At 58.2% G+C, this 115,343-nt stretch carries 110 protein-coding genes and 2 tRNA genes (2 of these 112 running past the window's edge); 38 read left to right on the forward strand and 74 right to left on the reverse strand.

The features are described from left to right. The 15 genes from ED236_RS02700 to ED236_RS02770 form a co-directional block, all read right to left on the reverse strand. Positions 1–916 carry the 5' portion of an ethanolamine ammonia-lyase subunit EutB gene (locus ED236_RS02700; protein WP_123236375.1) on the reverse strand. It extends 482 nt beyond the left edge of the window, so the window shows 916 of its 1,398 coding nt (coding positions 1–916); its start codon is at positions 914–916; its stop codon lies beyond the left edge, outside the window. Between the two features lie 84 nt (positions 917–1,000). Then, positions 1,001–2,353, reverse strand: coding sequence for an ethanolamine permease (gene eat / locus ED236_RS02705; RefSeq protein WP_240031995.1), 1,353 nt, complete (start codon positions 2,351–2,353; stop codon positions 1,001–1,003). A 73-nt stretch (positions 2,354–2,426) separates the two neighbouring features. Then, positions 2,427–3,308: a TorF family putative porin gene (locus ED236_RS02710; protein ID WP_123236377.1), complete on the reverse strand. Its 882-nt coding sequence runs from the start codon at positions 3,306–3,308 to the stop codon at positions 2,427–2,429. Positions 3,309–3,458: 150 nt separating this feature from the next. Continuing rightward, on the reverse strand, positions 3,459–3,857 hold the full coding sequence (locus tag ED236_RS02715) for an allophanate hydrolase-related protein (RefSeq protein ID WP_123236378.1): 399 nt from the start codon (positions 3,855–3,857) through the stop codon (positions 3,459–3,461). Then, positions 3,854–5,275, reverse strand: a complete 1,422-nt coding sequence (gene atzF, locus ED236_RS02720) for an allophanate hydrolase (RefSeq protein WP_240031996.1) — start codon at positions 5,273–5,275, stop codon at positions 3,854–3,856. The genes ED236_RS02715 and atzF overlap by 4 nt, the downstream gene beginning before the upstream one ends. Next, the gene (gene uca, locus ED236_RS02725) at positions 5,272–8,949 is read right to left on the reverse strand and encodes an urea carboxylase (protein WP_123236380.1); all 3,678 of its coding nucleotides are present in this window, start codon (positions 8,947–8,949) and stop codon (positions 5,272–5,274) included. The genes atzF and uca overlap by 4 nt, the downstream gene beginning before the upstream one ends. 230 nt (positions 8,950–9,179) lie before the next feature. Beyond that, positions 9,180–9,845 carry an urea amidolyase associated protein UAAP2 gene (locus ED236_RS02730; protein WP_123236600.1) on the reverse strand — a complete coding sequence of 222 codons (666 nt, stop codon included), beginning with the start codon at positions 9,843–9,845 and terminating at the stop codon, positions 9,180–9,182. 341 nt (positions 9,846–10,186) lie between these two features. Beyond that, positions 10,187–10,954 carry an urea amidolyase associated protein UAAP1 gene (locus tag ED236_RS02735; RefSeq protein WP_123236381.1) on the reverse strand — a complete coding sequence of 256 codons (768 nt, stop codon included), beginning with the start codon at positions 10,952–10,954 and terminating at the stop codon, positions 10,187–10,189. A 46-nt stretch (positions 10,955–11,000) separates the two neighbouring features. Beyond that, on the reverse strand, positions 11,001–11,465 hold the full coding sequence (gene nikR, locus ED236_RS02740) for a nickel-responsive transcriptional regulator NikR (RefSeq protein WP_123236382.1): 465 nt from the start codon (positions 11,463–11,465) through the stop codon (positions 11,001–11,003). A gap of 358 nt (positions 11,466–11,823) precedes the next feature. After that, positions 11,824–13,188 carry a type III glutamate--ammonia ligase gene (gene glnT, locus ED236_RS02745; RefSeq protein WP_123236383.1) on the reverse strand — a complete coding sequence of 455 codons (1,365 nt, stop codon included), beginning with the start codon at positions 13,186–13,188 and terminating at the stop codon, positions 11,824–11,826. A gap of 54 nt (positions 13,189–13,242) precedes the next feature. Then, entirely contained in the window at positions 13,243–14,031 is a 789-nt protein-coding gene (locus ED236_RS02750; protein ID WP_240031997.1) for a creatininase family protein, read from the reverse strand. 48 nt (positions 14,032–14,079) lie between these two features. Continuing rightward, on the reverse strand, positions 14,080–14,988 hold the full coding sequence (locus ED236_RS02755; RefSeq protein WP_123236385.1) for an ABC transporter ATP-binding protein: 909 nt from the start codon (positions 14,986–14,988) through the stop codon (positions 14,080–14,082). Positions 14,989–15,009: 21 nt separating this feature from the next. Next, entirely contained in the window at positions 15,010–15,975 is a 966-nt protein-coding gene (locus ED236_RS02760; RefSeq protein WP_123236386.1) for an ABC transporter permease, read from the reverse strand. 35 nt (positions 15,976–16,010) lie between these two features. Beyond that, positions 16,011–17,006 carry an ABC transporter substrate-binding protein gene (locus ED236_RS02765; protein ID WP_240031998.1) on the reverse strand — a complete coding sequence of 332 codons (996 nt, stop codon included), beginning with the start codon at positions 17,004–17,006 and terminating at the stop codon, positions 16,011–16,013. 363 nt (positions 17,007–17,369) lie between these two features. Continuing rightward, a complete protein-coding gene (locus ED236_RS02770) occupies positions 17,370–17,660 on the reverse strand; it encodes a sll1863 family stress response protein (protein WP_123236387.1) in 291 nt (96 codons plus the stop codon). A 275-nt stretch (positions 17,661–17,935) separates the two neighbouring features. Between ED236_RS02770 and ED236_RS02775 the strand changes: the two genes are divergently transcribed. Next, positions 17,936–18,271 carry a hypothetical protein gene (locus tag ED236_RS02775; RefSeq protein WP_123236388.1) on the forward strand — a complete coding sequence of 112 codons (336 nt, stop codon included), beginning with the start codon at positions 17,936–17,938 and terminating at the stop codon, positions 18,269–18,271. 58 nt (positions 18,272–18,329) lie between these two features. On the opposite strand, the gene ED236_RS02780 is transcribed toward ED236_RS02775, so the two are convergent. From ED236_RS02780 to ED236_RS02805, 6 genes are all read right to left on the reverse strand, one after another. Further along, positions 18,330–19,103 carry a 3'-5' exonuclease gene (locus ED236_RS02780; RefSeq protein ID WP_123236389.1) on the reverse strand — a complete coding sequence of 258 codons (774 nt, stop codon included), beginning with the start codon at positions 19,101–19,103 and terminating at the stop codon, positions 18,330–18,332. Positions 19,104–19,849: 746 nt separating this feature from the next. Further along, positions 19,850–20,230, reverse strand: a complete 381-nt coding sequence (locus tag ED236_RS02785; protein WP_123236602.1) for a YdbL family probable chaperone protein — start codon at positions 20,228–20,230, stop codon at positions 19,850–19,852. 60 nt (positions 20,231–20,290) lie between these two features. Then, a complete protein-coding gene (locus ED236_RS02790; protein ID WP_205125625.1) occupies positions 20,291–20,479 on the reverse strand; it encodes a hypothetical protein in 189 nt (62 codons plus the stop codon). A 127-nt stretch (positions 20,480–20,606) separates the two neighbouring features. Next, complete coding sequence (locus tag ED236_RS02795) at positions 20,607–22,505, reverse strand: translocation/assembly module TamB domain-containing protein (protein WP_240031999.1); 1,899 nt, start codon at positions 22,503–22,505, stop codon at positions 20,607–20,609. 94 nt (positions 22,506–22,599) lie between these two features. Further along, entirely contained in the window at positions 22,600–23,484 is an 885-nt protein-coding gene (gene cysM / locus ED236_RS02800; RefSeq protein WP_123236392.1) for a cysteine synthase CysM, read from the reverse strand. Between the two features lie 14 nt (positions 23,485–23,498). Further along, complete coding sequence (locus ED236_RS02805; RefSeq protein ID WP_123236393.1) at positions 23,499–24,011, reverse strand: disulfide bond formation protein B; 513 nt, start codon at positions 24,009–24,011, stop codon at positions 23,499–23,501. A gap of 69 nt (positions 24,012–24,080) precedes the next feature. Here ED236_RS02805 and xseA point away from each other — a divergent pair, with 69 nt between their 5' ends. The 6 genes from xseA (at position 24,081) to dapE (ending at position 30,841) form a co-directional block, all read left to right on the forward strand. Next, a complete protein-coding gene (gene xseA, locus ED236_RS02810) occupies positions 24,081–25,382 on the forward strand; it encodes an exodeoxyribonuclease VII large subunit (RefSeq protein ID WP_420820411.1) in 1,302 nt (433 codons plus the stop codon). Between the two features lie 88 nt (positions 25,383–25,470). Beyond that, positions 25,471–27,381: a potassium transporter Kup gene (locus ED236_RS02815; RefSeq protein WP_123236394.1), complete on the forward strand. Its 1,911-nt coding sequence runs from the start codon at positions 25,471–25,473 to the stop codon at positions 27,379–27,381. 97 nt (positions 27,382–27,478) lie between these two features. Beyond that, complete coding sequence (locus ED236_RS02820) at positions 27,479–28,300, forward strand: M48 family metallopeptidase (protein WP_123236395.1); 822 nt, start codon at positions 27,479–27,481, stop codon at positions 28,298–28,300. Positions 28,301–28,377: 77 nt separating this feature from the next. Further along, positions 28,378–29,208, forward strand: a complete 831-nt coding sequence (dapD, locus tag ED236_RS02825) for a 2,3,4,5-tetrahydropyridine-2,6-dicarboxylate N-succinyltransferase (protein ID WP_123236396.1) — start codon at positions 28,378–28,380, stop codon at positions 29,206–29,208. A 93-nt stretch (positions 29,209–29,301) separates the two neighbouring features. Then, positions 29,302–29,652 carry an arsenate reductase gene (locus ED236_RS02830; protein ID WP_123236397.1) on the forward strand — a complete coding sequence of 117 codons (351 nt, stop codon included), beginning with the start codon at positions 29,302–29,304 and terminating at the stop codon, positions 29,650–29,652. Between the two features lie 43 nt (positions 29,653–29,695). Further along, entirely contained in the window at positions 29,696–30,841 is a 1,146-nt protein-coding gene (gene dapE, locus ED236_RS02835) for a succinyl-diaminopimelate desuccinylase (protein WP_123236398.1), read from the forward strand. A gap of 2 nt (positions 30,842–30,843) precedes the next feature. Here dapE and ED236_RS02840 read toward each other — a convergent pair whose 3' ends face one another. Further along, positions 30,844–31,512, reverse strand: a complete 669-nt coding sequence (locus ED236_RS02840) for a response regulator (RefSeq protein ID WP_240032000.1) — start codon at positions 31,510–31,512, stop codon at positions 30,844–30,846. 26 nt (positions 31,513–31,538) lie between these two features. Further along, entirely contained in the window at positions 31,539–32,888 is a 1,350-nt protein-coding gene (locus ED236_RS02845) for a histidine kinase (RefSeq protein ID WP_123236399.1), read from the reverse strand. 382 nt (positions 32,889–33,270) lie between these two features. Between ED236_RS02845 and prmB the strand changes: the two genes are divergently transcribed. The 5 genes from prmB (at position 33,271) to ED236_RS12350 (ending at position 39,561) form a co-directional block, all read left to right on the forward strand. Beyond that, positions 33,271–34,185: a 50S ribosomal protein L3 N(5)-glutamine methyltransferase gene (gene prmB, locus ED236_RS02850; protein WP_123236400.1), complete on the forward strand. Its 915-nt coding sequence runs from the start codon at positions 33,271–33,273 to the stop codon at positions 34,183–34,185. Between the two features lie 485 nt (positions 34,186–34,670). Next, on the forward strand, positions 34,671–35,726 hold the full coding sequence (locus ED236_RS02855; RefSeq protein WP_123236401.1) for a DNA cytosine methyltransferase: 1,056 nt from the start codon (positions 34,671–34,673) through the stop codon (positions 35,724–35,726). A gap of 35 nt (positions 35,727–35,761) precedes the next feature. Continuing rightward, on the forward strand, positions 35,762–36,781 hold the full coding sequence (locus ED236_RS02860) for a hypothetical protein (protein WP_148042235.1): 1,020 nt from the start codon (positions 35,762–35,764) through the stop codon (positions 36,779–36,781). Positions 36,782–36,949: 168 nt separating this feature from the next. Next, positions 36,950–38,920, forward strand: coding sequence for an ATP-dependent nuclease (locus ED236_RS02865; RefSeq protein ID WP_123236403.1), 1,971 nt, complete (start codon positions 36,950–36,952; stop codon positions 38,918–38,920). A gap of 326 nt (positions 38,921–39,246) precedes the next feature. Continuing rightward, the gene (locus ED236_RS12350) at positions 39,247–39,561 is read left to right on the forward strand and encodes a class II fructose-bisphosphate aldolase (protein ID WP_162299574.1); all 315 of its coding nucleotides are present in this window, start codon (positions 39,247–39,249) and stop codon (positions 39,559–39,561) included. 149 nt (positions 39,562–39,710) lie between these two features. Here the strand turns inward: ED236_RS12350 and ED236_RS02875 are convergent, their stop codons facing one another. From ED236_RS02875 to ED236_RS02920, 10 genes are all read right to left on the reverse strand, one after another. Next, entirely contained in the window at positions 39,711–40,109 is a 399-nt protein-coding gene (locus ED236_RS02875; protein ID WP_123236405.1) for a hypothetical protein, read from the reverse strand. After that, positions 40,084–40,506, reverse strand: coding sequence for a hypothetical protein (locus ED236_RS02880; RefSeq protein WP_148042237.1), 423 nt, complete (start codon positions 40,504–40,506; stop codon positions 40,084–40,086). Before ED236_RS02880 ends, ED236_RS02875 begins: the two co-directional genes overlap by 26 nt. 71 nt (positions 40,507–40,577) lie before the next feature. Continuing rightward, positions 40,578–41,714, reverse strand: a complete 1,137-nt coding sequence (locus ED236_RS02885) for a pseudouridine synthase (protein ID WP_123236407.1) — start codon at positions 41,712–41,714, stop codon at positions 40,578–40,580. Positions 41,715–41,772: 58 nt separating this feature from the next. Then, a complete protein-coding gene (gene scpB, locus ED236_RS02890) occupies positions 41,773–42,357 on the reverse strand; it encodes an SMC-Scp complex subunit ScpB (protein ID WP_123236605.1) in 585 nt (194 codons plus the stop codon). Continuing rightward, positions 42,357–43,142, reverse strand: a complete 786-nt coding sequence (locus tag ED236_RS02895; protein ID WP_123236408.1) for a segregation and condensation protein A — start codon at positions 43,140–43,142, stop codon at positions 42,357–42,359. Before ED236_RS02895 ends, scpB begins: the two co-directional genes overlap by 1 nt. Before the next feature lies 1 nt (position 43,143). Next, positions 43,144–43,476: an SMR family transporter gene (locus tag ED236_RS02900; protein ID WP_123236409.1), complete on the reverse strand. Its 333-nt coding sequence runs from the start codon at positions 43,474–43,476 to the stop codon at positions 43,144–43,146. A 43-nt stretch (positions 43,477–43,519) separates the two neighbouring features. Beyond that, the gene (locus ED236_RS02905) at positions 43,520–44,722 is read right to left on the reverse strand and encodes a tryptophan--tRNA ligase (RefSeq protein WP_123236410.1); all 1,203 of its coding nucleotides are present in this window, start codon (positions 44,720–44,722) and stop codon (positions 43,520–43,522) included. 62 nt (positions 44,723–44,784) lie between these two features. Continuing rightward, entirely contained in the window at positions 44,785–45,420 is a 636-nt protein-coding gene (locus ED236_RS02910; RefSeq protein ID WP_123236606.1) for a site-2 protease family protein, read from the reverse strand. 25 nt (positions 45,421–45,445) lie between these two features. Next, a complete protein-coding gene (locus ED236_RS02915) occupies positions 45,446–46,075 on the reverse strand; it encodes an L-threonylcarbamoyladenylate synthase (RefSeq protein ID WP_123236411.1) in 630 nt (209 codons plus the stop codon). Positions 46,076–46,091: 16 nt separating this feature from the next. Continuing rightward, on the reverse strand, positions 46,092–47,030 hold the full coding sequence (locus tag ED236_RS02920) for a 3',5'-nucleoside bisphosphate phosphatase (protein ID WP_123236412.1): 939 nt from the start codon (positions 47,028–47,030) through the stop codon (positions 46,092–46,094). 142 nt (positions 47,031–47,172) lie between these two features. On the opposite strand from ED236_RS02920, the gene ED236_RS02925 reads away from it, so the two are divergent. The 6 genes from ED236_RS02925 (at position 47,173) to feoB (ending at position 51,406) form a co-directional block, all read left to right on the forward strand. Next, a complete protein-coding gene (locus tag ED236_RS02925) occupies positions 47,173–47,721 on the forward strand; it encodes a septation protein A (RefSeq protein WP_123236413.1) in 549 nt (182 codons plus the stop codon). A 3-nt stretch (positions 47,722–47,724) separates the two neighbouring features. After that, positions 47,725–48,057 (forward strand): YciI family protein, encoded by a 333-nt coding sequence (locus ED236_RS02930; protein ID WP_123236414.1) that lies wholly within the window; start codon positions 47,725–47,727, stop codon positions 48,055–48,057. Positions 48,058–48,080: 23 nt separating this feature from the next. Continuing rightward, positions 48,081–48,365, forward strand: a complete 285-nt coding sequence (locus tag ED236_RS02935) for a BolA family protein (protein WP_123236415.1) — start codon at positions 48,081–48,083, stop codon at positions 48,363–48,365. Positions 48,366–48,439: 74 nt separating this feature from the next. Continuing rightward, complete coding sequence (locus ED236_RS02940; protein WP_123236416.1) at positions 48,440–49,228, forward strand: peptidylprolyl isomerase; 789 nt, start codon at positions 48,440–48,442, stop codon at positions 49,226–49,228. Positions 49,229–49,391: 163 nt separating this feature from the next. Continuing rightward, positions 49,392–49,619 (forward strand): FeoA family protein, encoded by a 228-nt coding sequence (locus tag ED236_RS02945; protein WP_123236417.1) that lies wholly within the window; start codon positions 49,392–49,394, stop codon positions 49,617–49,619. Then, complete coding sequence (gene feoB / locus ED236_RS02950) at positions 49,616–51,406, forward strand: ferrous iron transport protein B (protein ID WP_123236418.1); 1,791 nt, start codon at positions 49,616–49,618, stop codon at positions 51,404–51,406. Before ED236_RS02945 ends, feoB begins: the two co-directional genes overlap by 4 nt. A 78-nt stretch (positions 51,407–51,484) precedes the next feature. On the opposite strand, the gene ED236_RS02955 is transcribed toward feoB, so the two are convergent. Together ED236_RS02955 and ED236_RS02960 are read right to left on the reverse strand one after the other, a co-directional pair. Further along, positions 51,485–55,879 (reverse strand): beta strand repeat-containing protein, encoded by a 4,395-nt coding sequence (locus ED236_RS02955; RefSeq protein ID WP_123236419.1) that lies wholly within the window; start codon positions 55,877–55,879, stop codon positions 51,485–51,487. Positions 55,880–56,632: 753 nt separating this feature from the next. Then, positions 56,633–57,559 (reverse strand): TolB family protein, encoded by a 927-nt coding sequence (locus ED236_RS02960; protein WP_123236420.1) that lies wholly within the window; start codon positions 57,557–57,559, stop codon positions 56,633–56,635. Between the two features lie 598 nt (positions 57,560–58,157). Between ED236_RS02960 and ED236_RS02965 the strand changes: the two genes are divergently transcribed. Both ED236_RS02965 and ED236_RS02970 read left to right on the forward strand, forming a co-directional pair. Next, positions 58,158–58,454 (forward strand): DUF485 domain-containing protein, encoded by a 297-nt coding sequence (locus ED236_RS02965; RefSeq protein ID WP_205125626.1) that lies wholly within the window; start codon positions 58,158–58,160, stop codon positions 58,452–58,454. Next, positions 58,451–60,172: a cation acetate symporter gene (locus ED236_RS02970; protein ID WP_240032001.1), complete on the forward strand. Its 1,722-nt coding sequence runs from the start codon at positions 58,451–58,453 to the stop codon at positions 60,170–60,172. The genes ED236_RS02965 and ED236_RS02970 overlap by 4 nt, the downstream gene beginning before the upstream one ends. An 86-nt stretch (positions 60,173–60,258) precedes the next feature. Here the strand turns inward: ED236_RS02970 and ED236_RS02975 are convergent, their stop codons facing one another. From ED236_RS02975 to sucC, 8 genes are all read right to left on the reverse strand, one after another. Further along, positions 60,259–60,873: a hypothetical protein gene (locus ED236_RS02975; RefSeq protein WP_123236422.1), complete on the reverse strand. Its 615-nt coding sequence runs from the start codon at positions 60,871–60,873 to the stop codon at positions 60,259–60,261. A 125-nt stretch (positions 60,874–60,998) separates the two neighbouring features. Further along, positions 60,999–61,376: a VOC family protein gene (locus tag ED236_RS02980; protein WP_123236423.1), complete on the reverse strand. Its 378-nt coding sequence runs from the start codon at positions 61,374–61,376 to the stop codon at positions 60,999–61,001. Position 61,377: 1 nt separating this feature from the next. Beyond that, positions 61,378–61,722, reverse strand: coding sequence for a DMT family protein (locus tag ED236_RS02985; RefSeq protein ID WP_123236424.1), 345 nt, complete (start codon positions 61,720–61,722; stop codon positions 61,378–61,380). A gap of 26 nt (positions 61,723–61,748) precedes the next feature. Continuing rightward, a complete protein-coding gene (locus ED236_RS02990) occupies positions 61,749–62,087 on the reverse strand; it encodes a P-II family nitrogen regulator (protein WP_123236425.1) in 339 nt (112 codons plus the stop codon). Between the two features lie 40 nt (positions 62,088–62,127). Beyond that, on the reverse strand, positions 62,128–63,732 hold the full coding sequence (locus ED236_RS02995; protein WP_123236608.1) for an NAD+ synthase: 1,605 nt from the start codon (positions 63,730–63,732) through the stop codon (positions 62,128–62,130). 70 nt (positions 63,733–63,802) lie between these two features. Continuing rightward, entirely contained in the window at positions 63,803–64,864 is a 1,062-nt protein-coding gene (locus ED236_RS03000; protein WP_240032002.1) for an ankyrin repeat domain-containing protein, read from the reverse strand. A 43-nt stretch (positions 64,865–64,907) separates the two neighbouring features. Further along, the gene (gene sucD / locus ED236_RS03005) at positions 64,908–65,792 is read right to left on the reverse strand and encodes a succinate--CoA ligase subunit alpha (RefSeq protein ID WP_123236426.1); all 885 of its coding nucleotides are present in this window, start codon (positions 65,790–65,792) and stop codon (positions 64,908–64,910) included. Position 65,793: 1 nt separating this feature from the next. After that, positions 65,794–66,957 carry an ADP-forming succinate--CoA ligase subunit beta gene (gene sucC / locus ED236_RS03010; RefSeq protein ID WP_123236427.1) on the reverse strand — a complete coding sequence of 388 codons (1,164 nt, stop codon included), beginning with the start codon at positions 66,955–66,957 and terminating at the stop codon, positions 65,794–65,796. Positions 66,958–67,097: 140 nt separating this feature from the next. On the opposite strand from sucC, the gene serB reads away from it, so the two are divergent. Both serB and ED236_RS03020 read left to right on the forward strand, forming a co-directional pair. After that, complete coding sequence (gene serB / locus ED236_RS03015) at positions 67,098–67,937, forward strand: phosphoserine phosphatase SerB (RefSeq protein ID WP_123236428.1); 840 nt, start codon at positions 67,098–67,100, stop codon at positions 67,935–67,937. A gap of 72 nt (positions 67,938–68,009) precedes the next feature. Beyond that, positions 68,010–68,558, forward strand: a complete 549-nt coding sequence (locus ED236_RS03020) for a peptidylprolyl isomerase (protein WP_123236429.1) — start codon at positions 68,010–68,012, stop codon at positions 68,556–68,558. A 275-nt stretch (positions 68,559–68,833) separates the two neighbouring features. Here the strand turns inward: ED236_RS03020 and ED236_RS03025 are convergent, their stop codons facing one another. The 13 genes from ED236_RS03025 to ED236_RS03085 form a co-directional block, all read right to left on the reverse strand. Further along, positions 68,834–69,550, reverse strand: a complete 717-nt coding sequence (locus ED236_RS03025) for a hypothetical protein (RefSeq protein ID WP_148042238.1) — start codon at positions 69,548–69,550, stop codon at positions 68,834–68,836. Between the two features lie 204 nt (positions 69,551–69,754). Then, positions 69,755–70,606 (reverse strand): SMP-30/gluconolactonase/LRE family protein, encoded by an 852-nt coding sequence (locus tag ED236_RS03030; protein ID WP_123236431.1) that lies wholly within the window; start codon positions 70,604–70,606, stop codon positions 69,755–69,757. Positions 70,607–70,670: 64 nt separating this feature from the next. Beyond that, positions 70,671–71,267, reverse strand: coding sequence for a hypothetical protein (locus tag ED236_RS03035; RefSeq protein WP_148042239.1), 597 nt, complete (start codon positions 71,265–71,267; stop codon positions 70,671–70,673). Between the two features lie 39 nt (positions 71,268–71,306). Beyond that, positions 71,307–72,509 carry a PQQ-dependent sugar dehydrogenase gene (locus ED236_RS03040; RefSeq protein WP_123236433.1) on the reverse strand — a complete coding sequence of 401 codons (1,203 nt, stop codon included), beginning with the start codon at positions 72,507–72,509 and terminating at the stop codon, positions 71,307–71,309. Between the two features lie 84 nt (positions 72,510–72,593). Then, entirely contained in the window at positions 72,594–73,865 is a 1,272-nt protein-coding gene (locus ED236_RS03045; protein WP_123236434.1) for an FCSD flavin-binding domain-containing protein, read from the reverse strand. A gap of 25 nt (positions 73,866–73,890) precedes the next feature. Beyond that, the gene (locus ED236_RS03050) at positions 73,891–74,214 is read right to left on the reverse strand and encodes a c-type cytochrome (protein WP_123236435.1); all 324 of its coding nucleotides are present in this window, start codon (positions 74,212–74,214) and stop codon (positions 73,891–73,893) included. Between the two features lie 30 nt (positions 74,215–74,244). Then, positions 74,245–74,730: an ankyrin repeat domain-containing protein gene (locus ED236_RS03055; protein ID WP_123236436.1), complete on the reverse strand. Its 486-nt coding sequence runs from the start codon at positions 74,728–74,730 to the stop codon at positions 74,245–74,247. A gap of 36 nt (positions 74,731–74,766) precedes the next feature. Beyond that, a complete protein-coding gene (gene purL / locus ED236_RS03060) occupies positions 74,767–78,660 on the reverse strand; it encodes a phosphoribosylformylglycinamidine synthase (protein ID WP_420820412.1) in 3,894 nt (1,297 codons plus the stop codon). A 109-nt stretch (positions 78,661–78,769) separates the two neighbouring features. Beyond that, on the reverse strand, positions 78,770–79,585 hold the full coding sequence (gene mutM / locus ED236_RS03065) for a bifunctional DNA-formamidopyrimidine glycosylase/DNA-(apurinic or apyrimidinic site) lyase (RefSeq protein ID WP_123236438.1): 816 nt from the start codon (positions 79,583–79,585) through the stop codon (positions 78,770–78,772). Between the two features lie 27 nt (positions 79,586–79,612). Then, entirely contained in the window at positions 79,613–80,491 is an 879-nt protein-coding gene (locus tag ED236_RS03070) for a DUF4340 domain-containing protein (RefSeq protein ID WP_123236439.1), read from the reverse strand. Then, positions 80,488–81,840: a GldG family protein gene (locus tag ED236_RS03075; RefSeq protein ID WP_123236440.1), complete on the reverse strand. Its 1,353-nt coding sequence runs from the start codon at positions 81,838–81,840 to the stop codon at positions 80,488–80,490. The genes ED236_RS03070 and ED236_RS03075 overlap by 4 nt, the downstream gene beginning before the upstream one ends. A 13-nt stretch (positions 81,841–81,853) precedes the next feature. Next, a complete protein-coding gene (locus ED236_RS03080; protein ID WP_123236441.1) occupies positions 81,854–82,600 on the reverse strand; it encodes an ABC transporter permease in 747 nt (248 codons plus the stop codon). Positions 82,601–82,635: 35 nt separating this feature from the next. Then, positions 82,636–83,568: an ABC transporter ATP-binding protein gene (locus ED236_RS03085; RefSeq protein WP_123236442.1), complete on the reverse strand. Its 933-nt coding sequence runs from the start codon at positions 83,566–83,568 to the stop codon at positions 82,636–82,638. Between the two features lie 328 nt (positions 83,569–83,896). Between ED236_RS03085 and ED236_RS03090 the strand changes: the two genes are divergently transcribed. The 10 genes from ED236_RS03090 (at position 83,897) to ED236_RS03135 (ending at position 92,141) form a co-directional block, all read left to right on the forward strand. Then, positions 83,897–85,648 (forward strand): tetratricopeptide repeat protein, encoded by a 1,752-nt coding sequence (locus tag ED236_RS03090; RefSeq protein ID WP_123236443.1) that lies wholly within the window; start codon positions 83,897–83,899, stop codon positions 85,646–85,648. Next, positions 85,648–86,283: a lipoprotein insertase outer membrane protein LolB gene (gene lolB / locus ED236_RS03095; RefSeq protein WP_123236444.1), complete on the forward strand. Its 636-nt coding sequence runs from the start codon at positions 85,648–85,650 to the stop codon at positions 86,281–86,283. The genes ED236_RS03090 and lolB overlap by 1 nt, the downstream gene beginning before the upstream one ends. Beyond that, positions 86,244–87,173 (forward strand): 4-(cytidine 5'-diphospho)-2-C-methyl-D-erythritol kinase, encoded by a 930-nt coding sequence (ispE, locus tag ED236_RS03100; protein ID WP_123236445.1) that lies wholly within the window; start codon positions 86,244–86,246, stop codon positions 87,171–87,173. The genes lolB and ispE overlap by 40 nt, the downstream gene beginning before the upstream one ends. Positions 87,174–87,178: 5 nt before the next feature. Beyond that, positions 87,179–87,255, forward strand: a tRNA-Gln gene (locus ED236_RS03105). Between the two features lie 148 nt (positions 87,256–87,403). Beyond that, complete coding sequence (locus tag ED236_RS03110; RefSeq protein WP_123236610.1) at positions 87,404–88,339, forward strand: ribose-phosphate pyrophosphokinase; 936 nt, start codon at positions 87,404–87,406, stop codon at positions 88,337–88,339. Positions 88,340–88,468: 129 nt separating this feature from the next. Then, positions 88,469–89,080: a 50S ribosomal protein L25/general stress protein Ctc gene (locus ED236_RS03115; protein ID WP_123236446.1), complete on the forward strand. Its 612-nt coding sequence runs from the start codon at positions 88,469–88,471 to the stop codon at positions 89,078–89,080. A gap of 88 nt (positions 89,081–89,168) precedes the next feature. Next, on the forward strand, positions 89,169–89,774 hold the full coding sequence (gene pth / locus ED236_RS03120; protein WP_123236447.1) for an aminoacyl-tRNA hydrolase: 606 nt from the start codon (positions 89,169–89,171) through the stop codon (positions 89,772–89,774). Next, positions 89,771–90,856, forward strand: coding sequence for a redox-regulated ATPase YchF (gene ychF / locus ED236_RS03125; RefSeq protein WP_123236448.1), 1,086 nt, complete (start codon positions 89,771–89,773; stop codon positions 90,854–90,856). Before pth ends, ychF begins: the two co-directional genes overlap by 4 nt. A 121-nt stretch (positions 90,857–90,977) precedes the next feature. Further along, positions 90,978–91,054, forward strand: a tRNA-Met gene (locus ED236_RS03130). Between the two features lie 217 nt (positions 91,055–91,271). Beyond that, entirely contained in the window at positions 91,272–92,141 is an 870-nt protein-coding gene (locus tag ED236_RS03135; RefSeq protein WP_123236449.1) for a Tim44 domain-containing protein, read from the forward strand. A gap of 135 nt (positions 92,142–92,276) precedes the next feature. Here the strand turns inward: ED236_RS03135 and ED236_RS03140 are convergent, their stop codons facing one another. Together ED236_RS03140 and ED236_RS03145 are read right to left on the reverse strand one after the other, a co-directional pair. Then, complete coding sequence (locus tag ED236_RS03140) at positions 92,277–92,774, reverse strand: arsenate reductase ArsC (protein ID WP_123236450.1); 498 nt, start codon at positions 92,772–92,774, stop codon at positions 92,277–92,279. Positions 92,775–92,785: 11 nt separating this feature from the next. Continuing rightward, positions 92,786–93,142 carry an ArsR/SmtB family transcription factor gene (locus ED236_RS03145; RefSeq protein WP_123236451.1) on the reverse strand — a complete coding sequence of 119 codons (357 nt, stop codon included), beginning with the start codon at positions 93,140–93,142 and terminating at the stop codon, positions 92,786–92,788. Positions 93,143–93,273: 131 nt separating this feature from the next. On the opposite strand from ED236_RS03145, the gene arsB reads away from it, so the two are divergent. Next, positions 93,274–94,296 (forward strand): ACR3 family arsenite efflux transporter, encoded by a 1,023-nt coding sequence (arsB, locus tag ED236_RS03150; protein ID WP_123236452.1) that lies wholly within the window; start codon positions 93,274–93,276, stop codon positions 94,294–94,296. 212 nt (positions 94,297–94,508) lie between these two features. On the opposite strand, the gene ppc is transcribed toward arsB, so the two are convergent. After that, positions 94,509–97,280 carry a phosphoenolpyruvate carboxylase gene (gene ppc, locus ED236_RS03155; protein ID WP_123236453.1) on the reverse strand — a complete coding sequence of 924 codons (2,772 nt, stop codon included), beginning with the start codon at positions 97,278–97,280 and terminating at the stop codon, positions 94,509–94,511. Positions 97,281–97,393: 113 nt separating this feature from the next. Here ppc and ED236_RS03160 point away from each other — a divergent pair, with 113 nt between their 5' ends. Beyond that, a complete protein-coding gene (locus ED236_RS03160; protein ID WP_240032003.1) occupies positions 97,394–97,975 on the forward strand; it encodes a YqiA/YcfP family alpha/beta fold hydrolase in 582 nt (193 codons plus the stop codon). A 96-nt stretch (positions 97,976–98,071) separates the two neighbouring features. Beyond that, positions 98,072–99,103: a S1 family peptidase gene (locus ED236_RS03165; protein ID WP_123236455.1), complete on the forward strand. Its 1,032-nt coding sequence runs from the start codon at positions 98,072–98,074 to the stop codon at positions 99,101–99,103. Between the two features lie 141 nt (positions 99,104–99,244). On the opposite strand, the gene ED236_RS03170 is transcribed toward ED236_RS03165, so the two are convergent. The 7 genes from ED236_RS03170 to ED236_RS03195 form a co-directional block, all read right to left on the reverse strand. Then, entirely contained in the window at positions 99,245–101,092 is a 1,848-nt protein-coding gene (locus ED236_RS03170; protein WP_123236456.1) for an ABC transporter ATP-binding protein, read from the reverse strand. 614 nt (positions 101,093–101,706) lie between these two features. After that, positions 101,707–102,192, reverse strand: a complete 486-nt coding sequence (locus ED236_RS03175; protein ID WP_123236457.1) for a hypothetical protein — start codon at positions 102,190–102,192, stop codon at positions 101,707–101,709. A gap of 324 nt (positions 102,193–102,516) precedes the next feature. Further along, entirely contained in the window at positions 102,517–103,185 is a 669-nt protein-coding gene (locus ED236_RS03180; RefSeq protein WP_123236458.1) for a DUF4145 domain-containing protein, read from the reverse strand. A 53-nt stretch (positions 103,186–103,238) separates the two neighbouring features. Beyond that, positions 103,239–103,658 (reverse strand): hypothetical protein, encoded by a 420-nt coding sequence (locus tag ED236_RS03185; protein WP_123236459.1) that lies wholly within the window; start codon positions 103,656–103,658, stop codon positions 103,239–103,241. A gap of 16 nt (positions 103,659–103,674) precedes the next feature. Beyond that, a complete protein-coding gene (locus ED236_RS12355; protein ID WP_148042240.1) occupies positions 103,675–103,926 on the reverse strand; it encodes a hypothetical protein in 252 nt (83 codons plus the stop codon). 129 nt (positions 103,927–104,055) lie between these two features. Continuing rightward, positions 104,056–105,027: a caspase family protein gene (locus ED236_RS03190; RefSeq protein WP_123236460.1), complete on the reverse strand. Its 972-nt coding sequence runs from the start codon at positions 105,025–105,027 to the stop codon at positions 104,056–104,058. A gap of 1 nt (position 105,028) precedes the next feature. Further along, positions 105,029–105,466 (reverse strand): TIR domain-containing protein, encoded by a 438-nt coding sequence (locus ED236_RS03195; protein WP_123236461.1) that lies wholly within the window; start codon positions 105,464–105,466, stop codon positions 105,029–105,031. Positions 105,467–106,120: 654 nt separating this feature from the next. Here ED236_RS03195 and ED236_RS03200 point away from each other — a divergent pair. From ED236_RS03200 to ED236_RS03210, 3 genes are all read left to right on the forward strand, one after another. After that, entirely contained in the window at positions 106,121–106,972 is an 852-nt protein-coding gene (locus ED236_RS03200; protein WP_240032004.1) for a transglutaminase-like domain-containing protein, read from the forward strand. Between the two features lie 382 nt (positions 106,973–107,354). After that, the gene (locus tag ED236_RS03205; RefSeq protein WP_123236463.1) at positions 107,355–107,570 is read left to right on the forward strand and encodes a hypothetical protein; all 216 of its coding nucleotides are present in this window, start codon (positions 107,355–107,357) and stop codon (positions 107,568–107,570) included. Beyond that, on the forward strand, positions 107,557–107,973 hold the full coding sequence (locus tag ED236_RS03210; RefSeq protein ID WP_123236464.1) for a HipA N-terminal domain-containing protein: 417 nt from the start codon (positions 107,557–107,559) through the stop codon (positions 107,971–107,973). The genes ED236_RS03205 and ED236_RS03210 overlap by 14 nt, the downstream gene beginning before the upstream one ends. Positions 107,974–107,986: 13 nt before the next feature. Here ED236_RS03210 and hflX read toward each other — a convergent pair whose 3' ends face one another. The 8 genes from hflX to hemP form a co-directional block, all read right to left on the reverse strand. Next, positions 107,987–109,333, reverse strand: a complete 1,347-nt coding sequence (gene hflX, locus ED236_RS03215) for a GTPase HflX (protein ID WP_123236465.1) — start codon at positions 109,331–109,333, stop codon at positions 107,987–107,989. Between the two features lie 202 nt (positions 109,334–109,535). Continuing rightward, positions 109,536–110,759, reverse strand: a complete 1,224-nt coding sequence (locus ED236_RS03220; protein ID WP_123236611.1) for a PepSY-associated TM helix domain-containing protein — start codon at positions 110,757–110,759, stop codon at positions 109,536–109,538. A gap of 5 nt (positions 110,760–110,764) precedes the next feature. Then, positions 110,765–112,894: a TonB-dependent siderophore receptor gene (locus ED236_RS03225; protein WP_123236466.1), complete on the reverse strand. Its 2,130-nt coding sequence runs from the start codon at positions 112,892–112,894 to the stop codon at positions 110,765–110,767. Between the two features lie 175 nt (positions 112,895–113,069). After that, positions 113,070–113,483: an ExbD/TolR family protein gene (locus ED236_RS03230; RefSeq protein WP_123236467.1), complete on the reverse strand. Its 414-nt coding sequence runs from the start codon at positions 113,481–113,483 to the stop codon at positions 113,070–113,072. Continuing rightward, positions 113,480–114,211, reverse strand: coding sequence for a MotA/TolQ/ExbB proton channel family protein (locus ED236_RS03235; protein WP_123236468.1), 732 nt, complete (start codon positions 114,209–114,211; stop codon positions 113,480–113,482). The genes ED236_RS03230 and ED236_RS03235 overlap by 4 nt, the downstream gene beginning before the upstream one ends. Positions 114,212–114,305: 94 nt before the next feature. Beyond that, complete coding sequence (locus tag ED236_RS12715) at positions 114,306–115,073, reverse strand: energy transducer TonB (protein ID WP_123236469.1); 768 nt, start codon at positions 115,071–115,073, stop codon at positions 114,306–114,308. Further along, complete coding sequence (locus tag ED236_RS03245) at positions 115,063–115,299, reverse strand: hypothetical protein (RefSeq protein ID WP_123236470.1); 237 nt, start codon at positions 115,297–115,299, stop codon at positions 115,063–115,065. Before ED236_RS03245 ends, ED236_RS12715 begins: the two co-directional genes overlap by 11 nt. A 20-nt stretch (positions 115,300–115,319) precedes the next feature. Then, positions 115,320–115,343, reverse strand: partial view of a hemin uptake protein HemP gene (hemP, locus tag ED236_RS03250; protein ID WP_240032005.1) — the 3' portion only. Its footprint extends 117 nt past the window's final position; only the last 24 of its 141 coding nucleotides appear in the window; its start codon lies off the right edge, out of view — the gene reads right to left on this strand; it ends in the stop codon at positions 115,320–115,322.

The raw sequence follows: 115,343 nt of genomic DNA on the forward strand, positions 1-115,343 counted from the left end.
GCTGGTCCACACCAAAATTGGCATTGGCGGACAAGGCCGAGCCCTGGCCGGTTTCAAAGTACATGACGTTGTGCCCTACCGTGCCGCGCTTGAGTGATAGCGCCGCCTCGTAGGCCTCCTTGAGGATGCCAAGGTTGATGCCGAAACTCTGGTTGGCTTTTTCGCTACCGGCAATGGACTGGAACACCAGATCGACCGGCGCGCCCTTCTCCATCACCTGGATCTGGTTGGTCACATGGGTGAGCACGCAGGATTGCGTGGGAATGGCGTACTGGCTGATGACGTCATCCACCAGATGGTACAGATCCATCAGCGCCGGGATGCTGTCCGTGGCCGGGTTGATGCCGATCACCGCATCGCCGGAGCCATACAGCAGGCCGTCCAGCATGGAAGCGGCGATGCCGCGCGCATCATCAGTCGGGTGATTGGGTTGCAAGCGCACGGACAGGCGTCCGGCCAGGCCTATGGTGTTACGGAAGGCGGTGGTGATCTGGCACTTTTTCGCCACCAGGATCAAATCCTGATTGCGCATCAGTTTGCTGACCGCTGCGGCCATCTCTGGCGTGACGCCGGGTGCCACACGCGTCAACGTGGCAGTATCGGTGCTGTCCAGCAACAGCCAGTCGCGGAAATCACCCACGGTGAGGTGGCTGATGGCGGCGAACGCCTGGGCATCGTGACTATCCACGATCAGCCGCGTCACTTCGTCGCTCTCGTAAGGGATGATGGGGGTATCGAGGATGTGCTTGAGCGGGATATCCGCCAGACACAGGCGCGCGGCCATGCGCTCGGCATAAGTCTCCGCCGCCACGCCTGCCAGGTAATCCCCGGAACGCGCCGGGGTAGCCTTGGCCAGCACCTCTTTCAAGTCCTTGAACTGGTAGGTATGCACCCCTGCCGTCGCTTGATACTGCATGTCATGCTCCTGCCTGCGTGGCCCTCAGCTGTACCTAATACAGAATAGAACAGCGAGGGCCATCCAACAATATTGCCTTGGTGCTTACATGCTCACGTGACGCTGATCCACCGCCGTATCACGCTGCTGCTGCGTGAAGTGGAAGTAGGCATAGGCGATGGCCATCAGTGCCAGGAACAGCAGCGCCAGCGTGAAGTTGAAGTAGATCATGGTCACCAGACTGAGCACCGCCAGCACCAGTGCGATGATGGGGAACACCGGGTAGGCCACGGCCGTGAACGGACGTTCCAGGTTAGGCTCCTTCTTGCGCAGCGAGAACAGGCTGAGCATGGACACGATGTACAGCACGATGGCGCCGAACACTGCCATGGTGATCAGGTTGGCGGTCAGCGTCATGCCACCGATCTGGATCAGGTCGTCACTGAGAATGGCCGCGATGCCGACGATACCGCCCACGATCAGCGCACGGTGCGGGGTTTTGAAACGCTCGTTGGTCTCGCCGAAATACTTGGGCATGTAACCGGCACGGGCCAGTGCAAAGATCTGCCGCGAGTAGCCGAGGATGATGCCGTGGAACGAAGCCACCAACCCGAACAGGCCTATCCACACCAGCATGTGCAGCCAGCCGCTGTGTTCACCCACGATCATCTTCATGGCCTGAGGCAAGGGGTCATTGATATTGGACAGCACGCGCCAGTCACCTGCGCCGCCGGCAAAGATCATCACACCCAGCGCCAGCGTCACCAGCGTCAGGATGCCCGCGATGTAAGCCTTGGGGATGGTCCGCTTCGGCTCCAGCGCTTCTTCTGCGGCCATGGCCACGCCTTCGATGGCGAGGAAGAACCAGATGGCGAACGGGATGGCCGCCACGATGCCGGTCAGCGCACCCATGGTGAATTCGTTCTCGCCGGCCCATCCGTGTGCCACGAAGTTGCTCATGGAGAAGCCGGGCGACACCACGCCCATAAACACCAGCAGCTCGATGATGGCAACCACGGTCACGAACAATTCAAAGTTGGCCGCGATACGCACGCCGAGGATGTTGAGCCCGATGAAGATGAAATACGCGCCTATGGCCATGGTCTTGGGGTCCACGCCGGGGAACTGCACGTTGAGATAAGCGCCTATGGCCATGGCAATGGCGGGCGGCGCGAACACGAACTCGATCAGGGTGGCAAACCCCGCCACAAACGCGGCTTTTTCGCCGAATGCGCGCCGTGCATAAGCAAACGGCCCGCCCGCATGCGGGATGGCCGTGGTCAATTCGGTAAAACTGAAGATGAAGGTGGTGTACATCAGGGCGATCAGCGCCGATGTCACCAGAAAACCCAAGGTACCGGCAGCAGCCCAGCCATAACTCCAGCCGAAATACTCGCCGGAGATCACCAGGCCGACCGCCAGGCCCCACAGGTGCCAGCCATTAAGAGACGACTTCAAGCTTGAACTCATGATGTTCCCCAGAGAAGGTGTGAAGGGGGCACGACGGCGGCGCCGTCATGCCCCATGCGGCTTAGAATGCGCGCGAGATGGACACGAAGAAGGTGTCCTTGGCCACGTCCGAGGTGGACACGGTGTTACGCAGACTCAGGAAGTCCTTGTAGGCATCCGGCTCGTTGGTGCCGGAATAGGTCCCCGCCAGCGACCAGCCACCCTTGAAGGATTTGGACACACCCGCCTTGTAGTAGGTGATGTCCAGACCGGTGGCATTGTTGATGACCTGACGACCCACCTGACCGATGAGGGTCCAGCTAGGCATCACTTCATAGGCGCCGTTCAGTTCGTAGAAGTAGGAACCCTTGGTGCTGCCGGTCACGCCTGCGCTCGGGTCACCCGCGAAGCCGAAGCCCAGACCGGAGTTGTTGGTGTTCCAGCCGAAGTATTCAGTGAAGGTGATGCCGGTCTTGAAGGTCAGCCATTTGTAATTCAGGCTGCCATAGGCTTCGCCGGTGTTCAGGCGGTTGGCGCGTGTGGTGCCAGCCGGGAAGGCGGGTGGGTTGAAGCCGGATTCTTTCCAGTCTGCGCCTGGGTACAAATAGTAGATCGCGCCCACGTCGTAGTTGATCTCGGTCTTGGGGATGACACTGCGGAAACCGGCGTACAGGTCGGTTTCCAGGTTGGCACCTGGCAACCAGTGGTCAGACACGTTGGAGGCGAAGAAGCCGCCATAGATACCGGACTTGTGCACTGCTTCCACGCTCATTTGCGCGGCGGGCTTGCCCCAGGTCTGCGATTGACCGCGGAAGATATAGTCACTCACGAAGGAGATGGTGGTCGGGAAGGTCCAGCTTGGCTCAGGCTCGGCCGCAGCGGCTTCCTCGGCCATGGACATCGCAGCGAAGCTCAGGCCATAGGCGGCGAGCAAAGCACCCAGCAATTTCTTGTGTTTCATCATGGTGATCCCCTAATTAAATTAAATGACGCAATACAAACGATTCAATACAAAAAATTTAATACAAAAGTGGTAGAGCTATCCTCGTACTTTGCGTTTGGGCGCACTATCCCAAATCGGCAAAGCGTCTCCTCCGTGCTACATATCCGCAGGTCAACCTGCTGTTTGTTGTAAAAACGCACGCCAGCTACCCAGTGCACTGATGTCCAGCGCCTGTTGCGTGGCATAGAACTCACACAAAAACCCCTGCGCCTGCTTGCCGTCTTCCAGCTTGAGCGTGCCAAAGCCGAGCGGGCCCGGCACGCTGGCGACGAAGGCACCGTAAGCCGCCAGCGGCAACTGCCACACCTCCACCTCGATCGCCACCCCGTCCGCGTTCACACGCAGCAGGCCGGGCCGTGGCGGGCTGTAGCAATCCAGCTTGTAAAGACGATATTCAGGCGCGGTGCGGGTCTTGCTCACCAGCGTGGCACCCAGTTCGGTGAGTTGATGATTGAGTGGCAGGCCGCTCATGTGCGCGCCACAGACCACGACGTCGACGGTGGTGCTCATAGGGTGACTCCAGTGTTAGCGTTGAATGGAATGCCGGTCGCGCCCAGCGTGCGCGCACTGCCATCCGGTTGTGCAGCACGGTCCCATGCAGCGGCGATAGCCAGCAGCGCGCTGTCTGTGAAGGCGGGGGCACACAGCGTGACGCCGAACGGCAAGCCATCCGGCTGAAACCCGGCCGGAATGGCAATGGCAGCCAGATCCAGCAGGTTCATGAAATTGGTGTAGTAGCCTAGATTGGAATTGGTCTGCACCGGGTCGGCATTGACTTCATCGATGCGGTAGATGGTGCCCGCGGTGGGGGTGACGATCACATCCACACTACCCCATACCGATGCCGCCTTGCGCTGCATGGCTTTCAGCCGGTACTGCGCTGCAAAGGTATCCGCTGCACTGAAGCGTGTGGCACCAGCGATGATGTTGCGCGTGACCGGATAGACTGCCTCCGCCTGTTGTTCGAAGAACGTGCGTATGGCGGCGTAACGCTCGGCCACCCAGGGGCCTTCGTAAAGCAGGCGCGCCGTTTGCAGAAAATCGGAAAAATCGATCTCCACCGGCGTGCCGCCCAGCGCCTGCAAGCGGGCCAGTGCGGTATCAAACAGGCCGGGGGTATGTGCATTGTCAAAGAACGCCAGCTGCTCGCGGCGTGGCACGCCAAAGCGGAACGCGCCGGGCAGCGGCCCGGCAGGCAATGGCGTGGGGGCAGCACGTGAATAAGCATCTTCGGCATCAAAACCCTGCGCCACCGCCAGCACCGTGGCGGCATCATCCGCTGTCAATGCAAAGATGGACATGCAATCCAGCGTGCGGCAGGCCGGCACCATGCCCTGCGTACTCAGCAGGCCGCAGGACGGCTTGAGACCGACCAGATTATTGAACGCCGCCGGCACACGGCCGGAACCGGCGGTATCGGTGCCCAGGCTGAAACTCACCATGCCGCTGGCCAGCGCCACCGCCGAGCCGGAACTGGAGCCCCCGGAAATGAAGGCCGGGTCGAAACTGTTCTGGCAGGCACCATACGGCGAGCGCGTGCCGACCAGGCCGGTGGCGAACTGGTCCAGATTGGTCTTGCCTACCGGGATGGCACCCGCGTCTATCAGCTGCTGCACCACCGTGGCACTGCGTTCCGGCACGTAGGCATATTCAGCGCAGGCCGCCGTGGTGGGCACACCGGCCAGATCGATATTGTCCTTGATGGCGAACGGGATGCCATACAGCGGCAAGCTGGCCGGGTCTTTGTCCAGCAAAGCCTCGGCGTAGGCGCGCATCTCCTCCAGTGACAAGCGGTAGATCCAGACATGGCCAGCATCCTCGCTGCCGATCAGGCTATCCAGTGCCTGGACCAGGGCCAGCGGCGTCAGGCTGCCCTCCAGATACTGCTGGCGCAGAAACGGCATCTGCAGATTGAACGGCATACTCATGCTGCCAACTCCTCATCGATGATCAATAACGATTGCCCGGCGGCCACCTGCCCCCCGGCCTGACACAGCACCTGGCTGACCGTGCCGGTACAGGGCGCCAGCACGCTGATCTCCATTTTCATGGACTCCACGATCACCACGGCGTCACCCTCCCGTACCTGGTCGCCAGGCTGCACATTGACCTGCCAGACGTTGCCGGAGATATGTGCATGGGCGGCACGCTGCTGGTCGCCCAGCACGTGCACCGCATCCGTGACGCCAGCCGTGTCCTGCTCTTGTTGATAATGGGCCTGACCGGTGGCGATCCAGTGCTCGCGCTCGGCCTCGAACGCGGCCTGCTGGGTGGCCTTGAACGCGGCGATGGAATCCGCCTCATCCAGCAAAAACGCCTGGTAATCACGCAGCCGCAGGGTCTGTTCCTCGATGCGCAGCTTGAACTTGCCATGCGGGAAATCGGCACGGATCTGCAGCAGCTCTGCCGCACTCACCGGGTAGAAACGGATCTGGTCGAAGAAGCGCAGCAGCCAGGGCTTGCCGTCACGGAAATCGGCGGTCTCGCGCCAGCGGTTCCACATCTGCAGCGTGCGGCCCACGAACTGGTAGCCGCCCGGCCCTTCCATGCCGTACACGCACATATAAGCGCCGCCTATGCCCACCGCATTCTCCGGGGTCCAGGTACGGGCCGGGTTGTATTTGGTGGTGACCAGACGATGACGCGGGTCCATGGGCGTGGCCACCGGCGCGCCCAGGTACACATCGCCCAGCCCCAGCGTGAGGTAGCTGGCTTCAAACACGATGCGCTTCACGTCGTCCACACTGGGCAGGCCGTTGATGCGGCGGATGAACTCGATGTTGCTGGCATGGCCGCTGGCCACATCGCACCAGGGCGCGTCCTTGCGTACCGACTGCATGTATTTTTCGATGGCCAGCTGGGTGGCGGCATCGTCCCAGGACAAGGGCAGATGCACGATGCGCGTGGGTACTTCCATGTCCTCCACGGCGGGCAGCGTGGCCTCCAGCGCCTGCAGCGTGTGCAACAACTGCTCGACCGGCAGCGTCAGGCTGTCGTAATGCACTTGCAATGAACGTATGCCGGGCGTGAGGTCGATGATGCCGGGCACCGCCGCCTGCTGTAGCGCCTGCATCAAGCCGTGCACACGGAAGCGCAGCTCGATATCCAGCACCAGCGGGCCGTATTCCACCAGCAGGTATTGATCGCCCGCCTGCCGGTAGACCACGGCGACGCGCTCGGCGGTCTGCGGGAACGCGGCCAGGATGGGGCTGGCCTCAGCGCCAGAAAGCCGCTGCCCGGTATCAGGCTGGCGTGCCGCCAGCAGCGCTTCCAGCGCGCTGACGGTAGTGGGTTGAGGGGCTTGCAGGCTGGCCAGCATGGCGTTCTGCGCCAGCTGCAGTTCGCGCGCTTCGGCCTGACTCAGGCGCACAAAGCGCACCGTGTCGCCTGCTTTCAGCTGGCCCATCTTCCACAGTTCGGCCTGGACTATGGTGGCTGGACACACAAAGCCGCCCAGACTGGGGCCGTCCGGCCCGAGGATCACCGGCATGTCGCCGGTGAAATCGATGGCACCGATGGCATACGCATTGTCGTGGATGTTGGAAGGGTGCAGGCCGGCCTCGCCGCCGTCACGGCGTGCCCATTGCGGCTTGGGACCGATCAGGCGTATGCCCGTGGTGTTGGAGTTGTAGTGCACTTCCCAGTCGGTGCTGAAGAACATGCGGATGTCGTCATCGGTGAAGAAATCCGGCGCGCCATGCGGGCCATACAGCACGCCGATCTGCCAGTGATGGCCATAGGCAGGACGGCAGGACGGACTCAGCGGCTCAGCATGCGCGACTGCCCCGGTTTGTGGCAGCAAGGGCAGCACATCGCCGGTGCGCAGTGCGCGACCGGCATGGCCGCCGAACTGGCCCAGCGTGAATGTGGATTTGCTGCCCAGATAGTCCGGCACGTCAACGCCGCCCTGGATCGCCAGATAAGCCCGGCAACCGGCATCGCGCAACTTGCCCAGCTTGAGTGTGCTACCAGCTGCGACACGGTGTGCCTGCCACATGGCGAGCGGTGCATCGTCCAGCGTCACGCTGAGTTCGGGGCCGGTGACCGCGATCACCACTTCGGTATTGAATTTGAGTGTGGGGCCGATCAGGGTGATCTCCAGCCCGGCCTCGCCCTCGGCATTGCCAACCAGACGGTTAGCCAGCCGGAAGGCCAGATGGTCCATGGGGCCGGAAGGCGGCACGCCCACATTCCAGTAACCCACGCGGCCCGGATAATCCTGGATGGTGCTCATCACCCCGCCGTCCAACACGTCCAGCGTGCAAGGTTGATAGGCAAAGCTGTTCAGGTAGCGCGTGGTTTGTTCACCGGCCGGGAATACGCTGTCAGCCAGGATCTGGCGCAGATAAGCCAGATTGGTCGCGATGCCGCTCAGCCGCGTGTGCTGCAAGGCGCTGCGCAGCTCGGCCACAGCCGCAGCCCGGTCTGGCGCATGCACCAGCACCTTGGCCAGCAAGGGGTCATAGAACGGCGAGACCTCACTGCCGCGCTCCACCCAGCTATCCACGCGCGCCTGTGCCGGGAACGCCACCTCGGTGAGCACGCCGCTGGCAGGCTGGAACTGCTTGTTAGGGTCTTCGGCATACACACGCACCTGGATGGCATGGCCTTTGGGCTGATGCCGGTAAGCGCGCAGAAAGCCGGTTTCACCCGCAGCGCAGCGCACCATCCATTCCACCAGATCCACCCCGCTGACCAGCTCGGTGACGCCGTGCTCGACCTGCAGACGGGTGTTCACCTCCAGGAAATAGAACGCTTCGGTGTGTTTGTCGAATACGAATTCCACCGTGCCTGCCGAGCGGTAGCCGATCGCCCGGCCCAGACTGATGGCGGTCTGACTGAGTGCGCGCCGCAGATCGTCGCTGATGTGCGGCGCTGGCGTCTCCTCGATGACCTTCTGGTTACGGCGCTGCACCGAACAGTCGCGCTCGCCCAGTGCCACCACATGGCCCTGCCCGTCGCCGAAGATCTGCACTTCGATATGGCGGGCCGCCTGCACGTATTTTTCCAGATACAGGCCACCCTGCTTGAAATTGGCATTGGCGAGACGGCTCACCGAAGCATAGGCTTCGGCCAGTTCATCGGCATTCCAGATCAGGCGCATGCCGATGCCGCCACCACCTGCCGTGCTTTTGAGCATGACCGGGTAGCCGATGCGTGCCGCTTCATGAGCCGCCTCGTGCACATCGGCCAGCAGTTTGGAGCCCGGCAACAAGGGCACGCCCTGCGCCTCGGCCAGCGCACGTGCGGTGTGCTTGAGACCGAAATCGCGCATCTGCTGCGGGGTGGGGCCGATGAACACCAGACCGGCCGCTTCGCAGGCCTCGGCAAAGCCCGGGTTCTCGGACAGGAAGCCATAGCCTGGATGGATGGCCTGCGCACCGCTGGCTTGCGCGGCCGCCAGGATGGCGGGGATATTCAGGTAACTTTCGGCGGCGGGCGCGGGGCCTATGCAGATGGCTTCATCTGCTTGCAGCACATGGCGGGCACCGGCATCGGCTTCGGAGTAGACCGCGACGGCGCGTATCCCCATCTTGTTGAGCGTGCGGATCACCCGACACGCGATCTCGCCACGGTTGGCAATCAAAACCTTCTCGAACATCTTGACCTTGTGCGGGCCGTCCCGCAGCGGTATGGATCTCAGCGGGCCGTCCCGATGAGCGGTTGATTCAGCATGCTGCGCGCTGATCTGTTGTTATCTGCTGTGTGCTCTGCTGTTTATCTGTTCATGCTGAGTTGAGGGCGGATCAGCAGATATCGATCAGCGGGTAATCATTAGCACATGGCGTGCCAGACCTTGATGGCGGTGCTGCACATGCAGCGTCTGCGGCCTCAATCCCACACCAGCAGCCGCACCGGCGTGGGGTTGTAGGCATTGCAGGGGTTATTGAGCTGCGGGCAATTGGAGATCAGCACCACCACGTCCATCTCGGCACGCAGCTCCACGTATTTGCCTGCACCGGAAATGCCATCGGCGAAGCGCAATGCACCATCCGGGGTCACCGGCACGTTCATGAAAAAGTTGATGTTGGCGGCGATGTCACGCTTGCTCATCTGGCGATGCGTGGCACAGCCACAGTGATTCAGCGCGTGCATGAAACTGTCACGGCAGCTGTGCATGGGGCGCTTGTCCAGCGCATAGCGCACCGTGTTGCTCTCGGCGGCGCAGGCCCCGCCCAGCGTGTCGTGTCGCCCGCAGGTGTCGGCCACGATGGTCAGCATGGGCCTGCCCTCGCTGGAATACAGTACAGAACCAGTGGTCAGGTAAAGCTGACCCTGACGCGCGATGGTATCGGTGGCGCTGTAACGCTCTTCCGGGTCGGCCGCGCTGTAGAACAGCGTATCCACCGCCTGATTACCTTCCAGATCGAGGATGCGGAAGGTCTGGCCCTGTTTAAGCTCGGCCATCCACGGCTCACCGGCCAGGCAAACCTGGTCCAGCACCGCGTGTTCGGGCTTGAGCTTGCTTTCTGTCAATGTATGTGGGCTTGCTTGCATGTCGGTTTCCATGTTGTTGACTGGCTGTTTGCTTATGCAGCCACGTTTATAGTGGCTGCTTCCGTCATTTGGCTGCTTTGTCTGTCTTTCCATTCCTTGAAGGGCTTCATTCCATCAGGCCAGCATTCGAATGCTGGATCGCTCGCAGAAACCACGCGCCGGACTCTTAACTCACCGTCATTCCTGCGCAGGCGGGAATCCAGTTCCGGCTGAGCAACAAGCCATTAGCAGGACAAGGCGGCATCATCAACCTTGCCTGGATTCCCGCCTACGCGGGAATGACGGCTATGGCTGTTTCCAATTGCGCGGTATCGCACCGACCCATCGACGGCAATGACGTCTTACAGGTAATAACGCTCCGTATTGGCAAAGCCACGCTGGTTCTGCTCACAATGGTTGCGGCATAGATCATCGGCGGCGGCCAGGCCGGCATGCCAGGCGCTGAGCTTCACGGCAGCGGGCTGATACAGCCCGGCAGGTGCCAGCGGATGCGGTGCCGCTGACAGCACCAGCAGCACGTTCATATCGAAACGCAGCTCCACGAAATCACCCGCTTTGCTGTGCCCGCTCACAAAATGCAGCTTGCCTGCCTCATCCGGCGCGGCCTTGCTGAAAAAATTGATATTGGCCACCAGGTCACGCTTGCCCAGACCGTACTTGGTCATTTCCACCAGCAGGCCATCTCGGCCGTTACGGGTCATGGCGTTGCGCTGGGTCTGGTAATTGGTGGCGCCATATTTGGCGGCGATCATGCCGGCATCGCTGACGCCACAGTAGGTGTCGTGCCAACCCACGCTATCCGCGATCACCGAGCACATCACCCGGCCCATGTCCGAGTAACACACATGACCGGTGGTGAGGAAGGCCGTGTGTTGCGCCTTCAAAGTATCCGGCATGTTGTAGCGCTCCAGCTTATCCTCGGGATTGAACAACAGTGCGGACAGATTGGCGCCACCTTCCAGATCGGTGATGCGCAGTGCGCTACCGCGCCGCATCAGCCCAGACCAGTGATGGCCACCGGGGATGACCTCCTCCCACAGTGCCGGGGCAGGCAATGCGCCTGCTGGCGATGGCGGGCTGACGACGTTTTCAGTGACTGATGTGCTCATGCGCTGTCCTTGGTTTTGCTAATGCCGGTTGTATTGATGATCAAGGCTACTGGCCTCTGGCTGGCGTACGTTGATGCAACGGCGGAATGATGGCGCCCATCAATTGCAGCTTGCCGGTGATCACACCGCGCAAGGCGATGATCTCGTCCGCGATGGCCTGCACGGTCTGCGCCGGGCCCTGTACCAGGATGACTTCCATGGTCTGGTTGTCGGCCAGATGCACGTGCAGCGAGCTGATCACTTCGTCCAGATACTGGTACTGCAGGTCAGCAATGGTCTTCTGCAGGTTGCGCGTACCGTTGTTGTAGAGGATGGTGATGGTGCCCACCATGACCTCGTTGCCCTTCTCGCGCTTATGCTCGGCCAGATGCTGACGCAGCATGTCGTTGATGGCCTGCGAGCGGCTGTCAAAACCACGCTCGGCCACCATGGCATCCAGATCGGCATGCAGCTCGTCCGGCAAGGAGATGCTGATGCGATTCACCGGTGGTTTTTTGTTTTTCTCGTTCATGTTTCCTCCTGTTCGCTGCGGTGTTGCCGGGCGTGTTTTCCGCCTTGTCGAGCATCTCTGTCTGACTAGATACTGTTCTGACCCGCTGGCTGCGTTTCCACCTTACTGCGTTTCCAGCCCGAAGCTGCGTCAGGACGCAGCGAGATGATGGCAGAGCAAGGCGCACAGCGCGCACATCCCACATCTCGACGACTCCGGGCTTGCCTTGGGACACTTCCACATGGGCGAGGGCTGTTGCGAGCCGCTGTCAGCGGGGCAAAGCGCAGCGCAGAAACCGCAACGTCCATGTTGTACGTGAGGATTTCGAGCAGCACATGCGCCCCGATCACGGCGGCGCAGTAAGCCAGCGCCCATGCGGTCAGAACATGTAGCTGTACCGATCGACCTCCCACTGACTCACCGTCAAATGATAGGTCTGCCATTCCTGACTCTTGTAAGTGATGAACTCGTCTCGCAGCTCCTTGCCCAGCGTCTTTTCCACCAGCGGGTCGGCGGCGAACGCGGCCACCGCGTCTTCCAGCGTCTGCGGCAGGAACTCGATACCGCGCTGCTCACGCTCGGCTTCGGTCATGGCATACAGATTGTCTTCGTTGGGAATGCCAGGGTCGAGGTTCTCGCGTATGCCTTCCAGGCCAGCCGCCAGTGCCAGCGTAGCGGCCAGGTAGGGGTTCACGGCACCGTCGGCATTGCGTGATTCGCAACGGCCACCGCCCATGGGCACGCGCACGGAATTGGTACGGTTGTTGGAACCGTAGGAATTGAACACCGGCGCCCAGCTGAAGTAACTCATGGCACCACGGCGCACCAGGCGCTTGTAGCTGTTGACGGTGGGCGCAAACGCGGCACATAGCGCCGGACCATGCTTGAGGATACCGGCGATGAACTGGTAACCCAGCGTGGTGAGGCCCAGGCCGCGCGGGTCGTCCTTGGGGTCGCAGGCGAACAGGTTCTTGCCGGTGTTCAGGTCGTACAGCGACATGTTGAAATGCGCGCCGGTGCCGGTCTTGTCGGCGAAGGGCTTGGGCATCATGGTGGCCAGCAGGCCCTGTTCCTTGGCGTAATGCTTGGCCATGTAGCGGAAGAAGATGAAACGGTCGCACATGGTCAGCGCGTCGCTGTAGTTGAAATCGAACTCGAACTGACTGTTGCCGTCCTCGTGGTCAAAGGAATACAGGTCCCAGCCCAGGTCATTGATCGCCGTCGCCATCTTGTCCAGCCAACCGAAGTTGTCCATGAAGCCGCGCACGTCGTAGCAGGGCTTTGTGAGCTTGTCATCAGGATTGGGGATAGCCAGCTTGCCATCGGCTTCCTGTTTCAGCAGGTAGATCTCGCACTCGATGCCCAGATTCATGCCGAAGCCCATCTCCGCAGCCTGCGCCAGCACGTTCTTGAGCGCTACACGGGTGTTCAGCGGATACAGCTTGCCCTGAAAGCCGTTATCAGCGGGCATCCAGGCGACCTTGGGTTCCCAGGGCAGCGGGATGATGTGATCCAGATCCGGGATGGAATTCAGCTCATCGTCACTGGGCGCCTGGCCCAGGCCATCCAGCGCGTAGCCGGTGTAACGCTCGGAACCGGCCGCCATCTGTGGCAGGTGGTCGATGGGCACCACTTTCGCTTTGGGCACGCCATGGATGTCCACATAAGCGCCTATGCAGTACTTCACCCCTTTGTCTTTCAATTCGTTCTGGATCTTGCTGATTTCTGCTGCGGACTTCGTCATTTGTTACCTTTCAACAGCTTGTGAGATGGATCTAAAAACAAAACCTGGTCGCTATCACGCGTGGGGATGACTTGCGGCATCGAAATAGGAATGCGGCAATGGCGGGGTCTCCTGCATGCCTTTCTCGATCAGTGCGCTGAGGTCTTCCACCATCCAGGCGAACCACTGCGCGCCCTTCTCGGCACTGGCCGCGCTGGGCTGGCCGGTCACGCCATTCAGGCTGGTGCGATTGACCGGGTGCGAGAACACCAGACCATCGGTGCGGTCCGGGTCGTCGGCCATGGCCAGCTTGTCGGCACGAACCATGTGCGGTGCGGTGGCCAGCATCAGCGAGGTCTCGGCATCGTTGGCATGCCAGTCCTCGCCGTCGGCAAAGTGGAAAGCACGCACGCGCGGGCTGATCAGTGCGGAGTTGAACACTGCCACCATCATGTCGTCGTGCTCGCTGCGCAGCATTTCCAGCGCACAGCGTAGCGGCGCAGCGTTGGTGACATGCGTATTGACGATGAACAGGCGACGCACACCGCTGTGGTAAGCCCAGTCGCCGATCTCCTTGATTAGCTCGATGAGCGTGACCGGGCTGATGCCTATGGTGCCCGGCCAGCGGCGGCTGTGACCGATGGAACAGCCGTAAGGCATCACCGGTAACATGGGCACCTGCACCTTGTCGGCCACGGCGCGGCATAGAATGTCGGCCAGCACGTAGTCCATGCCGCAACCCATGTGCGGGCCATGCTGCTCGGTCGCGCCTATGGGCAGGATGGCGCTATTGGCGGCACTGCCTATCATGGCGGGCAGCGCGTCCCAGCTGGCGTGTGCCCATTGCATGGAGTTCTCTGTCATGGTGTTGTCTTTAAGCGTTGGGGAGTTCAAACATGGCAGTGGCGCTGATCACTCAACGTTGTCCGCCACATTGGTAAACCGGATCATATGCGGTTTGACGGTCTCGACTTCGTCGCTGGCGATACTGGCAGGCGGATGGATCAGGGCTTCCAGCCGGGCTTTGGTGGCAATGAATTCCGGCGTGAACAGCTGATCCACACTGCGTGGACGCGGCACGGGCACTTCGATGAGTTCCTGCACTTCGCCCGGGTTGGCCTTGAGCACCAGGATGCGGTCTGCCAGCAGGATGGCCTCATCGAGGTCATGGGTGATGAACAGGATGGTGACGTCCACATTGCGCCAGATGTCGAGCAGATGCGCCTGCATCTTGCAGCGGGTCTGCGCATCCAGTGCGCCGAACGGCTCGTCCATGAGCAGGATACGCGGCTGGTTGACCAGCGCCCGCGCGATGGCCACACGCTGCTTCATGCCGCCTGACAGCTGATGCGGGTAAGCGCTGGCGAAGCGCTCCAGCCCCACCAGTTCCAGCCACAGATCGGCTTCGCGGCGCGCCTCTTCACTGCTCATGCCGTTCATCTCCAGGCCGAACATGACGTTCTTGCGCACGGTGAGCCAAGGGAACAGGGTATAGCCCTGGAACACCATGCCGCGATCACGCCCGGGGCCGGTGACTGGCTTGCCATCCAGCAACACCTGACCGCCGCTGTAACTTTCCAGCCCGGCCAGGATGCGGATCAGCGTGGATTTACCACAGCCGGACGGGCCGATCACGCACACGAACTCGCGGCGGTGCGTCTTGAAGCTGACATTGCTCAGCGCCGTGGTCTCGCCTTGCGCGCTTTTATAGACCTTGTTGAGGCCTTTCACTTCCAGGATCACTTCGCGCTGCTTGAGCTTGTCGAAGCGCGCCTTGACCGCGTCAGACTGGCTCAGATAATCGTGTGTCGTGTTGTCCATGAGGCTCGCCCTTGCTGCTGATTATTGTTTGTTGGCCGGTTTGTCCCAGGGGAACAAACGCTTGCCCAGCCAGGCCAGCACCAGATCCGTGCCGAGGCCGATGATGCCTATCATGAGGATGGCGGCGTATACATTCTCGAAGTGTTCATAACGCGCTTGCTGGGTGATGAACCAGGTGATGCCGGACGAGGTGCCGATCAGCTCGGCCACGATCAGGTAGGTCCAGGCCCAGCCCAGCAGGATGCGCTGGTCGCGGTACAAGTCCGGCAGGATGCCCGGGATGACCACATGACGCAGCAGCTTGAGGCGGCTGGTGCCCAGCGTCAGCGCGGCTTCCAGCAAGGCGTAATCCAGCTTGCGTGTGGTGTTTGAAATGATCAGCACCTGCTGGAAAAAAGTGCCGATGAAGATAATGGCGATCTTGGGGCCTTCATAGATGCCCAGCACCGCCACCGCCAGCGCACCGAAGGCCGGCGCAGGCAGGTAACGGAAGAACTCGATAAACGGTTCGAACAGGCGTGACACCGCACTGTAGGTGCCGGCCAGCACCCCCAGGGGCACCGCCACCAGCGAGGAGAGCAGAAAGCCCCAGAAGATCACCTGTATGCTCTGCCACAGGCTTTGGTGCAGCCACAAGCCATCCTTGCTGGCGGGTGGCGTAGTAAAACCGGTGTAGAACGCTTCGGCCACCTTGTGCGGCGGTGGCAGGTAGATCGGGTTGGACAACTCCCCCACGGGAAGGGCCCCGCCCTGCGTCTGCACGGTTTCCAGCTCGGCCTGGAACACGGCCTTGTCCACCAGCATGTCAGCCTGGAAATAATCCACCGCACCGGGATCGCTGATGCGCACCATGGGGTGCCACAGGAAAGGCACATAGCTCACCAGACACCAGATCAGGATAGGCAATACGAAGGAGCCTATCGCCAGTAGCTTGCGCCTGTTGGGCGGCAACTCCTGCCGTGCCGCGAACCATGCCGTTGTTTCCATGCTGCTCCCCTGCCTGCCGTTTTGCCTGATTACCGTTACTTGTTGACCAGACTGGTGTCGATGGCCTTGTCCAGATCCTGCGGCTTCTTGTAGATGCCGTACTTGACGTTGAAGTCATCGACGATCTTGGTCGAGCCATACAGGGATTTGAAGCCATCGGCCTTGACCATCACCTGCTTGCCCTCTTCCAGCGTGAGCAAGCGCGTGCCCTTGAGGAAAGGCAGATAAGCAGCGGGTTTGAGGCCGACACGGCCGGCCATGATCTTGACGGCATCCGGCTGGGTCTTGGGGTCGTTGATATACGTGACCACCTTGCCCCACACCTTGACGATCTTCTCCCAGTCGGCACGGCGCGTGGACAGGCTGACCGGGTTGACGGTCAGCACGTCGTAGATGAGGCCGGGTTCGTCTGCCGAGGTGTAGATGGGCTTGGCACCTGGCACGCGCTTCATGGCTTCGCCGGAATTGGGCTGCCAGGCCCCGATGGCCGCCAGGCTGCCCGAGGCCAGCGCCTGCGGTGTTTCGTTGGTGGGGGTGTTGACGATGCTGACATCAGCTTCGTTGAGGCCGGCTTTCTCCAGACCGTTAAGCAGCAGCAGATGCTCGACCAGGCCGATCTCCAGGCCGACCTTCTTGCCTTTAAGATCTTTCAGGCTTTTGATGCCGGGCTTGCCGACGATCATGTCATTGCCGTTGGAATAATCCGTGACGATGATCATCACGTTCTTGGCGCCACCGGCCGCCGTCACCAGCGCATCGCCATTGGTCACCGTCACCGCATCGATCTTGCCAGCCGAGAACGCCGTCATCGAAGCGGCATAATCGAACCACTCGAATTTGACATCGACACCCGCCTCCTTGAACCAGCCCTTCTCGATGGCCACTTGCCAGGCCACCCAGCCCGGCCAGTCGCTGTAACCGATCTTGATCGGCTGTGCTGCCTCTACCACCATGGCGAGACCAAGACCTGCGACCAGCACGGTGCGGCGCAGTAGCTGTTTGAACCCTGTGATACCGGAAGATGACGACACGACTGGCTCCTTAAAAGTATTATCGAAATAAATTTCAGTAATACCAAAGCAACCGGCATGCCATTATTGAACCGATTCAAAAATCGGTCATTTTTTAATTTATATTCAATATTTTGTATCAAAAAATAACATGGTTCTGAGCAATCGTCATGCAGAGGGAAAGAGGATAACGAGCACCAGATACGTGCAAATCGGCTGCCACTGCACCGGGATGTCGCAGCGGAGCATGTCACATGGGAATGGGATCTGGAGGAGGATGGTTGAATGCGTACAAGCAGGCAGACACCAAAATAAAAACGGGGCCTCGGCCCCGTTGTTCTCACTGCGCTAGCGATTCAGCGCTCAATGATGAATTCAGCGATATCACTCGCTGAATTTCTTGCGAGCCTCGGAAAGCGAATGCTTGAAGCTTTCCCAGGCATCGTCACTGCCTTTACGCAGCTCTTCCCAGGCATCGCCTGCGGATGCGCGTACTTCTTCCAGCTTGACCTTGGCTTCGTCACGCTTGGCCTTCAGTGTGGCGATATGCTCTTCCGACTTGATACGCAGATCGGCTTCTGCCTTGCGTGCACGTGCTTCCAGCACATCGATGTCGGCACTCCACTCGTCAAGTTGGGCTTTCAGTTTATCGAGATATGCATCTTTTAAACTCATGAATCACTCCTTGGTTTTGGAAGGGTTAGCTTGAACCAGAAAGGTTACGCTATTTGTACGACTGCATACTTATGCAAAAGTGCCCACTTATTTAGATAGGAATATAGTGATTGAGGCGATTTCATAGCTGATTCAGCTATTTAGAAGCCCAAAAAATGAAGTATCTTTTGATTATCCAAGCTGACTAATGGAATCCTGTGCGGCCGGATGCAGTCTCAAATCAAGTGTGATTTACAAGATGTTTAAGTGCTATTTCAAAAAAGCAAAGGCCCACCATGATCCGCACTATCCAACCGCTGTGGATGGCATGTTTATTTTTATGGACACTGCCAGCACATGCTGAAATACCTGCGTTTTCCTCTGGTCAACCATATGAAGAAGTCAAGGCAGCGCTGATCAAACAAGGCTGGCAAGCGGTCAGCAATCCTGACATCAGTGGCAGCAGCTTGTATGCGCAAGAGGTCTATCAACAGGGAAAACCGGAAGTGGTGGACTGCGTTTCCATGGAACTGGATGGCTGCTGGTTCTTGTATAAAAAAGGCCGACAAACGCTGCAAGTCCGCACCATCACCCGCGCGCTGCGCTTCGAGTCAGTGCAGCACTCCAAGTAAACCGATGCAATAACAAAGCCCGCATGATCAGGCTTTGTTATTTGTTACCGTCGGTGTGTCATTTCCACGCCTGCAGAAATTCCTGCCAGTGTTCCCCGCCATAACCGCCCAAGGTGTCCCTGACCAGCTGGATCTCGCTGGCATAGGTTTCGGCTGTAAGTGCGCCGCGCATGAGCTGAAAGCGCAGATACACCAGATAGGTATTGGCGACATCGGTCTCGCAGTAATTGCGGATGGCGTCGATCTGGCCGTTCTTGTAGGCGTCCCACACCTTGCTGCCGTCCATGCCCAGCTTGCCCGGAAAACCGCATAACTGCGCGATCTGATCCAGCGGTGCGTTGGCGCGGCCCTGATACAGTGCCAGCAGGTCCATCAGGTCCAGATGACGATTGTGATAGCGGCTGATGTAGTTGTTCCATTTAAAGTCGCGGTCGTCGTCGCCCATGTCCCAGTAGCGCGGCGCCACCACACCATGGATCAGGCTGCGGTAGTGCAGCACTGGCAGGTCGAAGCCGCCGCCGTTCCAGGACACCAGATTGGGGGTGTACTTCTCGATGCCATCGAAGAAGCGCTGAATGATCTCGGCTTCTGGCGCATCCGGCGTGCCCAGGGTCCACACCCGAAAATTGTCACCTTCGCGCAGTGCACAGGAGATGGCCACCACGCGATGCTGTTGCAGCGGCAGGAAGTCATGACCGTGGCTCTGGCGGCGCTGATGGAAAGCGATGTTGGCGACATCCTCCGCACTGGTGTCGGCAGGCAAGTCGAGCAGCACCCGCAAGCCATCGGTGTCCGGGATGGTTTCGATATCAAAGATGAGGGTGGGCGTCATGGCTGGGGTTTGAACTCGGGTTTGTTTGCTCGGGTTGAATATCAGAAAAGTAACCTACACGGCCATACTGTTGCAACTACCGGGAGGTACAACTGCTGGAACCTTCAGCTACTGGGATTTGCAGGCGCCACGATATCGAACTGGCAGAATCTGCACACAGAGAGTCACTGCCTTGGCCCCTGCAGGCTGGCAGCTTCCAGAGCCAGCAAGGACTGATGCATCTTCCAGACACTCGTCATCCCAGCGCAGGCTGGGATCCATGTTTTAAGCCAGCTCGCATTCCAACATGGCTGGTTTTCACACTTGTCTGGATTCCCGCCTGCGCGGGAATGACGATTATTCGCGGCATCCTAAGTATTCACCAACTGGATTCCCGCGTACGCTGGAATGACGATCCAGAGCCAGCAAGGACTGGTCAGCAAGAAAGCACCATCCAAACACTCGTCATCCCAGCGCAGGCCGGGATCCATGTTTTAAGCCAGCTCACATTCCAACATGGCTGGTTTTCACACTTGTCTGGATTCCCGCCTGCGCGGGAATGACGATTATTCGCGGCATCCTAAGTATTCACCAACTGGGTTCCCGGGTACGCGGGAATGACGGCTGAGGGTCAGAGCCAGCCTATGCCATATTGGCCGGATTCCCGCCCAGTCTGGAAAGACGGTAATTAGCTTGATGTTGCCTCGCCCCGTCACAACCTGCGCATGTGGCCCCGCCAAGCCAGATTGGCGCAAGGCACTCAGCGCTTATTTCTGCTTCCAGCCGCCACTGGCGTCCTGATACCACCAGCCGCCCTGCGCTTTTTGCACCCAACGCTGTGCGAAGGTGCTGCGCACTTCGGCCTCCCATTCCGGATGACCGTTGGCGGTGGCGATCTCTTTATACAAGGCGTTGCGGTCGCCGTTCTCGGCGCTGACCAGGCTGTTGACCCCCTGGCGCTGCGCCAGCAGCACCGCATTGGCATCGCGCACGGCGATCAGGCCATCACGCGTCAGGCCGACCGCGCCGCTGCCGTAGTGCGCGGCCAACTGACCATGACGGGTTTGCATGCTGTTCTTCAAGGTGGAGATGGCCGGGGTGTTGACCTCCAGGTCCGCAGCGGCCAGCGCAGTGATGGGAGCGACCATCAGCACTGCCAGGAACAAGTAAAAACCGGTGAGCGTTTGTTTGATGTTCATGATGGTTCCTTATTTGGCGGGTGCAGCAGCGGGGTCGGTGTTGGCTGGCTGGCCTTCCTTGAGCTGCCAGACTTCGTCGATGATCTTGTCGGCGGCTTTTTCCGCAGCAGCGGCCGGAAAGTAGATGTTGATGGTGACGCAGGCTTGCAGCGTGAGCGCCAGCAGCAGCCCTGCCCAGGTGATATTGGAAATCCTCATGGTGTTCATATCCTCTCGTTCACTTGTTTGGCGGTGCCCATCACTTGCCCAGGCAAGATCGCATAGACAAGATCGCATAGGCAAGATCGCACACTGGTTTGAACCTGCACTGACGATAACGTTGCAGCTATTGGATGACAGGCTTGCTATTGCCTGCGGTGATACGCTGCAGGCGGGCCAGCAGCTCGTCCCAACCGACGCTGTGATTGTAACCCAGCACCGTAATGGCAGGCACGCCGCTGCCCTCCACGATAACGTAGCCGCTGGCCGTGTTGTTGACAGGGGCGTGCGCCGGGTTGCCGTCCACCCCGTCCATGGCGCAGCTACTGTTGCGCAAGCGGCAAGTCAGGCCGATGCGGGCATAGTTGAATTCCTTGAAGAAACGCAGCACGCTGCGTTGCACCGCGGCTGCCGCACCCGCCCCACCCAGCGCCGAGATGTTCTCCACCGCGCGTTGCGAGATCTTGCGTGGATAACGGCCAGCACTGCTTTTGAACATGGCATCGAACTGCACAGGCTTCCAGTTGGCGAGTTGCAAAACATTGACGTCACCATCCATGCGCCCTTCGATGGCGCCGAAGGCGAAGGTACGCGTCAGCGCGCCCAGGTCGAGGTTGCGGAACTGTACATCGGCGTTCAGTCGCGGTGTCAGCCCCAGCGGGGTCTGCATGGACAGATTGCCCACGGTGACCGTGCCATCGAACAGCTTGAACTGCATGGCACCACTGGTGGCCAACTTTCCATCGCTGTAGGTCACTTGCGGGATGGCCGCCGCCACCTGCCCTTCCATGCGCGGCCAGCCCAGCGCTGTACTGAGCTCGGTCATGCTGATGGGGGCCAGATCGGCACGCAGATGCCAGTGCCATTGCTGGTTCACCCAGGCAGCAGAGACCTCATTGAGCGTCAGCGCGCCATCCAGGATAGGCAGCACCAGCTGTGGCGTACGCAGCGAGTAGCGCTCCAGTTCGGCGCGCAGCCTGGCGGCACCTAGCGGAATGTCGAGCAGATGGCCACCCGCATAATCCAGTGCGATCGGCTGCGCTGCATCATAAGACCAGGGGATGCTGGCTTGCAGCTTGTACAGAGCGAACTTGCCCTTGCGGTCGGCGATGTCCGCCTGCTGCAGATCCAGCCGGAAATCCTGCAGCTCACCCGCCTGCATGGCGAGCTGCAGGCTGGCGGTGCCCGCCATCTCCATGTCATTGAGCGAAGTCTTGTCCAGCAAAGGCTTCAACAGCAGCGGGTAGAGCGTGGCCAGATCCAGCGCCGAGGTTTGCAAGGCAAGTTGCTCGATGCGCTTGCCTGACAGGTTGTAGATGCCGGAAACATCAGCGCTGCCCACTGCCTTGAGCTTGAGTTGCGCCGTGTCCACCTGCAGCGCTTGCGCGCTGTAATGCCCGGCCGCATGCAGGCTGTGGCCGCCGCTAGCAAAGTAAAAAGGTTGCCAGAACAGCTCGCCCTCGCGCCAGTCCAGCGCGGCCTGCCAGCGCCAGCCAGTTGCATCGTGCGTGGCTTGCAAGCTGACATCAGCTGCCAGTTTGTCACCCGCATGCAGGCCCACACGGTCACTGAAACTGAATGCTGCAAGCTGCAGATCCGCCTTGAACGGCTGCTGCGCCACAGGCAGTTGCAGCGCTACACTGACATTGCCATTCGCCTGCGGACTGGCAAGTTTGGCATCCCGGCAGCGCCACATGCCCGCTTGTGGATTCTCCAGCGCCGGGCAATGCAGGCTGGCCTCGGCCCAGCTGCTGTCCGCTTGCTTTAAGCGGGTCTTCAATGTGACGGCTTTGCCGCTATGCAAGGGCAATTCCAGATTGAGGTCGCTGGCCTGGAAATTTGGACTACTGATCGCACCGATCTGCACCGTGATGCTGCTGACCGCGTGTAGCGACGGCGAGGCCAGCGATAGCACAAGAGTCAGCAAGGCCATCATCCAGCGCCGGGCTGGTGGTAGTGGATTGCGGTGCAGGTCGGCATCACTAATACCGCTGAACCATAGCCGATGCGGCGCGTGGCTGAGCATTCAGTGCGCCCGCTCCAAAGCACATGCAGTGGCTTGTTTCAGGGCCATCAAGCCAGGGTCATGGTATCAACGCCATGTCTGCATGACCCTGGCTTCAGGGGAAGACGCCGGTGGAAAGGTAACGGTCACCACGGTCACACACGATGGAGACGATGACCGCGTTCTCCAGTTGCTTGGACAGCTGCAAGGCTGCATACAGGGCACCACCGGAGGAGATGCCGGCAAAGATGCCTTCTTCACTGGCCAGGCGGCGGGTGGTGTTCTCGGCATGCTTCTGGCTCACATAGATCAGCTGATCCACACGACTGCCATCATAGATGCTGGGCAGGTATTCTTGCGGCCATTTGCGTATGCCGGGGATCTGCGCGCCCTCTTCCGGCTGCACGCCGATGATCTGGATGGCCGGGTTCTGTTCCTTGAGGTAACGCGAGGTGCCCATGATGGTGCCGGTGGTGCCCATGCTGGAAACGAAGTGCGTGACCTTGCCTGCCGTGTCGCGCCAGATCTCCGGGCCGGTGCCTTCATAATGCGCCAGCGGGTTATCCGGATTGCCGAACTGATCGAGTACGATGCCCTCGCCCTCGGCCTGCATCTTGAGCGCCACATCGCGCGCCAGTTCCATGCTGCCATCCCTGGGGGTCAGCACCAGCTCGGCACCAAACGCTTTCATGGTCTGGCGACGCTCGATGGACTGATTGTCCGGCATCACCAGCACCATCTTGTAGCCGCGCATGGCAGCGGCCATGGCCAGCGCGATGCCGGTATTGCCGGAGGTGGCTTCGATCAGCGTGTCGCCGGGCTGGATATCTCCACGTGCTTCAGCACGCATGATCATGGACAAGGCCGGCCTGTCCTTGACCGAGCCCGCCGGATTATTGCCTTCCAGCTTCACCAGGATGGTGTTGCTGGTGTTGCCGGGCAGGCGCTGCAGTTGGACCAGCGGGGTGTTGCCAACGAAGTCTTCGAGTCTTTTATACATGTCTGCTACTTCAATCAACGCGTTCTCAAGGTGGCAAGATAGACCGCAAACAGTCCAAGCCCGACAAAACCGATCAGCGACAACTGCGGGATGGTCAGGCCGAACAGGCTCCAGTCCATGGCCGAGCATTCGCCGGTGCCTTTGAATACCAGATCCAGCGCGTTCTTGAGCGGGAAGTTCTCGAAGATGTAGTCAAAGCCTGCGCCGCATTCCGCCATCACTTTATCCGGGTTGGCCTGGATCCACATGTGCCGCAGCGCGATGCCTGCGCCGGTCGCCGCCGCGATGAACTGCAGCACGCCATGCAACTTGCGCCCGCCTGACCCTGGATTATGCAAAGCCGCCAGCAGGAACAATACGCCTAGCGCCATGTAGGCCATGCGCTGGAAGATGCACAGCGGGCAGGGTTCCAAATTGAACTTCTGCTGGATGAACAAGGCATAGGCCACCAGACCGAAACTGACCAGAAAACCGATGAAATAACCACGACGGCCGCCAAACAGCCCAGAGAAAAATTGATTCAGCATGATGTCCCTCTATAATTTGAGTTCATTGTAACGGATTCACCTCGCATGGCCGATAGCCCCACCCGCGTGATGCCCACGCAAATGCCGCATGTACTGACCGCGCAGGCACTGACCGCCCAGGTACTGACTGTCAGCGAGCTGAATCGTTTGGCACGCGAGGTGCTGGAACGCAGCATCCCGCTGTTCTGGGTCAGTGGCGAAGTATCCAATTTCACGCGCGCGGCGTCGGGGCACTGGTACTTCTCACTCAAAGATCAGGGCGCACAGGTGCGCTGCGTGATGTTTCGTGGTCGCAACAGCTATCTGGACTGGCAACCGCGTGAAGGCGACAAGGTGGAAGCGCGTGCCCTGGTCACGCTGTACGAGGCACGTGGTGATTTCCAGCTCACCGTGGAATCCCTGCAGCGTGCCGGGCTGGGCGCCCTGTTCGAAGCCTTTGAGCGCCTGCGCATGAAACTGCAGGCCGAAGGCTTGTTCGACGCGGGCCGCAAGCGCGCCCTGCCCGCCTTGCCGCGCCAGATCGGCATCGTCACCTCCCCCGATGCCGCCGCGCTGCGCGATGTGCTGACCACGCTCAAGCGCCGCATGCCCGGCATTCCGGTGGTGATCTACCCCACGCCGGTACAAGGCAAAGGCGCGGCCGAACGCATCGCCGCTGCCATCCAGCGCGCGAGCGAGCGCGCCGAATGCGATGTGTTGATCGTGTGCCGGGGCGGTGGCAGCATCGAAGACCTGTGGCAGTTCAACGAGGAGATCGTCGCACGTGCCATTGCCAGTTGCAGCATGCCGGTGATCAGCGGAGTTGGTCACGAGACCGATACCACGATGGCCGATTTCGTGGCCGACCAGCGCGCGCCCACCCCCACCGCCGCCGCTGAACTGGCGACACCAGACCGCCTGAGCCTGTTGCAGCGCCTCTCACAGCAACAAACGCAACTGCATCGCCGACTGCAGCAGCGCCTGCAGAACCACGCCCAGCAGCTGGATTTTCTGGCACGCCGCCTGCTGTCCCCCAGCCAGCAACTGGCCGGGCGCAGTGCAGCACTGAACCAGTTGCAATGGCGCTTGCAAAGCGCCAGCCTGCAGCTGGCCAGCAAACCGGCCGTAACCCTGAAACAACTGCACTGGCGTCTGCAAACCGCCGCACAACAGCGCCTGCAATACCGCCAGCAGCAACTGGTCCGGCTGTCGCAAAGTCTTAGCCACCTGAATCCGCAAGCCGTATTGAGCCGTGGCTATGCCCTGGTGCATCTGGATGATGGCACGCTGGTACGCAGCAGCCAGCAACTGGAAACCGGTAGTACAGTGCGACTGGTGCTGGGCGAAGGTGAGGCCACGGCTGTAGTGGATGGCAAATCCCCAACAACATAAAAATTTCATGTCGCAAGCAGTGATTTACATGGCACCCGATACATGCACGGCGTTAGAATGACTGCCTGCTCCTCTAAAGCAAATCTGCATGGAATCCGCCAGTTCTAGCGCCTCACCCGAAAGCACCACCCAGCACAAAACCCGCATGACCGCTCTGGCGCTGACCGCCCTGGGTGTGGTGTATGGCGACATCGGCACCAGCCCGCTGTACACCATGAAAGAAGTGTTCGCTGTGAGCCCGCACCCGGTACCGCTCACGCACGACAATGTGTTCGGTATCCTGTCGCTGATCCTGTGGGCGCTGATCCTGGTAGTGTCGGTCAAATATGTGGCCTTCGTGATGCGTGCCGACAACCGTGGCGAAGGCGGCATCATGGCCCTGCTGGCGCTGGCCATGCGCAATCTGGCCGGCGACGCGCGCAAGCAGACCACCATCCTGCTGCTGGGCATACTCGGGGCCTGCATGTTCTACGCGGATGGCATGATCACCCCCGCCATCTCGGTGCTTTCCGCTGTGGAAGGCCTGGAAGTCGCCGCCCCGGCCCTGCACAGCATGATCGTGCCGATCACGCTGCTGGTGATCTTCATTTTGTTCTGGGTGCAAAGCAAAGGCACGGCGCTGGTCGGGGCCATGTTCGGACCCATCATGCTGGTGTGGTTCAGTACTCTGGCGGTGCTGGGCATCGTCAATATCGCGCTGGAGCCTTCCGTGCTGCAGGCGCTCAATCCCTACTATGCTTACCAGTTCTTCGCCGTCAGCCCCTGGGTCGCCTTCGTGGCGCTGGGCTCGGTGGTGCTGGCGGTGACCGGTGCCGAGGCGCTGTATGCCGACATGGGCCATTTCGGTCGCAAGCCCATCCGCCTGGCCTGGTTCGGCCTGGTGCTGCCTGCGCTGGTGATCAACTATTTCGGTCAGGGTGCGCTGATCCTGCACGACGCCAGCACCATCAAGAACCCGTTCTACCTGATGGCGCCGGAATGGATGCTGTTCCCGCTCATCGCACTGGCCACGCTGGCCACCGTGATCGCCTCGCAGGCGGTGATCTCCGGCGCATTCTCGGTATCCCGCCAGGCGCAGCAACTGGGCTTTTTACCGCGCATGCAGATCCTGCATACCTCCGAGAACCAGCAGGGGCAGATCTATATGCCGCGCATCAACTGGATATTGATGATAGGGGTGATGGCACTGGTGCTGGGCTTCGGCTCGTCCGGTGACCTGGCCGCGGCTTATGGTATCGCCGTCACCGGCGACATGGTGATCACCACGCTGCTGGCCGGGGTGGTGTTCCATGGCGTGTGGGGTTGGAGCCTGTGGCGTACCGGCGTATTGGTGGCGATGTTCCTGGTGATCGATCTGGCGCTGTTCGGCGCCAATGTGCTGAAGATCCCGGATGGTGGCTGGGTGCCTATCCTGATCGGGGCCGTGATCCTGACGCTGATGGCCACCTGGAAACAGGGGCGTGATCTGCTGCTGAGCCGCTTGCGCAGTGAATCCATGGCGCTGGAACCGTTCATTGAAGCCATGGGCAAATACCCGCCCACGCGCGTGCCCGGCAACGCCATCTTCATGACCCCGGATGCCAGCGGTGTGCCGCATGCCATGCTGCACAACCTCAAGCACAACAAGGTGCTGCACGAGCGCGTGATCCTGCTGACCGTGAAGACGGGCGACATCCCCTACATCGCCGAAGATAACCGCATTGAGGTAGAGGCGCTGGAACACGGTTTCTGGCGCATCACCATGCACTATGGTTTCAAGGACGATCTGGACATCCCGCGCGATCTGGAACTGAGCAGCCAACATGGCCTGGAGCTGGAGTCCATGGACACTTCCTACTTCATTGGCAAGGAAACGCTGTTCGCACGCCGTGCCTCGGCGATGGCCTATTGGCGCGAGAAGCTGTTCGTCGGCCTGTTCCGCAATGCGGACAGCGCCACCAACCATTTCAAACTACCACCGAATCGTGTGGTCGAATTGGGTGCACAAGTCACTTTGTAAGCAGGCTGTTTGTTAGCAAGGCTGTTATAGCGACGCGGTAATACTATAATTCTGGTATTCACGTTTCACCCTTCAATTCATGTACGGGAAAAACACCATGAACAGAAAACTTTTAGTATTGATGTTTGCCATTGCGGCTTCGCAACTCGCCAGCTGTGCCACCACCACCAACTCCAGCGTATCCGGCGTGGAACGCAAACAATTCCTGATGCTGCCTGAGTCGCAGGTGGAAAGCATGTCGATACAGGCCTATACCCAGACCCTGCAGGAAGCCAGCAAGAACAAGAAACTCAACACAGACAGCGCCGAGCTGCAACGCGTGCGCAACATCTCCAACCGCCTGATCGCGCATACCAAGGTGTTCCGTGACGATGCACTCAGCTGGAAATGGGAAGTGAATGTGGAAGAAAGTGACCAGGTCAACGCCTACTGCATGCCAGGCGGCAAGATCATGGTGTTCACCGGCCTCATCGATAAACTCAAAGCCACCGACGATGAACTGGCGGCCGTGATCGGCCACGAGATCGCCCACGCACTGCGTGAGCATGGCCGTGAACGCATGTCCATCGCTGCGGTGCAGCAGGTGGGTGTCGCTGGCCTGGCCGTGTTGGCGGCGGGCAGCAAAAGCAGCACCGCCGGGGCGGGCGTGCAGGCGGCCGCCATGGGCTCGCAACTGTTCTTCGCCCTGCCGAATGGCCGTGAACAGGAACGCGAGGCTGACCGCATGGGCCTGGAACTGGCTGCGCGCGCTGGTTTCAACCCCAATGCTGCCGTGACCTTGTGGCAGAAGATGGGCGCGCTCAACAGCAGCGCACCGCCGGAATTCCTCAGCACCCACCCCTCCAGCACCAACCGCATCGCCGATCTGCAAAAGCTGATCCCCAGTGTGATGCCGCTGTACCAGCAAGCCCGCAAGTAAGCTCCACCGCGCCCATTAGCCCGAAAGTGTGATGCTTTCGGGTAAAATGGCGTTTTTTGCCCATTTACGGAAACGCCATGAGTCAACAACTGCAAGCCATCATCGAAGACGCATTCGAGCGTCGTGCCGAAATCACCCCCGCCACCGCCAGCCAGGAAGTCAAAGACGCGGTATTCGGCGTCCTGGAAGAACTGAACGCTGGCCGCCTGCGTGTGGCCACCCGTATCGGCGACAGCCAGCAGTGGGAAACCCATCAATGGATCAAGAAGGCCGTGCTGCTGTCGTTCCGTCTGGAAGACAATGTGCTGATGGACGATGGCGTGACCAAGTATTTCGACAAAGTGCCACCCAAGTTCGCTGACTACAGCGCAGACGACTTCAAGGCTGGTGGTTTCCGCGTGGTGCCAAACGCCATCGTGCGTCGCGGCTCCTTCATCGGCAAGAATGCCGTGCTGATGCCGTCCTATGTCAACATCGGCGCCTTCGTGGACGAAGGCACCATGGTGGACACCTGGGCCACCGTGGGCTCCTGCGCGCAGATCGGCAAGAACGTGCACCTGTCCGGCGGCGTGGGCATAGGCGGCGTGCTGGAACCGGTACAAGCCGGCCCGACCATCATCGGTGACAACTGCTTCATAGGCGCACGTTCCGAAGTGGTGGAAGGTGTGGTGGTGGAAGACAACTGCGTGATCTCCATGGGCGTGTACATCGGCCAATCCACCAAGATCTACGACCGCGAAACCGGCACCGTGACCTACGGCCGCGTACCGGCTGGCTCGGTGGTCGTCGCCGGTAACCTGCCATCCAAGGACGGCAGCTACAGCCTGTATTGCGCGGTCATCGTCAAGAAGGTCGATGCCAAGACGCTGGGCAAGGTAGGCATCAACGAGTTGCTGCGCGGCATTTAAACCGGCTACGCTTATAGATAGGCCCTGTTATCCAGGCAGCAACGGTTTTGAGAACACCCTATCGCAACCTGTTTTGATTTGATGAGGCGCACATTGAAGCTCTACGGCATCCCCAACTGTTCCACGGTCAAAAAGGCACGCGTCTGGCTGGATGCCAGCGGCATCGTCTACGCGTTCCATGACTTCAAGAAACTGGGCGTGGACGAAGCGACGCTGACGCGCTGGCTGGCACAACAGCCCTGGGAAACGCTCATCAACCGCAGCGGCACCACCTGGCGCGGTCTCAGCGATGCCGAGAAAGCCGGTGTGGTCGATCATGCCAGCGCACGTACGCTGATGCAGGCTCACACCTCGGTGATCAAGCGCCCGCTGCTGGAGCAGGAAGATCGTCTACTGGCGGTGGGCTTTGATGAAGCCCGCTACGCCACCCTCTTAAAACCCTGAGCGCTGCAGCAAGCGCCCTCTGAACCGAGTGAACATGAGCCCCATGACCCCCACGCTAGCACTGGCCATCGACCTGTTGTCACGCCGCTCCAACACCCCGGAAGATGCCGGTTGTCAGGAGCTGATGATCTCGCGCCTGGAGCCGCTAGGCTTCAAGATCGAGCGCATGCGTTTCGGCGATGTGGACAACTTTTACGCCCGCCGTGGCAATAGCGGTCCGCTGCTGGTGTTCGCCGGGCATACCGATGTGGTGCCTACCGGCCCGCTGGATAAATGGCATACCCCGCCGTTCGAGCCCACCATCAAGGACGACATGCTGTACGCGCGCGGTGCGGCCGACATGAAGACCTCGCTGGCCGCGTTTGTGACCGCGATCGAAGACTTCGTCGCAGCGCACCCGGACCATGCCGGTTCCATCGGCCTGCTGATCACCTCCGATGAGGAAGGCGTGGCCGTGGACGGCACCGTCAAGGTGGTGGAAGCCCTCAAGGCGCGTGGCGAACATTTCGACTACTGCATCGTCGGCGAGCCCACCTCCAACAAGGTGGTGGGTGACATGATCAAGAATGGCCGCCGTGGCTCGCTGTCTGGCAAGCTGGTGGTGAAAGGCGTGCAGGGCCACATTGCCTACCCGCATCTGGTCAAGAACCCCATCCACCTGGTCGCGCCTGCCATCAAGGACATGGTGGAAACGGTGTGGGACAAGGGCAACGAATACTTCCCGCCCACCTCCTGGCAGATCTCCAACATGAACGGTGGCACCGGTGCCACCAATGTGGTGCCGGGCGAAGTGGAGATATTGTTCAACTTCCGCTTCTGTCCTGAACTGAATGGACAAGGCAGCACCGAGCAGAACCTCAAGCAACGTGTGCATGCCGTCCTGGACCAGCACGCGCTGAACTATGATCTGGACTGGGAATATTCCCCGCCCTACATCACCCCGCGCGGCAATCTGGTGGAAGCCATCGCCGAAGCGATCAAGCAGGCCTATGGCGTGACGCCCGAACTATCCACCACAGGCGGCACCTCGGATGGCCGCTTCATCGCGGACATCTGCAAGCAGGTGATCGAATTCGGCCCACTGAACGCCACCATCCACAAACTCAACGAGTGTGTGGGCGTGAAAGACATCGAGCCGCTCAAGGACACCTACCGCCTGACGCTGGAAAAACTGCTGCTGGCAAGCTGATCTCACGCGGCATCCAAAGACGCCACAACGCCTGATCTGATGGCCATGCGCACCAGCTCCACCGGGCTGGATAGTCCCAGCTTCTGTTTGAGCTGGGTCTGATAGTTGGCCACCGTCTTCTGGCTGACCTTAAGCTGAATGGCGATCTCGTCCACCGAACGCCCTTCGGCCAGCAACCGGAACACCTCGAACTCGCGCGCCGACAGCTTGCGCATGGGGTCGTCATCGCCCATCAGGCTTTGCAAGGCGATCTTCTGCGCAATGGATGGACTGATCCAGGTGCGCCCTACCATGGCCTCACGAATGGCATTGAGCAGGTCGCCAGCCAGGCCGGATTTGGAGATATAGCCCTTGGCCCCTGAACTCAGCGCCTGCGTGGCAAACGCCGCATTCTCGTGCATGGAAAAGATCACCACGCGTGCCAGTGGATAGCGTGCCAGCAGGCGGCGCAAGGCTTCCAGCCCGCCCATGCCCGGCATGGACATGTCCATCACCACCACATCCGGCCTGAATTCGCTATACAGCTGATAGGCCTGCTCGCCCGTCTCGGCGTCGCCCACCACCAGCACACCGCCGTCCTGCTCCAGCAAGCGCCGCAGACCGGAACGCACCACGGCGTGGTCGTCCACCAGCATCACACGGATGGGACTGCTCATACCAGCGCTGTTCATGCGAGCGCTGCTTATGCCAGCGCTACTCATGCCAGCCCGGCACACGGCAAGCTCACCGCGATGCGCGTGCCCTGCCATTGATGACTGCTGATATTGAAGCGCCCTCCCAGTCCCTCTACCCGTTCACGCATACCTGCTACACCATACCCTTCTGTGATCGTGTCGATATCGAATCCATTGCCATCGTCTTCCAGACGTATGGTCAGCTCGCTGGCATCGCGCTGCACCGTCAAGGCCATGCGTCTGGCATTGGCATGACGCGAGATATTGGTCAGCGACTCCTGCACCACACGGTAAGCGGCCAGCGCCACCGCTTCATCGATGTCGTTGATGTCCTCGGCGATCTGGATACTGCTGGAAATGCCGCGATTACGCTGACGCCAGGTATACACCTGCTCGTTCAGCGCGATCGACAAGCCAAGTTCGTCCAGCACACCGGGACGCAGGCGCTGCAACATGGTGCGCACCATGTCCAGCATGGACATCGCCACTTCGGAGATGGCCTGCGCACTCTGTTTGGCTGCGCTCATGCGCTTGCTGTTGATGATGGCCAGCGCGTCCATATTGATGGCCGTGATGGACTGGCCGATCTCGTCGTGCAACTCACGCGCCAGACTGCGCCGCTCGTCTTCCTGCAGGTTGATGATCTTCTGCGTAAGTTGATGATTGCTGTCCATGCTGTGCTGCAAGGTCGCGGCCATGGCGTTGAATTTGCTGCTCAATGGCTGCAGTTCCGGCAGCGAGAAGCCAGGCAGCCTGGCGCCCAGCTTGCCCTGCTCCATCTCGGTCAGTGCGGCCACCACCTTGCCCACCGGATTGAGTGCGAAACGCACCGCCCAGTACACCATGGCGTTGACCACCAGCAGGAAGATACCCGCCAGCCATAGCACGCCTATGGTGTCGTTCCAGACTTCCGCGATCTCGTAAGATGGATCAGGGGTCACTACCAGCTCGCCTATCCAGCGGCCATTCACTATGATCTTGCGCCTGACATCTTCGGCAGGGGCGCCCACATTCATCAGGCGCACGAACCAGGCCGGCGCTTTCTCCTGATCGGCACGTTCTGCGGCATCGCGATTGCTGTCGCGCAAGCGACCATACTGGTCATAGAACTCGATACGCACATGGCGGATGTTGCTCAGGCTGCGCAAACGGAAGATGGAGGCTTTGGCCGGGTCAGCACCATTCAGCCAGGCATAATCGGAGCTGTAATGCAGGATCTCGGCGTCCAGCAGATGGATGGCCAGTGCCGCCGTTGAGCGCACCTCGGCACGCACATCCTGGCGCGCACTGTTCACCGTCAGCGCGGCACCCGCCAGCATCACCGCCAGCAACAAGGCAGTGATCATCACGATCAGGCGTACGGTCAGGCTCATCAGCGATACTTTGGCTAAGACGTTCGATTATTCAGGATAGGCGCACTAAACAAAACAGGAGAAACTCCCGAGATGCTGTGCCTACTTGCCTTGATTAATTGGCAAGTTCCATACCATGCTACATACCATTACAAGTGGTTGATTCATAAAAGCATGCGCTAACGGTGATGCGCAGGTTTGTTAGCCCTGCAACCAGAGTGGCTGTATACAACCAGCTTGCATGCAAACCAGCGCATGCTCATGCACAACGCATGCAAACAGGAAAAATGCGATCGCTCAGGATAGAATCTCGACTTCAGGCTGAAAAGCCGCTCAGGCACAGCGGCCTCATTGCCAGCCACCCCATCAACATCAGCACCCGCTCCAGACGACAGGCGACCCCATGCAATTCAACCAGATACACGAAGAACTGTTCACCATCCGCGACTGGATACGTTTTACCGTCAGCCGCTTCGAAGAAGCCGGGCTGTTCTTCGGCCATGGTACCGACAACGCCTATGACGAAGCCGTATGGCTGGTGATGCGTGCGCTGCACCTGCCCATGGATACCCTGGAGAACTTCCTGGATGCCAGCCTGGCGCTGGTCGAACGCAAACACCTCGCCCACCTGGTCGAGCGGCGCATCACCGAACGCGTGCCCACCGCCTACCTGCTGCGCGAAGCCTGGCTGCGCGGCTTCAAGTTCTATGTGGATGAACGTGTCATCGTGCCACGCTCCTTCATCGCCGAACTGCTCGATGATGGCTTGCAACCCTGGATAGACTACCCGGAGATGGTAGAAAGCGCCGCCGACATCTGCACCGGCAGCGGCTGCCTGGGCATCCTGCTCGCCAACGCCTTCCCGGACGCACAGATCGATGTGGTGGATATCTCGCCGGATGCGCTCGCCGTGTGCAACATCAACATCGCCAATTACGGCCTGGAATACCGCATCAACGCCGTGCAATCGGACATGTTCAGCGCGCTGCAAGGCCGCACCTATGACCTCATCATCAGCAACCCGCCCTATGTGGATGCACCCTCCATGGCCGAGCTGCCGGTGGAATACCGCAACGAACCCCAGATCGCGCTGGGCAGTGGTGCCGATGGCCTGGACCATACCCACACCCTGCTCACGCAAGCCGCCAGCTACCTGAATCAGGGCGGCATCCTGGTCGTCGAGATCGGCCACAACCGTGATGTGCTGATGGACGCCTATCCAGAGGTGCCATTCACCTGGCTGGAGGTGGCCGCCGGTGACCAGTTCGTGTTCCTGGTCACGCGTGAACAACTGATGGCAGCAGGGCTAAACGGGTAAGTCTCCCCTGCCAGGTGTGTGTGGGCTGGACTGCTGGGCTATTGGACTGCCGGGCTTGCAGCCCACCTTCGTATGTGCAGGATTTGTAGCGTGCATCCATTCGTTTAGCGCCAGATAGTCCCTCCCCCAAATGCTCAACCCCTAACTTTCGGGGGTGTTACACCGGAGGTTATCTGATGTATCGTTTAACCCATTCGAGGTATGTCTGCTCTGCAGGTGGATGCGTGTGATACCCAGCAGGCAAAAACACGGCATCAAGCAGTTTTAGCGGCTGAGGTTGTGCTGGTGTATTTTCCATGTTGACATGCTCGTTTGTGGGGCATTTAAAAACGATAAAGGCATGATTAAATGAAAAAATCAGAACATGAATCCAGTTTATACACCAGACCCACTAAATTATTAGGTAGTTAGTTGGTGTCTAATTTACGTTAGCTTTCAATGGGCGTTTATTTGGTACCCTTACCAGAGACAAGGAGTAGCTACACATGAACACCATTGACCTATTTTCTGGCCCCGGCGGGCTTTCTATCGGACTCAAGCGCGCAGGCTACCGAATACTGGCAAATGTCGAGATAAACCGTGACGCCATGGAGACATACGCGTCACACGAAACCGATGCCACCCATTACAACGGTGATGTGCGCGAAATTTCGTTTGAGAGATTTAAAGGCGTAGTTGATATTGTGGCTGGCGGCCCGCCTTGCCAACCATTTTCGGTGGGAGGGCTTCGTAAAGCTCAAGCCGACAAACGCGACATGATCCCCGAGTTCATTCGCTGCCTGAAAGAGTGTCAGCCTGACGCGTTCATCATGGAGAACGTTCCAGGATTGATACAGAAACGCACTCGTCCCTACTTCGACTGGGCGCTCTCACAGTTGTCTGCTTGCGGATTTCGGTTGAACTGGGCTGTCTTGAACTCTGCAGACTACGGAATCCCTCAAAAGCGTAAACGCCTATTCGTCTTAGGGTCGAGAAGCATGCAGCTACGCTTTCCCGCAACAACGCACGGACCGGGCACTGGAAAGGAATACCTGTCTGCGTTTGACTTACTCGGTACAGACCCCATTGGTGAGGCCCCAAACTGCCCAGTAAAGTTCGCACGATTTCCGGACCTTCGTCCGTCGCCCTATGCCGGACATGTTTATAACGGCGGGGGGCGGCCTATCGATCCTAACGGGCCTTGCCATACGATCTTAGCGTCTGCGGGTGGCTATAAAACGCATTGGTTTGACACCCTAAATATTGCGCCTGAGTACCACGCGCATCTGCAAGCAGGTGGAGCGCCTCGTGAAGGCGAAGTGCCCGGAGCACGAAGGATGAGCGTAGAAGAAAGTGCACTTATCCAGACGTTCCCAAAAGGCATGTGGTTCGCGGGCCGCAAATCGTCTCAGTACACTCAGGTTGGCGATGCAGTACCACCAGATCTAGCCTTCGTCGTTGGGAGGTCGGTGTTTTTTCAACTAAATGGAAGAGCCTCAATGCTTCCTTTGCTCGACCCATCCCTTGATCATTTGAACATTCAGAGTGAGCTTGCGCTGTGAGGAACGTAAATGTTGAAAAGTCTGTCGACCTCCTCTTGAGCCTCGTAGACAAGGTCGTTGGCGGCGAGACCCTTGGAGTACCTGCAAAAACAGCAACGCGGGCTCTTTTTGACAGCCACATAGCCTCACACGGAGGAAGCGTACGATTGGCCTGTGCGTTTCTTACTGCATATTCCGTTGTCGATGAGCACTGGGACTATCGCTCTGTGCCTACAGGGGTTCGAGGCACCTACGGCGATAAAAAGCTGGCCACTTCCCTGACATTCCGTCACGTTACCTTTCACAAAAACATAACAGCGTTCGGTGAGAACCTTGGCTGGAAGGGCGCAGTAAAGCAATTCGATCTGTCACAAGATGCACGCTTTGCGCCATACCTTGCGGGACTCGCTGCACTAAACATAGAAGAGAAGTCTCGGCTTCTTAACCATGTAGCGTGGAAAATCGCGGCATCACGAGTTGTTCCGCAGGCGTTGCCCCCTCTCCCGGGAACGTATCTATCCTATGCGCGCAGTTTGAGTCTTTGTGAGGCTCTCCTTGCTGCTCCGTCGGAAGGTCACATTCAACAGTTTTTGGTCGCGGCATTCCTTGAAATCCATCGAAAGCGATTTGGGCATCGAGTGCAGACCCATCATCCTCATGCCTCCGACAAATTCGACGGAACAAAAGGCGACATTGAAGAATTCAGGGACTCCGAACTTATAGCAGCGTATGAGGTGACTGTCCGCAGTGATTGGAAGAATCGACTCTCTGACTTCGCGAATAAAGCGCGTGATGCAAACTTGACGAAGTACGTTATCTTCGCAGCAGGAGTGCGAGGCGACCCTGAAATAAGTCCTGCCATCAATCTGATTAATTTCGTCCAAGACTTGCCGTTTGATTTGGCAATTGTTGATATCCGTGATTTCTTTTCCGTGTTCTGCGCGGAGCTTCAAAAAGAAGAAATAGGCGCTGCCCTTAACCGAGCATATGAACTTTTATCGGACCCGCGATTGTCAGGAAGAGAAGATATCCTAGTCAAATACAGAGACGTCACGAGCGCTTGGCTTGAAAGCTAACACTTCGGTCAAGCGGACAGCCACAAGCTGCGCTTGTGGTTCCCTACGTTTCGCTTCGGCTGCCGCTTACCTCAAACGTTATGCGGCAAAGTCGAGTTTTACATTGGTCGATCGATCCGGAAGAGCGAATCTCGCTTCACAAAGTTCAACACGGGAGATAAATAAATCATGAAGCTAATCAAAGTTCGCGTCCAAAACTATCGGTCTGTCGAAGACAGCGGGGAATTCGAGATCGGCGACCTCACTTGCCTTGTCGGCAAGAACGAGGCGGGCAAGACGGCACTGCTGAGCGCCATGCGCGGCCTCAAGCCCGCGCAGCCGTTTGAGTTCGACGAACCGATCGACTACCCGAGACGTTTCTCGACTCGGTTCGACGAACGCCATGAGGATGGGACGGCGGAGGTAATCCGAACATGGTGGCGACTTGAAGCTGTGGACATGGCCGCTGTTGAAAAGCGGTTTGGTGCAGGGGTCTTGAAGGGCGACACTTTCGAAGCTCACTTTGGATTTCGATACGAGGACGACAGCCGCATTTGGGTAATCGATGTCGATAGCTCCAAGGTGCTTGAAAACATGCTCAGCAAGCATGCCCTCGACGCAACAGAGCGAAACGTCCTGCATGGAGTGGCGGATGGCCCAGCAGCGGACAAGGCTTTGTCTGGGTTGGCCGAGAGAACGCCAAAACAGGAGGCGCTCTTGCAGGACATCAGGAAGTGCAAGGAGTCCAGCTTTACCAAGGGCGTAATTGATGTCCTGTCAGCCAAGCAGCCAAAGTTCTTCTTCACCTCGCACTTTGAGCGTATGTCTGGAATGGTTTCGATTCAGAAGCTCCAACAGGACAAACAGAATAATAAAGTTTCGGTCGGCGATCAGATTTTTCTCGCTTTCTTGGAATACGCTGGAACGACTCTTGAGGAACTGCTGAATACGGATCGTCGGGAAACCTTGAAGGCTACTTGCGAGGCCGCAAGCAACGAGATCACCGAAGAGATTTTCCAGTTTTGGAGTCAGAACAATGCGCTGGAAGTCCTCATCGACATTGACAGTGGAAAGCCCAAAGATCCCGCCCCATTCAACACCGGCACCGTGGCGGAAATTCGGATCAAGAACAATAATCACAAGGCGACACTGCCCTTGTCAGAACGCAGCGCGGGCTTTGTTTGGTTCTTCTCTTTCCTCGCCCAGTTCAAGCAGTTGAGGAAAACTCCAGGCAACGGCAATGCCATCATCTTGTTGGACGAGCCGGGCTTAACCCTGCATGGCAAGGCCCAAGGCGATTTACTGCGATACATCGTTGAGCGGCTGCTGCCGGACCATCAGGTCATCTTCACCACTCACTCGCCCTTCATGGTTCCGATGAACCGTCTCGCCGATGTGCGCATCGTAGAGGACGTGGTCATCGAAAAACCAGGCAAGCGCCCCGAGGTCAAGGGAACGAAGGTTCGATCCGATGTGTTGGAGGTTAACGACGACACACTCTTCCCGCTCCAGGGCGCGTTGGGCTACGAAGTGACCCAGTCGCTATTCATCGGCGCCAACACTTGGCTTGTCGAAGGCCCATCGGACATCCTCTATTTGAATGTTTTGTCTCAAGCGCTGACCAAGCGCGGGCGTGTTGGCCTTGATCCGAAGTGGACGCTGTGCCCATCGGGCGGCATCGACAAGATCGCTCCCTTCGTGAGACTGTTCGGCGGCAACAGAATCAAAGTGGCGGTCCTCTCCGACATCGCCAATGGCGACAAAACCAAGATCGAGAATTTGAAGAAGGCCGACATCCTGAAGGTCGGCCATTTCTACACTTGCGCAGAGTTCACAAATCAGGCCGAGTCGGATGTCGAAGACTTGTTCGATGTCGACCTGTTTGTCGAGTTGCTCAATGGGGCCTACAAGCCGCCCGCGGCCAATGCAGTGACGAAGGATGCATTAATGGCGGCAGCGCCAACCCCGCGCATCGTCAAGAAGGCGGAGGCCCTGTTTAAGCTGATGCCCGTGACAGTCGCGGAGTTCGACCACTTCGCTGCGTCGCGTTGGCTATTGGAGAACCCTTCCGTATTGGATGCCGATACGGCTGCAGTTCAAGCGACTCTCGATCGTTTCGAGGAAGTTTTTAAGGCCTTCAATGCACTTGTGGGCAATTAGAGAAGCCCCGGCAGGGAGCCTTGTTCCGAACTCTGACCGGCATGGTCTGCATAACTCTGCGGTCCACCGGACGCTGCGCGATAAAGCCGCGCAGCGCCGGTGACCTCCACGTTAGCAATCACTCTCTCAACTCTCTGTAAATAGTTATGGATTCAAATACACAAACAACGCCGCTTTCAGATCATCAGCTGTTAACTTCTTGGCTAGCTGTTATTGGCATGCTGACTGTGTATTGGTCTCCCATCGAGAGACATGTAGACCAATGTTGCCATTTCTTATATGAAAAATTAAACGTCTCGAATAAGCCCAAAAGGAAGGTGACAAAGTTGGGTTCAAAGCTCGATTTCATTAAACGCAACATACCATCCGAGATAGTTAGCCTTGAAGCGCTCGAAGAGCTAATAAAAATGACAAAGTCCACCGTTCAAATTCGAGATGTATGCGTGCATGGCGTGCTCAACTCCTACAATCAGCATGAAATTGAAATCGGAAAAATTAACGGTACAAAAGACGGTCATGACATTGAAATTTTCACCATAGATATGGGGCGCCTTGAAAGTTCAACGAAAGCACTATCCATATTGCAGGCGCATTGGGGGGCTATTTCAACATCGCTTTACAGTACCAGCCGTAATGGCTAAATAAATGGGATCAGACTGATGTAACCCGGGTTTATCGAACACTTCAATTAAATCTGCCCGCTACTTGCTGCAATCCAGACCTGCTGCTGGTTAGGCTGCGCTAACCCACCCTACTTTCCTCAACAGCGACAAACTCAACCCGCTAGCGATCAGCGCGTTTCGCTGTCGATGATCTTGTCCAGCGCCAGCTCCACCGCCTGATTGATGGCCGGGTCCGGATAGCGCCGGAATTCTTCCACATAGCCCCAGTACTTGAGCTTGCCCTGCTCGAAGCAAAGCAGGTACACATCGCTGTATAGCCCGTTGTAGAGCTGATAGCGGTGGAAGGTGTAGGCCTTGCCGGCCTGTTCGACCACTTGCACGGTGATGGGTGGCTGTTGCAGCACGGCGATGGTTTGCGCAGGCGCCATGCCTTTGTTGAGCACCACCAGCTGACTGTAGCGCAGTTGCGGGGAGGCACAGGCGACCAGCAGGGTGGCCAGCACCGCCACCAGCGCGGGCCTGAACCAGCTTGGAACACGGTCACTTTTTAGCGCGATGGGCAGCATAAGAGGCTTTCAGGGCGGGCATGAGGTCACTGATGCGGTCATCCGGGTTTTTGCTGAGCTCTTCCAGCGTGCCCCAGCCGACCACTTCGCCACCGGGCTCGCGGTAGATGAGCACATAAGGCGCGGTGACCGGGAAGTGATGCACGATAGGAGAGCAACCGAAATAAGGGCGGCAACGGTAGAACACCTGCTGTTGCACACCGATCTGCAGATCATAGTGCTTGGCCAGATAATACTGATCACCGACGCTGAACTGATGGCTGGCCTGTACGCTGGCACCGTTGATCTTGCGCTCCACGTCGGCGATGGTGTCCTGTTTGCGGATCTCGGCGGTCTGGTAGCGCTGCAAGGGCAGATAGCCCGCGCAGCCCACCATCAGCAGGCTTGCCAGTACCACCGTTCGTTTTATCCAGCCCGTGCAGACCATGACACCCCCACAAAAAGCGACGCAACTTGCTGCTTGGAACGCTAACCCCGGCCGCGGTTCCGGTCACTGCGTTTTTGTGGCTTGGGTGCCGGGATGTCGCTGCTTTGCCGCACGCGGCGTGGCCCGGTGGGTTTGCTGGGCTTGACTACTGCCTTGGCATCCGGACGTCCGGGACGCGTGACGCCATCGGCCTGACGTTCGCCGGCGCGCGGCGGCGCGATCTTGCGGGCCTTGGGCGTGAACGCGGTGCTGGCTTTCTCGATCTCGCGGGCGCTGCGCTGCTTGAGCGGGCCCTTGGGGGCTGCTATACCGGCCCATTCCAGCAGATTCAGCACTTCCTTGGGTTCCAGCGCCAGCATCATGCCGCGCTTGAGGCGGGATGGCAGGTTGATGGGGCCGAAGCGGACACGCATCAGACGGCTCACCGGCAACTGGAAGGCTTCAAACAGACGACGCACTTCGCGGTTACGGCCTTCACGCAGGATGACCTGATACCAGTGGTTGGCACCCTCGCCCCCCGTGGCCTGGATATGGTCGAAATTGGCTGGGCCGTCTTCCAGTTCGATGCCGCTCTTGAGTTGCAGCATCTGCTCGTCAGTGAGTTCGCCAAAGACGCGCACGGCGTATTCGCGCTCGACTTCGAAGCGCGGGTGCATGAAATGGTTGGCCAGTTCACCCGAGGTGGTGAAGATGAGCAGGCCCGAGGTGTTGATATCCAGACGGCCTACCGCGATCCACTTGGCGTTCTTCACGCGTGGCAGCTTGTCGAACACGCTGGCACGGCCTTCCGGGTCATCCGCACTGACGATCTCGCCATCCGGTTTGTGGTAGATGAGCACCTTGGGTAATTCCGGCTCGAACTGCAGGAACACCGGACGATCATCCACACGCACCACATCGCCAGGCCAGACGCCTGCGCCCACCTGGGCGACCTGACCGTTCACGGTGACGCGGCCGTTGGCGATCAGTTCTTCCATGTCACGACGCGAGCCCCGGCCGGACAAGGCCAACAGCTTGTGCAAACGTTGTATGGGCGCACCGGTGTTGACGGGTGCTTCGGAGCCATCTTCCGGGTTGACGGTGGTAGTAGGTGCAGATCTGGGGGTGGATCTAGCTGCCGAACGTGGCGTTGCTTTCGCAGCCCCACCGGCGCGCTGCTGTCGAAATGGACGTGCCATGCAAATAAGCCTTGAACAATTAAGTGCTTATTATAAAGCACTGCCACCTCGGGCGACTTTAATTCATTGAGGGACTTTCAGGCGTGTGCGGTTGCAGATCGAGCTGCAGTTCCGGATGCTGGAAGTCGTCCATGGCAGGCAGCTCTGACAAGGTACGCAGGTTGAAGTCGTCGAGGAAGGTGCGCGTGGTGGCATACAGCGATGGCCGCCCCGGCACTTCGCGCTGTCCCACCACGTCTATCCAGTGGCGTTCCAGCAGCTGTCGCATGATGTTGGGGTTGACCATCACGCCGCGGACCTCTTCGATGTCGCCGCGTGTGACCGGCTGGCGGTAGGCGATGATGGCCAGCGTTTCCATCAGCGCGCGCGAGTAGCGCTGCGGCCGGTCTGGCGTCAGGCGGGCGATGAACGGGGCATACTCGGCGCGGGCCTGAAAACGCCAGCCGCTGGCCACTTGCACCAGTTCCAGCGTGCCGGTCTGCCAGTCGGCGCGCAGCTCGTCCAGCAGCATGCGCAGCGTGGCGCGTTCCATGCGCCCGGCGAACAGCTTGAGCATGTCGTCCAGCGACAAGGGTTCGCTGCAGGTCAGCAACGCCGCCTCCAGCACCCGCTTCATTTCGGTGGTGTTTTCCGGTTCCTGCATCATGGGGCTCCGTGCAGTTGCAGATAGATAGGCGTATACGCCGCCTGCTGGGTGATGTGCACCAGACCTTCGCGCGCCAGTTCGAGGATGGCAAGAAAGCACACCACCAGCTTGGGCAGGCCTTCGGTGACCACATCGAACAGGGCGGAGAATTCCACCATGCCATCCTGACGCAAGCGGCGCAGGATCTGGCTCATGTGCTCACGCACTGACAGTTCTTCACGGCTGATCTGGTGATGCTGATAATGGCTAGCGCGCTGCAGCACGCCCTGCCAGGCCGCCAGCAACTCGTCCAGCGACACCTGAGCTGGCACTACCTGAACGATGTGCTCGTAATAGGCCTGCGCCACGCTGATCTCGCGGCCCACCTGCGGCAAGGCGTCCAAGCGCTGCGCCGCCAGCTTGATGGCCTCATATTCCATGAGGCGACGCACCAGCGCAGCACGCGGATCGTCTTCTTCGGTGATCTCGGCAGGCTTGGGCAACAGCATGCGCGACTTGATCTCGATCAGCATGGCCGACATGAGCAGGTATTCGGCCGCCAGCTCCAGCCGCGAGGCCTGCATCTTTTCCACATAGCGCATGTACTGGCGCGTGAGCTCGGCCATGGGGATGTCGAGGATGTCGAGGTTATGCTTGCGGATCAGGTACAGCAGCAGGTCGAGCGGACCTTCGAAGGCTTCCAGATAGACTTCCAGCGCATCGGGCGGGATATACAGGTCTTGTGGAATGGCATCCAGCTGCTGACCGTAGATGCGCGCATCGATCGCCAGCTTGGTTTGCATGTCAGTGCGTGACCGTGCGCGAAAACAGATTGATCACCACTACGCCGCTGATGATGAGGGCGATGCCCAGCATGGCCGGTAAATCCAGCGCCTGCTTGTAGAGCAGCCAGCCCAGCAGGGCCACCAGCACGATGCCCACTCCGGCCCAGATGGCGTACATGATGCCCAGCGGCAGCACGCGCAGGCTCACCGTCATGAAGTAGAACGCCGCTGCGTAACCGCCTACCACCACCAGCGATGGCCACAGCCGCGTGAAGCCCTCGGTGGATTTGAGTGCCGTGGTGGCCACCACTTCAGCGACGATGGCGATGCCGAGTGCCAGCCAGTGGTTCATAACAGCGTGAGTCTGTGCTTCATGGGTTTGTGCGCTCCCGGGCTTAGGAGTAGCTCAGGCCCATGACTTCACGCACATCACGCATGGTCTCGCGCGCCAGCTTGCGGGCACGTTCGCAACCTTCGGCCACCACGTTCTTGACCAGCGTCGGGTCTTCCGCATATTGGGCGGCACGTGCCTGGATAGGCGCCAGCTCCGCCATCACCGCGTCGATCACCGGGGTCTTGCACTCGATACAGCCTATGCCCGCGCTCTTGCAGCCTTGCTGCACCCACTGCTGGCGTGCTTCGTCCGAATACACTTCATGCAGCTGCCACACCGGGCACTTGGCCGGATCGCCCGGGTCGGTGCGGCGGATACGCGCCGGGTCGGTCGGCATGGTCTTGATCTTCTTGGCTACCACGTCCGGCGCTTCGCGCAGCGAGATGGTGTTGTTGTAGGACTTGGACATCTTTTGCCCGTCCAGCCCCGGCATCTTGGAAGCTGGCGTCAGCTTGTAATCCGGCTCGGGCAGTATGATCTTGCCGCCACCTTCCAGATAACCCAGCAGGCGCTCTTTGTCGCCCAGGCTCAGGCCCTGTTGCTCGTCTATCATGGCGCGCGCCGATGCCAGCGCTTCTTCATCGCCGGTCTCCTGATAGGCGGTGCGCATCTCTTCATAGAATGCGCCACGCTTGCCACCCAGCTTCTTGATGGCGGCCAGGGCCTTGGCCTCAAAGCCGGGCTCACGACCGTAGATGTGGTTGAAGCGGCGCGCAATTTCGCGTGTGAATTCGATGTGCGGGATCTGATCCTCGCCTACCGGCACCTGGCTGGCCTTGTAGATGAGGATATCCGCGCTCTGCAGCAGCGGGTAGCCCAGGAAGCCGTAGGTGGAGAGGTCTTTGCTGGCCAGCTTTTCCTGCTGATCCTTGTAGGTCGGTACGCGTTCCAGCCAGCTCAGCGGCGTGATCATGGACAGCAGCGTATGCAGCTCGGCATGCTCAGGCACGCGCGACTGGATGAAGATGGTGGCATTGGCCGGATCGACACCCGCTGCCAGCCAGTCGATGACCATCTCCCATACGCTTTCCTCAATGACCTCCGAGGTGTCGTAATGGGTGGTCAATGCATGCCAGTCCGCCACAAAGAACAGGCATTCGTGTTCATGTTGCAACTTGACCCAGTTCTTGAGCACGCCATGATAATGGCCAAGGTGGAGATTGCCGGTGGGACGCATGCCCGATAAAACGCGTTCAACTGCCATGATGGTTCAGGGTTTCTTGTTTTGATGAAGGGATTATAACCAAGTGTGCGAGGCGCGTATGCCTAGCCGAACAGCCAGCTCAGCACACGCAGACTGCCTGCGATGAAGGGCTGCATGATCTGCGACAGGATGCCGGTGAACAGCAACACGATCAGGATGATGAAGCCATAGCGTTCCAGCTCGGCGAATTTCACCGCCAGATGATGCGGCAACAGACTGACCGCGATGCGCCCACCGTCCAGCGGTGGCAACGGCAGCAGGTTCAGCACCATCAACACGATGTTGATCATGATGCCGGCCTGCGCCATATAGGCCAGCGGCACGGCGAACTGCCCCGCATTGGCAGAGAAACTGAGCGCGATGGCCCACAGCACGGCCATCACCAGATTGGAGGCCGGGCCTGCTGCGGCCACCCACAACATGTCACGCTTGGGATTATGCAGACGCGAGAAATCGACCGGCACCGGTTTGGCCCAGCCGAACAGGATACCGCCCGCCAGCATGGTGAAGGCCGGCACCAGCAAGGTGCCGATGGGGTCGATGTGCTTGAGCGGGTTGAGCGTGATGCGGCCGGCAGCGGCGGCTGTCATGTCACCGAAGTAGCGCGCCGCATAGCCATGCGCCGCTTCGTGCACGGTGATGGCGAAGATCACCGGCAAGGCGTAGATGCTGATCTTTTGTAGGAGGGTGAATTCCATCATGAGTATCGTTCAGTCAATCAAATCAGTTGGACAAGGAAAACGGCGCGATATCCCCGGCGCCCTGACGCAGCAGTTTGGGCGTGTCATCGGTGAGGTCGATCACGGTGGTCGGCTCTGCCACACAAGCACCCGCGTCGATCACCAGATCCACCTGATGTTCCAGCACATCGCGGATCTCCCAGGCTTCGTTGAGTGGCTCGCTGGCATCCGGCAACAGCAAGGTCATGCTGAGCAAGGGTTCATTCAATGCTTCCAGCAGGGCCTGCGTAACCGCATGCGCAGGCACACGCAAGCCCAGCGTGCTGCGTTTGGGGTGCTGCAGCCTGCGCGGCACTTCACGCGTGGCCTTGAGGATGAAGGTGTACTGGCCCGGCGTGTTGGCCTTGAGCAAGCGAAACTGGCTGTTGTTGACCTGCGCGTAAGTGGCCAGTTCGGCCAGGTTGCGGCACACCAGCGTGAAATGATGCGACTCATCCACGCCACGGATGGCACGGATGCGCTCCTGCGCGTCCTTGTGCCCCAGCATGCAGCCCAGCGCATAGGTCGAATCGGTAGGATAAGCGATCACCCCGCCATCACGCAGGATCTGCGTGGCCTGATGGATCAGGCGCGCCTGCGGGGTTTGCGGATGAATGACGAAATATTGTGACATGGCAGAATGAACGCGATCAGTGAGTGACTGCAGTGACAGCAGCAGCGAGAGTAGCAGTATTGAGAGTGGAAGCACTGTCCGGAAGCGCGGCTGCACTCAATTCAGCGACTTCAGGCCAATCCTGCCACACTGGCCGGCACTTGGCAGGCAGTGCCGGCAGCCGGCCCATCTCGATATAGGTATGGCCGGGCCCGTGATAATCCGAACCCAGCGATGCAGCCAGATCGAACTGATGGGCAAGCTTGGCGAATTCAGCATATTGATCCACGCTGTGGCTGCCAGTCACCACTTCGATGGCGGTACCACCCAAGGCGCGGAACTCTTCCAGCAGCAACAGCATATTGGTGCGACCCAGGTCGTAGCGTCCGGGATGGGCGATCACGGCCACCCCGCCACTACCCAGTATCCAGCCCATGGCTTGTTCCAGTGTGGCCCATTGATGTTCGATATAGCCGGGCTTGCCTTTCACCAGAAAATGCTTGAATACGGCGCGGATATCCTTGGCATGACCATGCTCGACCAGAAAGCGCGCAAAATGGCTGCGACTGATGATGCCTTGTTTGGCATGCTGATAAGCGCCTTCCAGGCTGCCATGCACGCCTATCCTGGACAAGCCATCGGCCATGCCCTGGGCACGGGTGTGGCGTCCGGCGCGGATGGCAGCCAGGCCCTCACGTAGCGGTGCATGCTCAGGATCCACCTTCAAACCGAGGATGTGCAGCGTGCGTCTGCGCCAGGTGACCGAGATCTCCACGCCAGCGATGAGTTGCACACCTAAGCGGGCCGCTACTTCGCCCGCCTCGGCGAGGCCGGCCACGTCGTCGTGATCGGTCAAGGCCAGCACGCGCACGCCTTGCGCGGCGGCGTGTTCGACCAGCGCAGCCGGGGACAACAAGCCGTCGGACACCGTGGAATGGCTATGCAGATCGATAGGGAATGGCGTGACTGATGGCATGGACTCGTGATGCAGAGGGTTATGAGGCGGAATAAACACGCTTCAGGATATGCAACCTTGTGATGCTGGTTGAATCATAGCAAAATACAGCTTTGCCCGACACCGGCACGTTGCCGTCAGTCGCCACTTGCCTGAGGTAGCCATGAAGTTTCTGTTCGACCTGTTCCCGGTCATCCTGTTTTTCGTCGTCTATAAGTTTGCAGGTATCTATGCGGCCACAGGCACCGCTATCATCGCCACGCTGGTGCAGATCGCCTGGGTCAAGCTGCGCCATGGCAAGGTTGACAACTCCCTGATCGCCAGCGGTGTCATCATCGTGGTGTTCGGCGGCGCCACCCTGCTGTTGCAGGATGAGAACTTCATCAAATGGAAACCTACCGTGCTGTACTGGCTGTTTACAGCCGCTTTGCTGATCAGCGCGCTGGCGTTCCGCAAGAACCTGATCCGCAGCCTGATGGAAAAGCAGGTACAGATGCCGGACGCCATCTGGCAGAAATTAAATTTCGCCTGGGCTGGATTTTTCGCTGTGCTGGGCGTTATTAACCTGTATGTTGCGTTCAATTTCTCCACCGATCTGTGGGTGGATTTCAAGCTGTTCGGCACCATGGGACTGATGTTGCTGTTCGTCATCGGACAGAGTCTGGTGCTGAGCAAATACATGACCGTCAACGACACCGAATCACGGAGCTGAGCCATGTGGTATGCCATCATCGCGGAAGACCATCCCAACAGCCTGGAGCAGCGTATGGCTGCGCGACCGCAACATTTGCAGCGCTTGCAGGCCTTGATGGATGAAAGCCGCTTGCTGCTGGCAGGCCCGTTCCCGGCCGTTGATGCCACCGACCCTGGCGCAGCCGGCTTCAGCGGCAGCCTGATCGTGGCCGAGTTCGCCGACCTTAGACATGCCCAGGAATGGGCCAATACGGACCCGTTCGTCGCAGCCGGCGTCTATGCCAAGGTGACCGTCAAGCCGTTCCGCAAGACACTGCCCGCCATACCGGCGCTGCCAGACAACCAGTTCGACTGAACACTAGACTAAACAAGAGACACATGAACCTGACTGAAGAGATACACGCACGCTTGCAAAGCCTGCATCCCTCGCATCTGGAAATCCGTGATGACAGTGCGCTGCATGCAGGTCATGCTGGCAATAATGGTGGCGGGCATTTTCAGCTCACCATGGTCAGCCCGGCGTTCACCGGCAAACCCACACTGGCACGCCACCGTCTGGTGTATCAGTTACTGGCCGACCTGATGCCGCATCGCATCCATGCCTTGAGCATGCAGGTGTATGCGAGTGATGAAGCGTTCAAGCATCAAGCCCTTGCCATTTGACCTGTTGCTACCGTTAACCTTGATGTCCGTCTCGTCACCTATCAAATTTGTCACCCCAACCTAAAGGAATAACCATGAAATTGCGCACGCGCAGCCTGTTGGCCATTGTGATGCTGAGCCTGTCCCAGCCTTTGCTGGCTGAAGTTTCTGTCAACGGCAAGGCCATCAATCAGTCCCTGATCGATCACATCAACAAGGAAGCGGTCGAAAACGGCCAGAAAGACCCGAACTTCGGCCGCATGGTGGTGGATCGCCTGGTGGCCAACGAGATCATCTATCAGGAAGCCGTGAAGATCGGCATCAACAAGCTGCCCGACTATGTGGCCCGCGAAGAACTGGCTCGCCGCGAACTGATGATGAATCTGTATGTTCAGGATTTCGTGAGCAAGAACCCGGTGACCGACGCTGAGGTGAAAGCGGCTTACGACAAATTCAAGGCAGAACAAAGTGGCAAGGAATACAGTGCGCGCCACATCCTGCTGGGCACCGAAGCCGAAGCCAAGGACGTGATCGCACAACTGGGCAAAGGGGCAGACTTCGCCAAGCTGGCCAGCGAAAAATCCAAGGATCCGGGCAGCAAGGTCAAGGGTGGTGATCTGGGCTGGTTCTCCCCTGCCGCCATGGTCAAACCATTCAGCGAGGCTGCCAGCAAGCTGACCAAAGGCAGTTTTACCAAAACTCCGGTACAAACCCAGTACGGCTGGCATGTGATCAAGCTGGAAAACGTGCGTGACGCGCAGATCCCTACTCTGGACAGCGTCAAGGACCGCTTGACCAAGCAGCTGCAGCAACGCAAGCTGGAAGCCAAGATCACCGATCTGCGCAACAAAGCCAAGATCGTGGACAGCAGCGCCAAGAAATAAGCCTGCCCGTTCCTGATTCGAGCAAAAAGCCTGCCTGTGCGCAGGCTTTTTTATGAGGCGGCGTCATGCCGGTTACTCAGGCTGACATGCAACTTTAATTCCGCGCAGTCGCTCTATAGATGTGCCATAATTAAGAATTGTTATCAATTAACTCCGATACCGCATGTTGAATCTGAGCCAGTTGCAGCCTGGGGAATCCGCCCACATCCACGCCATCCATGCTGAAGAGTCCCTGTTCCACCGACTCAATGCCATGGGTTTCCGTATCGGCAAAAAGATCGAATTGGTACGCCAGGCCAGCTTCGGCGGCCCTGTGCATGTACGCCTGGGCAGCACGGACATCATCCTGCGCCTGACCGAAGCCAACCGTATCCAGATCGCCCGCGCATGAAACGTATCGCACTGCTGGGCATGCCCAATACGGGCAAATCGACGCTGTTCAACCGCCTGAGTGGTGCTTCGGCACGCGTAGGCAACTGGCCCGGCATCACGGTAGACCTGATGAGCGCCAAGATCCTCATCGGTGGTCACATCGCCGAGCTGGTCGATCTGCCCGGCCTGTACGACCTGCACGGGTTTTCCGACGACGAACAGGTGGTACGTCACTTCCTCGCCAACAACAGCGTGGATCTGGTCATGATCGTGCTGAACAGCTCGCAGATCGACCGCCAGCTGTCGTTGGCACTGCAGATCCGTGCGCTGGGCCTGCCCGCCCTGCTGCTGCTCAACATGCAGGATGAAGCCAAGCGCAGCGGCATCAGCATCGACATCGACGAGATGTCACGCCAGCTCGGCCTGCCCGTGGCCTCCATCAGCGCCAAGTACGGCGACGGTTGTCCACAGGCACTGCAACTCGCGGCGCGTCATCTGGAACATCAGCGTGCGCCTATCTCCGCCAGCGAGATCAGCAGCAAGCTGGAGGCCGACACCCAGCTTGAGCAGCAGATGGAACACATCGTCAAACAGGCGGTGCAGATGCCGCTGCAACTCACCGACCGCCTCACCGAGCGTATCGATCGCGTATTGCTGCACCCCTGGCTGGGTCTGCCGCTGTTCTTCGGCGCCATGTACCTGCTGTTCCAGTTCATCTTTACCGTGGGCGCACCGCTGCAGGAAGGCGTCGCCTGGCTGCTGGACCTGATCCGTAGCGATGTACTGGAACCCTTGACCGCCAGCCTGCCCGCCTGGCTGCACGGTTTGCTGCTGGACGGCATCTACGATGGCGTAGGGACGGTGGCGGCCTTCGTGCCCATCATCGTGCTGTTCTTCCTGGTGATGACCATGGTGGAAGACAGCGGCTATATGTCGCGCGCCGCCTTCCTGATGGACGCATTGATGGCGCGCGTGGGCCTGGATGGACGCAGTTTCGTCATGGTGCTGATGGGCTTTGGCTGCAATGTGCCAGCCTTGATGGGCACCCGCGTGATGCGTTCACGCGGCATGCGCCTGCTCACCATGATGGTGATCCCGCTATCGCTGTGCTCGGCACGGCTGCAGGTGTTCGTCTTCATGAGCGCCATCCTGTTCACCACCGAGCAAGCCCCGCTGGTGGTGTTCAGCATGTACCTGATGAGTTTCGTCACCATCTTCCTCACCGCCCTCATTTTCAAGGGCAAGATGCGCTCCAGCGAGCCTTTCATCCTGGAGATGCCACCCTACCGCTTCCCCACCGCCAAACAGATCGTGCTGCGCGGCTGGCTAGAAGTGCGTCACTTCCTCAATCGCGCCAGCAAATTCATCATTTTTGGCGTGGTCATGGTCTGGGCGCTGACCAACTTCCCGTCCGGTGTGCCTGCCGCCAGTGAGGCCACTTATGCGGGTCAGATCGGCCAGTTCTTCCTGCCCATCCTGGAACCCATAGGCATAGACGCCAAACTGGCCATCGCGCTGATCTTCGGCTTTGTGGCGAAAGAGATCGTGGTGGGTGCGCTGGCAGTGATCTATGGCCTGCAGGGCGAAGCGCTGGAACTGCTCATGGCGCAACAACTGGACTGGGTGCAAGGCGTGAGCTTCATGCTGTTCACGCTGATCTACACGCCCTGCCTGTCCACCATCGCCACCATGCGCAGCGAGTCCAAAAGCGTGGGCTATACCGTGTTGGCACTCGGCTGGTCGCTGCTGCTGGCCTGGGTGGTCAGCTTCATCTTTTATCAGTCGGCGCGTGCACTCGGTTTTTAAGTTGGCTCAAACCAGGCCGCAGTTCGCTAAAAACTCACGCACTCTGAAACTCTACTTCCTACGGCGTTTACTGCTGAATTACGAGAAAAATAGCTCTTCAGACTGCCACAAGGATGAAATGTTGATCAATTGAGCGATTTGCCCAAAAGCATTTTCGCTAATCAGGCTGTTCACATGACTGACCGCCATGCCGCCTAGACTCCCGTTAATTCCATACAGATAAGCCAAGTCACCACCTACAACTTCTGTGTCGCTGCCGGATTGCAGGTGATTAACTAAACGCTGATCCGTTAGCGACCAGTTCGTTGCGTTTACGGAATTGGTAGCGATATCCGCATCAAATTGACTGACTAAGCTGGCAAAATTAAAGATCTCCACTTTGTTATTTCGTAGAGCATCTGTACCACTCAATTCAAAATCGACTAGAGAGTCCGTAATCACTTGCAGACTCACTATACTTTTGTTAGAAGTAGCCAGGTACCAGTCTTTAAATGTAAGTTGATCTGAATCTCCTACTTTTAAGATCAAGCTAGACCCAACCTTGCTCAAGCTTAGCTCGCTGTAATCAATGCTGCCACCCAGGCTAAGGGTGTTGTCTGCCCCTACTGAGGCATTGATGATGTCCTGCCCGTCACCTTTATTGAAACTGATCACGTCAAAACCGTTGCCAGTTGTAAACGTGTCGTTACCACGCGCGCCGATTAACAAGCTGTTTCCAGAGCCAGATGTCACAATGTCATTACCGTCACCAACGTATATAACAGCCTTCCCATTACCAAAGCTAATATTGTCGTCACCGGCCCCCGCGTTGATGATGTGGTTGCCTGCATACAACTGCAGTACATCATTACCTGCGCCGGTTGTCACCGCAATATTCGCCGAGCCGCCATAATCCTTGAGGGGTATACTTGACGATGATGAGTAGATTCCGTTCGTCACAGTATTATCGCCATCGCCAAGCGCGAGATTCACACTGCTTACACCCATGTTGTAGAGACGGACAGCATCTGCGCCATCACCAGCAGTAATTTGACGATCTCCAGCTTCATACAGCTTGATTTGATTATCTCCACCACCTGCTGCTATCGCCTGTATTCCACCTTGCAGTGTAATCGCATCATTTCCCGCACCAGTTACAAGTGAATGATTACCTGTACCACCAGTGATAACGTTATTTCCTTCACCAGCATCGACATTGGCTATCCCATTACCAAAGCTAATGTTGTCATTACCAGCACCCGCGTTGATGGAGTGGTTGCCTGCAAACAAGTGCAGCACGTCGTTGCCAGCACCAGTCGTCACCGCAAGATTCGCCAAGCCTCCATAATCCTTGTAAGGGATACTTGACGATGATGAGTAGATTCCATTCGTCACAACATTATCGCCACTTCCAAGCGCAAGATTTACACTACTTCCACCCATGTTGTACAGACGTACTGTGTCGGAACCCATGCCAGCCTCGATCAGTCTGGCACCAGCACCAATCAGGGTGATATTGTTATTCCCCTCCCCAGCTTGAATGCTCTGGTTGCCCGCTTGCAGGGTAATCGCGTCATTGCCAACGCCAGCTACAACTGTATGATCACCCGTACCACCGGTCACAATATTGCTTCCTTCACCAGCATCAACGCTGGTTAAGCCATTACCAAAACTAATGTTGTCATTACCAGCACCCGCGTTGATGAAGTGGTTGCCTACAAACAAGTGCAGCACGTCGTTGCCTGCACCAGTCGTCACCGTAATATTCGCTGAGCCGCCGTAATCCTTGTGAGGTGTGCTTGACGATGATGAGTAAATTCCGTTCGTCACAGTATTATCGCCATTCCCAAGCGCAAGATTTACACTACTTCCACCCATGTTGTAGAGACGAATAGCATCTGCGCCATCACCAGCAGTAATTTGACGATCTCCTGACTGATACAACTTAATGATGTTATTTCCGCTACCAGCAACTATCTTCTGAGCCCCGCCTTGTAAAGTAATCGCATCATCGCCAGCGCCAGCAAGAACTACATGATCACCCGTGCCGCCAGTAACAATATTGTCTCCTTCACCAGCATCAACGCTGGTGAAACCATTACCAAATGTAATTTGGTCATCACCGCCACCCGCGTTGATGAGGTGATTGCCTGCAAACAAATGCAGCACGTCGTTACCTGCACCGGTTGTGACCGTAATATTCGCTATTCCTCCAAAATCCTTGTAAGGGGTATTTGATGTTGACGAGTAAATACCGTTCGTCACAGTATTGTTGCTATTACCGAGATTCAGGATGACTGGACTGCCTGCCATGTTGTAAAGACGTACGGTATCGATGCCCATACCGGTTTCAACCAGCCTAGCACCAGTGCCAATCAGGATAACGTTGTTATCGCCTTCCCCAGCGTGAACCGTCTGATTGCCTGCCTGCAGGGTGATGCCATCATTACCAGCGCCTGTTACAACCGAGTGATCACCCGTGCCGCCAGTGATAGTGTTGGCTCCCTCACCAGCATCAACGATGGTTAACCCATTAGCAAAGCTAATGTTGTCGTTACCATCACCCGCGTTAATAATGTGGTTGCCTGTAAACAAATGCAGCACGTCGTTACCTGCACCCGTCGTCACCGTAATATTCGCTATTCCCCCAAAATCCTTGTACGGGGTGTTTGATGATGACGAATAAATGCCATTCGTCACAATGTTATCGCCGCTTCCAAGCGCGAGATTTACAGCACTTCCACCCATGTTGTAGAGCCGGACCATGTCGGCCTCATCCATGCCGGAGACCAAGTGGTTGTAACCACCAGTGAACTGAATTATTCCACCATCGTCGTTCAACACTATCGCTTTGCTATTTCCTGAGAAGTACCCCTCAAAGGCAGGGTCTTGCAACACGAAATAATCTTTTACCGTAGTATATTCATCTGAAAGTCCGACAAATTTTAAGGCATTCGCAAAATCCACCATATTGCTGACGCCCTTAGCTTGATTAGCAGCAATAGATTGATTCATAAGTTCAAAAACATCTGTGAAATCAAAGTCTATTTCAGTAGACTCAAAATCATAATTAATTACCGCCACGACATCTTTCAAGTGTGTTTGCAGTAACATCAACGATGAAAAGTAGTTGAAAACATCGTTAAATGCCGACCTTAACAACCCTGCTGAATTAGTGGCCGGGTTAACCCCGCCAGCCCCATTACCTGCGCCTTGCACAAATTGCTCGCCAAACAATTTCTCCATAAAAACTAATTGCCTAGCATCAATATTGGGGCCTCTGCTTGAGGCGGCGATGTCATCCACACCAGCCCATTTGTAGAGCAATTCCGTGAACACCTCATTGCGCAACTGGCTTTTTGCAGGGTCGGCAAACGCTTCAACTAAAGCTTTTAATTCACCACTGCTGTCGCGCATGATGGCCTGATGTAAATCGTGCAGCTGTCCGTAACCGCGCAAATAAGGCAATGAGGCCACTTCAGGCGAGACCTCAACCCAGTCTTCTGCGATGGCGTTCATTTTGTCGACACCAAACCACACGTCCGTGGCATGACCAGTGCTGCCATCGGCCCTGGTAAAACTGCCCAGCTGTTTATGCGCATTACCATTGACATCGATGGCGGTGGAATTTGCGTAGCTGAGATTGATGCTTTGCACACCAGCTTCCTCAAGTGATATCACCTCGCCATCACTGTGGTAGCCGTCTCCATTCGCGTCTTTCCATACCTGAAGGCTGGCCCAAGCCACATCACCACTATCTAGCTTACCGTCGGCATTACCGCCGTTAGCAACAGCATCTAAATCTTTCAGCGCTTCAAAACCATTCGCGGCGAGTTGACCATTACTTAGCAGGGTGTTGTTGCCAAACAGCTCACGGCCAGTGTCGATGTAACCACTTCCATCCACATCGCGCACCAGCAATCCATCATCTTTGCCTACCCAGCCTGTGCTTTCGGCAAAACCATTACCATCATGGTCAAACCAGGTGCCTTGGTTGACTGCTTTGGTTTCTACACCGTCACCGTCGAGGTCCAATATGATCGGGGAAGTTGTTGCTTTAGCATCGCCGAATTTGGCGCGGGCAGCAGCCAATGTTTCAGCCGAGGCATCGCTTACTAATAATGGGGCCAGCAATTGAGACCCGCCGATACCTGCTGTAGTCCAAGCAAAAACTTTTGCTGCATTACCTTGAGGACTAACTATTACGCCCAAAGCTGCCCCCATTGTAGCCAAGTTACCTGCAGCACTTAATAAGTCACCTCCTGAGGGTAGCTTGCCTTCTTTTGCATCAATTTGAATTTTCCCGAGCGTGACCAATAAAGCGCCGCCGTTTGCAGCAATAACTCCTATTGGATTTCTTGCTAAATCGGCTGCCGCAGCAAGAGTTTGCGCAATATTATTCAACACTCCAACATTGTCATTTGCTTGCGTTATGTTTCCTAAACCAGTTTCAACTTGTAACAAAGAGATTATGGCTTCCATATTCAGAGACATGCGACTTTCCCCCTAAACAAGTTTGCTTGCTAAAACAATCACATGAATTATCAGGAATGTAATCGTGAGCCACTTTGTAAATGAAATTAACCGGAGTAGGCATGTTTGCCGATAACTCAAATCAACAATATTTTTAGTGTTGTAATTGTTAAGCCAATATTTCGAGGCTAACTCTGGCTTGCAATCTAAATATAGCCAAACACTAAATAGAATGACCTCAACAATTAAACAAATAAGACTATAAGCTGCAAAAAATTTAAACATAGAATGATTATCCTAAAATTGGCTTTCCCGCTTTTCGTCTGAAATCACCCCCACTTCCGTGGAGCCCGTCTGATGAAAGTCCGACAAATTTTAAGGCATTCGCAAAGCTCACCATTTTGCTAACACCGTTAGCTTGATTGGTCGCAATAGGTTGATTGATCTGTTGATAACGTCGGGGGTGTCCGTAATTTTGTGTAAACGGGGTTTTGGTTAGCGGTAAGACATCCGATTCTCGAACTGGATGATGAACCGGCTCAGCGCTGGCTTCCAATCGGGTAGCGGCATGGTCTATCTTGCGCAGCTCCCAACTAACGTAGTTCAGGCTAAAGTAGCGGCAGTTTCCTGCCAAATGACCGTTTACACAAAAATTCTTACGCCCTCGTATCCAGATTATTCACTGGAGCAAAACGGCTATCTCCATTACCTCCCTGAATCGCCACTAACTTTGTAGACACTGTTTAGCCGATTGATTGAACTGCTCTTCAAAGTCTATCGAATTAACTCGCTGAGCATTTTGCTTTCACGTTTGGTAACGGCCATTGCTAGATAATGGCCGTTCGAGCTTGCTGCAATTCCAGTTATTTGCCAAAAATCCAGATTGGTGAGTTTTTGTGGTTGGTTCAATCCACAAAACAATTCCTGTTCAAACCAATAATTGTTTTCTCCAAGCACGTAGCAAATTTTGTTGGTGTCTTTTGCCTGTAGCAAAAATCCACCTATACCCATTGTTCTCAGTTTCCCATCAGCAAACACCTGAAGTATGTACTCGTTTATGCTTGAATTTTCATTTCGGTAGATACTACTTTTTCTTGGCGTCGCAGAGATGTACAGCTCTCCATTATCATAAGTTGCAACACTGTTTACCGAATAAAACTCTGCATTAGTTAGCTGCCTTGATGTTGACTTCTCTAAATCGTAGACCCATAAATCATATTGGCTGGCCGGAGTTTTGCCTCGGGTTCTAGGCAAACCACGGAAGTAGTAGATTTTGCTGCCGTCACGTGAGAACGTCGGGAATATCTTGATACCTCCATCATGCGTGAGCTGTTTGAGATTGCTACCATCCACATTGACCAGCGCCAATTCCGCACCATCTGACCAGTTTTTCTGAGTTGCCGCAGCGTTGAGATTACGCCGGATGATCGCCATGCTGCGATCATCCGGCGCAAAGGTAGCAGAATCCCAAGAAAATCCGGCTGCGGGTGTGTAGCGATGATTTTGGCTGGTTTCGACATCGTGCCGCTGTACCCAGTAGTTTCCGTTGTCGTTCAGCCCATACAGAATATATCGGCCATCACTGGAGATGGAGAGCGGGTTGGCGGTTAGTTGCATGCCTGTGGGTTTTGCATTGCAGCCCGTCATTGAAAGCAACAGCACTAGGCAATACAGAATGAGAATATTTGTTTTGATGCTCACAGAAGTAGCTCCCGAGCGTTGCTTATATGCAGCATGTTATAAAGATTAGAGGCATCATTTATGCCAAGAAAATCAAACCAATACGTATGATGGTGCCGATAGTTGCTAGCGCCCGTCTTATGTGGGTTTACATGGGTTGATATATTCACAAAGCTACTAAAGATTACTTCAGGCACCTTATTTTGGCTCTTAGAGTAGCTGGATTATGGTTGCAGTCAGCCCCTGCTGGTTAATTACAACCACCACTGTAATCAGTGAGACACATTAGGTGATGTCGGTGGCCCAGACTGGACTGACCCCGTTGATCACCCGATTCCTGAGCTGATGCGGATAAATTGGATGTTTGGCATGCCGCTGGCTGGTGTTGGGCTTGCGGTAAAGCGCCTAGATACTCATTTCTTCATCAGGGGGTCTGCACCTGTTTTCGACCGATGCCATAACCGTCCTGGCGCAGCAAGCACTTGGCCGCCAGCAAATGGGAACTCCTGGTGCAGTTCACACGGCTCGTGATTAGCATTTGCGCAACATACCGTCTGCAGTAACATCTGGACTAGAGGCGATTTTGCCACCTGGACGGGGATGAAGCATGCAGCAGTCAATGTTGGACGCCATACAGCAGTTGCCGGAATACCAGCAGTTGGTCAAAAACCGCAGCCGACTGGCCTGGACCTTGTCTGCCATCATGTGCAGCGCCTACTTCGGTTTCATCCTGCTGGTCGCCTTTCAGCCTGCGTTCTTCGAGCAGATCGTGTGGGGCGACACTATCACCATCGGCTTCCCGCTCGGTATCGGCCTCATCCTGCTGGCGTTCGTGTTGACTGGCATCTATGTGTACGCCGCCAACCGCCAGTTCGACGCACTCACGCAGCGCATCCGCGAGCAGGTGCACGCATGATGGCGCGCCTGTGCATCAAGACCAGCCTCGCCAAGCTCAACTACATGAAGCTCAACTTTATGAAGCTGCGCTTTGAGCAATCGGGTCTAACGAAGAGCCGTGCAGCGCTCACCTTGCTGAGCCTCCTGACTCCCGGCCTCGCTTACGCAGACGGCGGCCAGGCAAGTTCCAGCGCTCATGTGATGTTCATCGTATTCGTGCTGGCCACGCTCGGCATCACGCGCTGGGCCGCCAAACGCACGCATACCTCCAAGGATTTCTACACGGCAGGTGGTGGCATCAGCGGCTTGCAGAACGGGCTGGCACTGGCTGGTGATTTCATGTCGGCGGCCTCTTTTCTGGGCATCACCGCGCTGGTCTACAGTCGCGGTTATGACGGCCTGATCTATGCCATCGGCTTTCTGGTGGGCTGGCCGGTGATGATGTTCCTGATGTCGGAACGGCTACGCAATCTGGGCCGCTTCACCTTTGCCGACGTGACCGCCTACCGCTTCAAGCAGACCCCCATCCGCGTGTTCTCGGCCATCGCCGGCATCTCGGTGGTGATGCTGTACCTGATCGCGCAGATGGTAGGCGCGGGGGCGCTGATCCAAACCTTGTTCGGCTTGCGCTTCGAATGGGCGGTGAGCATCGTGGGCGTACTGATCATCGCCTATGTGACCTTTGGCGGCATGCTGGCCACTACCTGGGTACAGATCATCAAGGCCGTGCTGTTGCTGTGTGGCGCCAGCTTTATGGCGCTGGGCGTGCTGTATCTGTCCGATTTCAGTTTCGACAAGCTGTTCAGCACGGCTATCCAGCAGCACCCCAAAGGCGCGGCGGTGATGTACACCGGCGGCATGCTGTCCGACCCGGTCAGCGCCATTTCGCTAGGCATCGCGCTGATGTTCGGTACCGCCGGGCTGCCGCACATCCTGATGCGCTTCTTCACCGTGCCAGACGCACGCGAGGCGCGTAAATCGGTGTTCTATGCCACAGGCTTCATCGGCTATTTTTATATTCTGACCTTCATCATCGGCATGGGGGCGGTGGCCTTCATCCTCGGCGACCCGGCCTACTTCGGCGCCGATGGCCGCATGATAGGCGGCGACAATATGCCCGCGGTGCACCTGGCGCATGCGCTGGGTGGCGACCTGTTCCTGGGCTTCATCTCGGCGGTGGCCTTCGCCACCATTCTGGCGGTGGTGGCTGGCCTCACATTGGCTGGTGCCGCCGCAATCTCGCACGATTTGTATGCCAATGTCATCAATACACAGGCCAGTGATCAGCAGGAGATGCTGGTTTCGCGCTGCGCCACGCTCACACTAGGGCTGTTGGCGGTGCTAATGGGCATCGCGTTCCAGAGTCAGAACATCGCCTTCATGGTGGGCCTGGCATTCACCATCGCCGCCTCCGCCACCTTCCCGGTACTGATCATGTCCATGTTCTGGCGCAATATGACCACACGTGGCGCGGTAGCAGGCGGCTCGCTGGGGCTGGTGGTGGCCGTGGTGATGGTGATACTGGGCCCTGCGGTGTGGGTGCAGGTGCTGGGGATGGAAACGCCGCTGGTGCCCTACTCCAACCCGGCGCTGTTCAGTGTGAGCCTGGCGTTTGCCGGCATCTGGCTGTTTTCGGTGACCGACCGCTCTGCGCAAGCCAAACTGGAACGCTCACGCTTCGAAGCACAGTTCGTGCGCAGTCAGACCGGCATAGGCGCAGAAGCCGCCAGCCATTAAGCTTGCCAGCATGGGGATGGCGACGCGCTGTTGCGGCGGGCTAAGGTCGCACTACTGGCGGCGCACTACTGACAACTTACTGCTTATTAGCTTCCGCGCTGCTTGCTGCAGCTCATGTAGTTGGAGCCGGTGGGAGAACTCAACATGATGTTGCCGTTCATGGTATAGGCACGGTGTTTTTCAAAGGTGCCGGATTCGAACACGATGTCCTTGCCATTCTGACGGTACTTGCCTTTGTTGCCATATTTGTCCGCATAACGGCCAGCGCTGAGGATGTTGACATCGACTAGGGAGTAATTGAGCGTGCTGCCGATCAGGAAATAGCATTGATATTTCCCTGTGGTCACTGCTTGAGCGCTCACAGGTTCGACTGATGCATGGCCGCTGCCGGCTACCACATCCAGCATGAAGGCAGAATAGGTGTCTTCATAGCTCACGTCGTCCTTCCTGACCTTGCAGCCTGAGCCTTGAACGGCGGTCACCGTGGCGGGTTTTCCGCCCGGCGTGATGACGCGCTGACCGACCTGACAGCTCTCCAGCCTGGCGATGTGCAACGGCGGCTGGCCCTCGAAAAAGTCTGCCGCCAGCGCTGGCACTGCGCTGATAGAAACAAGAATCACCGGGAAAAGTAAGGCGATACCGGGAAATGAAAACTCAGGGAATACTGACTTGATGACCACGGGTATCAGCTGACGACGCATCTCACACCTCCGGACTTGTATGCTTTCACAGCATGTCTGAACAGGAACACCTGTTTATTCTGAACATCTTCAAGCACTTCATCACTGCACAAGCACGCCGCGTGATGCGGGGAACAAACACAATATCAGGCGATCTGCGAGAACTCCAGCGCATTCCCGTCCGGGTCGCGGCAGAACACCGCAGCACGTCCCGACATGCTCATGGTGTAAGCGATGCCAGCTTCATCCAGCGCGGCCTTGATAGGCATGACATCGCGCACAGCGAAGGCCAGATGATGGTCACGTCCACCATGCGCAGGCAAGGTCACGTCCTTGTAAGGGTCTGGCACCACCATCAGGTGGATCTGGTTGGCACCTATGTCATACCAGACACCTGCAAAGCCAAAATCCGGCCGTGCCGGATTCGGGGTCAGGCCCAGTAATCCTTCGTAGAAATCACGTGCACGTTGCAGGTCGGCGATGATAAGGCCGGCGTGCAGCATGCGGTCGATGGCGATCTTCATTTCATGCAGTCCTGAAAATAAAATAAACCGCGCCCATCAGGCACAGACCCGCCCACAGAAAATCGAGCTTGATCGGCTGCTGCATATAGAACAGCGCGAACGGCACGAACACCAGCAGGGTGATGACTTCCTGCAGGATCTTGAGTTGCGCCAGTGACAGCACGGTGAAACCGATACGGTTGGCGGGCACCTGGAACAGGTACTCGATGGAAGCGATGCCCCAGCTCGCGAGCGCCGCGATGATCCAGGGTTTGTCGTTGAGATTCTTGAGGTGCGCGTACCAGGCGAACGTCATGAAGACGTTGGCAATGGTCAATAACAGGATGGTCTTGGCCACTGCCGGCATATTACGTTCTCATGGTTGCATGACGCTTAAACGGCTTGCTCGCCGGTTTCGCCGGTACGGATGCGCACCACTTGCTCGATGGAAGAAACGAAGATCTTGCCGTCGCCGATCTTGCCGGTGCGTGCGGCTTTGATGATGGCTTCCATGGCGCTTTCCACCAGGCTGTCTGCAACCACCAGCTCGACCTTGATCTTGGGCAGAAAATCGACCACGTATTCAGCACCACGGTACAACTCGGTGTGGCCTTTCTGGCGGCCAAAGCCCTTCACTTCAGTCACGGTCAGGCCGTTGACGCCGATCTCGGACAAAGCCTCACGCACTTCGTCGAGCTTGAACGGCTTGATGACTGCTTCAATCTTTTTCATTTACGGTCCCCCTAGGATTATTGTAAGACGTCAGCCGGTGTTAATCGGCAAAGTGATGCTTGTATGTTATCGGATAACGCCTGTCCTTGCCAAACCCGCGATGCGTGATGCGCACGCCCACCGGGGCCTGACGGCGCTTGTATTCATTGCGGTCTATGAGCCCGGTCACGCGCGCGATGTCCTGCTCGCGGAACCCCTGCGCGCGGATCTCGGCACGGCTGCTATCGTCTTCCACATAGGCTTCCATGATGGCGTCCAGCACCTCGTAGGGCGGCAGGCTGTCCTGGTCGGTCTGATCCGGACGCAGTTCGGCCGATGGTGGCCGCGTGATGATGCGCGTGGGGATCACCGGGGCGATCTGGTTGCGGTAATCGGCCAGTTGATAGACCAGCGTCTTGGGCACATCCTTGAGCAGCGAAAAACCACCGGCCATATCGCCGTATAGCGTGGAATAGCCCACTGCCATCTCGCTCTTGTTGCCGGTCGTCAGCACAATGCTGCCGAACTTGTTGGACAGCGCCATCAGCAGCATGCCACGGATGCGCGCCTGCAGGTTCTCTTCGGTGGCATCGAACGGACGCCCGGCGAATTCCTCGGCCAGCGTGGCGCGGAACAGCTCGAACAAGGGCTTGATCGCCATCTCGCTGTATTGCACGCCCAGGATCTGCGCCATCTCCCGCGCATCGCTGATGCTGATATCGGCAGTGAACTCGGAGGGCATCATCACCACGCGTACCTTGTCTGCACCCAGCGCATCCACGGCGATGGCCAGGGTGAGGGCCGAGTCTATGCCGCCAGACAAGCCCAGCACCACACCGGGGAAGCCGTTCTTGCTGACATAGTCATGCAGCCCCAGGCACAAGGCGCGGTACACCGAGGCAGGCAAAGGTAACAGCGGACCGATCTCGCCCGGCAACGGGTCAGCCTGTTGCAAACGCACCAGCGCAACGGCTTCTTCGTATTCCGGCAATTGCTGCATCAGCTCGCCGCTGCGGTCCAGCACGAACGAGGCGCCATCGAACACCAGCTCGTCCTGCCCGCCCACCATATTGGCGTAAACCACGGCAAGGCCGGTCTCCTGCACGCGTTGCGCCAGCACTTCATGGCGGGTGACCTGCTTGTCCTGATGGTAGGGGGATGCGTTCAAGGCCAGCAACAATTGCGCACCCGCCTGTTTGGCCAGACGTGCCGGTCCAGTTTCCCACACGTCAGCGCAGATCAGCACCCCACAGCGCACGCCTGCATGCGTGAACACCAGCGGCGCATCGCCCTTGGCGAAGTAACGCTCTTCATCGAACACGCTGTGGTTAGGCAACACCTGTTTGTAGTAGGTGGCGACGATCTCGCCCCCCTGCAGGACCGAAGCCGCGTTGTAGCACAGGCCGTTATCACGTGCCGGGTGGCCGACCAGCAGTGTCATCTCCGGCACGGCAGCGGCGAGCCTGGCCAGGGCCGCAGCACAGGCGGTAAGAAAATCATCTCGGAGCAGCAAGTCTTCCGGAGGGTAGCCACTGATGGCCAGTTCGGGGGTCAGCAGCAGGCTGGCGCCCATGTGTTGCGCGCGGCGCGCGCAGGCGATGATCTTGTCAGTATTGCCGCTTAGATCAGCAACGGTGCAATTGATTTGTGCGATGGCAAGCTGCATGGCAAGCGGCTGCGTGGCTTGGGAGAGTGGCGCAGCCTGCTCCGGGGCTGCAGTCTGGCTGTTAAGATCGCTAATAGCTACCACCGGCATCCCTGATCATGCGGACCATCTCGGCATCTTTGCCCTTGAGCGCATACACCAGCGCGGTCAGGCCATATTGATCCTTGGTTTTGACATTGGCACCGCTCTGCAGCAACAGGCGCACCAGCTCGGTGGAGCCTTCAATGACGGCATAATGCAGCATGGGCGTGCCTGCTTCGTCACGGTGGTTGACATCAGCCCCTCTGGCGATGAGCAAGGTGCTGGCAGACACCTCTTTTTTCTGCAAAGCCCAGGTCAGTGCAGTCCATTTCGAGCTGTCGGAATCCTTGACGCTGGCACCGTTATCCATCAGCAAGGCCATGGCGTCGGTATTGCCAGCGCGCGCCGCATACATCAGTGCCGTCGCACCCTGGCGGTCACGCAAGGCCGGGTTGGCGCCATTGGCAATCAGGGTCTTGAGCGTGGCGAGGTCGCCATTCTTGGCAGCGAACATCAAGATGGTCTTGCCATCATCACTGCGTGCGTTGGCATCCAGACCATGCTTGATCAGCGCATCCACCGCCTCATGAAAACCGGAGGTGGCGGCCATGCCCAGTGCACTCCAGCCGTCCGGGTCACGCAGCTTGGCATCTGCCCCCTTTTCAAGCAGCAGCTTGATGGTGGCGATGTGATTCTTTTTGGCGGCGAACATCAGTGCGCTCCAGCCGCCACTGTCAACGGCATTGATATCAGCGCCCTTGCTGAGCAGAAGCTGCACGGCTTTCACCTGATCCTTGCGGGCGGCGTACATCAGCGCGGTGATGCCGTCGGCATCACGTACATTGATGTTTGCTCCACTATCCAGCATGGCTTTCAAGGTATCCAGATCGCCCTGAGAGGCCACTGTGAGCAGATAGGGGATCTTGTCTTCGGCAAAACTCAGCGGCGACCACACCAGACACAACGCCACCGCGCTTGTCAGTATGCTGCTGCTGATCGCCCTGCCCAGTTTGCCGAGTTTGCCTAGCTCTGGCTTGCTTAGCTCTGGCTTGCCTGGCTTGCCTGGCTGGTTTGGCTTGTTTTGCTTGCCCATGTTGCCTGCCCTGTTCATGTGTGTACGCTCAATCCCGTTGTCGGCTGTTCATAGCTGCAAGTCAGACTTGCGATTTGGCGTGTATCGCCTGCTTTACTGCCTCACCCAGACCAGCAGGCGAACTGGCGACCACCACACCGGCTTGCTCCAGCGCCTGCATCTTGTCTTCAGCACGGCCACTACTCCCCGAGATGATCGCACCTGCATGGCCCATGCGCTTGCCTTTGGGTGCGGTCTGCCCGGCGATATAGCCAGCCACCGGCTTGCTGACATGGTGCTTGATGTAGTCGGCAGCAGCTTCTTCGTCACTGCCACCGATCTCGCCTACCATGATGATGGCTTCAGTTTCAGCATCCGCTTCGAACAATTCCAGACAATCGATGAAGTTCATGCCACGGATGGGGTCACCACCGATACCGACGCACGTGGATTGACCCAAACCGAGCGCCGTCGTTTGGTGTACGGCCTCATAGGTCAGCGTACCGGAACGCGACACGATGCCGACCTTGCCACGCAGATGGATGCTGCCCGGCATGATGCCGATCTTGCATTCGTCCGGCGTGATCACCCCTGGGCAATTCGGCCCCACCAGACGTGCACCATTGGCCTTGAGTGCCGCCTTGACGTTGAGCATGTCCAGCACCGGGATGCCTTCGGTGATGCAGATGATGAGTGGAATGCCCGCATCACAGGCTTCCAGGATGGAATCCGCTGCATAAGCTGGCGGCACATAGATCACGGAAGCATTAGCCTGCGTGCTGCGCACCGCTTCACGCATGGTGTTGAACACCGGCAAACCCAGGTGCAGCTGCCCCCCCTTGCCCGGGGTGACACCGCCGACCATCTGCGTGCCATAGGCCAGCGCCTGTTCGGAATGGAAAGTGCCCTGCTTGCCGGTGAAGCCCTGGCACAGGACTTTGGTGTTTTTATCAACGAGTATCGCCATATCAAACCTTTGTTGCAGCAACCGCCTGCTGGGCGGCATCGGTCAGGCCGGCCGCAGAAATAATCGACAAACCGCTATCGCGCAGCATCTGACGGCCTAACTCCACATTGGTGCCTTCGAGGCGCACCACCACCGGGATCTGGATACCCACCTCGCGCACAGCCGCGATGATGCCTTCGGCGATGATGTCGCAGCGCATGATGCCGCCGAAGATGTTCACCAGGATCGCCTTGACGTTGGCATCGGCCAGAATGATCTTGAACGCCTTGGTGACGGTCTGCGCGGTAGCACCACCGCCTACATCCAGGAAATTGGCGGGGGCGCCGCCGTGCAGCTTGATCAGGTCCATGGTGGCCATGGCCAGCCCTGCGCCGTTGACCATGCAACCGATATTGCCGTTGAGGGCGATGTAATTGAGGCCAGCCGCATGCGCCACTGCTTCCTTGGCATCGTCCTGACTCCAGTCACGCTGTTCGGCCAGCGCCTTGTGACGGTATAGCGCATTGTCGTCCACGCTGATCTTGCAATCCAGCGCGACCAGTGCACCGCTCGCGGTGATCACCAGCGGGTTGATCTCGAGCAGGCTGAGGTCGTTATCGCAGAACAGTTGGTACAAGCCTTTCAGCAACTTGGCAAAGGGCGCGATCTGTTCGTTGGCGAGGCCCAGGCCGAACGCCAGATTGCGCGCCTGATAATCCACCAGGCCGTTGAACGGGTCACACACTTCCTGCAGGATCTGCTCAGGATGATGCTGCGCGATCTCTTCGATGTCCATGCCGCCAGCGGCAGAGGCGATCACCACGATGCGCTCCAGACTGCGGTCCACCAGCATGGAAAGATAAAGTTCGCGCCGGATGTCCAGCGTCTCTTCCACCAGCAGTTGCTGCACGATCTGACCGTCCGGCGCGTTCTGGTAGGTGACCAGCGTCTTGCCCAGCAACGCGCTGGCGGCAGCTTCAACCTCGGCGATGGACTTGACCAGCTTGACGCCACCGGCCTTGCCACGTCCACCGGCATGGATCTGCGCTTTCACCACCCAGGCGGAACCCGGGATATTGTTGGCAGCGCCGACCGCGTTGGCGACCGAGGTCGCCAGTTGGCCGTGAGGCACCGGGATCGCATACTGCTGCAGTAGCTGCTTGGACTGGAATTCGTGCAGATTCATAGAGGAAATCGAAGGATTCGAGGTGATTTTCTGAATGCTGCATTTTGGCCGAAAATACGCCAATACGCCAGCGAATGCGGTGTCCAGGCAGTTTCCACGCTGTGTATAATTCCATTTTTGTCTTTGCAAAGTTGTCTTGCATGCGTCTCGTAGTTCAAGGGCCCAGCCTGCCCCAGCATGATCTGACTGAATTGAGTCGATTGTTCGGCGACACCCCATTCACCTCGTTGACCAGCACGGCCGCCGTGCTGGCAGTAAGCATCACCCAGCAGGCCGCCGTGTCGGACTGGTGCACACCACGCCAGCTCGACCATGCCTTCGTGCCGGATGAGCTGACCCTGTCACAACTGGGGCTGGCCGTGATGGACATGGATTCCACGCTGATCACGATCGAGTGCATAGACGAGATCGCCGACATGTGTGGCCTCAAACCGCAGATCTCGGCCATCACCGAAAGCGCCATGCGTGGCGAGCTGGATTTCGCCGAGAGCCTGCGGCGGCGTGTCGCCCTGCTGGCTGGCCTGGATGCCTCCGCGCTGCAGCGCGTGCTGGACGAACGGCTGCAACTCAGCCCAGGCACGCTGGACTGGATCGCGGCCTGCAAACAGCATGGCATCCGCACCATGGTGGTTTCCGGCGGCTTCGACTTCTTTGCCGACCGCGTCAAACAACTGGCCGGTCTGGACTATGCACACGCCAACCAGCTGGAGATCATCGACGGCAAACTGACCGGTCAGCTGCTGGGCGCTATCGTCGATGCGCAAGCCAAGGCGGATCTGCTGGAAACCCTGCGCCTGCAATTGGGTCTGACCCAGAAGCAGGTGGTGGCCATAGGCGATGGCGCCAATGACCTCAAAATGATGGCCGCGGCCGGTGCTGGCGTGGCGTATCGCGCCAAGCCACTGGTGCAGCAACAAGCGAGCTTTGCACTCAACCATACCGGACTGGATGGCTTGATCCATCTGTTCAGCCCGGCCTGAGCGCGGGCACACCTTTGAACTTGCGTGCGCCCTCTCAACCAATCAGGCTCTCAACCAATCAGGAGTTATAAAATGCTTTTGTATTCCAAACTGGCCGCAGTCGCCCTGCTGTCACTTAGCCTTAACGTATGGGCAGGCCCCATTGCCGAGATCAAGACCAGCGAAGGCCTGATCGTGCTGGAACTCAACAGCGATAAAGCCCCCAATACAGTGGCCAATTTTGTGCAATACGCCAAAGATGGCCACTACACCGGCACCGTGTTCCACCGTGTCATCTCGGGCTTCATGGTGCAGGGGGGTGGCATGGATAGCGACCTGAACGAGAAACCGACCAGGGCACCGATCAAGAACGAAGCCAACAACGGTCTCAATAACACCATAGGCACCATCGCCATGGCACGCACTGGCGACCCGCATTCTGCCAGCGCGCAGTTCTTCATCAATGTGGCTAACAATACCTTCCTTAACTTCACCGAGAAATCCGAGCGTGGCTGGGGTTATACCGTGTTCGGCAAAGTGACCAAGGGCATGGACGTGGTGGACCGCATCGCCAAGACACGCACTGACGGTGGTGATGTGCCAGTACGCTCCATCGTCATCGAGCAGGTCACTATTAGATAAACGCCTCAAAGCGGCGGCAAATAAGCGCCTCAAAGCGGCGGCAAATAAACGCCACAAAGCCGCGAGAAATAAACGCGACAAGGCGCTGCTGCAGGTGCGAACCAGCGCCGAAGGCATGCAACACCTAAAGAATGAAACAAAAATAAATCAGTGAGACAAAACACCAACGCCGCAATATTGCGGCGTTGGTGTTTTCAATTGGACGCTGATTCAATCGGGCCCTCTCAAGCGACCCGTGATCAACCAGCTTCAGTGTTTAGCTGACAAAAACGACGTCAGTCATCCGTGACCAGCAACTCGATCTGAGCCAGTAACTGGTCTTTGTCGCTGGCATAAAAAGGCGTGGGGATCTCCACCCAGGCGCGACGCCCACCAGAAAGCCGGATCGGCATGCGATCTGCCTGCCCGGCACTGCGTGTGGTGCCCCGGCCATTGCCGCCATCGCGACCAAAACCATAACTGGCCGTATCATCCTGCATGGCCGACTGGGCAGCTAGTTTCTGTGCCGCAACGTAGTCAAAATATTTAACGAAATCGAGGTTGTTCTGGAACACCTGCATGCAGGCATCAGCGCCCGGTGGCGTGAAACCGCGCTGGATCAGGTCGAATTTGAGTGTAGTGCGGGACGGCAGACTGTCCGGGTATTTCTCCAGCAGCTCGGCAAAGATCGCCGGTGTCTTCAGCCATTTCAGCAGCAATTGCTGGCGGCCCTGCTCGTTGTGGCTGTTCTTGTATAGCTCCAGCTCGCGGCTCACCGCCAGCATGCCTTCTTCAGGCGACTCGACCAGGCCATAATGGCTCATGGCCGTGATCAGTGCAAACGCAGCCGGATTATTGAGTACCGCTTTGAAACCGATGTGTTGTGTGACCGCATTCATGGGCGCCGGATAACAGCGCTCGTTATCGTAGATCATCAACGCGCGGTTGATGGCCTCGTCCAATCCGATCGATGGCGCCGTTGGACTTCTGCGCTTGCTGACAGGCTGATTCATCGCTACCCCACCCCCGTGAAATTATAGCTAGCGCTAATCTAGCATACATTTCCATACAGTTCATAGACTTGTGCAGCATTGCAACGCCATGTTCTGAGATTACCGCCCTAAACTTCACATCCATCTAAAAAATAAAATAAAAAAGCCACGCGGTGCGTGGCTTTCAAGCTTCAAAGAGGGCAGCCTCGATTCAAAGATAGATACCTAGATAGGCAACCAGATCAGCTCGCCCGCTTTCATGTCCGGCACCAAAAGATGCTTGCCGTCGGCTGACAAGGCGATGTCGGCCGAGGCCTGGAAGCCGTCCTTGATCAGATGCACCTCACCCGCGGTGTCCACCTTGAACACCTTGCCATTCTTCCAGTCGCTGACATACATATCGCCGGTCGCGGTATGTACCAGGCCGTCCCCGCCACCAAACCCTTCCGCGATATCGACCATGTCACCGGTGTTGATATCCAGCCGATACAGCACGCCCGTTGCGAAATCCACCTGCAACATCACCGTACCGGTATCGTCCATGAGCAGGCCGTTGGGGGCTAGGATGCGCGCATCACGCTCGGCATCGATGATAAGGCTGACCTCACCGGCCGGGTTGATCTTGTAAATGGCACCGCCCTTGCTGAGATCCCCGCTGTCGCTGACATACAGATTACCCTGCGGGTCGGGCTCCAGATCATTGAGGAACTGCGGCGTACGCGGGAAATCCAGCGTGTCGGCGAACACTGTCCAGCTACCATCCGGTGCCACCTTCAGCACGCGGGTCTTGTCAGCCACATACAGGTCATCAGCTATCATGGCGAGCCCTTTGGGGTCGTCCATGCCGGTCGCAAACACACTGAGCTTGCCATTCGGGCTGATCACGCTGATCTGGCCATCGCCATTCTTGTCGAAGCCGTTTATTTCAGATACAAACACGCGACCATCGGCCGCAGCCACCACCGATTCAGGTGTTTTGAGCCCACTTATCTTGCTAGGCCCGGTGCTTTCTGCCGGTGCGCAAGCCACCATCAACAATGCTGCGAATACAGGACTGCAACGCCACAGGTTTACCATAAAGGACTCCATTCGATACCGTTCGGACTGTCAGGCTATCTGCTGCTAAGGCCCGTGTCCAGACTCAGTATTGCAGATCGAGCGCGAAGGGAGCCGCGATCGGTGTGATCAGGGCGATATTAGCGCATGGTGCTTTGGGTGCTTCTGCTGCCAGAGGGGTACTCAGCGCGGCCTGCACTTTGCTGTCTGCCTTGATCATCTTGACCAGACCCTCCATCGCTTCGCTGTAGGCTGTGTCGATATTACGCTGCGGTGCGTAGCCCAGGAAGCCGGGTTGTTCCGCGCGGCTCACAAAGGTGGCCAGTGGCTGACCATCGGAGGCATACACGTTCGCGGTCACACGGCTGTAGAACACGCGCATCAGTGGGTTATAGAACATGCTGGGCTTGAGCCAGACCAGGGTCTTGCCCGTTTCCAGGCCGCGGCACATGCCCACGCTGCCGAATTCCTTGCCGAACTTCTCTTTGGCCAGCGGCTCGACATACGTGGCCTGGCTGTACCAGAAGTCGCGGTTGTAATATTCACTCAGACGATAGCTGTGCGTGAACTCCTTGGGGCTGATGTAGACCAGCATGTCATTACTGTCGGCGGCCTGCGCCGACGGCGCCATGGCAAGCCCCAATGTGATGCTCAACAATCCAAGCAAGCCGTGTCTGTTCATGTCTCTCTCCATTCCTGCATTAGCGTTCTGCACAGCCGTTCAAGCTGCGTAAGTGATGCGGTAAATCGCACCGGTTTTGTCATCCGACACATACAAAGCGCCGTCCGGGCCGACTATCACATCCACAGGCCGCCCCCAGACTTCACTGCCGTTCTGCCACCCAGTCACAAAATTTTCGACTGCGACTGGCTGGTTATTCTCAAAGCGCACGCGTACCAGTTTGTAGCCGTAAGGCTGATCCCGGTTCCAGGAACCATGCAAGGCCACCACAGCATCTGACTGATATGGCTTGGGAAAATTCGTTTTATCCAAAAAGCTGATACCCAGCGGCGTGGAATGGGCGCGGAAGGTGATCGCAGGTGGCGTGGTCGTCGCGCAGAAACCAGCGCTACCTGGAAAATTGGGGTCGGTGAACTGATTCCCCCAACAGTGTGGCCAACCATAATGCTTGCCGCCTTCGATATGGTTGAGATGTTCAGGCGGCAACTCATCGTTGACCGGGCCATTACGGGTCTCGGAACGGTTATCCGCGCCATTATTGGTGGCGAACATCTCGCCGCTGACCGGGTGCCAGGCAAAGCCTTGCGAGTTGCGCAGACCGCGCGCCCAGATCGGCGATTGCGCGTGACGGCCCAGTGTGGTCAGCGCACCGGCCGGTTTCCCGTCACGGGTATAACGATGCAGCGTGGCACGATTCGGGTCCTGCTCCAGGCAGACATTGCAGGTCGAACCTACATTCAGGTAAAGATGGCCGTCCGGCCCCAGTCGCAAGGTCTTGGTGGAATGGCCGCCAGCAGGCAAGTTGGAGATCAGCGTGGTCACGCCACTGGCCGGCCAGTCAGCATCTTTTTGCTCCAGTCGCACCACGGCATCTTCATTGGCAACCAGCAGCTTGCCATCCACGAACACCAGTCCCTGTGGGTTACGCAGATTCTCTGCCACCACCACCACCTCGTCTGCCACCCCGTCTTTGTTGCGGTCGGGCAGCATCAGCACTTTGCCGTGGCGGGCGGTAGTGACATACAGGTGACCATCCGGTCCAAAGGTCATGAAGCGTGCGCCGGGCAGCTGCTCACCATCCGGCATGCGTGTTGTGCCAAATACCTGGACCTTGAAACCTTCAGGCAGGTTGAGGCTGTCTGGTGCGGCCATGGAGGGCTGGATGCGGAACAGCAACTGTGTTGTGAACAACAGCACAAAGGCCGTCACTGCAAACAGTCCCAGACGTTGTTTCTTGCTCATTAGCACCTTTCCTTGTCAGTTAACTGATCCCTAGCGATCGCCAGACACTGCGATCACAGCCGGCACGCGCCCTTTCAGGTCAACTCAGGTCAACACGTCTGACCAGATGTTCTGCGCCCAGGCGTAAGCGTATTGCCCTTCCTGCTCGCTAGGCTGCACCGAAACACCCCCACCTTCGGCGGGCAGCATGATCTTCTTATCCAGGTCATAGCGGTACACATGCGCCACATGCATGGCCATGCGTGCATTCACAAAGCTGTAACAGGTGTTGGCGAACACCGGCTGCGGGTCAGGCTCCTGCCCTGCCAGCGTGGCCAGTATGGCGCTGGCGCAGACACGTGCCTGCGAGGTCGCCATATGGGCTGATTTAGGCAAGGCCGCTGACACGGAATCTCCAATAATGTACGTGTCCGGCACGACTTTGGATGCGTAACTGAGGAAATCAACCTCGCACCAGCGTTTGTCCACATTGGCAGCGCCCACCAGCTGCGCCACTTTGCCGGCCCGCTGTGGCGGGATGATGTTGAGCACATCGGCGCTCACCGTCTCGAATTCGGTTTTGACCTCACGCGCAGCGACATCCACCTCGGTCAACTGGCTGTTGGGCCGGTAGTCGATCATGCCGGCATACAGCTCTGCCCACACTTTGGCGAACAGGGCTTTTTTGGAGGTGATCTCCGGGTTGGCATCCAGCACGATGATCTTGGCTTTGGGCTTGTGCTGGCTGAAGTAGGAGGCCACCTGACAAACCCGCTCATACGGTCCGGGTGGGCAACGGTATGGGGCTTTGGGTACGCTCATGACGAACACGCCGCCATCCGGCATAGCGGCCAGTTGTTGCTGCAGCAACACAGTTTGCGGCCCGGCTTTCCAGGCATGCGGCACCTGCTGCTGGGCCTCGGCGTTATCCAGTACGGGCAGGCTGTCGTAGATGAAATCCACACCGGGCGCGATCACCAGCTTGTCATAAGGGAGTTCGCCACGCGTCAGTTGCAGCTTGCGGGCAAGCGGGTCGATGGCAGTCACCGTGTCCTGCACAAGCTGGATGCCGTGCTGCTGCAAACCGTCATAGCCAAAGGTCAGGTCAGCCAGCGTCTTGCTGCCACCCAGCACCAGATTGGAAAGCGGACAAGAAATGAAACTGGGCTTGGGTTCGATCACGACCACTTCAATCCTGCCTGCACTCCACATGCGCAGATATTTGGCTGCGGTAGCGCCTGCATAACCGCCGCCTATCACCACCACGCGTGGCGATGCTTGTGTACGCAGCGCTCTGGCACATCCGGACAAAGGCAGCAGGGTCAATGCCGCCGCACTGGCAGAGAATCGCATGAAGTCACGGCGGTTGAGTTTCATGACGGCAGCCTCCTGCAGCTAGCGCTTATCGGGGGTGGGTGGGCAAAGAGGCCGGGCGGCGGGGCTGTTGCGAGAAGAACAGCGCAAGACCGTCGATCTCGGCATCCGTCAGGCCCTTGGCGTGGCGCTGCATGACCGTGGATGGTCTGACGCCACTTTTGAAATCCTGCATCTGTTTGCGAAAATGGCTTGCATCCAGGCCAGCCAGTACCGGGGTACCGCCTACACTGTTGCCGTTGGTTCCGTGACACGCAGCGCAGGAGGCGGCCAAGGTGGTGACATGGTCCGGCCCCGCTACAGCAAGTAGCGGAGCATAAAACAGACCCAGCACTGTCAGCCTGAGCAACATGGTGCTGTCTTCTAGCGTGCCGTTAGTGCTTTAGAAGCACTTGGTTTCCTGGCAGCCATCATCCTTGGCGCCATATTTTGTCAGCAGTTCAGCCGTGGAGGTATTGCCCAGGTCACGCGCCATGCGCAGGATAGAAAGGTCGCCGCGCATCTTGATCTGGGGATCGGCCCCCTTTTGCAGCAGGTACTCGACCAGTTCATTGTTTGCATTGAATGTGGCGTGTGCCAGCGATGTCATGTAATTGACGGGATGGCGGTAGTTGATGTCAGCACCATGTTCAGCAAGATATTTCACCATGGCAGTCTGGTTCTTGCTGGCGGCGGACAGCACCGGGGTCCATGCGAAGAATTTGTCGTTCACCGCGATCTTGCCGGAATCCAGATACTTCTTCACCATCTTGATATTGCCGCCTGTGACCGCAGTCGTGAATTCGATCTGCTCTTCATCGGTCAGCGCAAAGCTGGACATCGAGAATACCAAGGCCAAAACCGCCAGTCCTGCTTTTAACATGTTCATGCTGTTCAATCTCCGTATTGTTATTAGTGAGTATTATCAAGCGATAAAGTGGCGCGCGTTGCGGAACATGCGCATCCAGGGCCCATCTTCCTGCCAGCCATCTGGCTGCCAGGAGTTTTGTACGCTGCGGAATACACGTTCTGGATGCGGCATCATGATACTGAAACGCCCATCTGCCGTCGTCAATCCTGTGATGCCCGCTGGCGAGCCATTGGGGTTATACGGGTAGATTTCAGTTGCAGAACCTGCATTGTCCACATAACGCATGGTAACCAGCTTATCAGCCAGCACAGCATGGACAGCCGCCGCATCAGAAAATTCCGCATAACCTTCACCATGTGCAACCGCGATCGGCATACGGCTACCCGCCATGCCACTCAGGAACAGGGATGGCGAGTCCAGCACTTCCACCATGGCCACGCGCGCTTCGAACTGCTCGGATTTGTTGCGCACGAAATGCGGCCAGTGTGCAGCACCCGGAATGATGCTGTGCAGGTTGCTCATCATCTGGCAGCCGTTGCATACGCCCAGCGCAAAGGCATCACTGCGCTCGAAAAAGGCCGCGAATTCCTCGCGTGCACGCGCATTGAACAGGATGGACTTGGCCCAGCCCTCACCTGCACCCAGCACATCGCCGTAAGAGAAGCCGCCACAGGCCACCACACCGGCAAAGTCGCGCAGGCTGACCCGCCCGCTGATGATGTCACTCATATGCACATCATGCGCTGCAAAACCGGCACGGTCGAACGCGGCGGCCATTTCCACCTGACCGTTCACGCCCTGCTCGCGCAGGATGGCCATTTTGGGCGCATGACGGCCACCGATATAAGGTGCGGCGATGTTGTCGGAAGGGTCAAAGCTCAGTTTGGCGTGCAGGCCGGGATCCGCCAGATCCAGGATGCGGTCATATTCCTGCTGCGCGCAGACCGGGTTGTCGCGGCGCTTTTGCATCTGATAGGTGGTTTCGGACCAGGCACGGTGCAGATCCACACGTGATGCTGCATACACTGCAGTACCCGCGCGCGCGATGCGCAGTTCATGGTGGGCGGCGGGCTGGCCGATGAGGTGCGCCACGGCCGGTCCGCCGCGTTGCAGCATGCGGTTGATGAACTGGCACAAGACATCTGCTTCATGGGCATGCACCTGCACCACCGCACCCAGCTCTTCGTTGAACAGCGTGCTCAGCACATCGTCAGGCAACGCATCCAGCTGGATATCCAGACCACAACGCGCGGCGAAGGCCATTTCGGCCAGCGTGGCGAACAGGCCACCATCGGAACGGTCATGGTAAGCCAGCAGGTTGCCCTGATGATTCAGCGTCTGGATCACGCCAAAGAACTGCTTGAGCAGTTCGGCATCGTCCACATCCGGCACCGTATCGCCGGTCTGCCCATAGACCTGCGCCAGCGCGGAACCGCCCATGCGGTTCTTGCCCAAGCCAAGGTCGATGAGGATCAGGCGTGTATCGCCCAGGTCGGTACGCAGCTGTGGAGTGAGCGTCTTGCGCGCATCGGTCACTGGCGCAAACGCGGTCACCACCAGCGAGATCGGCGCGGTGACGGCTTTCTTCTCGCCATCCTGCTCCCATACCGTCTTCATGGACATGGAGTCCTTGCCGACCGGGATGCTGATGCCCAGTTGCGGACACAGCTCCATGCCCACCGCCTTGACGGTATCGAACAGGGCCGCATCTTCACCGACATGACCCGCTGGCGCCATCCAGTTGGCGGACAGCTTGAGATCGCCCAGGTCTGCGATACGGCTGGCTGCGATATTGGTGATGGATTCGCCTATCGCCATGCGTCCGGAGGCCGGCGCGTTGATCAGTGCCAGTGGTGCTTTTTCACCGATGGCGAAGGCTTCACCACGGTAGGTTTCATAGCCCGCCAGCGTGACGGCCACATCGGACACCGGCACCTGCCAGGGGCCGACCATCTGGTCGCGGGCGATCAGGCCGGTCACGCTACGGTCACCGATGGTGATCAGGAAGGTCTTGTCCGCCACGCCAGGCAGGCGCAGCACGCGCAGCACCGCCTCTTCCAGCTTGATGCTGCTGGCATCGAAAGCGGGCAGGCTGCGCTGCACATGTTGCACATCACGCGTCATCTTGGGCGGTTTACCCAGCAGCACGGACAAGTCCATGTCCACGGGTTTGTTATCGAAATGGGTATCTGCGACGGTGAGGTGGCGCTCTTCAGTAGCGTGGCCCACCACGGCGAACGGACAGCGCTCGCGCTCGCAGATCTCGGCAAAGCGTGGCAGGTCATCCAGTGCCACGGCCATCACGTAACGTTCCTGCGCTTCATTGCTCCACAACTCGCGCGGGCTCATGCCCGGCTCTTCATTGTGCACATTGCGCAGCTGGAACAGCGCGCCTACACCAGCGTCATTGACCAGCTCCGGGAAGGCATTGGAGATGCCGCCTGCGCCCACGTCATGGATGCTCAGGATGGGGTTGTTCTCGCCCAGCTGCCAGCAGCGGTCGATGACTTCCTGGGCGCGGCGCTGCAGCTCCGGGTTGCCACGCTGTACCGAATCGAAATCCAGGTTCTCGGTGTTGGCGCCGGTGTCCATGCTGGACGCGGCCCCGCCGCCCAGGCCGATCAGCATGGCCGGACCGCCCAGCTGTATCAGTGCGGCACCAGGCGGGATGGGGTTCTTTCTGGAATGCTGTGCCGAGATATTACCCACGCCACCGGCCAGCATGATGGGTTTGTGATAACCGCGCACCTCGCCTGCAGCTTCCAGCTCCAGGGTACGGAAATAGCCGGTGATGCTGGGACGGCCGAATTCGTTGTTATAGGCAGCGCCACCCAGCGGGCCGTCGGTCATGATCTGCAAGGCAGACGCAATCCGCCCCGGCTTGCCGTGTGCCTGCTCCCAGGGCTGTTCAAAGCCGGGAATGTTCAGGTTGGAAACGGAGAAGCCAGTCAGGCCGGCCTTGGGCTTGGAGCCGGACCCGGTAGCACCTTCATCACGGATCTCGCCACCAGCACCGGTGGCCGCCCCCGCGAATGGCGAGATCGCCGTCGGGTGATTATGCGTTTCCACCTTCATGAGGAAGTGCATGTCTTCTTCGACATAGCCGTAACTGCCATCCGCCTGCGGATAGAAGCGGCGCGTACGTTCACCCTGCACGATGGAGGCGTTATCGGAATACGCCACCACGGTGTTGCCGGGATTGAGCTTGTGGGTGTTGCGTATCATGCCGAACAGCGAGATATCCTGCTTCTCGCCGTCGATCACCCAGTCCGCGTTGAAGATCTTGTGACGGCAATGTTCGGAATTAGCCTGTGCGAACATCATCAGCTCAACATCGGTGGGGTTGCGGCCGATGCGGATGAAATTTTCCAGCAGGTAATCGACTTCATCTGCGGATAAGGCCAGGCCCATGTCGGCATTGGCCGCTTCCAGCGCTGCCTTGCCACCGCCCAGCAGATCCACCGTTGCGAGCGGTGCTGGGGTGGCCGTGTGATAGAGGCGATGCGCATCTTGCAGGCTGGTGAACACCGCTTCGGTCATGCGGTCATGCACCAGCGCCTTCAATACCTGCAGCTCGTCTGCCGACAAGGGCAGGCCATCATGCGTGCTGGCGTAATAGGCGATGCCGCGCTCCAGTCTCAACAACGGCTCAAGACCGCAGTGTCTGGCGATGTCCGTCGCGCGTGAGGACCAGGGGGAGATGGTGCCGGGGCGCGGGATCACCAGCAGCAACTCGCCGACCGGCTCTTCGTCCTGCAGCTTGGGGCCGTAGGTCAGGATCTGCTGCAGGGTGTGCTGTTGCTGAGCGTCCAGTTCGCCATCCGTCCAGGCAAAGTGCCAGAACTCGGCATACAGATGCGCGATACGCGGCGCCAGATCCTTCAGCGTAGCGGCGATCTTGTCGAGACGGAAGGTAGAAAGCGCAGCGCTACCGCGCAGGCTGATCATGGTGGGGACGGTATGCGGACTGGTCATGAACATTCGAAGGCTGGAGTAAAGCTGAATTTTAACAGAAAGTTGCCGCTGCCCCGAACGCGCAATTTGCCTGACCGCCAGCTCAGCGTCGTTGGCAAGCTGCGCAGAAGAAGGTGGAGCGCTGTCCCTGACGCAGGGTTTGTATCGGGTTGGCACAGATGCGGCAGGCTTGATCGGTGCGGGCGTAGACGAAATAGCGTTGCTGAAAATAGCCAGGATTGCCATCTGCACCGAAGAAATCACGCAAGCTGCTGCCGCCCGCCTTGAGCGCGTCCTGCAGCGTTGCCTTGATCTCCTCTACCAGGCGCTGACAGTGTGCGAGGCTGAGTTTACCGGCCGGCGTCTCGGGATGGATACCGGCACGAAACAGCGATTCGCTGGCGTAGATATTACCGACCCCCACCACCAGATGGCTGTCCATGATGGCGATCTTGATCGCCACCGAGCGTTTTCGGGTATGGCGATACAGCCAGTCTGCATCGAAAGCATCCTGCAGTGGCTCCGGGCCGAGGCTACTCAGCAAGGCATGCCGGTTCGGATCGCCCTGCATCCACAACACGGCGCCAAAACGCCGTGGGTCGCGCAGTCTGAGTAGTTGCCCGTCTGCAAAGTGGATATCCACATGGTCGTGCTTGCCCGGCGCTTCATCCTCGGCCAACAGGCAGATGCGGCCCGACATACCCAAGTGCAGCAACAAGGTGCCATGCCCAAATCGGGCGAGGATGTATTTGGCGCGACGCTCCAGCGCCAGCAGGGGGTGACCGGTCAATTGCTGCGCCAGATCATCCGGCACCGGCCAGCGCAGCCGCGGCTGCCTGACCGCCACGCGGCTGACCGTCACGCCCAGCAAAGGCAGCAAACCTAGCCGGGTGGTCTCAACCTCTGGAAGTTCAGGCATGTCGCCGCAATAACGGGGTCAGCAGGATCAGGGCTTGATGCCAGCAGGAGGATTCAGCATGGCAAAACCGGCATCCATTGGGAAGTGATACAACATGCCCTCATCCGGACGGCCCAGCAGCAACTCGGGGGATTCCTGCAGCTTTTCGAACTGCACCTTGCTGCCGTCCTGCATCTTGAGCTGGAAAGTAGGATGTTCGGCCTGGCGATTCGGGATATAAGGCTCGACAGAGCTTGCCAATGGACGTACCCAGTAGGCATCAAACCATTCCTGTACGGCTTGTTGTTCAGGTTTGGCACCTGCAACCGAGACCTGCCACTGGTTCGCAGCGCGTTCCAGTTTCAGTGCCAGCTCCTGCCATTGCTCCAGCCAGGAAAAATCAAAACCAACGACCTTTTCCGTAGGCCGCAGCGGGCTTTTGTCGATAAGCTCGACGATCTGGGTGGTGGCATATTGCTCATAAGTATTTTCCACCAGGAATACACTGCCAGCGTACGCAACATACTGTTGCTCGTTGACCGGATTGAAGGTACCGAACAGAAACTCCTGATCATCCAGCTTCAGGCTCAGCCTCGGTTTATCCAGGCCAAAACGGCCCAGATCTTCAGCAGGAAAGCGCTCGGTGGTGCGTGCTGCCACGATGGACAGGATACGGTTGATAGCCGCCTGATCGGCGCGCGCCTTGTAGGGCTTGTTGATATGCCAGTAGCCATCGACCTTTTCGAACACCACAGCGGCACGCGACGGCTCTTCCACGCTGATGCGGCTGAAGTCACCTATCTTGCGATCTGACAACTCGAAGCTGGGCGTGCCTTGTTCATTCGACTGCGGACGCAGGTACAGAAAACTGGCGACCCCTGCCACCAGCACCAGCAAAAACAGATTGATCAGCCAGCGTGCTCTCATGCCTTGCGACGCCTCCACCACAGCCACACGCCCGCCACCAGCAACAGGATAGGCAGTGCATAGCGGAAGCCCAGGAAGATCACTGGAGCAGCCAGACTGCCAGGCGGAATGGCCACGTTCACGTCCTTGAGCGGACGCGGCTGGATGGTGATGAAATTGTCATCGCCCGCCAGCCAGTTGACCATATTGATACCGAAATCCATGTTGCCGCCGTTGGTGACAAAGGTATTGGACAGGAAATTGGCATTGCCTACGATGACCGCGCGCTGCCCTTTCTTGCCATAGACGCGCTCCAGCGCTACGGCGATATTGATAGGGCCCGCTTCGTCAGTCTTGTCATCGAAATTGATCTTGTCCAGACTGCCTTTTTCCAGCCAGCCATTGCCAGCCACTTCCACCAGCTGGCTGACTTCCCAACCATTTTCAAAGGTGCCGCGTGCCTCGATCTTGCGGGCTTCCGGGAACAGGGTGCGCAGCATGAAATTCTTGGTGATGGCGTGTTCACCATACAGGCCGTTGAACGCCACTTTCACGTCAGCGCCCTGCTGCGCTGCCGACATGTCAACCACAGTGCCCGGATAGACGGTGAGGCCCAGGAAATCAGCGACCGGCTGCAAGCCGCGCAGATTGTCGTCTTCCAGCAGCCACAGCAGATTGCCGCCAGCTTCCAGATAGGTGATGATCTTCTGCACTTCCACTGCGCTGACATCCACCTGCGGCCCGGCGATCACCAGCATGGCACCATCAGTCGGCACGGCTGGCAGTTTGGTCAAGTCCGGATTGGCCAGCTTGAAGCCCTTTTTCTCCAGATTGCGGCCGAATTCGCCCAGGTCATGGCTCTTGACGCCTATCATGTTGCGCTCGCCGTGGCCTTCCAGATACATCACCGCACGCTGGTTGCTGCGACTCAGGCGCACCAGCAGGTTGGTCATGTCCTGCTCCACATAAGGAGGTGCCAGGTTCTCGCTGCGCTTCTGGTATTCGACCACCAGCTCGCCTTCGGACTTGATGCCGGCTTCCTGTGCCAGCTTGGGCTGCTCGGCCGGGTTCACATAAGTGACATTCATATCCAGCTTGCTGCGCTGATAGCGCGCCAGGAAGGCGTGGATCTTTCTGCGGTACTCATCATCATTGGAAGCGAATACGGTGATATTGATCGGCGCCGGCATCTGCTTCAGCACATTCAGGCTGCCCTCGGTCAGCGTGTTGCGATTGCTCTGGGTGATGTCGCGCGCCACATAGTAATCACGCGACGCATAGCCCAGCAGGGCTACCAGGGCCAGGAACAGCAGCACGAAAAAGCTGTTCTGCATGAACAACTGGAAGCGCAGTTTAGGATTGATTTTCATGGGGATACTGCCTTTAGCCGCGCAGACGGTCAGCGTCCAGGCGACGCACCGTCAAGGTCAGGAAAGTAACGATAAACAGAAAGAAGTACACCAGATCACGCGTGTCCAGCAAACCACGCGAGAACGCCTCAAAGTGACGCATCAGCGACAGATAATTGATGGTGCTGCTGGGGTCGCCGGCAAAGAAGCGGTCCAGGATCAGCAAGGCGAACAACAGCACAAAAGTGATGATGCCAGCCACCACAGGCTGATGCGTGAGGCTGGAAACGTAGATGCCCAGCGCCGAGAAACTCGCCACCAGCAGCCACAGACCGAGGATATTGGCCAGGATGTAACCGTAATCGATCTCCGACCACAGACCCAGCGACATCAGCATGGCACCCATGAACAGCAGCACGATACTCAGGAAACTGACCAGACCCAGGAACTTGCCCACCACGATATCGGTGAGGGACAAAGGTGCACTGAACAGGAAGGTCAGCGTCTGTTGACGACGCTCGTCACTGATCAGGCGCATGGACAACAGCGGCACCGCGAACAGCATCACGAAAGAGGCGATGCTGAACACATTCTGACCGACGAACTGGGTCACTCCCAGCCGTTCTTCCGGGCGTATCATGCCGGACATGGTCTGGAAGTACTGATCCATACCGATCAGGAAGAAGGTACCGAACACGAACTGCAGCAGCGCCAGCACCACCCAGCCCATGGGCGAGGCGAACAGGCTTTTGAGTTCTTTTCTAGCGATATTGATAATCATGGTTTAACCCGTTTTTTTATAAGCAGCCAGCCAACTCAGGCCGCTTCCTGGAATGTCAGCTGAACGAACACCTCTTCCAGCGTGGTCTGGTCTGGACTGATCTGGTACATGCCCCATTGACCTGCCACCGCAGCTTCCACCAGACGCTGCGCAGGTGACTGGCCAGCCGTGTGGTGGATGCGCAGCAGGCCATTATCCAGCGACTCGACTCGCTCCACGCCCGTGATCTGCAGCAACTGCTCCTGAGCCGGTGCCTGACCCAGACCCAGCAGCAGGCGATTGCCTTTGCGCTGCTGCTTGAGCACATCGATGGAACCGTTGAACACCAGTTGCCCCTTGTGGATGATCTGCACGTGATCGCACACCATTTCCACTTCAGGAAGAATATGCGTGGAAAGGATCACGCTATGTTCGCCGCCCAACTCTTTGATCAAGGCACGGATGTCGCGGATCTGGATCGGGTCCAGGCCCACCGTGGGTTCGTCCAGTATGACAACCATGGGGTTATGGATGATGGCCTGGGCGATGCCCACGCGCTGCTGATACCCCTTGGACAGGTTCTCGATCAGGCGCTTGCCCATCTCGGTCAGGCCACAGCGCTCTTTGGCACGCTCGACCGCCGCCTTGATGTGGCCGCTGCTGACGCGATGCAGACGCGCCGCGATGGTAAGGAATTCGTTCACCGTGAGCTCACGGTACAGCGGTGGCTGCTCCGGCAGAAAACCGATCAGCGCCTTGGCTTCCTTGGGGTTTTCCAGCATGTCGATGCCGCAGATCTTGACGGTGCCGGTGCTAGGTGCCAGGTTGCCGGTGAGCATCTTCATGGTGGTGGATTTACCCGCACCATTCGGCCCCAGAAAACCCAGCACTTCACCTTTTTTCAGGCTGAAACTGACATGGCTAACAGCCTCGCGCCCGCCGTAGATCCGGGTCAGGTCGGTGGCTTCAACGGTAATGATGTCAGTCATGATGTTGTCCGCTATTCATGAAATATGCTTTCCGCAAACGCATGCAGGCAAGGTTACCGCACGCACGCAAAAATTAAAGCTGTCTAACTTAAGAAAACGACCTCGGTATGTCAAGGCTGACGTGTGCCAATGGAGCCCGTCCTGCCCAAAAAGTTCGGGTGGCCGCGTCAGCGACAAACACATCCAACACCGCTTGACAGCCCGCTCACAGCCTTGCTCAGGCCAAGGTCGGCGCATTATGGATGAACTTGCCTACACTGTCACTGACTAAGCGGATAATGCTATATTCCAGCATCATCACCCGCATTTATTGCCATCGAGATCCATCATGCCCCTATTCCAGCCATTATCGTTAAACAGCGCACGCACCAGCTTGCTGCTGCTTGCCTTGCTATACAGCGCAGGCGCGCTCGCCGAGCCGGCTAGCAAGGCCGAGGTGAAAGCCGAGGTAAAAACAGAGGCCAAGCCTGCAGCGATGGTCATGGCCAAACCCGAGCTTAGCGGGGAATTCGTTTATAAGTATCTGGTCGGCGAGATCGCCGGACAACGTGGCGATGCCAGCCTGGCGGGTAGCGTGTTCATGGACCTGGCCAAGAGTAGCCGCGATGCGCGCCTGGCCGAACGCGCGGCCAAGGCCGCGGTACAGGGTCAGAATGCTCCGCTTGCCGTTCAGGCCAGCCAGCTGTGGAGCGACCTGGATCCGGATTCCATCGAGGCCAATCAAGTCAGCACCCAGGTGCTGGTCAGCGTAGGCCGCCTCAGCGCAGCCAAACCCCATCTGCAGAAACTGCTGCTCAAACCGGATACACGCGCCAATGGCTTTCTGTATCTGAATGGCCTGCTCTCCGGCCAGCCGGACAAACAAGCGGTGCTCAACCTCATGGAAGAGCTGGCCAAACCTTATCAGGATCTGCCGGAAGCGCGCTTCAGCGTGGCCCACGCAGCCTGGTCCAACGGGCTTAATACGCGTGCACTGGATGAACTGAAAGCCGCCGAGCAGTTGCGTCCGGGTTGGGAATTATCGGCCATGCTGCAAGGCCAGATCCTGGCCAAACAACAAGCCGGCAGCGCGATGAGCTTCTACGACGCCTTCCTGCAGAAGTATCCGGCCAGCGATGAAGTGCGCATGGCTTACGCACGTCTGCTGGTCAGCCAGAAACAGATCCAGGCGGCCAAGACGCAGTTCGTGAAACTGCTGGAATCTTCCAAGGGCAGCCCGGAAGCTCTGGTCGTCGTCGGCCTGCTGTCGCTGCAACTGGAAGACATGACCGAAGCAGAACGTTATTTCAAACAAAGTCTGGAAGCGGGCTACCGTGACCCTGACCAGCTGTATATCTATCTGGGCCAGCTCAATGAGCGCCGCCAGGAACTGAAACAGGCCATCGCCTGGTATCAGAAGGTGCAGCCGGGCGAGCGTCTGTTAGCCGCCAAACTCAGCATCGCCAGCATCACGGCACGCCTGGAGGGCACCAATGCCGGTATCGCGCAACTGGACAGCCTGGAAAAACTGAATACCGAACAAGAGGCCGTGGTGCAGCAAGCCAAGGCCAACCTGCTGATGCAGGCCAAGCGCCATGAAGAATCCTATGCCGTGCTTGAGAACGCTGTCAGCACCCTGCCCAACACCCCAGAACTGATCTATGACTACGCCATGGCCGCCGAGCGCCTGCAGAAGATGGATGTGGCCGAGCGCGAACTGCGCAAGCTGATCCTGATCAAGCCGGACTTTGCACAAGCCTACAATGCGCTGGGCTACTCCTGGGCAGACCGCAACATCAAGCTGGAAGAAGCACGCAAGCTGATCGAAAAAGCGCTGGAACTGAGCCCGGACGACCACTACATCATGGACAGCATGGGTTGGGTGATGTACCGCCTGGGCAAGCTGGACACCGCCGCCGATTACCTGCGCCGCGCTTACACGGCACAGGCGGACCCGGAGATCGCGGCTCACCTGGGTGAGGTGCTCTGGCAACAGGGCAAGCGCGATGAAGCGGTGCGCACCTGGGAAGATGCCTTGCGCGCGCATCCGGAGAACGAAGTGCTGAACACCACGCGCCAAAAATTCAAACAAGCACTTTGATGTCGCAGGCACGTTTCACTCTGGCGCTGACGCTGGGTCTGGCGCTGCTGTCAGGCTGTACCACGCTGCCTGTGACGCCGGTGGCCAGTTCCAGCGCACCGGCCAGCGTCTATGCCGAACACCTGGCAAAACAGGCCCAGCTCAGTGATTTCCATTTGCAAGGCCGTATCGCCGTGCAGAACGGCCAGCGCGGCTTCTCTGCGCGCAGTGACTGGCAGCATGCTGGCGTCACCGATCAGATTTCCCTGTATTCGCCGCTGGGCAGCCAGGTGGCCGAGATCGCCGCTGACCCCTCGCAAGTCAGCCTGCGCACCCAGGACGGCAAGCTCTACCAGGCTGCCGATGCGGAAAGTCTTACCGAGCAGACCCTGGGCTGGCGCCTGCCTTTGCGCGGCCTGAGTGACTGGGTACTGGGTCGCCCCGCTGATAGCGCGGTGACACTCAGCCGCTGGGATGACATGGGCAGGCTGCTGCAATTGCAGCAGGATGGCTGGGACATCGTCTACAGCGAGTACCTGCAAGTGGATGGCTACCAGCTACCGCAACGCATCACCCTGCGCAACGCGCAGTTGACCATCAAGCTGATCAGCTCGCAATGGAAGATCAGCCCGCAAAATACCGGTATCACGCCTTGAGCTCTTCGTTCCAGCACTTCCCGGCCCCGGCCAAGATCAATCTGTTTCTGCATGTCACCGGACGCCGCAATGACGGCTACCATTTGCTGCAGACCGTATTCCGCCTGCTCGATTTTCATGATGAGGTGCTGCTGCGTGTGCGTGACGACGGCCGCATCCTGCGCGTAAACGACACACCAGGTGTGCCTTTGGAGCAGGACCTGTGCATACGCGCCGCCATGCTGTTGCAACACCACACCGGCTGCAAGCTGGGCGCTGACATCGACCTGATCAAACGCATCCCCATAGGCGGGGGCTTGGGCGGTGGTAGCTCGGATGCCGCCACCACCTTGCTGGCACTCAATCAGCTCTGGGACTTGCAGCTACCGCGCAGCACCCTGCAGACCCTGGGCCTGCAACTGGGCGCCGATGTGCCGGTGTTCGTGTATGGCCGCGACGCCTGGGCAGAAGGTGTAGGTGAAGCGCTTCAAGCACTTAGCTTGCCGCCTGCACATTACGTGGTGCTGTCACCGCGCGTGCATGTGTCCACCGCTCAAGTTTTTGGTAGCAAGGAATTGACAAGGGACACGATTGCCACCACAATGGCGGCCTTTTCCGAGAGCCAGATCAGCAAGGGCGTTTCGGATAACGGATTTAAGAACGATCTTGAAACAGTGGTTTGTCAGCAGTATCCAGCTGTGGCAGCCAGTTTGAAATGGTTAAGTCGATTTGCTCCCGCCCGCATGAGCGGTTCAGGGGCCTCGGTCTTCGCTGCATTTTCAAGTCGGGACCAGGCCGCAGCAGTGTTGCAGCAGGCACAGCAGGATGCAGGATTGCAGAACAATATTGCAGTTTCCGGATTCTGTGCCAGCAGTTTGCAGCAGCACCCGTTGTATAATCTGGCCAACTAAGTTTTTGGGGAGTCGCCAAGCTGGTTAAGGCACCGGATTTTGATTCCGGCATGCGAAGGTTCGAATCCTTCCTCCCCAGCCATAAGCTAGCAGTACAGGAAGCGTGTTGATTACACGCTTTTTTGTTTTTCCGGGCGTGCCGTTTTCTGCCACACCGACCCGGCGGCAGCGATTGTCAATTCAATCAGACATTTAGCGAACAAGGAACCGGTATCTTGGCCAATGGCGACATGATGGTATTCACGGGCAATGCGAACCCCAAGCTTGCCGAAGAAGTGGTCGCTCATCTCAACATCGGTCTGGGCCGTGCCACAGTCGGTCGCTTCAGTGATGGCGAGATCCTGGTTGAGCTGCTGGAGAACGTGCGCGGCAAAGACGTGTTCGTGCTGCAATCCACCTGCAGCCCCACCAATGACAACCTGATGGAAGTCATGGTCATGGTTGATGCGCTGCGTCGCTCCTCGGCTGGCCGCATCACCGCTGCCATCCCTTACTTCGGTTATTCCCGTCAGGACCGTCGCCCACGCTCGGCCCGCGTCGCCATCACCGCCAAGGTGGTCGCCAACATGCTGACCAGCGTAGGCGTCAACCGTGTGCTGACCATGGACCTGCACTCCGACCAGATGCAAGGGTTCTTCGATATCCCGGTCGACAATATTTACGCCACCCCGCTGCTGCTCAGCGACCTGTGGCAACAGAATTATGAAAATCTGGTGGTGGTATCGCCGGACGTGGGCGGTGTGGTGCGTGCACGTGCCTGTGCCAAGCAACTGAACTCCGACCTGGCCATCATCGACAAACGCCGCCCCAAGCACAATGTGGCCAAGGTCATGAACATCATCGGTGATGTGGCCGACCGCACCTGCGTCATTATGGATGACATGGTGGACACCGCCAACACCCTGTGTGAAGCCGCCGCTGCCCTGAAAGAACAAGGTGCGGTGAAGGTGGTGGCTTACTGTACCCACCCTGTGTTGTCAGGTGGTGCAGCAGAGCGTATCAGCAATTCCGCGCTGGACGAACTGGTGGTCACCAACACCATTCCGCTCAAAGCGGAAGCTGCCGCCTGCAGCAAGATCCGTCAGCTCAGCAGCGCATCGCTGCTGGCAGAGACCATACGCCGTATCAGCCGTGAGGATTCCGTCAGTTCGCTGTTCATGGATTGAGGCACTGAAGATAAAACCTTTTAGACGGCTCGCCGCAAGGCAGACCGTCGCAAGCCTGCCATCTGGTCGCGGATGGCAGTTTTTAATGTCGGACAACCCGTTGTTGCCCGGCAATTTTTAGGAGTAGTCATGGAAATTTTGATCAAAGCAAGCAAGCGCGATAGCAAAGGTACGGGTGCGAGCCGCCGCCTGCGTCGTGCTGGCACCGTTCCTGGTGTCGTATATGGTGGTGAAAAAGAAGCAGTCAGCGTGCAATTCGACCACAAAGAACTGTTCCTGCAGTTTCGTCACGAAGCATTCCACGCGTCCATCCTGACGCTGGAACTGGAAGGCAAGAAAGAGTCCGTCCTGCTGCGTGACTATCAACTGCACCCAGTACGCAACACCATCCAGCACATCGACTTCCAGCGCGTCAGCGCAACCGAAAAGATCCACGTGAAGGTGCCACTGCACTTCATCAACGCAGAAGTCGCGCCTGGCGTGAAACTGGGTGGCGGTATCGTGGCGCATATCCTGACCGAAGCGGATGTCAGCTGCCTGGCCAAGGACCTGCCTGAGTTCATCGAAGTCGATCTGTCCGCGCTGGAAGCCGGCCATTCCATCCACCTGTCCCAGATAAAGCTGCCCAAGGGTGTGGAGTTCGTGCAACTGGCGCATGACAACGACGCAGCGGTCGCGTCCATCGCCATTCCACGCGGCGCCAAGGCCGCGGCTGCGGATGACGCAGAAGCTGCCGAGTAATCCGGCTGATATCATAAGCTGATGTAGTGCGCACGCGCGTTCCGGGCAACTGGGGCGCGCGTGCGCGTTTTCAGGCATACAAACCATCATGAACGGTATCCAACTGATCGTCGGCCTGGGCAACCCTGGCGCGCAATACGAAGCTACTCGGCATAACGCCGGCTTTTGGTGGGTGGATCAATTGGCACGCCAACATGGCGCCAGCCTCAAGCTGGATAGCAAGTTCCATGGGCTGCTTGGTCGCGCACGTATCCAGGGGCAGGATTGCTGGCTGCTGGAACCCAACACCTTCATGAATGCCAGTGGCCGCGCCGTTGCGGCGGTGGCCAACTTTTACCGTATCCCGCCACAGGCCATCCTGGTCGTGCACGACGAACTCGATCTGCCGCCCGGTGGCATCAAACTGAAAAAAGGCGGTGGCCATGGCGGCCACAATGGCCTGAAGGACATCGCCGCTGCGCTCGGAACACCTGATTTCTGGCGTTTGCGCCTGGGCATCGGTCACCCGGGTGATCGCGATGCGGTGGTCCATTTTGTATTACACACGCCGTCACGTGACGAGATGCGCAGCATCGAGATCGCCATGGACGAAAGCCTGAACGCCTTACCCCAGTTGATCGATGGCGCTTTTGAAGCGGCCATGCTCAAACTGCATACCAAACCCAAGACTGTCGCCAAGGTAGAAAAATCATGAAATGCGGAATCGTCGGCTTGCCCAATGTAGGCAAATCCACCCTGTTCAACGCCATCACCCGTGCGGGCATCGCGGCCGAGAACTACCCGTTCTGCACCATCGAGCCCAATGTCGGCATTGTGGAAGTGCCGGATCCACGCCTGAAGCCGCTGATCGATATCGTCAACCCGCAAAAGGTGCAACCCGCCATCGTGGAATTCGTGGACATCGCTGGCCTGGTAGCGGGCGCCTCCAAGGGCGAAGGTCTGGGCAACAAGTTCCTGGCCAACATCCGCGAGACCGATGCCATCGCCCACGTGGTGCGCTGCTTCGATGACGGCAACGTAGTGCACGTGGCTGGCAAGGTCGATCCGCTGTCCGACATCGAGGTGATCAACACCGAACTGGCACTGGCTGACATGGAAACCGTGGAAAAGACCCTGCACCGCGAAGGCAAGAAAGCCAAATCCGGTGACAAGGAAGCCATCGCGCTGTGCAACGTGCTGGAAAAGGTACAGAAGCATCTGGATACCGGGGCACAAGTGCGCACCCTGGGCCTGGATGTCGACCAGCTCGCCATCATCAAGCCGCTGTGCCTGATCACCGTCAAGCCGGTGATGTACCTCGCCAACGTCAATGACGACGGTTTCAGCGACAACGCCCTGCTCGACAAAGTGGTCGCGCTGGGCAAACAGGAACATGCGCCTGTGGTGGCCATCTGCGCCAAGATCGAAGCCGAGATCTCCGATCTGGAAGAAGAAGACAAAGCCCTGTTCCTTGACGAGATGGGCCTGGACGAGCCTGGCCTGGACCGCGTCATCCGTGCCGCTTACAGCCTGCTGGGTCTGGAGACCTACTTCACTGCAGGTGTGAAGGAAGTGCGGGCCTGGACGGTCAAAAAAGGCTCCACCGCTCCGCAAGCTGCAGGTGTGATCCACACTGACTTCGAACGTGGCTTCATCCGCGCCGAAGTCATCGCCTACGACGAATACGTCAAGCACAAGGGCGAACAAGGCGCCAAGGAAGCGGGCAAGATGCGCCTGGAAGGCAAGGACTACATCGTGCAGGACGGCGACGTGATGCACTTCCGCTTCAACGTCTAATCACTCGACCGTGTCACAAAAGCACGCGTTTTGCTTTGACTTTAGTGCGCTGAAAAAATAGAATAGCGGACTTTTGTGAATTACGGTTCTTCAACTGTTTTTGCAAACATGGTTTACGCGTGGTGATGTAGCTCAGCTGGTTAGAGCACAGGATTCATAATCCTGGGGTCGAGGGTTCAAGTCCCCCCATCACCACCACTCTTTATGCGGCTCCCAGCGATGGGGGCCGTTTTCTTTTGCACTCTGTAACGCCCCCGGCGACAGCGGATTTCTGTGTCCTCAATAGGTCACACAATTTACTCAGGATGCCAAGGCCGGACTGTGGCCCAAGCTGATAAACTTGAGCTGTAGGAACCCTACCGTATTCCGTGTGCCTAAAAGGCCACTTCCCCCGTTCAGCTCGATAAGGAAATCAATGAAACGCTTTGCCATCATGCTCACGCTCATGTTCACCTGCCTCAGCCTGTTCAGCACCGCCGCGGACGCCAGACGTCTGGGTGGCGGCAGCAGCTTCGGCAAACAACGCGATCTGGCACAAAAACCTGTGCAGCGCGACGCCCAGCAAACCACCAATACCGCGCCGGCCAAAACCACCCCACCCGCCAGCAACAGCAGCAAGTGGCTGGGGCCTTTGGCTGGCCTGGCCATCGGTGCCGGCCTGGCCACGCTGTTCTCGCATCTGGGCATGAGTGAAGGCATGGGCATGCTGATGCTGGCCTTGCTGGCAGGAGCGCTGGTGCTGTTCCTGATCGCCAGATTCAGCAAAGCGCGCGCACCTGCCATGCAATATGCAGGAGGCAGCCCGGCTTCACTGCCACAGCGCATGCTGGAGCCAACTAGCTTTGGTGCTGGCTCGGCAGGCAGCAACGCCGCGCCCTCGCTGGCGACAGCGAGCATGGCGGATACCAGCATCCCCGCTGACTTCCCCACCGATGCCTTCCTGCGTAACGGCAAGCGCTCGTTCATCCGTCTGCAAGCCGCCAACGACCGCAAGGACCTGGACGACATCCGCGAGTACACCACCCCCGAGATGTTCGCCGAGATCGCCATGCAACTGAGCGAGCGCGATGCCTCGCCGCAGAAGACCGATGTGGTAGCGCTGGATGCGCAACTGCTGGAAGTGAACGAAGAAGGCGATTACGCCATCGCCAGCGTGCACTTCCGTGCGCAGCTGCGCGAGAATAACGGCCCGGTGGAGCAGGTCAGTGAGGTGTGGCATGTGCAGAAGTACCTGCGTGATGACAATGCCTCCTGGCTGCTGGCCGGTATCCAGCAGATGAACTGATCCAGTTACCCTTGATCCAGTTGCAGATAGCGACAATTCATACCTGGCGACAATAAAAACGGCACCTCAGGGTGCCGTTTTTATTGCTTGCCCTATCCCGTAAAAAAACAGGCTGCAGGCTGGCTTAAAGCAGCCTCATAGCGTCCCGATGCGCTGGATCTCCTGCTGCGTCGCCATGCGATCCAGCTTGTCCAGCGGCAAGGCGGCGAACAGCTTGATGCGGTTCTCCAGATACAGACTGGCCTGACGGAACGCTGCGCGCTTGTCCTCATCACTACCGCCTATGGCAGCCGGGTCTTCCACTCCCCAGTGCGCCGTCATCGGGTGTCCGGGCCAGACCGGGCAGATTTCGCCAGCAGCGTTATCGCAGACGGTGAAGATAAAATCGATGTGCGGCGCATCCGCGCCAGAGAACTCATCCCAACTTTTGCTGCGCAAGCCTTCCGTGGAGAGCCCATGCGCCTGCAGTGTCTCGATGGCGTAGGGGTTCACTTTGCCGGTCGGGAAACTGCCCGCACTGTAGGCCATGAATTTTCCGCGCCCCCAGTGCTGCATGAGCTTTTCCGCCATGATGCTGCGTGCGGAATTGCCCGTGCACAGAAACAGCACGTGATACACCTTGTTATCTGACATTTGCACCTCTCCTAAACATGTTCTGGTTTCGAGCTGGCTGGAGTCTGCGGGCAGCACGTGGTGCTGGGCGCGCATGCAGTGGGCGCACCCTGACAGCAGTTCTCGGTCAGGTAGGCGATCACGCCATTCATGGCCATGTAATTGGCGCTGTGCAGGATGGTGGTGCCCTTGCGTTGCGTGGTGACCAAACCGGCATGCTTGAGTTGCTGCAAGTGGAAGGAAAGTGTGGCGTTGGGCACGTTCAACTGCTCGCCTATGGCCCCCGCCGCGAGGCCAGGCTCGCCAGCCTGTACCAGCAAACGGAAGATATCCAGGCGGGTCTCCTGGGCCAGCGCATCCAGCGCAGTGATTACAGTTTGTCTTTCCATATTTCTATAATTATGGAAATATAATGCCATGTCAACACCCTTGCCTGCCTGCTCACCACTTAACGACGAGCCTGATGTCCATGTCCAACGCTGACCAGCCCTGCCCGAGCGCGCAAGCTGCAAACAGCAGAATGCCGTTGTTCGAACGCTATTTAACGGTGTGGGTGTTCCTGTGCATAGGCGTGGGCATAGGGGCTGGCTACCTGTTCCCATTAGGGTTTGTAGCGCTGGGTGAGATGAAACTGGCCGAGGTGAATCTGCCCGTGGCGGCGCTGATCTGGCTGATGATCATCCCCATGCTGCTCAAGATCGAGTTCCGCGCGCTGTCGCAGCTGCGCCAGCACTGGAAAGGCATAGGCGTCACCCTGTTCATCAACTGGGCGGTGAAGCCCTTTTCCATGGCCTTGCTGGCCTGGCTGTTCATCCGTGTGCTGTTCAGGGACTGGTTACCCGCCGACCAGATCGACAGCTACATCGCCGGCCTGATCCTGCTGGCCGCCGCGCCGTGTACCGCGATGGTGTTCGTGTGGAGCAACCTCACACACGGCGAACCGCTGTTCACGCTGAGCCAGGTAGCGCTCAATGACCTGATCATGGTGTTCGCCTTTGCGCCTTTGGTAGCCTTGCTGCTGGGCTTGTCCGCCATCACCATCCCCTGGGATACGCTGCTGCTGTCGGTGCTGCTGTACATCGTGGTGCCGGTGATCCTGAGCCAGTGGCTGCGTGCCGCCATGCTGCGCCGCAGCGACAGCGCCCTGCCGCAGTTACAGAAGCGCTTGCAGCCCGTCTCCATGCTGGCGCTACTCGCCACGCTGGTGCTGCTGTTCGGTTTTCAGGGTACGCAGATCCTGCAGCAACCACTCATCATCGCCTTGCTGGCCGTGCCTATCCTGATCCAGGTGTATTTCAATGCCGGGCTGGCGTATGGGCTGAGCCGCAAACTGGGAGTGGCGCATAACGTGGCTTGTCCGGCAGCGCTGATCGGGGCCAGCAACTTCTTTGAGCTGGCGGTGGCCACGGCGGTGAGCCTGTTCGGCCTGAACTCCGGGGCGGCACTGGCCACTGTAGTGGGCGTGCTGATCGAGGTACCGGTGATGCTCAGCGTGGTCTGGTTGGTGAATCGCAGCCGGGGCTGGTATGAGCGTGGGCTTTAGCGGCCAGGCGGTTATTAGTGACCATATACCTAGCGTTTGATGCAGATCAACAACCTTAAACGCTAGTCGCTGCACCATGCATGCTCACCTTATGGGAGTGCATCATGAAACACATGCTCACGCTGGAAAACTTCATCATGGTCATCGTCATTGGTCTGATCGCCCTGTCTTACCTGAGCTTCTTCTCGGTCATCATGTGACGCAGGCGCGCGTCAGCCGGTATTACGCAAGCCGGCAGCGATGCCGTTGATGGAAAGCTGGATGCCGTTCTTGATCTTGGGCGCGTTCTCGCCCTGGCGGTAGCGCCGGATCAGCTCCACCTGCAAATGGTTGAGCGGGTCCAGATACGGCAGGCGGTTGCGGATGGAGTTGGCCAGCATGGGCTGCGCCGCCAGACGCTGCTCACTCTGCAGGATGAGGTTGAGCGCCTGCGTGGTCAGCGCATGCTCGTGCTCTATGGTGGCGAAGATGCTGTCGCGTAGCGCCTCGTCCTCCACCAGCTGCGCATAGCGCCGTGCCACCACGATGTCCACCTTGGCCATCACCATGTCCACATTGGCGATCAGCGTACTGAATAGCGGCCACTCGTTGGCCATGTCGCGCAGGGTCTGCAGGCGTGTGGCTTTCTGCTCTTCATCTTCCACATTCAGATACTGGTGCAGTGCGCTGCCCAGGCCATACCAGCCCGGCAGTAACAAGCGGCATTGCCCCCAGGAAAAGCCCCAGGGAATGGCGCGCAGATCTTCGATGCGGCCGGTGGCCTTGCGCGCCGAGGGGCGGCTACCGATATTGAGTTCGGCGATCTCCGAGATGGGCGTGGCGTTGAAGAAATACTCAGCGAAGCCCGGCGTCTCGTACACCAGGCTGCGGTAGCTGCTCATGGCGGTGGTGGACAGGTCTTCCATCAAGCCTTCGTAGCTACGCCGCCGCTTGGGCTCCAGCGTGTCCTGCGGGAACAGGCTGGCGTCCAGCGTCGCCGCCACCAGCGTCTCCAGATGCTGCTTGCCCACTTTGGGGTCGGCATACTTGTTGGCGATGATCTCGCCTTGCTCGGTCAGGCGGATCTGCCCATCCACGGTGCCATCCGGCTGTGCCATGATAGCCTGATAGGTCGGGCCACCGCCGCGCCCTACCGTACCACCGCGGCCATGGAACAGGCGCAAACGGATGCGCGCCTGGTTGAACAGCTCCACCAGCGAGATCTCGGCTTTGTAAAGCTCCCAGTTGGAGGTCAGGAAACCGCCGTCCTTGTTGCTGTCCGAATAGCCCAGCATGATCTCCTGCTCGTTACCCTGATTGCGTAGCACGTGGCGTATGCCCAGCAAGCTCAGCCATTGCCCCATGATGAGCGGCGCGTTGCGCAAATCGGCGATGGTCTCGAACAGCGGCACGATGCTCAGCTCCAGTTGCACTTTCTGCGAACCCCAGATACCGCGCAGCAGGCCGGCTTCGCGCTGCAGCAGCGCCACTTCCAGCAGGTCGGACAAGGTCTCGGTGTGCGAGATGATGTATTGCCGCACCGCACGCGGCCCGAAGGTGCGCCGCAGCTCGCGTGCCTTGTTAAGCACGCCGATCTCGGTGTGCACCAGTTCGGAATATTGCTGGAACGGCGAGAACAGCAGGCGCGGCTGTTTCAGCTCGTCGAGCAGGGTCTGGATCTTTTCGTCTTCGGTCAGCGTGGCGTAATTGAAATCGTAGCCCGCCTTGTGGAACAGCTCGCGGATCACATTCTCGTGCACATCCGACGACTGCCGCAGATCCACCGTGGCCAGATGAAACCCAAAGGTCTCGATGGCTTTGGTGAGTTTGCCCAGACGCGGGTAGATCAGCGCATCGCCACACAGGCTGCGCAGCGAGCTGCTGATCACATTGAGGTCGGCCAGCAGCGCGTCGGCATCGGCATAAGGCAAGGCGCCGGGCAACTCACCCGGCTGCCCCAGCAGGCTGGCCGCCGTGCTGCACAAACGGTCGTAGATGCTGTTCAGCGCCAGGCGGTAGCACTCGTCCTGGCGGTGTGGCGACTGGTCGCGCGAGGCCTTGGCCAGCATCAGTACATCCGGCGTCACTTCCACCAGCCGCGATGAAGGCGACAACTCGCGGCGCAGCGCGTCCAGCTCTTTACGGTAGTGGTTCATCACCGTGCCGGATTGCAGACGGATGGCCTCGTTGAGGGTGTCGCCATCCACAAAGGGGTTGCCGTCGCGGTCACCGCCTATCCAGCTGCCCATCTGCAAGAAGGCGGGCAACTGATAAGGCGCGTCCAGCGTACCGGCATAGTGCTGGTTGATCTCGCCTTCCAAATCCTGCAGCAACTCGGGGATCACATCGAGGAAAGTGGATTGGTAATAGCTCAGCGCATTCTCGATCTCGTTGTACACGGTGAGTTTGGAGAAGCGCAGGATGCGGGTCTGCCACAAGGCATGCACCGCGCCCTCGATCAGCAGATGGTTACGCGCCAGCTCTTTGCGCGACACCAGCCCGCCACGCTCGGCCAGCAGGTCGGCCAGGATGCGTTCGGTATCGAGGATGGTCTTGCGCTGCACTTCGGTGGGGTGCGCGGTCAGCACCGGGGACACCAATGCGGTGCGGAAAAACGCATCCACCTCGCTGAATGCCAGTTCCCTGTGCACGATCTTCTGGACCGAGTGCGCGAGCATGTCGGGCGCCAGATTATCCTCGTTGAGACGTGTGAGTTCGTGCGAGTAGAGGTCTTCGGCGATATTCACCAGGTGCTTGAAATAGCTGAACGCGCGTACCACGGCGATGGTCTGCTCCGGGCTGAGCTGCATCAGCTTGGCTTCCAGCACGGCGGACGCCTCGGCGTCGTTGTCGCGGTGGAAGCGTACCGCCAGCTTGCGGATATCCTCGATCACGTCAAAGGTTGCATCGCCATCCTTGGCCTTGATGGCGGCGCCGAGCACACGGCCCAGATAACGGATGTTTTCCTTGAGCTTCTTTTCTAGGGCGGCACTGGTATGGCTCATACTGGATCATCTATGCTGGTGAAAGATGGTGATGCTCAAGCAACAACTGCACCACGCAAAAACAGGCAGGCGCATACTAGCGATAAGCCTCCATCGTCGCAACAGAACCGCACATGAGAGAACCGCACATGCACGCACTGATCTATCTGCCTGGCTTCAACTCCGGCCCGCAAAGCGAGAAATCGCAGCAACTGCAGATGGCCTTTCCTGGCCTGCAGGTCGCCCATTACGATAGCTGGCATCCACAACAGGCTTACCTGCAGCTGGACACCCTGATCCAGGCGGCAGACGACCCGCTGCTGATCGGCTCTTCGCTGGGCGGCTTCTGGGCTTATCAGTTCGCCAGCCGTCTGGGGCTGCGCTGTGTGCTGCTCAACCCGTGCATGCACCCGGAGCGCTCGCTGCGTTACGCCGTAGGCAAGGTGACGCATTACTACAGCGGCGAGACCGGCGTGATGACAGATGCAGATCTGGATCAGTACCCGACTTACCGTGTCGCCCCACACCCGCGCTTTGACCCCATGCAGCATTGCACCGTGCTACACGAGCAGGGCGACGAGACCATCCCCTGTCAGGAGAGCGTGGATAATTTCAGTGGGCGTGCCAGGTTGCGGCTCATCGCAGGTGGCCATCACCGTTTTGCACGGCTGGATATCGCCATCACCGAGATACGTGCATCATGTGCGTCACGATGAACTATGTTGTGTTGAATCTTTTTGTGTTTGAAACAATCACAGTGTGACTGATCACGAAAGCCTGCCATGCGTACCCTGCCGACCTCAAAACCTATAATGTCCAAACTGATAGCATCCAAACTGATGTTATCCAGCCTGAGCTTGTCCCTGCTGTTACCGTCCCTGAGTGCCCAGGCACAGCCCACGCGGGAAGAACTGTTCGCCATGTTCGCCTCTGTGGTGCAAGTCACGGTGACTTTTCCGGATGGCAGCACTGGGACTGGCTCCGGCGTGGTGATCGAGGGTGACCATGTGGCCACCAACTGCCATGTGCTGGCCAATGCCAACGGGGCCAATATCACCAAACTGCAGCAAGCCTACACGCCCATAGCCCTGAAAGCGGACTGGAAACACGACCTGTGCCTGCTGAAATTTGACGGCCTGCCCATGAAGCCCATGCCGCTGCGCGATACCGCCAGCCTGCAATACGAGGAGCCCGTGTTCGTGCTGAGCTACCCCGGCGACAACCCGGTGCCACAACCTTCGTTCGGCAGCGTCAAAGCACTCTACCCCTATGACGGCAGCGTGATTCTGCGCTCGGATGCCTCGTTCGCACTGGGTTCCAGTGGTGGTGCGCTGTTCGACCAGAACAAGCACCTGATTGGCATCACCACCTTCAAGAGTCCGGGACGTGGCAGTTATTTCTACAACCTGCCGGTGGAATGGATACGCAAGCTGCTGGATGCCCCGGAGATACGTACCTTGACGGCGACGGATATGCCGTTCTGGAGCCTGCCCGAGCAGGAGCGGCCGTTCTTCATGCAGGTAGTGATCCCGTTCCAGAAACGTGACTGGGCCACCGTGGAGCAGATCGCCCAGACCTGGCACGCCAGGGAGCCCGCCAATATCGACGCCCTGTACTACCTGGGCAGCGCACAGCGTGGCTTGAAGAAGCTCAGCGAGGCACGCACCACCTTCACCAGCGTGATCACCCAGAACCCGCGCCATCTGGACGCCATGTCCGGTTTGGCGGAGATCGCACTCAGCAATGGCGACAAAGCCGAGGCACTGCGCATGGCGGCGTTGATGCAGCCACTGGATAGCTACGAAGCAGAAACGCTGGAAAAACGCATCAGCGCACTGCCTTGAACCTGCGCTAAAGCCTGGCTGTAAGATCCAACCAGCGGCCAAGCCAGCCTGGCAAGGCCAACCCGGTCCGCCCTGCAGCATCACCCCACATTACTACTCCATCATACAAAAGCAGGCCGCCATGCTTTTGTATCGAGGCCCCTAGTTGCCAGGCTCTTCGCTGATGTCTTCCGCCAGGAAGCCACCACTCTGATGCTTCCACAAGCGCGCATACAGGCCATTCTGTGCCAGCAGTGCAGCGTGATCGCCCTGCTCCACGATGCGTCCACGGTCCAGCACCACCAGCCTGTCCATGGCCGCAATGGTGGACAAGCGGTGCGCGATGGCGATCACGGTCTTGCCTTCCATCAAGCGGTACAAGCTGGTCTGGATGGCGGCTTCCACTTCTGAATCCAGCGCACTGGTAGCCTCGTCCAGTAGCAAGATAGGCGCATCCTTGAGCATGACGCGGGCGATGGCGATACGCTGGCGCTGCCCACCGGACAGCTTCACCCCACGTTCGCCCACATGCGCATCGTAGCCGCTGCGCCCCTTGGGGTCGGTCAGCGTGAGGATGAATTCGTGCGCCTCGGCATGTTTGGCCGCCACGATCATGTCTTCCTCGCTGGCATCCGGCCGGCCATACAGGATGTTCTCGCGCACCGAGCGGTGCAGCAGCGAGGTATCTTGCGTGACCATGCCGATCTGCGCGCGCAGGCTGTTCTGCGTGACCCTGGCCACGTCCTGCCCGTCGATGAGGATGCGGCCCTGCTCCAGATCAAAGAAGCGCAGCAAGAGATTGACGATGGTGGATTTACCTGCACCGGAACGCCCCACCAGGCCGATCTTCTCGCCGGGGCGTATGGTCAGCGCAAAATCCTCGATCACGCGCCGCGTGCTGCCGTAGGAGAAGTCGATCTGCTCGAAGCGCACTTCCCCCTGCGTCACCTGCAAGGGCTGCGCTTCGGCGTGGTCGTTGATGCTATGCGGCCGCGACAAGGTGTTGATGCCGTCCTGCACCGTACCCACCTGCTCGAACAGCGACGTCATCTCCCACATCACCCAATGCGAAATGCCGTTGAGGCGCAGCGCCATGGCCGTCACCGCCGCCACCGCACCCACGCCCACTTCACCCTTGCTCCACAACCAGATGGCGATGCCGGTGATGCTCAGGATCAGCACCATATTGAGCACGTGGTTGATCACCTCCACACTGGTCACCAGCCGCATCTGCCCATGCACGGTGCCCAGAAACTCCTGCATGGCCGAGCGTGCATAACCCGCCTCGCGGCCCGCGTGCGAGAACAGCTTCACGGTGGAGATGTTGGTATAAGCGTCGGTGATGCGGCCAGTCATCAGCGAGCGCGCATCCGCCTGCGACTGCGACACCTTGGCAAGGCGCGGCACGTAATAACACATGGAGGCGATGTAACACACCAGCCAGCCCAGGATGGGGAACAACATCCACAGATCAAAACTGCCGACGATGAACACCAGCGTGACGAAATAGATGGTCACAAACACCAGAATATCCGCCATGATGAACCACACATCACGCACCGCCAGCGAGGTCTGCATCACCTTGGCCGACACACGCCCGGCGAACTCGTTCTGGTAGAAATCCATGCTCTGGCGCAACATCAGGCGGTGAAAGTTCCAGCGCATGCGCATGGGGAAATTACCGGCCAGCGCCTGATGCTTGATCAGCGATTGCAAGCCGATCGCCAGCGGGCTGGCCAGCAGAATGCCGCAGATCAGCAACAACATGCTGCCATGCTCACTCCACAACTGGTCCGGCGGCACATCGCTCAACCAGTCCACCACCCGGCCCAGCAGCGCGAACAACATCGCCTCGAACGCGCCGATCAGCGCGGTGAGCAAGGTCATCAGCGCAATGTGGCCGCGCAGCCCCTGCGTACACGCCCACACGAACGGCCAGAAGCGCTTGGGCGGCGGCGGAATGTCATCATCAGGGTAGGGGTACAGCAGCTTTTCAAACCAGGCGAACATGCAGAACTCCGAAAGGGAGAAGTGGCGAGACCGGATTGTAGCCGGTCTAACACGGGAAACAGATAGGACCGTCAGCGAAACGGGATGTTTCCGTAAGGCGGTCGAGAGGGAAATAAGTGGAGGTTGGCGGTAGTGACGAGAGGGCTAATTGAGATGCTACGGCTTGTTTTAGGGGATCCATCAAACGTGGGTAAGATCAGTCTAACCCTATTATTAAATTAAGCGGCGGATCGAGCTCATCCGTTTGAACAACTTGTTGGTGTGATTGGGTTGGCTTAAGGTTCATGACTAGCAACCTGGAGGCTTATGCTGCTTAGGAAGATGACCGCATAGTTTCCAAGGCTGTAGTGGCCTAGCGTTTAGGCAGCGCTTCTCCGGATCAGAAGCATCTTCTCTGTAAGCAGGGCACGAGCAGGCAATGCAACTTGTATCGGCTTGCCCCGGGTAATGACAGAGTGGCGGCTCTTTTTTCTTTTCTTTAAGGCCGACGCTCGATTTTTTTGTGCTTCGGTTCTTGTGAATTGCCATTTCATTCCTCGCTTCATTTCAAGCCCAAGCTAGAAGTCACAGGCGCTGCGCGGTTTTATCGCGCAGCGTCCGCGCGCACTGCTGGGTTATGCCGCACACCGCACCCCGATTAACGTAAAGATTAACCCCGCAATGAAAGCGGCTCCTGCGCCCCACTGGAGGACGTGATAGGAGCGAGCGAGAACATGGAACATTGCGTCGCGAACAGTACGAAATACCCGATCAGAATCTTCTTCCGCATCAAAGCGTGACTTGGCGTCTTGGAATCGGTATCGGTCGCGGGATGAGTTAAATGCGGACACGTATTTCAAAATTATGAGTAGCAGAATCGCTGAGACAAATGCCCAAGCGCCTACGTACTGCCAAAGTGAAACTACAGCTTTGGCCTGAATAAAACCGACGGATGCCGTAGCTGCAGCGCCATTCGCCAGCCAGAGATGTTTTTCAAGGTCTACGATTCTCTCCGACTCAAGCACCCGCGATTTGTCCCAGTAGTCATTGAGACTTGCTTCAAGTTTCATGAGATCGTCTGCGCAGTAGGCGCTACGTTTTTTGTCTTGGAGATTAAACATGGGCACCCGCTTGTGTGGCATAACGCCTAGTGAATGATGGGTAGGCTAGATGTACACAACGGCTGATTTTGGAGCCCAACCGTTGCGCTCTGCTAATACTTGCCATTCAGGTTTTTTTGTTGAAATCTAATAATAGGGGCAGACACGATATTAAGGTTGCGTTGTTTCTCTGAATATCGTGTCTGCCTCTATTATTTTCACGAAAGCTCGCTGAAAATTCTCATTGTGCCCAACGCTGCAGTTCACCCGCGGCTTGGCTGGAGCGGCGAAGTCGCAGAGGCCGGCACGTCGGGTGAAACTGATGGTTAGACACTACGGCCACCTTCACTTGAATGTCTTGTTCGCGTGCACGGGCAAGATGTACACGCCTTGAAGCAGGTGTTCAACGACGTCCATAGCCAGTCCTAACTGCTCGTCAGAATGCGGCTTGACTTCATGGGCGGCATCGTTTCCGAGTGTTCTGACCTTGTGGAGGATGTCCGCACCATCTTTAGTTAAGACGCCCTGCGATACCAAATCGTTGATTTGAGAGTACAGGTCATGGCCTTTTGCCTTCTTATCCTTACAGACGGTTTCGATGAGCGCTCGAACGCCAACACCACATAGCACCGGTTGTCCCGCATTCAATGCCTTCATCGTCTCGGCATAGATGCGAGCGGTTTGATCCGGTAGAAGATATGCATCCACCAACTTTGGTCTTCCCTCATTTGGATTAGGAAATATGTAGACAACCCTCGCGTGCTCGTACTCGTCTTCACTAATCTGAACGTAGTCTTCGGAATTCGAATCGACCCTCCGAAACGAAACGGCTTCGCACCCTTGGCATTGCACCGTCTGCAGGACCGAAGTCCAGTGATAGTAGTCATCAGATCCCATTGGCTCACTGCCATTTAGATCCACGGATGCCAGAACAAGATGCTTCGTTGCGCGCCTGCAATCGCGGCAATCGACGTCGACTTTCTCATTTACGGATTTTCCAACTTCAACTTTCATGACTCACCTATTGTACATAACGTACTTTGGGGAAATGGGTTATGCCCCACTTACTATACAAGCAACGGAACGACAACTTTTGCTACTTTGATAATGCTGGAAAGCCCTCCGCCATCCACTAGCCAAGTGAAAAAATCTCCTTCAACCCTCCGCTTAAGTATAGCGGTCTGAAGTGTTAACTTCGTATCAGTGAGTGAAGAGTATTGAACTATCTTTTCTGTGCTTAGCTCATGTAATTGTTTTCCAGCCAGAAGATCCTTTTGTTTTTTCTCAACTGAATTTTTCGCGGCTTCTAGATCGTCTGTCTTGAGGGAGCTTAGTATTGTGTTGACGGCACTGGCTATGTCAGCGGGGGCTGCGCTGGAGAAAAACCCAACGTAATCGAACTTTCCGTCCTTCTTGTTTTTTTCTGCTGCGTCAGCGGCGATGGTCCCAATCTTTATCAAATTTTCAATTACTTCAACTGCGCTCATAACAGTCTCCAAAGAATTAATTCGTTGATTTAATTTCTTTTAGTTCGGTTGCTGACTGCCGATACGCCTCAATTGAGGACTTGACGGCATTACAAGCGGCATCTTTCACTTGATCGTTTTTCTCACTCAAGCAGCGATCAAAAGTGACTTTCATTACCGATGCGTGCTCCTCTGCTACTGTTGCGTAAGCCTTTATTGCAGCGTTCGAGGCGCATCCAGTTGCAAGCGATGCGCAAGCGAGAATTACAAAGATTGATATAGGTTTCATAAACCCTCCTGTGGGTGCCCAACAGAGATTTACCCCATATCCATCTGGGCGCGCAGAGATGGGGCATAACGTTCAAGTTTAGCTACCCGCGGAAGCAGGCTTGAGCAATGGGTTAGGTATCAGCCGTGCCTAAATGCGACCCTTGGTTACCAATTTCCAATAGTGCTCGCCCAGCACAGTCAAACGACAGGACTTCGAGTTCATCGCTGCGAAGTACATGTGATCTTCACCTACCGGCTTGACAAGATTCAGGCGGTTGAGCTTCTGGAGAAGAGCAAACTTGCGATTGTTCTCGGGGTCCGGGGCTATGCCATGGTTCGGTGCGGGCGGCTGTGGTTCAAAGCTAGGATCGAGTGGAAACTCATCGATTGGGTTCTTGAACAAGATCGCGATCTGTCTCAAGTCGTCAAGCGAGATAGGCGGTGTTACTCTTCGGATTGAGCAGAAGCGTTTGACGTTGGTTTTGAAGATTGGCCGCTGCTCCCAAGCCGACAACGACTGATCTATGTGAGCGTAGATGCCGCCGGGTGTGATTTCTCCTGTTAGGTTCGCCGCCCCGCCGTTCAGAGCATCCACAAAGAGTTTCGTGAAAACACCCGATCCATTCTCCTCTGTCGCGTATTGATCCTTGCTCGATGCCGTAAGGATTGTTAGGCCTTCGCTGAGTAGAGCCTTTTCACCCAACGACTTTGGAGAACCGGCGGCGCCAGAGTAGCAGCTGTCGAGAACAAGGACCTTGTTCTTGGCCTTAGACTCATTTGCGATGGTCAATAGCTCATCCAATGGAAGTCCAGCGTCCGGATCATCGCAGTCAGAGGTGACCAAGTATCCGCCGGAATCTTCCACGTGTCCGTGACCAGCAAAGTATAGGAGTGCGATCTCTGGGTCGTCTGCAAAGAGAGCAATCACCAAGTCCTTGAGTTGCCTACGACTGATTGCGGAAGCTGAGTCGACGGATGTGTGAAGTTGAACGTCAAAGTTCAAAGCACCGTCCATATGACGAAGTAGAACTTGATTTACTGCATAGGCGTCGTTCACGCAGCCGTAAAGTGATCCTGCGCCTGGGTAGTAGTTGATGCCGACAACTAGCGCCTTTCTCACTTCAGATCCTTTCGTAGTACAAGTCCCAGACGCTTTGGGCGACACTTAAAGTATTCCAGCCTACCTGCTTCTTACTGTTATCTACGACTATGCCTGAGGCTCTCTCTTGTCCTCTTGGGTTCACAGCAAGGATAGGTTTTCCGTAGTAGTTGGCACCATCAATCTCTTGCTGTATCCATTTGCTGTGAGTTGTGTACATTCCGGTCGGAATTACCACGACGTGGGACATAGCGATCTGTTTGTAAATGGCCTCACGGAGTTCGTCGGCATTTGCGGCATTGTGGATCGGATCATGCTTTGGAACGGAGTAGTTTCGAAAATCAATCTTTGCCTGTCCGAACTGAAAGTACTCAGAGAATAGCCATTCCTCTAGCTTGTCGTAGACCTCGGAGTACTTCCAGGAGTGACTAATAAATACATGGACTTGGTGCAGACTCATCTTCTGCTCTCCCTTGCGTCGCTTACCTTAAGCAAGACCTATATTGTGTTATGTGTGTCCAGCTCGGGAACGCGTGCATACCCGCAGCCGGGCACAGCTGTCCAGCGCCACCACAAAGGTGGTGTATTTGCTATGTTGATATGCCCCACATACGGGCATATCAACATAGCAAATACACCAGTACAACATCCACCTTCCAACTAGCCGATCAGGTGTTTTGTCAGCAAGAACACGACCGTCCGCGCACAAATCAAACATAGCCTTAATGGGTTAAACAATACATCAGTTACATCCCGATGTAACACCCCCGAAAGTTAGGGGTTGAGCATGTAACTGCCTGATTCAGGCGGCGCACATCATCGACGTACAAACCCCGCACTTAGGCAAGCTGGGTGACCGCTTTTCCCTGGCATTCGCCAAACCTAGCACTTCCACGTTGAATTCTTGCCTGTAATCCATGTGCGGCCTGGGATTCATGGCACACTGCAGTCAGGCATCGCCTCTCTTTCCTAAAGTAGCACCCCACCCCGCCCCGCGCGGCCTTGTTATTGCTTGTTTAACTGTTGCCCCAACTGCCTCACCAGAGCAAGCGCGTGCTTGCCCTGCCGATTCGATCCACATCCACCACACAGAAACGAGATCGTCATGATAGGCATGAAATTTTCCATCGGACTGCAATACGAGGTGCTCAACTGCCCGGCAGATTTTATTTTCAATGTGCATGCCGCTGAAACGGCCGGCCAGAGGATAGTGACCGAGCGCCTGAGCATCAGCCAGAATGTGCATCAGGAAATGTATGTGGACCCGTTCTACGGCACCCGCTATCTGCGCCTGAATGCGCAGCCCGGGCCGCTCAGCCTAGAATACGAGGCCACGGTGGAGATCACGCATGCGATCGCGGACCCGAGCCAGCTGCATGAAGTGCCGATCGCGCAGCTGCCGCTGGAGATCATGCGCTATATCTACCCCAGCCGTTATTGTCAGTCCGACCGGCTTGGCAAGTTCGCGCTGCAGGCGTTCGGCCATGTGCCGCCCGGGTTCAGCCGCGTCCAGGCGATGATCGCCTGGATATTGGAGCGCACCACGTTTCAATCCGGCACCACCAACAGCAGTACCTCGGCCACCGACACCTTGCTGGAGCAGCGCGGTGTATGTCGTGATTTTGCGCATCTGCTGATCGCTTTATGCCGTGCCATGAATATCCCGGCGCGCTTTGTCACCGGCATCGATTATGGTGCCGACCCGGCACTGGGGCCGTGCGATTTTCATGCCTATGTGGAGGTGTATCTGAGCGGCCGCTGGTATCTGTTCGACCCTAGCGGTGTTTCCATCCCGATGGGGCTGGTGCGCATGGGCACCGGCCGTGATGCCGCCGATGTGGCCTTTGCCACGGTGTTCGGTGCCATCCATTCATGGTCACCCAAGATCACGATTGACCCCATCCACGACCCGGCCAATGGCTACGACATGCCGACGCACACGGCACAGGCGCTGTGCAGCTGCTAGAGGCTGAGTGGGCCAACAGCACGCTGCCGGGCTGGTCTTTAGTGCCAGCTCAACATGCCAGCTCAACATGCCAGCTCAACATGCCAGCTCAACATGCCAGCTCAACATGCCAGCTCAACATGCCAGCTCAACATGCCAGCTCAACATGCCAGCTCAACATGCCAGCTCAACATGCCAACTCGACCATGCATGGACAAACACGATGCACACCGTTATTTGCATACCGATAAAACATTACATATAATCAGTAATTACTTATTTATCGGTATGCATTATGCCTAGGCGAGACCCTGAAGTTACGCCCTTCCCTCTGCCTGTCATTCAGCGCTTGGTACAGTGGGCTAAAGTGATTCGTGCACAACGGCAGCAGATGCAATTGCCCATGCGCGACTTTGCCTACCGCCTCAATATTAGCCTGGATACCTTGCAACGCATGGAGCGTGGCGAGCCCACTGTACAAGCATCGACCTATCTCAATGCCCTGCTGGCCCTGGGGGTGATGGATGCGCTGTGCCCCACCCCAACAGAGGCGCTGATGGCAAGCTCGCAGGCCAGGGTGCGCCACAAAAAGGCCAGCGAGCCCGATGATTACTTCTAGCGCCTATGTGCATTTGCAGCGCCCGGATAATGGCGATTGGGTGATCGTAGGCAGGTATACGCTTGAGCGCCCCGAAACGCCCGACAGCCCAGAAAAACCAGTCGGACAATTTGTCTACGCACCGTCTTATCTGGATGCGGCTTACCCTTGGGTGATAGACCCGATCAATTTGCCACGACTCGATTCAGTGCCCTACCCGGCTTACCGGTACAAGGGGCTGACCGATGTGTTACGCGACATCAGCCCGGACGCCTGGGGCAAGCTGATCCTGCAGCACGAATATCACCTGGGCAGCCATGCCCATGAGTTTGATTATCTGATGCATGCAGGCAATATGGATAGATGGGGTGCGCTTACGGTAAGCCGCTCTAAAAAGCCGGACACCGCCTCTATTCTTGCTTGATTCGGTCTGGCGGTCACGCCACCCGACTGACCTGTTCCTTTAACTGCATGACCGCATCCGGCGCAGCGCGCACACGGAACAGTGCGCCTTCATCGCTGGCGCTTTCTTCCAGCACCTGACAGTTGGCGTAGATGTCGCGGCGCAGTTGCTGCGCGGACCAGGGCAGGAACAGCTCGGCTTCGATCAGGTCGCGCTGGAAGAAGGCCACGATGATCTGATGCAGCCTGGCGACCTCCTCCGGGCGGCGCGCACTCATCACCACACAGTCCGGGTATTTTTCGCGCAGGGCCGCTTCGCATGTGGCTTGAGCCGCTGCGTCACCCACGTGGTCGATCTTGTTGAACACGCGGATACGCGGCACTTCGTGCGCTTCGATCTCGTTCAGCACGGTGTCGGTGACTTCCAGCTGGCGCTCGAAGCCCGGATCGCTGGCGTCGATGACATGCAGCAGCAAAGCGGCGTCCAGCGCCTCATCCAGCGTTGATTTGAACGAGGCCACCAGGCCGTGCGGCAAGTTCTTGATGAAACCCACCGTGTCGCTGACCAGCACGCGCGGCATGCTTTCCGGGTGCAGGGTGCGCACGGTGGTATCCAGCGTGGCGAACAGTTTGTTGGCCACCAGCACCTCACTGCCGGTGAGGGCGCGCATCAGCGTGGATTTGCCCGCGTTGGTATAGCCCACCAGCGCGACATTGGCCTGGCTTTGGCGGTCCTGACGGCGCGCACGCTGGGTCTTGCGCTCCGCGTCCATGGCCACGATCTCCTGTTGCAGCTCGGCGATGCGGTCACGGATCTTGCGGCGGTCCAGCTCGGTATGCGATTCACCACCGCCACGGCCACCCGCGCCACTGCGCTGACGGCCTTGCGGGCCAGCCAGCTTGGCGGCTTCGCGCATACGTGGCGCCATATAGCCTAAGCGGGCGATCTCCACCTGCGCGCGCGCCGCACGGGAGCGGGCATTGCGGTGGAAGATCTCCAGGATGACCATGGTGCGGTCCATCACCTCGCAGCCGACTTCTTTTTCCAGATTACGGGCCTGCGATGGCGAGATCTCGTGGTCCACCAGCAGGGCCTCGATCTCCTGTGCATCCGGGTCGGGGGTCATCTCGTCCGCGTCTTCCCCCTCGCCTTCCGGGTTCACAAAATCGCGGATCTCCTGCCGTTTGCCCACACCCAGGTAAGCGGTCATGTCGAAGCTGGAGCGCTTTTGCACAAAAGTACGCACCACCTGATAGCCCAGTGTCTTGGCCAGCTCGCGCAGCTCGTTGAGCGAGGCTTCGAACTCGATATCCGTCACATCGGACAGTTGTACGGCCGCGACAACGGCGTAACGCGGGGCTTGTTGATCTTCGATTTGCATTCAGCGTGGAGGGATTGAATTAGCGAAGGCAGATAGTACCTGCAAATGCGCACGCTGCCTGCATGACAGCACTTGGCAATGATGGATTGCGGTGCCTGAAGAGGAAATGTGATGCCTGGAGCAAACATAGATTGGCCTTGCAGAAGACCTATGCAGCGCGGCGTTGCCAGCTAGCCGACCAGCTAGCTGGCTGAGCAATCGCCTAGCTTTGCAACAAGGCCGCTTGCGGCTGCCTGGTCTGTGCGGCGACCATGCGGCGACTCTGGCGCTTGCGCAACCAGATCAGCACGCCGGTCAGTGACAGCATGGCCACCATCAGCCCCATGGCCGAGATCAGGATGCGACCGGGCAAGCCAAGGATGCGGCCGGAATGCAGCGGGAACTGGGCCTGCATGAAAATATCGCCCGCCGTGCCGGTGCCCGGCACGTTGTCGCCCAGATAGCGCCCGTCCGGCCCGTCAAAATACAGCCAGGGGTTGCCCAGTCCGCCGTCGCCGTGGTCGTTGCCGGGCTGGAAAAAGCCCACGCCGTATACGCCCACTTCGGTGGAATAGAACACGGCCCCGGCCGGGTCGGTCCAGCCGCGCTTGCTGGCTTCGGCGCGGGCCAGCTGCACGACCTGCTCACGACTCACACCGGGCTGATAGGGCAGATCAGGCGCTTGCGGGGCACGCACCAGGAAGGGGCTGGGGGTCAGCTCGGAGAACAGCGAGACGATAGGCCGCATCACCTGAAAATTCAGGTTCATGGACACCGAGGTGACCGCCACGATGAGCAGCAGCGCCCACACCCACACGCCACCCGAGCGATGCAGATCGAAGGTGACCTTGCGGCTGCCCTGCCCCCAGCGGAACGCGAAGGACTTGCGCCAGCTGGCAAAGCTGGGGAACGAGATCCACAGCGCGACGAAGCTGTCGATCACCCACAGGATGCCGACGATGCCAAAGATCAGAATGCCCAACTCGATGCCGAAGCCATCCGGGATGTGCAGGCTGTAATGCAGCTTGTACAGGAAGGGCAGCAGGTTCTCGCGCGACAGCGACACCTCGCCCCACATGCGGCGGCCCTGCTCCTCGGCAGTCACCGGGTCCAGCGCCACCTGGTTGTAGTCCACCGTGTAGGCTTTGCCGTTGGCCGGGTCTATCCTGGGCTTGACCATCATGCCGGTGGTGTGACCGGGCTCGTGCAGCAAGGGCAGATAGGTCACCAGCATGCGCGGGTCGCGCGCTTCCACCTGCCGGGCCAGCGCGAACGCCGATTGCGGTGTGCTGCTGGCGGCGCTGCGCGCATGGAACAGGTCCGGGTTCAGCCACTCATCCAGCTCATGGTCCCAGGAGATGATGGCACCGGTCAGCCCGGCCACGAACAGGAACACGGCCGTGGTCAGGCCCAGCCAGCGATGCAGTATGACGAAGACATTACGCATGGCGATCACCAACGGTAGGTGGCGCTGATCAGCACGCTGCGACGCGCGCCTACGAAGCAATCACCTCGTCCCAGGCAGGTGCTTACGTATTTTTCATCGGTGAGGTTCTGCGCATTGAGGGCATAACGCCAGTTGCTGTTCTCCCATCCCAGCATGGCATCGCCCAGCAATACAGAATCCACACTGGGCGCCGTGGTGTCGCGGAAGCTGCTGAAATAACGTGCGCCCAGTCCGGCCGAGAAGCCATCGATATCCGCGATGCTGAAGCGGTACTTGCTCCAGATGGCGGCCTGATGCTCGGGGATGCCGTCCAGCGCCTTGTCGTTCTCGATATAGTTATAGTGCGCCGCCACATCCATACGCCGCGTGATGCGACCCAGCCAGGACAGCTCCAGGCCGCTGGTCTGGGTCTTGCCCGCCTGGATCTGGTTGAGCGGGTTGTTCGGGTCGTTGATGAGGCGGTTGTTCTCGCGCAGGTCATACACCGCTGCGGTCAGGCTGTAATTGCCGTTCACGGGCTGATACTTCACGCCGACCTCGTGCTGCTTGCCTTCCATGGGCGTGAAGCGCTGGCCGATGAAGTTGGTGCCCGTCACCGGCGTGAACGATTCACTGTAGCTGACGTAAGGCGACAGGCCATTGTCTGCCGCGTACATGAGTGCCAGACGCCCGGTGGTGGCAGCGTCCTGCTCGGTGCCGCCACCGTCGATGGCGTTGTAGGCACGGTCACGGCGCAGGCCAGCCACCACGATCCAGTTGGGGCCGAATTTCATCTGATCCTGCACATAGAAACCGACCTGGCGCTGCATGGCGTCAGGCGCGGCATTGGTGGCGCGGATCTTGTAGCCGGTGTAGACCGGGTTAAACACGTCGATATCCGGCACACCACCGCCCTGTCCCACCGGGGCATCAAAACCGGTCTTCAGGCTTTGATCGAAATGGACATAATCCAGGCCCAGCAATAATTTGTGGCGTATGAAGCCGGTCGCGAAATCCCCCTGCAGATGCTGGTCTGCGGTGAGGTTGCGCGCCTTGGTCAGTGCGGCATAGGCATAGCGCCCGATGATGCGCTGGTTAGGGTCCAGGTAGGAATTGCCGGGATTGCTGAAGGAATCCGCATACAGGCTGCGGTAATCCACCTCGTTATCGGAATAGCGGAAGTTCTGGCGCACGGTCCAGGCATCGCTGAAGCGATGCTCGAACTGCCAGCCTATGGCTTTGTAGGTGGAATCGTACCGGTCATTGCCGGGCTCGCCTATGAACCGGTCAGTGGGGATGCGGCCATTCGGATTGCGCGTCACATAACCGCTCCAGGGCAAGAACTGCAAGGTCGAGCCGGATTTATCCTTCTGGTAATCCGCACGCAGCGTGAAGCTGGTGTCGTCATTGGGACGGTAGGTGATGGAAGGCGCGATCAGCACGCGGTCATCGCTGACATGGTCCACCTGGGTATCAGCATCACGGCCGACCGCCACCAGACGGTACAGCAAAGTGCCATCTTCATTGAGCGGGCCGGTGAAATCGCCACGGATCTGCTTGCGGTTGAAACTGCCGAGCTGCACGCCGATCTCGTTCTGGGCTTCCGCCTGCGGCATCTTGCTGACGGCATTGACGATGCCCGCCGTGCTGCCCTGCCCGTACAGCACCGAGGCCGGGCCACGCAGCACTTCGATGCGTTCCAGCGCATACGGATCGATACGGATGGTGCTGGTATAGAAGCCGAACAGGCGACGCAAACCGTCGCGGTACTCGGTGGGATAAGCGCCACGCACCAGATAGCCATCGCTGCGCGAATCCACACCGAAGGCATCGGAACGCACGCCTGCCGCGTAATTCAGCGCATCCTGCATGTTCTGTGCGCCCAGGTCTTCCATGAACTCACGGGTCACCACGCTCACCGACTGTGGCGTTTCGTTGAGGGGGGTGTCGGTCTTGGTGGCGGTCGCGCTCTGTTTGGCGGCATAGCCCTGCACCGGGCCGTTGGCCTTTTCTTTCGCGGTGACCGCTTTCACGGTGACTTCGGGCAGCGTCTCGGCGGCGGCAGGCACGTCAGCAGGTGGCGCTAGCGGGGCAGCGTGGGCTGTCGCACTCATTACCATGAGCACGGCCAGATGGAGAGTATTGGGCTTGAACATAGCCGGTGTTCCTTTAATCGGATTAAAGAATCACTGGCTGGCTACACTAGACTGGCTGGCTGGTGATACGTGTGGTTTTAGTCAAGATGGCCACGACAAATGCCATGGCCATCAGATTCAATCGTTGTAGTGCGTTGCGGCGTACTCGCCGCCGTGCCGTGCTGCCTTTACGCCATCACTCCGGCGTACTGACAAAGCCCAGCTTGGTGATGCCTACGGTCTGCGCATCGGCCATGATCCCGGCCAGCAACTGATAACGCGTGTTCTTGTCCGCACGCAGGTGCAACTCCGGCTGCGGCTCGATCTGCGCTGCCTGCTGCAGCTTGACCTTGAGCTCACCCTCCACCAGAGGCACATCGTTCCAGTACAGCTTGCCAGCCTCATCGATGGCGATGGAAATGACCTCGGGCTTGTCCGGCAGCGGCTGACTGCTGGCTTGCGGCAGGTCGATCTTGACGGCGTGGGTGAGCAGCGGTGCGGTGATGATGAAGATCACCAGCAGCACCAGCATCACATCGACCAGCGGCGTGGTGTTGATCTCGGCCATGGGCTGGCCGTGAGCATCGCCATTGGGATTGAGAAAACTCATGCGGTGACCTCTTTCAGCCTGGCACGCTGTGCCGCCTCTGCCGCTTTGGCGGCGCGGTTGATCATGGGTGCGCCCGTGGTCAGCAGCGTGTGCAACTCATGTGCGAACTGTTCCATCTCGGCCATCAGCACGCGGTTGCCGCGCAGCAGGGCGTTGTAAGCCAGTACCGCCGGGATGGCCACCGCCAGCCCGATGGCGGTCATGATCAGTGCTTCGCCGACCGGGCCTGCCACCTTGTCCAGCGTGGCCTGACCGCTCATGCTGATGCTGGCCAGCGCGTGATAGATGCCCCACACGGTGCCGAACAGACCTACGAATGGCGATACGCTACCCACGGAGGCCAGCACACTGAGGCCTTGTTCCATCCTGGCACTTTCTTGCGAGATGGCACGGCGCATCACGCGCACGATGAACTCGTCCTGGCTGACGCCCTCTGCATGGCGCTTGGCCGCTTGCTGGTGATGCTCGGAAGCATCCACAGCCTGCATGGCCACACGTGCCAGTGGCGTCTCCACCGGCTGCAACGCAGCCTGTAGCGTAGGCGCTTGCCAGAACTGTTGTGCATAGTCACGGCTGGCACGACGCAGCTGCAGGAACTGCCAGGTCTTGGTGACGATGAGGTACCAGCTGGCGACCGACATCGCCAGCAACATCAGGGCAACGGCGATCGAGACCGGACCACCTTCGGTGATGAAGGTGAGGCTGTTGAATTCATAGGCGTTCTGCATGCAGATAAACTCCGATTAACTTTTTTGGAATGAGGGACTGAAAGCGCCAGCCTGCACAGCAGCAAGGGCTGCTGTGCAGCTGGGCTATGTGCGCTTAGCTTTGCAGTGAGAAATTGACTGGCACCAGCACATAAGCACTGATGGGTTGGTTATCGCGCTTGGCCGGAATGAAACGCCAGCCTTTCACCGCCGCGATAGCGGCATGATCAAGACGCGTGTAACCGCTGCCCTGTTCCAGCTGTACCGATTCAGCCCCACCTTCCACCGACACCAGCACACGCAGCAACACGCGGCCCTCCTCGCCGGAACGGCGCGACAGGTTGGGGTATTGCGGAGGCGGGTTGGAGAGGTAAGAAGCACCGAACCTGGGCGGCTCGATCACGGGTTCGCGCTTGGGTTCGGCCACCACCACGGGCTGAGGCTCGGGCGCAGGTGCTTGCACCACCACCGGCGCAGTCGGCGCTTCCACCACGGGTTGAGCCACCGGCTGGGCGGCCGTTTCGGTCACAGGCTTGGGTGTGGGCTGCTCCACCACAGGCTTGGGTTTGGGGATGACTTTTTTGACTACAGGTTCAGGCTTGGGCACCACCGGCACCACTTCCGGTTCCGGCTTGGGGGCAGGGTTGGCCACCAGGCTGACCGTCATGGGCTCCATCTGGGGCACCTCGGCGGGCTTGATCGCGGCATGGGTCAGCAGCATGCCGAATACCGCAGCATGCGCCGCCAGCACGAACGCCAGCTTGCCGTAGGCAGGCGACAGCTCGGCGGTGAACGCGCGGCCACCACCCAGTGGCGACAGTGCACGCACGCTGCGCGCTGGCGGCGTATCGTAATGGGGGACCAGACGTAGATTAGTGGACATTGCCTAGGTTTCTCAAAAACTGGTTGACCTCACGGGAGGCACTCAGCGCCTGTAACTTGCTGACCGCTTGCTGCATCACTTTGTGCAGGGTTTCAAATGCCTCGACTTCCAGGCGCAGGCTGAGCGCGCCGACTTCCAGCTCCGCCACACCGCACTCTTCGCAATACACCACCCGGCAATGCTCTTCGCCAGACAGCAGGATGCGCTTGCATTGTTTGGTATTCATAACCGCCTCTCTTCGCTCACCTACTTGGTGAGGATCAGCTTGCC

The organism is Pseudomethylobacillus aquaticus (assembly GCF_003730115.1).
In the GTDB taxonomy this organism is placed as follows: Bacteria; Pseudomonadota; Gammaproteobacteria; order Burkholderiales; family Methylophilaceae; genus Pseudomethylobacillus; species Pseudomethylobacillus aquaticus.

Coding starts and splice junctions, on each gene's coding strand:
- ED236_RS12355 (WP_148042240.1), bottom strand. CDS start 103,926: ATGAAACCTATATCAATCTTTGTAATTCTCGCTTGCGCATCGCTTGCA.
- dapD (WP_123236396.1), top strand. CDS start 28,378: ATGAGTCAACAACTGCAAGCCATCATCGAAGACGCATTCGAGCGTCGT.
- ED236_RS02900 (WP_123236409.1), bottom strand. CDS start 43,476: ATGAACCACTGGCTGGCACTCGGCATCGCCATCGTCGCTGAAGTGGTG.
- ED236_RS02865 (WP_123236403.1), top strand. CDS start 36,950: ATGAAGCTAATCAAAGTTCGCGTCCAAAACTATCGGTCTGTCGAAGAC.
- serB (WP_123236428.1), top strand. CDS start 67,098: ATGCGTCTCGTAGTTCAAGGGCCCAGCCTGCCCCAGCATGATCTGACT.
- ED236_RS02780 (WP_123236389.1), bottom strand. CDS start 19,103: ATGACGCCCACCCTCATCTTTGATATCGAAACCATCCCGGACACCGAT.
- ED236_RS02710 (WP_123236377.1), bottom strand. CDS start 3,308: ATGATGAAACACAAGAAATTGCTGGGTGCTTTGCTCGCCGCCTATGGC.
- ED236_RS02840 (WP_240032000.1), bottom strand. CDS start 31,512: ATGAACAGCGCTGGTATGAGCAGTCCCATCCGTGTGATGCTGGTGGAC.
- purL (WP_420820412.1), bottom strand. CDS start 78,660: ATGATCAGCCTGCGCGGTAGCGCTGCGCTTTCTACCTTCCGTCTCGAC.
- ED236_RS03025 (WP_148042238.1), bottom strand. CDS start 69,550: ATGAATCAGCCTGTCAGCAAGCGCAGAAGTCCAACGGCGCCATCGATC.
- ED236_RS03045 (WP_123236434.1), bottom strand. CDS start 73,865: ATGAAACTCAACCGCCGTGACTTCATGCGATTCTCTGCCAGTGCGGCG.
- ED236_RS03030 (WP_123236431.1), bottom strand. CDS start 70,606: ATGGTAAACCTGTGGCGTTGCAGTCCTGTATTCGCAGCATTGTTGATG.
- ED236_RS03175 (WP_123236457.1), bottom strand. CDS start 102,192: ATGTTTAATCTCCAAGACAAAAAACGTAGCGCCTACTGCGCAGACGAT.
- ED236_RS02855 (WP_123236401.1), top strand. CDS start 34,671: ATGAACACCATTGACCTATTTTCTGGCCCCGGCGGGCTTTCTATCGGA.
- ED236_RS03020 (WP_123236429.1), top strand. CDS start 68,010: ATGCTTTTGTATTCCAAACTGGCCGCAGTCGCCCTGCTGTCACTTAGC.
- ED236_RS03245 (WP_123236470.1), bottom strand. CDS start 115,299: ATGAATACCAAACAATGCAAGCGCATCCTGCTGTCTGGCGAAGAGCAT.
- ED236_RS02885 (WP_123236407.1), bottom strand. CDS start 41,714: ATGGCACGTCCATTTCGACAGCAGCGCGCCGGTGGGGCTGCGAAAGCA.
- ED236_RS02990 (WP_123236425.1), bottom strand. CDS start 62,087: ATGAAAAAGATTGAAGCAGTCATCAAGCCGTTCAAGCTCGACGAAGTG.
- ED236_RS03075 (WP_123236440.1), bottom strand. CDS start 81,840: ATGAAAATCAATCCTAAACTGCGCTTCCAGTTGTTCATGCAGAACAGC.
- ED236_RS02915 (WP_123236411.1), bottom strand. CDS start 46,075: ATGTCACAATATTTCGTCATTCATCCGCAAACCCCGCAGGCGCGCCTG.
- ED236_RS02790 (WP_205125625.1), bottom strand. CDS start 20,479: ATGAGGATTTCCAATATCACCTGGGCAGGGCTGCTGCTGGCGCTCACG.
- sucC (WP_123236427.1), bottom strand. CDS start 66,957: ATGAATCTGCACGAATTCCAGTCCAAGCAGCTACTGCAGCAGTATGCG.
- ychF (WP_123236448.1), top strand. CDS start 89,771: ATGAAATGCGGAATCGTCGGCTTGCCCAATGTAGGCAAATCCACCCTG.
- ED236_RS02970 (WP_240032001.1), top strand. CDS start 58,451: ATGATGGCGCGCCTGTGCATCAAGACCAGCCTCGCCAAGCTCAACTAC.
- ED236_RS02820 (WP_123236395.1), top strand. CDS start 27,479: ATGAACAGAAAACTTTTAGTATTGATGTTTGCCATTGCGGCTTCGCAA.
- ED236_RS02770 (WP_123236387.1), bottom strand. CDS start 17,660: ATGAGTTTAAAAGATGCATATCTCGATAAACTGAAAGCCCAACTTGAC.
- prmB (WP_123236400.1), top strand. CDS start 33,271: ATGCAATTCAACCAGATACACGAAGAACTGTTCACCATCCGCGACTGG.
- ED236_RS03180 (WP_123236458.1), bottom strand. CDS start 103,185: ATGAAAGTTGAAGTTGGAAAATCCGTAAATGAGAAAGTCGACGTCGAT.
- feoB (WP_123236418.1), top strand. CDS start 49,616: ATGAAACGTATCGCACTGCTGGGCATGCCCAATACGGGCAAATCGACG.
- ED236_RS02775 (WP_123236388.1), top strand. CDS start 17,936: ATGATCCGCACTATCCAACCGCTGTGGATGGCATGTTTATTTTTATGG.
- ispE (WP_123236445.1), top strand. CDS start 86,244: ATGGAAGATCAGCCCGCAAAATACCGGTATCACGCCTTGAGCTCTTCG.
- ED236_RS03165 (WP_123236455.1), top strand. CDS start 98,072: ATGTCCAAACTGATAGCATCCAAACTGATGTTATCCAGCCTGAGCTTG.
- ED236_RS03090 (WP_123236443.1), top strand. CDS start 83,897: ATGCCCCTATTCCAGCCATTATCGTTAAACAGCGCACGCACCAGCTTG.
- ED236_RS02905 (WP_123236410.1), bottom strand. CDS start 44,722: ATGGCAGTTGAACGCGTTTTATCGGGCATGCGTCCCACCGGCAATCTC.
- sucD (WP_123236426.1), bottom strand. CDS start 65,792: ATGGCGATACTCGTTGATAAAAACACCAAAGTCCTGTGCCAGGGCTTC.
- ED236_RS03110 (WP_123236610.1), top strand. CDS start 87,404: ATGATGGTATTCACGGGCAATGCGAACCCCAAGCTTGCCGAAGAAGTG.
- ED236_RS03225 (WP_123236466.1), bottom strand. CDS start 112,894: ATGTTCAAGCCCAATACTCTCCATCTGGCCGTGCTCATGGTAATGAGT.
- arsB (WP_123236452.1), top strand. CDS start 93,274: ATGCCGTTGTTCGAACGCTATTTAACGGTGTGGGTGTTCCTGTGCATA.
- ED236_RS02940 (WP_123236416.1), top strand. CDS start 48,440: ATGAAATTGCGCACGCGCAGCCTGTTGGCCATTGTGATGCTGAGCCTG.
- ED236_RS02955 (WP_123236419.1), bottom strand. CDS start 55,879: ATGTCTCTGAATATGGAAGCCATAATCTCTTTGTTACAAGTTGAAACT.
- ED236_RS03140 (WP_123236450.1), bottom strand. CDS start 92,774: ATGTCAGATAACAAGGTGTATCACGTGCTGTTTCTGTGCACGGGCAAT.
- ED236_RS02815 (WP_123236394.1), top strand. CDS start 25,471: ATGGAATCCGCCAGTTCTAGCGCCTCACCCGAAAGCACCACCCAGCAC.
- ED236_RS03080 (WP_123236441.1), bottom strand. CDS start 82,600: ATGATTATCAATATCGCTAGAAAAGAACTCAAAAGCCTGTTCGCCTCG.
- ED236_RS03070 (WP_123236439.1), bottom strand. CDS start 80,491: ATGAGAGCACGCTGGCTGATCAATCTGTTTTTGCTGGTGCTGGTGGCA.
- mutM (WP_123236438.1), bottom strand. CDS start 79,585: ATGCCTGAACTTCCAGAGGTTGAGACCACCCGGCTAGGTTTGCTGCCT.
- ED236_RS02935 (WP_123236415.1), top strand. CDS start 48,081: ATGAACCTGACTGAAGAGATACACGCACGCTTGCAAAGCCTGCATCCC.
- ED236_RS02875 (WP_123236405.1), bottom strand. CDS start 40,109: ATGCTGCCCATCGCGCTAAAAAGTGACCGTGTTCCAAGCTGGTTCAGG.
- lolB (WP_123236444.1), top strand. CDS start 85,648: ATGTCGCAGGCACGTTTCACTCTGGCGCTGACGCTGGGTCTGGCGCTG.
- ED236_RS02735 (WP_123236381.1), bottom strand. CDS start 10,954: ATGAGCACATCAGTCACTGAAAACGTCGTCAGCCCGCCATCGCCAGCA.
- pth (WP_123236447.1), top strand. CDS start 89,169: ATGAACGGTATCCAACTGATCGTCGGCCTGGGCAACCCTGGCGCGCAA.
- ED236_RS02925 (WP_123236413.1), top strand. CDS start 47,173: ATGAAGTTTCTGTTCGACCTGTTCCCGGTCATCCTGTTTTTCGTCGTC.
- ED236_RS03135 (WP_123236449.1), top strand. CDS start 91,272: ATGAAACGCTTTGCCATCATGCTCACGCTCATGTTCACCTGCCTCAGC.
- ED236_RS02785 (WP_123236602.1), bottom strand. CDS start 20,230: ATGGTCGCTCCCATCACTGCGCTGGCCGCTGCGGACCTGGAGGTCAAC.
- ED236_RS03205 (WP_123236463.1), top strand. CDS start 107,355: ATGCGCGACTTTGCCTACCGCCTCAATATTAGCCTGGATACCTTGCAA.
- ED236_RS02750 (WP_240031997.1), bottom strand. CDS start 14,031: ATGACAGAGAACTCCATGCAATGGGCACACGCCAGCTGGGACGCGCTG.
- nikR (WP_123236382.1), bottom strand. CDS start 11,465: ATGAACGAGAAAAACAAAAAACCACCGGTGAATCGCATCAGCATCTCC.
- ED236_RS02965 (WP_205125626.1), top strand. CDS start 58,158: ATGTTGGACGCCATACAGCAGTTGCCGGAATACCAGCAGTTGGTCAAA.
- ED236_RS02845 (WP_123236399.1), bottom strand. CDS start 32,888: ATGAGCCTGACCGTACGCCTGATCGTGATGATCACTGCCTTGTTGCTG.
- ED236_RS03040 (WP_123236433.1), bottom strand. CDS start 72,509: ATGAGCAAGAAACAACGTCTGGGACTGTTTGCAGTGACGGCCTTTGTG.
- scpB (WP_123236605.1), bottom strand. CDS start 42,357: ATGCAGGAACCGGAAAACACCACCGAAATGAAGCGGGTGCTGGAGGCG.
- ppc (WP_123236453.1), bottom strand. CDS start 97,280: ATGAGCCATACCAGTGCCGCCCTAGAAAAGAAGCTCAAGGAAAACATC.
- ED236_RS03000 (WP_240032002.1), bottom strand. CDS start 64,864: ATGAACAGGGCAGGCAACATGGGCAAGCAAAACAAGCCAAACCAGCCA.
- ED236_RS02715 (WP_123236378.1), bottom strand. CDS start 3,857: ATGAGCACCACCGTCGACGTCGTGGTCTGTGGCGCGCACATGAGCGGC.
- uca (WP_123236380.1), bottom strand. CDS start 8,949: ATGTTCGAGAAGGTTTTGATTGCCAACCGTGGCGAGATCGCGTGTCGG.
- ED236_RS03145 (WP_123236451.1), bottom strand. CDS start 93,142: ATGGAAAGACAAACTGTAATCACTGCGCTGGATGCGCTGGCCCAGGAG.
- ED236_RS03055 (WP_123236436.1), bottom strand. CDS start 74,730: ATGAACATGTTAAAAGCAGGACTGGCGGTTTTGGCCTTGGTATTCTCG.
- ED236_RS03195 (WP_123236461.1), bottom strand. CDS start 105,466: ATGAGTCTGCACCAAGTCCATGTATTTATTAGTCACTCCTGGAAGTAC.
- ED236_RS02795 (WP_240031999.1), bottom strand. CDS start 22,505: ATGCTCAGCCACGCGCCGCATCGGCTATGGTTCAGCGGTATTAGTGAT.
- atzF (WP_240031996.1), bottom strand. CDS start 5,275: ATGAGTATGCCGTTCAATCTGCAGATGCCGTTTCTGCGCCAGCAGTAT.
- ED236_RS02980 (WP_123236423.1), bottom strand. CDS start 61,376: ATGAAGATCGCCATCGACCGCATGCTGCACGCCGGCCTTATCATCGCC.
- ED236_RS02930 (WP_123236414.1), top strand. CDS start 47,725: ATGTGGTATGCCATCATCGCGGAAGACCATCCCAACAGCCTGGAGCAG.
- ED236_RS03220 (WP_123236611.1), bottom strand. CDS start 110,759: ATGCGTAATGTCTTCGTCATACTGCATCGCTGGCTGGGCCTGACCACG.
- ED236_RS03115 (WP_123236446.1), top strand. CDS start 88,469: ATGGAAATTTTGATCAAAGCAAGCAAGCGCGATAGCAAAGGTACGGGT.
- hflX (WP_123236465.1), bottom strand. CDS start 109,333: ATGCAAATCGAAGATCAACAAGCCCCGCGTTACGCCGTTGTCGCGGCC.
- ED236_RS03170 (WP_123236456.1), bottom strand. CDS start 101,092: ATGTTCGCCTGGTTTGAAAAGCTGCTGTACCCCTACCCTGATGATGAC.
- ED236_RS02910 (WP_123236606.1), bottom strand. CDS start 45,420: ATGGAATTCACCCTCCTACAAAAGATCAGCATCTACGCCTTGCCGGTG.
- ED236_RS03050 (WP_123236435.1), bottom strand. CDS start 74,214: ATGTTGCTCAGGCTGACAGTGCTGGGTCTGTTTTATGCTCCGCTACTT.
- ED236_RS02920 (WP_123236412.1), bottom strand. CDS start 47,030: ATGCCATCAGTCACGCCATTCCCTATCGATCTGCATAGCCATTCCACG.
- ED236_RS12715 (WP_123236469.1), bottom strand. CDS start 115,073: ATGTCCACTAATCTACGTCTGGTCCCCCATTACGATACGCCGCCAGCG.
- ED236_RS03230 (WP_123236467.1), bottom strand. CDS start 113,483: ATGAGTTTTCTCAATCCCAATGGCGATGCTCACGGCCAGCCCATGGCC.
- ED236_RS03085 (WP_123236442.1), bottom strand. CDS start 83,568: ATGACTGACATCATTACCGTTGAAGCCACCGACCTGACCCGGATCTAC.
- ED236_RS03160 (WP_240032003.1), top strand. CDS start 97,394: ATGAGAGAACCGCACATGCACGCACTGATCTATCTGCCTGGCTTCAAC.
- ED236_RS02995 (WP_123236608.1), bottom strand. CDS start 63,732: ATGCAGCTTGCCATCGCACAAATCAATTGCACCGTTGCTGATCTAAGC.
- ED236_RS03235 (WP_123236468.1), bottom strand. CDS start 114,211: ATGCAGAACGCCTATGAATTCAACAGCCTCACCTTCATCACCGAAGGT.
- cysM (WP_123236392.1), bottom strand. CDS start 23,484: ATGTATAAAAGACTCGAAGACTTCGTTGGCAACACCCCGCTGGTCCAA.
- ED236_RS02730 (WP_123236600.1), bottom strand. CDS start 9,845: ATGCAAGCAAGCCCACATACATTGACAGAAAGCAAGCTCAAGCCCGAA.
- glnT (WP_123236383.1), bottom strand. CDS start 13,188: ATGACGAAGTCCGCAGCAGAAATCAGCAAGATCCAGAACGAATTGAAA.
- ED236_RS03185 (WP_123236459.1), bottom strand. CDS start 103,658: ATGAGCGCAGTTGAAGTAATTGAAAATTTGATAAAGATTGGGACCATC.
- ED236_RS03035 (WP_148042239.1), bottom strand. CDS start 71,267: ATGAACAGACACGGCTTGCTTGGATTGTTGAGCATCACATTGGGGCTT.
- ED236_RS03200 (WP_240032004.1), top strand. CDS start 106,121: ATGAAATTTTCCATCGGACTGCAATACGAGGTGCTCAACTGCCCGGCA.
- ED236_RS02755 (WP_123236385.1), bottom strand. CDS start 14,988: ATGGACAACACGACACACGATTATCTGAGCCAGTCTGACGCGGTCAAG.
- ED236_RS02975 (WP_123236422.1), bottom strand. CDS start 60,873: ATGCGTCGTCAGCTGATACCCGTGGTCATCAAGTCAGTATTCCCTGAG.
- ED236_RS02805 (WP_123236393.1), bottom strand. CDS start 24,011: ATGCTGAATCAATTTTTCTCTGGGCTGTTTGGCGGCCGTCGTGGTTAT.
- ED236_RS02945 (WP_123236417.1), top strand. CDS start 49,392: ATGTTGAATCTGAGCCAGTTGCAGCCTGGGGAATCCGCCCACATCCAC.
- xseA (WP_420820411.1), top strand. CDS start 24,081: ATGCCCACGCAAATGCCGCATGTACTGACCGCGCAGGCACTGACCGCC.
- ED236_RS03210 (WP_123236464.1), top strand. CDS start 107,557: ATGATTACTTCTAGCGCCTATGTGCATTTGCAGCGCCCGGATAATGGC.
- dapE (WP_123236398.1), top strand. CDS start 29,696: ATGACCCCCACGCTAGCACTGGCCATCGACCTGTTGTCACGCCGCTCC.
- ED236_RS02895 (WP_123236408.1), bottom strand. CDS start 43,142: ATGCAAACCAAGCTGGCGATCGATGCGCGCATCTACGGTCAGCAGCTG.
- ED236_RS02985 (WP_123236424.1), bottom strand. CDS start 61,722: ATGCCGGCAGTGGCCAAGACCATCCTGTTATTGACCATTGCCAACGTC.
- ED236_RS02760 (WP_123236386.1), bottom strand. CDS start 15,975: ATGGAAACAACGGCATGGTTCGCGGCACGGCAGGAGTTGCCGCCCAAC.